Here is a 104,972-nt window from a genome sequence, read left to right on the forward strand (position 1 = left end):
CCTTCGATCTGTTCTCCGCCATGCACGGTGATCGTGTACGGCGGCAGCTCGGACGGAAGCACGGAGACGTCGAAGCTGCGATCTGCTCGGCCCGTTCCGACGGTGAGCGCTGCCGTGAGCGTGGCGGCTTGAGGTTCTCCCGTCCCTTGCGGCCATACTTTGCCTTCGTGCGATACGGCTTCCGGCCGGCTCGATTCCCAGCTTACGCTGACTTTGCCGCCCATCAGAGACGTCGGCAGAGAGACATCGCCCGTTAAAATGCTTGTCGGGAACACCAGGTACTTATCCGCCGCCAAGCGCACGATCTCTTCGTCCGTCAGCGATTCGCACATCACTTCGATCACTTCGTCGGCCGACAGGCCTGCCGCGTACACGCGGAAATCGGAGACGGAACCCGCGAAATCGTCATCCGCCGCAAACTGCGAACGCCCGATATAGTTGCGGCTATAATTGCCTTCGTCCGCGAAAGTGTCGAACCAACGGCGAAGCTGCGCGTAGTTCCCGCTCGACGTCTGGCTGATCGATCCGTCAGCTGCCGCTTCGCCGTTCACGTAGACGATCGGTCCCGCGCTGCTGAGCGTTCCGCCTTCCGTTCCGATCACGCTCATCGCTACGTGCATCCATTCCCCGCGCACGAAACCGCGCCCCGGATCGGCAACCAGATCGCCGCCCGCCGACAACGTGGCGCGCATGGCCCGGGTCAGGAACAAAGACGGCGCGCCTTCGCTTTTGCCAAAGTCGCAGATCCGTTCCCAGACGCTGGTGCCTGCATCGAACCGAACCCAAGCGGTAACCGTCACTCCTGTGTGATCGCTTACATTTTGCAGCAGATTACTCGGCAGTTCCAGGTAAGAAGAACCGCTTCGGCCTCCGCCGAACGTCGCCGCAGTTCGGCCCGCGACGTTAGAGACGACCGGAAGCGAACTGCCGGACGGTGCCGCGTTCCGTTCCCGACCCGAGTAATCCCGTCCGATGTCCGAAGCTTCGTCGAACTTGTACCATGCAATAAGTTGATCGCGAAAAGAAGTCATGGATAGTCTCCTGTCATGAATAGATTTCTGAATTAAGTTAATAAAAAAGTTAATTAATTTAATTTATTCGATTATATAGTTAATCATATCGTGTTGTACGTACATGTTCAAGCTTAAATCGTCGCAATGAAAAAGCCTTGAAAAGAGAACGTCGAGCGTCCCCGTTTGGCAAGGTTTTTTCAAAGTCTTTTCTTTTGATGTCATATTGAATCACATGAACAACAATCCTTAACGATCCGGTTATTTTGGCTCCGCCGCGAAAAATCAGCATGACAAAGGGAGAGGGTCACATCGAATGCAACCCTCTCCCGTTATAAGCAATCTTGAAAACGAACTTCTTAAACCGCCTTGAACTCCACCGCGCCCAATTGCAGACCCGGCTTCGTGAATTCGACTTCGAGCTTGTACGTGCCCAGTTCCAGCTCGATCGTCGCCAGACGCTGCTTCAGCCAGCGGCCCTGCGTACCGTTCATTTGCACGGTCGTCAGGATTTTGCCGTTCAGCAGCAGGTTGCAGGCGCTTTGCGCAAGTTCCGGCTCCGTCGACATTGCGTTGACCGCTACGCGGTAAACGCCCGGCTGCTCGACTTTGAAGTAAACCGGCGCGTCGACGGCAGGCTGAACTTCGCCTTCTCCCGACAAAGCTTGCGCGCTGTCGATCTGCGCGACGCCTTGCGGCGCGAACTTCTCGATCGACTCTTCGGCGCGTTCTCTGGAGAAGACCGGCGCGTTCATGATAAATTTGCAGATGTTTTTCGCGCTGCGTTGAAGTTCTTCGCGCGTCACCGTGCCGTTTTCCAGGGATTCGATCGTGTTATCGCCCCAGACGTTGGTTTCGGCGCCGTAGTTCATCACGACCATGTACAGATCGTTTTGCGCGCGCACCATGAAGTTGGTGTTTTTGCGATCCGCTTCGCCGCCGTTTGCCGAATCGTTCATGATCGCCCACCAGTCGGTCATGACGATGCCGTCAAAGCCCCACTCGCCGCGAAGGATCGTCGTATTAAGGTCGTAGTTCGACGCCGCCCAGTGGCCGTTGATCGGGTTGTACGAAGTCATGACCGAGTTGGCGCCGCCTTCGCGGACCGCGATCTCGAAGCCTTTCAGATAAATCTCGCGCAGGGCGCGTTCGGAGACGACCGCGTTTACTTTGGTGCGGTACTGCTCCTGATTGTTGCAGGCAAAGTGCTTCATCGTGGCGTTCGAACCGCCTGCCATGATGCCGCGGATGCAGGCTGCCGCGAATTCGCCGGAGATGATCGGATCTTCCGAGAAATACTCGAAATTGCGTCCGTTCAGCGGACTGCGGCGGATGTTCAGGCCAGGTCCGAGCAGCGTGTCCACGTTGTTGAGCACCAGCTCTTGGCCTTCCAGCACGTACAATTCTTCGATCAGCGCCGTATCCCATGTCGCCGCCAGCAGCGTGCCGATCGAGACCTGCGTCGCTTGACCGCCGCTGTCCATCCGGATGCCCGAAGGGCCGTCCGCCGTACAAGCGACCGGAATGCCGTAGCCGAGCAGCGCGTCGCTGACGCCGCCGAACGCGGATGCCGTACCCGACGTGACGAGCGGGCTGCTCATGCCTTCGCCGCGAACCAGCGTAGCCAGTTCTTCGTTGCTGAGCTGCGCCACGAAATCGTCCATCGTTGCCGTGCCGTTTTTGACGTCCTGCAGCTTGATGCCTTTGTCTCCGGCCTCGCCGAGCGATTGCGGCAAACGGTCCTGAATGCGCTGCGCCATATCGACTTTGCGGGTCGGCACGCCTTCGCTCACCAGCTCGTACGTGCCGTTCTCGTTGCGCGAACCCGGCTTGATGCGGGAGAATTCTTCCACCGGCGCCATCGCTTCTTCAAGCTGTTGCACGACGCGCAGTTCGTTCACGATATAACCGCCCGCTTCGTCGACCTGCACGGCCGCCAGCTGCTTGACGCTCGAGCCGACATGAAGCACGTACGTCCCTTCTTCCAGCACGTAAGCATGGGCATGGCCCGTTACGCCGGAATCGTCGTACGAAGCCAATTTGTCGGTCGGGAAGCTCAGTACCAGCCGTTCCGATTCGCCCGGTTTGAGCGATTTCGTTTTGCCGAACGTGACCAACTTGAATACGGGTTGTCCGAGGCGTCCTTGCGGCGCTTCGACGTACAGCTGCACGACTTCTTTGCCTTCGAACGTATCGCCGGTGTTCGTGACGGTTACGCCGATTTCGACATGCTCCGCGCCGTCTTTTTGAATCGTTTTTGCCGCTTCCGGCGCTTGGCTGAAGGTCGTGTACGACAGGCCGAAACCGAATTCGTATTGGACCTTTTCAGGACGAAACGTTTCGAAATACCGGTATCCGACATAAACGTCTTCTTCATACGTGCTTTTGAACTCGTTGCCGTAGTTGCTGGTGGATGGGTAGTCATCGATCGAATACGCGATGGTATCGGTCAGCTTACCGCTCGGGGTTACGTCGCCCGACAGTACATCCGCAATCGCGTTGCCGCCTTCCATCCCGCCGTGCCATGCGTAGATGACTGCCGCAATCGGGTGCTTGTGGGCAGAGTCTTTGACCCAGCTCATGTCTACGATGTTGGAGACGTTCAGAACCACGATCGTCTTCTCGAAATGATTCGTGACTTGAGTCAGCATGTCCAGCTCTTCCGGCGTCAGGCGGTAGCTGCCCGGCGCGTCCGCGTTATCCTGGTCTTCTCCGGCTGTGCGGCCGATGACCACGATCGCTTTGGACGACTTCGCGCGCGCGCCCGCAACCAGCTCGTCCGTCAAAGGCATTTCTTTCTGGTGCCACGGTTCCGCCGCCCAGCCGCCTCCGCCGTTGTCGAACGGATTTTCTTCGATCCATTTTGTATACACGCCGGCCAGTTCTTCGTTCACTTGAACCGACGGTTTGCTCCGCAGTCCGTCCAGTAGATTGGTTGTGTGCGAAACGTGTACGCTTCCGCCTGATCCCGTACCGCTGCGGTAATAGTTAAGCTGCACGCGTCCGAAGATCGCGACATTGTCGTTCTCCCGGATCGGCAGCGCCTCTTGTTCGTTTTGAAGCAGTACGGCGCCTTGAGCGGCTACCTTTCTGCTGAATTCCGCGAAGCCCTTCAGGGGTCCTCCGATATTTGTTTGGCTCAAAATATTCCCTCCCGAATTCTGTATATGTGGTGTTTCCGGCACGCGTATGTTTCTTTGTGTGCGTCGACCCGATTTATCATTGATCGCGCTTTCCGAAAACCATTTCGTAAAGTTCAGGAGCACACCGCGCATCTTTCTCCACTATAAAGAATTGCGGAAAAAGAAGCAAAGCTTTATCTGGAAAAAGAGGGGGACACGCATAAAAAATCGGCAGCGTAGAGCTGCCAATCGAGTGACGAATTAAAAAACTGACGGATAACGTTGTACTTAGCACATTTGTTATCCAATTCACGCTGAAAGTCTTTTATTGATTAATCGGGATTGCTTCACTCAAGTCTTTTTCCTTTGTGCCGTCATACGGAACGAGCGAGTAGTTTCCTTTGGATAAATCAACATTCATAAAACGACTATACCCTGTTCCCTCGGCAGTCCAGGCTCCTTCAATGGCTTGCACATCCTCTCCGCTGTCCGATACCAAGCGAAAACCATACATCCAAAGTTTCGAACCTTCGTCGGGTTGCAGGGTTCGATTGTAATAAACCAAAGTCGATATAGGACCGGAAACAACTTTTTCAATCACAATACGCTCACCGTTAATCAGATCAACCGTGCGATTAACTTCGATGGTCTGCGTTTGCGCCAGCAAAGCAGCACGCGAAGTCTCGACCTCGAATGTCCAGGGTTCCGACGGCACTCCAGGCATATTTTCCGGGTGCCACCATGACATCTGATTGTATTCGATTTTGAGATGCAGTTTGTCGCTATCCGGAATTTCATCGAGCGCAATATTCTGATAAGTCGTATACACGCCATTTTCCCCGTCCGATCCCGATCCGCTTCCGCCATTTCCTTGTAAATCGCTTCGTCCGTTTATCGTGATCTTTGCATTCATCCAAAGCACATTATCCTCGGCAATCTTGAGCTTACTGGAAGGTTCCAGCGTCGAAGTGATCAGCAGTCGGTCCGTATCCACGATGATCTCGTTCAGCGTCAGCCTGCCGAACTCATTTTCCGTCGTCTCCCCGACCTGCGTCTTGTAAGCGGAATAATCGACGTCTTGCCCGTAACCGGCAAACCCTTCGAGTAAATTCGCTACAAAAGGAAGCTTCGCCAGTGCCTGTTGCCCGGCAGGAAGAGTAGCTCCGATAATCAAAACCAAGGCTACGGCTGCTGCCACAATTCCTCGCATTTTCCAATTTCGAGCGCCTATTGTACCGGTTTTCGCTGAATGCCCCAACTTTTTCCCGATACGCTTCATCCATCTGCTCCGCTCGATCTCCGTCAACGGCTCTTCCTCGTATTCCGTCAAATCCAGCTTCACGTCGTTCAACTCGTCGTAAATGCTCATTCCCCGTGCACCTCTTTTCCCGCAGTCCAAAGCCGCTTCAATTTCTTGCGTCCGCGCGACAATTTGTTGTGAATCCACGATTCCCGCACGTCCATGTCTCGCGCGATCTCTTTGGCCGGGACACCTTCGATATAATAACGTTCAAACAGCTTGCGCTCGTCTTCCGGCAGCTGCGATAGTACGTCTTTCGCAGCCGAGATTGCCGTCGCATTGACCGTGTCCCTGTCGTTTATTCGTTCAACATCCAGTTCCTCGCCCGTGCGGCGCTCCCGTTCCTTGATCCAACGCCGTTGGTAGTCGATCGCCCTGTACTTTGCGACTGCCGCGATCCATTGCTTGAAGGAATTCCGCTCCAAATCAAACGATTCAATATGATTCCAGACTGCAAGCAGCACGTCGTCCAGACACTCCTCGCGATCCTGCACACTGCCGGGCAGGTGCCGATATACGACCGCTTTCAGCAGCCCGCCGTGCAGATCGATCAGCTCGCGCAGCGCCTGCTCGTCCCTTTTGCGGATACGCTGTACGATTTCCTGTTCACGCATATCACGATGTTCCTGTTCCACCCACCGGACGCCTCCTTCCCTGTGCCGATGTCGATACCGACATTGTATAGTACGAAGCGCAGACGAGGATTCTATCGTTACAGGCAAAATAAACTTCGTCGCAAAAAAACGGACACCGGTATTGAACCGATGTCCGTTCTTTTCTGTCTTTTATTGCACCTGATCCTCCAACGTCCCCGTCCATACTTCGCCGCTGTCGCTGCGCTTCGACGTATGGGACACGGTTGCCTCCTGCACGTCGCCGAAAGCCCAGTGCGTTGCCGGAATATCCGGGAACTGCTGCGTCAGTCCGTTCAGCGGTCCGCGGGTCAGCATGCGGTTGAGCATCGTGACCGCTTCGGAGCGCTTGATCAGATTGCCCGGCAGGAACTTGCCGTCCGGATAACCGTTAATCAGGCCGTCCGCATGCAGACGCTCGATCGAAGCCGCCGCCCAAGTATTCGACACGTCCGAGAAGGACGAATCGCGGGATGCGGAAGGCTGCAAGCCCAGGAACCGAACCGTGACCGCCGCCAGTTCCGCACGGCTAACCTTGCTGTCCGGACGGAATGTACCGTCTTGGAAACCGCTGAAGTAACCGTGTTTTACCGCAATGCGGATATAGTTGGCTGCCCAGTGATCGGACGGCACGTCGCGGAACGGAAGCGGATCGTCGAGATCGACGTTCTCCGTCAAACGCGCCACGATGGCCGCAAGCTCGGCGCGGGTCAGCGAACGGTCGGCTTTGAACAGACCGTCCGGATAGCCGAGAATATAACGTTGATGCTGCAAATCTTCAAATCGGTCGGACATCACTTGAATGCTGACGACAGACTGCGCTTTGGCTTCGACACTGGATTGAGCCGCAGTGCCGATAAAGCTGCCCGTTACCGGATAGCGCTTCTCGGGTCCGTTCTGAAGCGACCATTTGAGAGTCACTTTGAAGCTGCCCGATTCGCCTCCGGACAGGTTATGAATCTTCCAAGACAGATCGCGTCCCTGAAGAGTACCGCCGTCATTGTCCACGACTTCCGCACCGACGGGAAGAGTCACGCGGATGGTGCCTTCGCCGAGGAGAACGGAAGAAATGTTTTGGTAATCGACTGTCAGGGTCGTTTGCTCGTTTTCCTTGACCGGATTGCGATCCACGGTCAACTTCAATTCAAGCTTGGGCTGAGCCGTAACCGGTGCCGGCGTCGAAACGTTCGCCGGAACGGAAGCCGGAATCGGAGTCAGCTCCAGATCGTGCCGCACGATTTCCTGACCGACCGAGATCATCGGACTGGTGTACGCGAGGTAACCGTTTTTCGTCACGACCAGGTAATAATCCGTTTCGGGATAAACCATGTACGCGTAGAAGCCATTCACGTCACTCAACTGCACTGGGCTCGCATTGTCGTTCGGAGCGAAACCCGGGATCGCAGGCAGCGTAACCTTCGTGTTCGGCACAACGCTGTTAGTCCGGTTTTTCGTCGTATCCGCGTAATACAGGGTTACGGTCGCGCCTTCGATCAAAGCTTTCGTCGAAGCATCGCGAATCGTGCCGTACGGATCGACAAGCTCTTGGGAGATGTTCATCTCGCCGTTCGCCTGCACGTGCACGGTGCTTGTGCCGATCGTGATTTCTTTGCCCGGCTTAAGCTCGTACCGGATTTCCAGCGCATAGTCGCCGATTGTCAGACCCGGCGCGCTGAATACGCCTTTCGCGCCTAGCGCGAATGCTTTCGGCGCTCCGTTTTCGGTCACGTAATGACCGGAAGCGTCTTTGAGATAGACCGACGTATGCGCGACGAACGCGTTGTCGACCAGGCTCGTGCTGCCGTCGGGCTGCTTGAACAACACGACGCCCGCCGCTGTTTTTTGCGAATCGTAGACTTCGTCTTCGGTCACGCCTGCCGCGCCGACCTGTGCTTTTTGCTCGTAGGTCACGGGAGTCGGAACCCCGCCGACCACAATGTTCCGGGTAACGGTCAGCGTATATTCGCGCCCGCCCAGCGGAACCGGAACGTAATAAGCCCCGTCAGCGCCTGTCGTGATCGTCTGATCGAAATCAACGCCGGGTTCGATCACGCCGTCGCCGTCGATATCCAATGTGATGCGTACGCTCGCACCCGCTACGCGCGCATTGTTTTTGCCTTCCGTCAGCACGCCTTTGATCGCGGCCGGGAGGAACACCACGCGGATTTCTTTTTGCCTCCATAGTCCGTGCGAAGGATCGTTGACCGTGGCAATGACCGGAACGGACTGCTCCGTCAATCCGGTCATCGTGCCTGATTGATACGTCACGACCGCCTTGCCGTTTGTGTCCGTCAAGGCGCGATCGCCGTTCGGGAACGAACCGATATCGTCCGAATCGAACGCGACTTCGATGCCCGGCACCGGATTGCCGTCCGCATCCTTGAGGATGGCGGTCAGCTCCGTTTTCGAAACTCCGTCGCCGATGATCGCTTCCGGCTCGGCCGTCAGGCTCAGATCGATCTTCAGGATTTCAAAATCGTTGTCGCCCATGCGGGAAAGCGGTTCGGACGGCAACGGCGGGCTTTCGACCGCGCTCGCCGTGTAGGTGACCGTGTATTTCCCTGCACTTGTCGGGTTCGGCAGCAGGAAGGTCGATTTTTCCCACAGCTTGTAGCCTTCTTGCGCGTAGGTCGACGAATTGGCGAGCGTGAGCGTCACCGGTACGCCGTTTACGTTCGCCGTGACTTCATCCGCGAGCAGCGAGCTGACCGCGGACAGCTTCAAGGCTTGGCCGGGAATGGATTTGACGACGGAAGCGTCGCCTTGCTGCTTATCCCCTGTCCAACCGTCAAGCGTGCGGTCGATTCGGATCGTAACCGTTGCCGGCGCGCTTTCCTGACCGTCCTCGTCTGTTACCGTGTACGTAAACGTATCGGTTCCGAAGGCGAATTCGGCGTCCGGCGTATAGATCCAGACCGATCCGTTCGGATCGGAAGGATCGGCAGGAGTCAGCGCGCCTTTGGCCGGAGCATTGGTCACGCCGTATACCAACCCGCTGACCGTTTCCGGATCATTGCCGATCAGCGTAATCGGCAGCGAAAGCGTGCCTTCTTCCGCGTTCGCGCCTACCGCGTCCGCGCTCGGCATACCGTTATACGCAAGCACGGCTTGACCCGGCGTTTCGGAGTACAGTCGGCCGTCGTAAGCTTCCCACGAGAAGGATGCCGTGCCGCCGTTAGGCAGGTTGGACGAAGGCTTGAAGGTCAACGTGTCCAACAGGTTCGCGTCGATCTCGTTCGGCGCGCCGTCTGTCAAATATACCGAACCGGTAACCGTCTCATAGGAGAGCATTCCCTGTTCTTCGGAAAAGTTTGCAGGAAGCCCGATGCGGATTTTCGTCAGCGCATCGTTTTCCGCGTCTTCGTAGGCCGGTGCAAGCGCGAAGTCGCTTCGGCTGAACGTTACCTTTTGACCCGTCGCGCCCGACTTGTTGATCATGCCAGCTGTCGGAGGCGCATTGACGCGAATCGTTACTTTTGCGCCCTCCCGCGCATATTGGGCTCCGTCGTAACCGTTCCATTCGAACTCGGCCGTTCCCGTGAAGCCGGATGCCGGAACGAACTTTAGCTTCGTTAAGTTGCTTCCGGAAAGTTCGTCGCCTGCCTGTACTTCGGTTGAAGTCCCGTTGTTCTCAAGAACCAGCTTACCTGTCGATCCATCGGGAAGGCTCTGAATGCGTACTCGACTCAGCTGCTCCGAAGCAGAATCACTGTAAGCTTCTTGGAAAAGGGACTGCGGCAGCGAGACGACGTCTCCTTTGTCCGCAGCGATCGGAATAGCATCCACCTGCGGTGCCGCGTTCGCCGTCAGCGTAACCGTGCCCGGATAGACCGCGTATTCGTCGTCGTCGTAACCGTTCCAAGTAAAGCTTGCCGAACCGCTGAAGCCTTGCGCCGCAGGTACGAATGTCAGCTTCTCCAGATCGGCTGCCGGAATCTCGCTGCCTACGGTCACTTCGGTCGGCGTATCGGTTCCGTTGTTCAGCACGAGTCTGCCTTTGGCAGGATCAGGCAGCGTATCGATACGCACCTTGTTCAGGTTGGCGCCGTTGGCCGCTCCGTTGATTTTCATGTAATGACTTTTGAAATTGTCCGGATTCAACACCGTCGGATCGTACTGCGTCAACGTCTCCGAGAAGTTGGTCAGCTTCGGATCGAAGGTCGATACGGTGTAGATGTGTTGGGCTTTGCCGGGATTGGTCGTATCTCCGTCGCCCGAACCGCCTCCACGGTCTTCGAACAAGATGACGTTGACATCATACTCTTTCGATGGATCGATGCTGGTGTCGGTTAGTTGGACGTCGTCCCATGTTTGACGTTCGTTCGTCTTGGCACCGCTGAACAGCTTCTTCTTCGTATCCAGGTTCTGATCGACTTCCGTATCATTCGCCGCAGGCTTCACAACGCTGACTTCCATCGAAAAATTGCCGTTAGTGTTCGGTACGAAGCTTGTATCGACCGTGATTTCTCCTTTTTTGATCGCGATGTCGCTTTTGTCGATCGCGCCCGAGACCTTCTCGCCGCCATCGATTACCAGCTGCATCCAATCAACTTCCACGACCCAATTGGGATTGAAATTATACTTGGAATTTACGTAATCGTGGATCGATACACCGGCATAATAATCCTTATTCGACTTAATTACAGACTTATCTACTTTAAGGACAGTGGTATTCCAAGTTTCGTCGTTTCCCGATAAAGCCCCGATATAAGCACTTTGCGGAAATTCTTTTTTGTAGTTGGAAGTCGCTTTGTTCCAACCCCGATCGGTCGGCCATGAACGCCCGCGATCACCCAATTGAATAGTTGTCGGATCTGCCGAAAGATAAACCCTGTCCCATTCGCCGGTACCCGACTTCCCGTCGTATTCGTCTACATCGTAAGCTCGTACAAGCAAATAAACATTGTTTTGCGGCGCACGATCAACGTTAAGAATCTTCGTTTCGATCGGATATAAGCCGTGACCGTTGTCGATCCGACCACCCGAGTTGTAATCCAGATCCCCGTCCGCAGCCGTGTTCGCCGCGCCGCCTCCCCAGTTATCCGTATCGGTAAAATAGGTCCCTCCCGTGCCTGCAGCTACCGCGCTTGGAACGCTCTGCCAGACCGGACCGGCCGCCAGCAATATCGCCAGCAGCGCCGCTGTCGTTTTCTTGCCCAGTTTGCTTGCTTTCACTACTTCCCGTCCCCTCCATAAATGTACGCAGCCCGATTTTCGGACAGCTTGGCTATTATATAGGAACGTTCTGAACAAAATCTAAACAAAATCCGACAAAAAAAGCCGTTAGCCAGAGGCTATACGACTATTTTTGGGTTTTTGTCTAATAAGCCCAAAGACTTAAAGCTTTTATTTCTCCCGCTGCACCAAATAATCCAGCAAATGCTTCAAAAACCTCAAGCTTTCCGGCAGTGCTCGTACCGCGTCCGACGCTTCGCAATAATGGTTCCACATCTCCCGTTTGGCGCCGCCGATCCCCAGTACCGTAACGAACGTCGAGCTTCCGTTGGCCTCGTCCTGTCCCGCCGGTTTGCCGAGATTCAACGCTTCTCCTTCCGCGTCCAGCAGGTCGTCCCGAATCTGGAACGCGATCCCCGCATGGTAAGCAAACTTTTTCATCAGCTCCAGCTCGGCTTCCGGCGCGTTCGCGAGCATGGCCGGCATAATGAGACAGGCTTCGAACGCCACGCCTGTTTTATAGAAACAAATCTCGTTCAACCGCTCCAGGCTCAGCACCTGCCCGCGGGATTTAAGGTCCAGAGCCTGGCCCATACACAATTCTTCCGCTTTGCGCGCCGAGTAATGCATCAACGCCAGTACCGTCTCAGCTTTAAAACCTTGCAAAGACGACTGTTCGCGCACGCCTTGTTGGATCAGCAGCAGGCCCGACAGTTCGGCCGTCGCGCTGTCATAACGGGCATGCAGCGTTTGAAGCCCCCTCCGCGTATCCGCATTGTCCTGCGACGGCAGATCGTCGAAGATCAACGAGGCGGTATGCAGGTATTCCAGCGATGTCAGCATCGGACGCACGGCCTTTTTGTCCAAACCGTAGCCTTCTGTCGCCACAAGTCTCGCCAAGATCGGACGCAATCTTTTCCCGGAACCTGCCAAACTGTAGTTCGCAGCCTCGATCAGCGAATCTCCGACAGCCGGAACAGGCGAGTCGGTCGCGATCGGCAGCGCCTGTTCGATCTCCGCGCGAATATCGTCCAGAAACGTTCGGAAGCGTTCGCGATCTTCCCTGTCTTTTTTCATCTCGGTCAGCATTCGGTCGCGCAGCAGCTTGTCGAAAAACTCGACGTCCTCGGCTTTTTTCACCATTTGCTGAACGGTCGCGTTTAATTCCGGCATGCCCGAAGCCAGCATATCCATCAACTCTTCGTAGCGAGGAATGCCCAAGCGCTGACGCGCCCTTTTCAACCCGTTAATCGCCCGATCCAGCAGTACCTCGCGCGTGTTGGGGTCGCTGCCGTATACGTCCCGGATCAGGTACGCGATAACGGCCCAATACATCTCGAACGGGTTCGGCAAATCCGGGCGCTCGGCGCGATATTTCCAATAATACGTATACGGCGTCACCGCTCCCGCATCCAGATCGTCGAACAGATCCGCAAAGTCGTCGGCGAGCTGGTTATAGATCCCGTAGTAAAAGGTTCTCCGCTCAAAACCGCCGTCTTCGTCCGCTTGTCCGACCGAGCGGGCGATCAGGCGGGAACCGGAGGACTTGAGAATGACCGGCACGTACAACTGAGCTGCCGTATAATCGTTGGCTTCGAGCCGCTTGTTTCGATCCACGTCCTGCGACTCGAAAAAAACGTATGCCTGCTCGAAAAAGACGCTGCCGCCTCCGCCTGCCTGCCGTCCTTTGATATATTCGAACGCCTCGCCCAGCTCGCTGTGGATATAGCGGATCAGCGCGAAGTTCTCGGCATGCCCGCTCTCGAACGCGCCGCTCCATGCATCCCATTCCGGCACGGTTCCGGTCAGCAGCGCGCTTCGGATCAGATCGGAGTAACTCGCCTTCTCGTCGTCGGTCAGCAGCGTCGAATCGAGCAGGTCATCGACGAACGGGTACGTCAATCCGTACGAGTATCCGAGCCGTACCGCTTCGTCCATGCGGCGCGACCGCTCTTCTTTCGGCGTATGCTCGTCCATCTCTTCCCGCGCATGCAGCACCACGCCCGCGATGATCTTCAGCAGCTTGCGCTGGGCTTGCTCCGCGTTCATGCCTTCCGGAATGTTCTCGGACACGCGCTTCATTTTGGCAATCATCCAGATGACCGTGTCCTCAATGCTTTCCTGTTGGCCCCAGCGGTACAACCCGGCCGTGTCGAAACCGTCCGTCGGCATTCCTTCGTGCTGTTCGCCGTTCAAAAGAGAACGCTTGAGACTGCCCGCCGTTCGACGAACGCGGCTTTGCGTATCCGTATCATCCAGCGCGCGCCCCAGATCCCGCATGTACAGATAAGACACGCTGCGCTCCAGGTAGTCGTCCAGCTTGCCGGCAGCGTCCATCCATTGGATGTAACGGTCATAGTCGCGCGGCTCCGAGCCGTGCCGGCTGCCGAACAAACGCGCCGGCCACGGGCGGATATGGCTTCTTTTCCACACGCGGAAATCTTCCGTCAGCTCGGTCGCATACCTGCCGCTTCGCACGCGTTCCGTCAGCTCTTGCAAATAGTGCTCGGCGCGAAGTTCCGACCTTCGATACGCTTCGCGCGCCCGATCTTCGAGAGCCGCAGGCGGCCGTATCGATCCGGGATCTTCGATTGATGATGTCAAACTCATAGTCATTCCCCTTAGGTTTTAGTCGTGGTGCGAATCGTTAACGGGTTATACGAAGGGGAATGGGAAAGGGTTACACATGGCTATAGAGGATGGTTTCTAACTTCTTTTCAATAATAAAGGCAATACGCGGAGACATAACTCGAAAATCAGATATCTCACGAGCACGATTAGTGAGTTCTTGAACATACTCTTTAACAGATAATCCTTTGTAGTCTATAATTCTTTCAATTTTTTTTCTGAAGTTTAATCTGTTTTGGCCATGCATCAAATAAAAATAGTTTTCTTTGTGCAAATTCAAAATTAAAAATTCAATAATTCCATCTCCAGCGACACTGTGAATGATATCTTCAAAATTTTCTGCAGATACATTCAAGTGCGGATTAATATAAAAAACCTCAAAACTTCGATTTAAATCGATAAGAGAAAAGTTAAAAGAATCTCTTTTGCAAAGTTGATAAATATGTTGTTTGAAGAACCCTTCTTTTAATAGCTCCGGAGTTTCAATAAGCTCGCATAAGGTAGATATTCTCCAATCTTCTACATGATTGCTTTGTTCAAATGTATAATGTTCAACTTCTTTATAAAAATCGAAAAGATAACTACGACTTTGTAAAAAAATAAAATTGAATTTTAGCAATAACGAATACGAAATATAATTTTTTCTCAAGCAATCTTCCAAATCTTTTAAAATAATAGGTTTTAATTTCTCAATTGCAATATGATCAAAAATCCAGCGAACAAGATTCAAATCAATTTTATGCCCAATATTACTACGTTCATTTTGAATTTTTTCATGTACAAAAAGAATCGTTTTTTCATCATTTTTAATCGGTTTACTATTCATACAGCTTTGAAACATTTGGTAAAAGTAAAGAACTTCCTTCTTCCAACCCTGATGGAATTCAGTATCTAACATATGATAAAAAATCATAGATACTTTGTAGGCGTAACCTAACTTATTCATAAGGAATGTAATGTATTTTTTATTTTCTGAAGAAGGAGCTAAATCTGTCACAAACCAATACGTTTCTTCTTTCAAAAACTCGTATTCTTCATTCTCCTTATCTTCTTCGGCATTTCTTGAATAACGACCGTTGTCCCAACGCGAAAATAAAAAATCATATCTTTGAGATTCTAATTCATAAACATACGGCTGACAGGCTAGTAAAATTGAATGCCAATACTCTTTATAAGCTTTTAAAAATTCAATTTCTTGCTCGTTTAATTCTAACTTTTCAATACGACAAAGTTTCAAGAAAATTTTATAGCCCGTTGTCTTTTTCATTTGTTCATGAAGGTATTCGACTTCTTCAATACCCTTAATTTGATTTATAATTGTTAAAGGAATAATAAAATAAGTAAAATTTTTAAAAAATATGTTTCTCCTATGATCCTGATATGTTTCCATTAATTCTGTGAAATGATCTAAGTTTTTATAACTTTGCAATTGAAGCTCTAAAAGATTATCTATAATTTTGTGACTTTTGGTGTACAAACCTACTAGATCTTTAAATTCAATAGAGAATGAACATTTTTCGATTTTTTCAAAAAAAGCGCCCTCCAATCTGAGAACAAACGACGCTCTCTTTCTCATTTCATTTGCGTATCCATTATCTTCAAACCAAAGTATTTTTTTTGCTGGTTTTTTGTAAAAAATATCCGAGTCCAATATTTCTTCCATGACATGCGTCAACATTGCATGCTTTTCTTTTGCCTCTATTTTCTCTACGTCTTGAAAGAGCACTTCAACAAAATAATTTTGATCCCCAGCCTGCAGACAATCTTTAAACAATTTAATGTATTGCGCAGTCACTTGTGTTTCGATATCTTTGTACAATTTTGGTCTTTTTTCCAAAGGCATCATTAACATCATTTGCAGACCTTGAAGACCTTTTATAAATACATACACGCAAAGAGAAAAAACTATCAAAAAACTCGCTTCCCAAAAACTTTCCAGAAATTTATCCGGTAAAAAATCTAAGAACCCAAAAGAAGCAAAACTCCCCTGTAGCAAAACAAAAATCGAAACGTATCCTAACAAAAGGCTGAAAAATCCTGATTTGAAAATTTGTAAATTCAGGCTTTTTATGAACGGACCTTTAGCTATACTTCTTCCCCAGTACTGATCCTGACTATTTTGTTGAGCATAGCTAATAGTGAATTGAATAAATGCATACAGTATACCGTATAGAGTAAGCAATGCGATAACAAGAGACAGCCGATTTTCTTCTTTGCCCAATTCGATCAATGAAAATTTTTGCTGAACAGAAATTATGATCGTAATAACTCCCATAGGCAGAATGATCTTTAAAAAAAAATCAAAAATTGAAGAGTCCTTAAATTCCGATAATCCTTTTTTCATTTTAGGAGTAACAATAATGCCGATAAAAGAACAAAGAATTTTCATAACAAATGCTACGACTATAATCCAAAAGAAGACCCGAAATAATATTTTAGCATTCTCAAAAATGAGTTCTACAATAAAAAAACCCTCCACTTCAAATTTTGATTTTAAAATTAAATGTTCATACGATGGATATCAATAATGATTACGGTAACTTTTGATTCAAGTTTCAATGCTTCCTGATTAACTTTTATGTTTTATCAAATAAAAAATCCAAGATAGATTCTTGGATTTTTTCAAATATATTAAGTTCAAAAAATCAAAACTCCTCATACTCCGCCGGGTCTTGTCCCCACAACCGCCGATTATCTTTACTAAACGCCGAAATTGTCTTCATCTGCTCCGCCGTCAGCTCGAAACCGAAAATATCCAGATTCTCCTGCTGATGCTTCAACGAGCTTGCCTTCGGGATCGGAATCGAGCCCAGTTGGGTGTGCCAGCGAAGCACCACTTGGGTCGGCGTTTTGCCATACTCGTTTGCGATCGCCTTCACCGCCGCATCCTCCAGCACGCCGTCGCCTTTGCCCCGTCCGAGCGGGCTCCACGATTCGGTGACCGTTCCGTGCTTGGCATTTGCCTCGCGCTGAACCGCCTGCTCGAAATACGGATGCAGCTCCACCTGGTTGAGGCTCGGCGCGACGCCCGTTTCGCTCACGATCTTATCCAGGTGCTCCGGTAAAAAGTTGCTGACGCCGATCGAACGCACGTAGCCGCGCTTTTTCGCTTCGATCATGGCCTGCCAGGCTTCGACGTATTTGCCCTGCTTCGGGTTCGGCCAATGGATGATGTACAAATCGAAATAGTCGAGCCCTGTCCGCAGCAGCGATTCTTCGATGGTGACCAGCGCTTTGTCGTAAGCATGATGGCGCCCCGGCAGCTTCGAGCAGATCCGCAGCTGGTCGCGGGGCACGGAAGCTTCGCGCACCGCCCTGCCAACCGCACCTTCGTTTTCATAGTTAAAAGCCGAATCGATCAGCCGATAGCCCGACTCGATGCCGCTTTTGATCGACTCCGCGCCCGCAAAACCGTTCATGGAATACGTGCCGAGGCCGATCGCCGGAATCTCGAGTCCGTCATTCAATTGGATGTTCGGAATATTCGTTGTCATAGGAAAAAGCCCTCCTCTCGTATGATTCTACGATAGCATTTTCGATGAGCCGGAGCAAAATCCGCGGTTGACTTGGCAGGAAAATGGATTTACTATTGGTTCAACGAACGTTTAGTGAAATGAGGACATGTTTATGGAATCCAAACAAACCGGAAAACGCATGACCAGCCGGGACCTTCAAGCCGCTCAGCGCAAGCAGCAGATCCTTCAAGCGGCCAAACGGCTTTTTGCGGAAAAAGGGTATCACGCCGTGTCCATGCGGGAGCTGAACAAAGCAATCGGCATGGCGGACGCGTTGACGTACCACTATTTCCCCGGCGGAAAATTCGAAATTTTGACCACCGTGCTGCAAACGGCGCAGGAAGAACGGATCGGCGGCATCGTGCTTGTTTTCCGAGAGATTTTCGCGAAAACCGATCTTCCCCTGACTGATGCGCTTGCCGAACTGATTACAGGGTTGGCGCAAAAACTCACGGAAGACCAAGCTTATTTTCAAATTCTGATCCGCGAGCGCTCGCTGTTGAACGACGAACAAAAAGAAGCGCTCGACGGCCTGACCACCCTTCCGTTCGAAGCGATGTCGGGCTATCTGTCGCGGCGCGCGGAACAAGGCGAGATTCGGCACATGGATTTCTCGCTCGCTTCCTCGCAGTTTTTGGCGCATATCGTGTTCACGATCATTCAGAAGCTGCTGAGGAACGCCGAGTTGGAGCCGTCCGAAGCGATCAAGCTATCCGAGTTCTATGCGGAGCTATGGGCGAAATAAACCGACGGCAAGCAGCAAGCAAAAAGGAAAAAAGGAACAGGCACTTCGGTGCTCCTTTTTTTCGAAATTTAACTCAACGAACGTTCAGTTAATGAAATGATCCATAAGGAGGAACAATCATGCAGGAGATCATTCGCACGGAATCCCTGACCAAACGATACGGGGACTATTCAGTTTTGCAGGATATATCGCTGAATGTGTATCGGGGAGAAATTTACGGCTTTTTGGGTCTGAACGGAGCCGGAAAAACAACCACGATCCGCATGCTGCTGGGCATGATCGCGCCGACTTCCGGCGAAGCGCATATCAACGGACAACGCGTGCTCGGAGCCAAAGCTGATCTGTGGCAGCAGGTCGGGTACATGGTCGAGACGCCGTACGCGTACCCGAATTTCACGGTGCGGGAAAATCTGAGACTGATCGCCAAACTTCGCGGACTGCCGGAAAAACAATCGACCGAAGCGGTCATGGACCGATTGCAGCTTGCCCGTTACGCCGATACCAAAGCCAAAAACCTCTCGCTCGGCAACGCCCAGAAACTCGGTCTCGCCAAAGCGATGATCCATAACCCTTCCGTTCTCATTCTCGACGAACCGACCAATGCGCTGGACCCGGCAGGCATCGTGCAGATCCGGGAACTGCTGCGGCATTTGGCCAAGGAAGAAGGCGTAACCGTGTTTATTTCCAGCCATATTTTAGAGGAAATGTCCAAGCTGGCATCCCGGATCGGCATCATCCACGGCGGCACGCTGCTTGAGGAGATCAGCTCGCAGCAATTCGAACAGCTCCGGCGCAAGCGCCTGTCGGTGAAGGTTCGGGAAAAAGAAGAAATAGCAAGCGAGCTGCTGCGGCAATCCGGTTACGCAATACAACTCGCGGATGATGGTACGATCGAGATTTCGGACGAATCCGCGATCCGGCAGCCCGAACTTATAGCCAAGCTGCTGGTCGGCGCGGATCTTCCGTTGGCGGAGCTGACCGTGAACGAAGAAGGTCTGGAATCGTACTTTTTGCAGCGGGTGGGCCAATGATGTTTATTAAAAGGAGGGCTTCGCAATGAGATCGCTATGGAATGCCGTGTACGTCGAAAATCGAAAATTAAGCCGTTCGCCGGTACTGTGGGGGATGCTGGTCTTTCTGTTGTTCGTCACCGGCATCCGTTCCGGCGGGGCGGATTGGAACGAGCATTTGGGCAATATGACGTTTTTGTTCGCTTCCGTCTTCGGCCTGATGGGCTTCGGCACGATGACCGCTTGGGTGTTCGGACGGGAGTACGCGGACCGCACAGTGAAGGACCTGCTGGCGCTGCCGGTCTCCCGCACCACAATCGTAATCGCCAAAGGCTTCGTAATCATAGGTTGGTGCTTGGTCGCGACGCTTACGATCTTCGGCTTCTCGCTGCTGCTCGGCCTGCTGATCGGCGTGCCCGGCTTGTCTTGGCGCATTATCGCCGATCAGCTCGGCGGGCTGCTGCTTATTGCCGCGTTCCATCTGCTGCTTTGCTCGCCGGTCGCGCTGCTGGCCAGCATCTCGCGCGGGTACCTGGTTCCGATCGCGTACGCTTTTACCACGCTGATGGTCGCTTTGACCGCCGGACCGACCGCGCTCGGAGCCTATTTGCCTTGGTCGATCCCGGCGCTGCATCTGTCGATGAGCGATTCCTCGGCTTCGGCTTTTCCGCTCGGAACAGCCAGTTACGCGATTCTGATTCTTCTGTTCGGGATCGGGGCGCTCGGTACGATGTCTTGGTGGAAAAGGGCCGACCAGCGGTAAGCGGCGGGTCTTGCTTTGAAAGGTAGATCGACCGTAACAGTGCATAAAACGGTCGCAACAAAACGAGCCGACGGAATTTCTTCCGCGGCTCGGTTTTGTTGTTGTTTGTTTTTTTACAGAGATATGAATGCAGCATCTATTCGATCCTCTGCTGACCCGTCCTATTCTTCATCCAACGTCGGCACCGCGGTGAAAAATACGTCGTACAGATCCCAGTCGAACTGTCTCCGCACGTACGTCTCGATCTCCCGCAGCTGCTCCTCGCTCGTATATTCCAAGCAAGGTCTGCCTTCGCTCCACAGTGTGCGGCAGACGAAATTTTTCGTTACCTGCTCGATCACGACGTCCTGCGGAACGTTTTTGCGGCTTGCGCTTAAACTCATGCGAACGAACTCCTTTTTACTTCACGTCATCCAGGCAAACGGCGCCGTGCGCGCGAACCTGAATTTCCAACGACTCCGTGCCCAGCGTGCTTTGGATCAGGTCTTGATAGACTTTCACGGCATCTTGAGGCAGAATCGCCAGAATGACGCCGGCAAAGCCTCCTCCGTGAACGCGGCAAGCGCCTTTTCCGAGCTGCTTGATGTAACGTTCCGTAATCGCCAACGCGATCGCTACTTCCTGCTGACGGGTCACGGACGGGCGGTATACGTTTTGCAGCCATTTCCACGACGAATTGCCGGATTCCGTAATCAGCGGAAGGAACGCCTGAAGGTCATTGTTGCGCAGCGCTTCCAATTGGCCGTCTACCCGATCGTTTTCTTCGAAGAAATGCAGCGCGCGCAATACGGCACGGTCGCCCGCTTTTTCGCGGATTTCCGGCAGGCGGGCGTACAGTTCGTCCGGCGACGTGCCGCGGCAGTATTTCGTGCCGAGCAGCTCGGCCACGGCGAACATCTCCTCCGGCACGGCTGCGTAATCTTCCGTCAGATCCGCATGGTTGCCGCCGGTATTAACGATGACGAGCGCATATCCGTCCTGGTCGAAGCGGTACGTGACCGGCTCGATATGCGGCTCCTCCGGGTTTTCGAAGTCGATGGAAATCAGGCCGCCGTGCGCGCACGCGATCTGATCCAGCAGGCCGGATGGCTTGTTCCAGAACTTGTTTTCCGCGTATTTGCCGATCTTGCCCATCTCGACCGCGTTCAGTGTTCCTTCATTATAAAAGGTGTTGAGGATCGTGCAGATCAGCATCTCGAACGACGCCGACGAGCTGAGGCCCGACGCGCTGTAAACATTGCTGGATACGTACGCGTTGAAACCGCCGATCCGGTAGCCTTTTTCCGCAAAACCGGAAGCGATGCCGCGAATCAGGCCCGCCGTTCCGTCGTCTTCGGCGCTGATGTCCAATTGGTCGAGATTGATCGAATACTGCTTCTCGTAGCCTTCCGAGCGCAGCGTGATGACATTTTCTTCGACTTTGGCCGCGGCGGCGATGGTGTCGAGGTCGATGCTGCCGGTCAGCACTTTTCCGTGGTTATGATCCGTATGGTTGCCGCCGATCTCCGTCCGTCCCGGCGCGCTGAACAGTTTGACCTGCTCGGCTCCGTAAGTTTGCGCGTAAGCGTCCAGCACGTTTTGGTAACGCGCCGTTTGCTCGGAAAGCTGAGCTTCGCCGTACAGTAGGGTCAAAGCGGAGCGGATTTCAGGCGTTTCGAGAAAAGTTGAGTTAAATTCATTCGTCATTGCAAAATTCCTCCTGGATAAAGGGGTATGTCGAGCCTATAGAGCTACCTTATCAATATGCCACATTTTTGTATACGCATACAGGGCATAGAGTCAATATCCGGGATAGGTTTGCAAACTTTTTCGCGAAGTTGTCGATTATTTCAGCTTGGCGTTCAGCTCGTCGGCTTGTTTGCGGCTTTCGATTCGGGCGTAGACGTAAAAGCCGAGCGTATGCAGCACGAGCGACAGGATTACCATCCCCCACAGCCAAGGAAGAAGCAGATCGTACAGTTCTTTTGAAAAGAGCAGGATTCCCAGCATGGCTCCCCCGATCGACAGCAACGACGAGATCGCGATGTTCCACAGCGGTTTGAGCGTCAGATGGTTCCACAACGCGTCGTACATCACCCCGAACAGCGCGGCGCAGATGGCGGCGATGCCGACGACGTTCCAGAGGTAGCCGATCCCGACCGTTTCTCCCCGATAAAAGAACGTGAGCAGCAAAACGATCCAAAGCAGCGACATCGTGAAGACTTGGAAAAACGATTGGCGAAGTTGAACGATCATGTGAAATTCCTCCTGAATTGTTGGATGTAAAAGCGGCTGACCGTGTGGCGGGAGCCGTCGGTGAGCGATACTTCGATACGGGCATGGGCGGCGGACGAAAATGCTTGAATATGCGCGGCTCCGACGATCGTGGTGTTGTTAATTCGCAGGAAACGCGGCGGAGCAAAGTCTTCTTCGGCGGCTTTGAGGCGCTTGTTGAGCAGATAGCGTTCTCCGGTGATGAGCGTGACGCCGCACATGCGGTCTTCGGAGACGATTGCGGCGATCTGCGTCGGTGAGACTTGGACGACGCGGTCGTTAGCGGCGTTGATGAGTCCGACTTTTTCCTCCGCTTGTTGAAGGGCTTGGCGGATCGGCGTCCAGCGCGAGCGTTCTTCGGGATGGGTGACGACTTTGGCCGTGCCGGGCGCAAGCGCCTCGTCGGCTTCGAATATGAATTTCATGCCGGGGCTCCTTTCTGGTTTATGGGTTAATGGTAACGCGGACAAAGGGATAGGGGGAGGATTTTGCGGTTTGTTGCAGGAAAGGGGAAGTCTGTTGCAGGGAAGGGGAAGTCTGTTGCAGGGAAGGGGAAAATCCTATTCGTTATGAAGCATGGCGCTGCGGGGGACATTCGTTAGTTTATGCTTACGAAGTGCCTTTCTTCGAAAGGCTTCAGCTCCTGCACTGAATGTCCCCCTCCGCTATGTGCTTCGGCAAGAAGAGGATATTCCAAAGAAATTATATAAATTAAGAAAGTTCCTTTTCATGAAAGCATCATTCATAGATTAGAACAAAGGCTGGTATTCAGAAATCAGAAAGAAGGCTCGCTGCGCTGCCAAGTCATCACGTATTCAAGTTCGTCTGTCGGTTCGTCGATTTGTTCGGAGCGGATCGAGAAGCCTTGTTTCCGGTAAAAGGCTATCGCGTTTTCGTTGCGGGCGAACACGTTCAGGGTGATCACATCGCGGTTGCTTTTGGCATAGTTCAGCAGAAGTTTGCCGTAACCGCTGCCCTGTCGGGAAGGGTCGATGAATAGGGCGGCGAGGTAGTTGTCGACCATGGCGATGAAGCCGACGACGGAGTCGTTATGTACGCAGATATGAACTTCGGAAGACGGCAGGTATTGCGATTCCATGGCTTGTTTATTGGCTGTCCAGTAGGCTGATTCGATGAAGGAATGAGCCGATAGCGATGCTTCAAGCCAGAGTTGGGCCAGATGCGGGAAATGGTCGGCGGTCGCTTGTCGGATATCGGGTTGAGTTGAAAATTTAGGGTTCATAAGTCATGTCTCTCCTTAACGAGTTGGTTATGAATCAAAAAGGATAGGCATAGAAAAAGACGCCCGCAGGCGCCCTTTATCGATAATTCTGCTTAACTTCAGTTTAAACTATTTCCTTCGAAACGAGTAACCTGACTTTTAAGACTTCAAATCCTCGATCGAATTCACGTCTTCCATATAAGTCGGCACGGCCAATCCCGATTTGACGTCGACCATGTTCGCGCCGAGGTCGTCGAGCTTGGCTTTATACTTTTCCCAATAGTCTTCATGCGTGATCGGCAGCCAGGCGGCTACGATCGCGTCCACGCTGCCGTCGGCGACGCCGATCCACATCGGGCCGATCTCGACCTGCATCATGTTGGCGTTATAGCCCAGTTTTTCATTCAGTACATGAGCGACAACGTTGGTGCTGGCGATCTCGGAATCCCAGGCTACGAACGCGAGCGTGAAGTTGTCTCCCTCCACAGGCTCCAGTCCTTCGATCCATGCGTTCACTTCGGTCTCGTGACTATCCACCCATTCAGCCGCAGCCTGTTCCGGACTTTTCCCATCCTGAATCGCGATCATGACTTCGCCCATATCGTCGGCGGTCCAGTTGAAGCGGTCCAGGAACTCGTAACCCGTCGGGTGATCCGCTTCCAGCCCCAGGCGCGCGATCGTATGAATTTCTTCGGGCTCGCCGTAGGTCTTTTTCGGATCGTCCAGATATTTGAGATCGTAAGTGTTGAACATCCAGTGCGGCGTCCAAGCGGTAATGACGATCGGTTCTTCTTTTTTGTAGGCTTTGTCGAGCGCAGCGGTCATGGCGGCGGACGAACTTTCCGACAGCGTCCAGTCCGACAGCTCGTAATCTTCCATCGCTTGCGCGGTCAAACGCATCAAGCCCGCTCCCGGTTCGGTACCGGTAATCGTATAGTTCAGTCGATCTCCCGCCGTTTGGCTCTCCGCGCTCGTAGTCGGGTTCGAGGACGAACATGCGCCCAACGCTAATACGGCAGCCAGACTGCCCAGAGTCATCCATTTTTTTGTTTTGTTCATCATTTGCAATCCCCTTCGTAACAATCGTTTTTGCGCCGGCTGGTGCTTGTCGATTCCGCGGAATGTTGGACGACATTTGACGAATGATTTTCTTGCATCCATCAAGTTAACAACGGTATATAGGTTAACAAACCTTCGCGAAGATCACAAACTGACATGGAGATTTTGACCGTTTTCTGAAAACGAATGAGAAAAATGGAACTTATTTATTCTTAAATATACTCGCATATACTCTGTTTTTCACAAGAATGATTAAAAAGAGAAAAAAATCTATTTTTTTGGGTTTCATTTTAGTTTCAATATGTTTTTAGAACTGATTTTTCGAAAAAAAGTAGTTTGTTCATTGCGTGTTTCTCCTCTTTTTCTGAAAGTTTTTCATGCAAAAACCCTGATTTCTGAACAGAAACCAGGGTACGATCCCAATAAAAACAACTAACGGTCAGACGAATGTTACGCTTCAAAATACACCTTTATCCAATCTCCGCTTCAATGCTATTTGATTGGCTACCGCTTCGCTTATCCTGCATACCCACGATATCGTGTCCGGTAGGATTTTGGAAAACGCGCAAGCCGAACATAGGCGCTACGGCGAAAATATGATCAAAAATATCCGCCTGTACGGTCTCGTATACCGCCCAAGCCGTATCGCCGCTGAACGCGTAAATCTCCAGCGGAAGCCCGTTGTCTCCCGGTGCCAGCTGTCGTACCATCAGCGTCATATTCTGGTTGATCCCCGGATGATGGCGCAGGTACTGCGTGACGTACTCCCGGAAAACGCCGACGTTCGTCAGCTGCCGCCCGTTCACCGGACTCTCTCTCCGGTTGATCCCGTGCTCCCGGTTATACTCTTCGATTTCGTTCGTTCTTCTTGCCAGATAATCGGACAAATAATGGATCTTTCTGAATTCGGCGATCATGTCTTCCGTACAAAATCCGATGCTGCTCGTATCGATCTGAATGCTTCGCTTGATCCGCCTGCCGCCGGACATCTGCATGCTGCGCCAGTTGCGGAACGAATCCGAAATGAGGGCGTAACTCGGAATCATCGTGATCGTTTTGTCGAAATTCATGACTTTGACCGTGTTCAGCGTAATATCGATGACGTCGCCGTCCGCATTGTAGTTCGGCATCTCGATCCAGTCGCCTACCCGCACCATGTCGTTGGACGAGAGCTGCACGCCGGCGACCAGCCCCAAAATGGAGTCTTTGAATACCAGCATCAGCACCGCCGACAGCGCGCCGAGGCCGCTCAGAATAATCAGGGGATTCTGTCCGATCAAGCCGGCTACGCACAAGATTCCGCCGATGATGAACAGTACGATCTTCATGACCTGGATATAACCCTTGATCGGGCGGATCTTGGAGACTTCGAACGAGCGGTAGATCTCGTCGAACGCGTTAAGCAGCGCATTGACCGCCATGATTGTCACCACGATCATATAGACCGCGGCCAACCGTTCGATCAAGACCTGATACGTCGGGAACGACCAAGCGGAAAAGTAGATAATGATCGCCGGAACGAGATGCGACAGCTTGTGCAGCACGTTTTTCTCCAGCACGATCGCGCCCCACTTATGACGGTCTTTGCGAACGATTCGGGCGATCACGTTCAGCACGATTTTTTTGGTGATCAGGTTGGCAATGACGGAGACCGCGGCGATGAACAGCACCATGATGATGTTGGACAGGTAAGTAACCATCGTGTCGCTCATGCCGTAGCCTTGAAGGTGATTTCTGATAAAGTCCATGATGTCCTCCTAAAGCAATTTGCGTTAGCCTATCATTATACGGAAGAATCGGTTGGGAGGCAAAATCGCACGAAGTTTTATGGAGGATGGGAATAGAAAAAGACACCCGTGAGGGTGTCTGAGGTTGTCGAGAAAGGAGCTTCGACGCGGGAAGCGAGAAGACTGCGAGAGAAATTGCCAGCATAGGCTTCCGAAGTGCATTTCTTCGAAATGCTTCACAAGACGCTGTCTCACTTGGAAAACTGGATTGAAATTTAAGATGTAGTTTTCCAAGTTCAAAGGCGTCTTTCACTGAATTTCTCTCTCCGTCTTCTCGCTTCCAGGTACGTCGAATTTTCTCGACACGTTGAGACACCCGTGAGGGTGTCTTTTTGGCTTTAGAGAAAGGTAGTAACACCTGCTTCCGACGTGTCTTTCTTCGAAAGCCTGCCGTTTGCAGATCGGATGTTACTTGGCCCAGTATTGCTTCGCGATTTTTTGGCCTTGATCGATCTTCGCCCACTGCTCAGCCTGGCTCAGTTCGTTGCCGCCGTCGCAGGATGCGAAGCCGCATTGGTGGGACAGGAGCAGGCGGTCTTTGTCGATGATGGTGGATGCTTCGTCCAGCAAACGCAGTACGCGCTCTTCGTCGTCGAGGGTGCTCGTTTTGGAAGACAGCAGGCCGAGTACGATCTCGGTGTTTGGCTTGTCTTTGAACACTTCCAGCGCTTCCAGGGAACCTGCGCGCTCGTCGTCCCACTCCAGGAAGAAACGGTCGTATTTCAGCTGCTTCAGGAACAGGTTCGCGATCTTCACGTACGAGCCGCCGCCCATGTTGCGCGAATCGTAGTTGCCGCGGCAGTTGTGCGTCCACATTTTCAGACCCAGCTCGTGCCCGAAGTCGATCACCGTGTTGTTGATGTCGATGAACTCGGCCGCGAGCGCCTGTACCTGCTCCTGGTCGATGTTCTCGCCCGTGTATGGGGAATTCGGGTTATCGTCCGCGAACAGCTCCCATAGGCAGTCGTCGAACTGAAGAATTTCTCCGCCCGCGTCCGCGAAGTCTTGAACGAACTCTTTGTACGCTTTGACGAGTCCGGCTTTCAGCTCTTTTGCATCTTTGTAGACGGAATCCGTGCCGCCGATATTGTCCGACCACGACAGTTCGCCGAAGATGTGGGACGGGGATGGTACGCAGAGCTTGGTCTCGCGATCACCCGCGCTGTCTTTAAGCTGTTTGAACGATTTGATAAAGTGGTGGTTTTTGCCGCTCAGCTCGCCCGTGATACGCAGCCCGATGTCTTTGCGCGTCTCGTATTTGGAGCTGCCGTCCGTGTCGCGGAAGAAGTAGCCGTGATCCGCGATGTAACGGTCGATCCCGTCAAAGCCCCATACGAAGTCGAGGTGCCACATGGATTTCGAGTACTCGCCGTCGGTGATGATCGAGAGGTCGTGTTTGATTTGGTCCTGCACGACGGAGTCGATCGCATGGGCTTCGCACTGCTCGTAGCCTTCGAATTCTTGGTAGAACGGGTACTGGATATCGTCGCGGTGTTCGATTTGCGTTTTATATTTGAGAAGATCGTCCGGGCGCAGTAAGCTGCCTACGATTTGAAATTTATCGGTCATGGGGGTGTGCCTCCTTGGGTAGTTGCGTATTTGTAAGTGTATGTGATCGGATAGAATCGAAACGATTGAATGCACTTCATTGTAGCATCGTTGTGGGCGGAGGTGAGTAGACGAAGAAGGTATGGCTGGTTATAGGGGGAGGGTATAAGGCAAAAAAAGACCGTCGAACATCGAAATGCTCGCGGCCTGTTTGTCCTCGGATATATGAAAAAGCGAGGGGAACGAAATTTCAGTCAGAGGATTAAAGACTTGACCGAGCTATGCGAGATATCGCGGTAGATCGGATATTCCTCCGGCGCCTCTTTCAAACGAATTTTTGCAGACGTATTTTAGCTATTTGATTTGCGCTTTTTCGGTCACATGCCTTCCAATCTATTTCTCCAGATATTCCTCTTCAATATCCAGACTGTCGGGATGTAAGTCTAAATCTGTCGCGACATCTCGGACGGAACGATAAAATTTGTTTCGATCGATCCGACTCGTCAGTTCTGTTTCGTACTCGTCTTCATCGTACGCATATACAGCGGATACTTGAAAACTTTCTGCATTTCCGGAATTTTGGGCTCCGTCGTAGTCGGTCTGAATCACCATTCGCATAATCGCGCTCACGGCAAGAACTCCTTTCGCTGGGATCTGTATTGGGGATTTGTTTATGCGGTAGTTAGACGAGCTTGTACAGGGAATGGTTACATTAAGATTTATGAAATTTGATTGAGAGGATTTACGGTCCTTTTTCTGTTTGCATCTCTTTGGAACACGATTATTTCCAAAGACTCGGCCGCGAAGAAATCAAATACAAAAATGACCACCAATCGGTGGCCGCTTCTGATCGTACATATGGAGGCGAGGGGAGTCGAACCCCTGTCCGAAGATAACGCAATATAGGCTTCTACGGGTGTAGTCACAGTTTTGATGTCACCCGAGCGGCGCCCCGTAACCGGCTCCGCGTTGGGTCAGCCTGATTGTCTTCTTCCGTCTACCCCCAGGCGGAGACTAGACGGCGTATCCCACTGTCAACGATGGCCTGTATATGGTTCTCCGCTTTCAATATACGTTTTGACAAATTCAAAAGCATCTCTCAAGCACCTGACATCCCAATTATCACAACGATTCTTTCTATTTTCCGGATCATAATGATGATGGTGCGGTTCTGAATTCACACGATATTCTTCTGGCGTATCCGGGTCATCGTGAGGCTCATTTCCCCAAGATGTGATATGGTGCAGTTGTATACCTTGCTTGGGCACGATAATCATCCATCGGTACTCGTACTTCGAAACATATCCGTTATCATCATACTTCTCGTAAGCTCTTAATCCCGTTATTCCGTGAATAGGATGAACTTTTAGCGGAAAAATAACCAGTAGTGATTTTCGATTACGTTTATAACTTCCATAGATTGATTCTCTGTCTTTAAAGCCTGTATGGTTTTCTAAAAGAGATCCAAAATCCTCTAAAATTTCATTAAGATCTGCGGGCAGAAGAAGCGTATCGTTGTCTGTATACTTCAAATGCCTTTCTCCCCTCCCGCAATTTTAATGATCTCGTCCATTTCTTCAGTAAGGTCTTTCCAACGATATAAATCAATCGGGTCTTCTAATTCGCTTTCATGAATACCAAATGCTTCTGCATACGTTTTTTTACCGTACTTCAACTGAAATTCGGTAATCTCTTGGTTGATGTCTGCCAAACGTTCTCCAGGTGTTTGTTCCAGCATTTTTTTCTTTTGGTAATTCATTTGCATGCGGATAGAGTAAACAGGGTCCCGCATCAATTCAACGGCATGTTTTGGAATTTTATTTTGAGATCCATTATCCATGCATTCCAAACCTTGCTTGATATATTTGTTTAAAGTGACTTTGGAAATACCTAATATCGCAGACGCATCTTTGGGCTTAAGCAAATAATCCTCATGATAGATAAACTCGATGGACGTTCCACCAAGATCATAATACCAAGTTTCAAAATCGACCTTGGTTTTTCCAAAGTCCAAATCATTTGCCGGGAAATGCAGGGCAGGCAAACGTTCCAACCACTTTAAGAGATTTTTCTTATGTTTAGAAGAGAACAAATATTCATCCGTGTATTTGAATTCTTCATTACTTATTTTGATTCCAACGAGTTTATCAGAGAAAAGAGTCGATAATAAAGCGAGTATTTTAGTGAAAATATAATCCGTTTCTTTCTCAATATATAATTCGTTTTTTTGTTCAAAAGCTAATTCAATCTGATGATGCGAATACTCATATATGCCTTTGCTCATATGGATCATCTCCTTATTTTTATTGTATCGTGTATTTTCGTTTTTTCAATATCAAAAGTTAATGTTTATTGAAAAATATTAACTTAGATTATTTATTCTTGCTCTATTCCTCTTTTCTGAAACTCTTTTATACATACAGAAAAGACCGCCCTCTCAGGCGGTCTCACTGATCGTACATATGGAGGCGAGGGACGTCGAACCCCTGTCCGAAGATAAGTGACATAGCCTAGCTTCGCTAGATGTAGTCAAGGTTTTGGTGTCACCCGAGTGTCAGTATGGAGCCAGAACAGGAATAGCCCAAGCAGGCGCAAAGTCGCCACGGTAAACCAAGTGACCTTGCATAATTTCCGCTACGATCAAAGGTTCGTGTGTATTATCAATAATAATGATTTGATCCGCAAGAGTTAGAGCAGGTGTAAGGTTCCTCAAAGACTCCCCGTACCGATAACGGATATCTTCTTCAGCAATCCAATGACCGCCTTGCTCTACACGAGAAGCGACGCGATCAATATGCATTTGGACATCTTGAAGGCCAATATAGTACAGGACAACTTTGTAATTTCTCTGCTTGGCGATTTCCATATGTTTCAGAACGAATGAGCCAGACAATGTTGTTTCTACAGCGAAGTTCTCGCCATTTTTGATGAGCGCTCGAATTCTTTTCACCGCTTCTCTTCCAGCAGACAAGTCGGCACTTCGCGGATTATCCGGCTTTAGCTCTCTTGCAATCTGATCCGGATCAACCAGTTCACCGAGCCATTTTTTCATTTGCATACTGAGCGTACTTTTTCCTGCTCCATTCGTTCCGGCAAATACGGTCATAATGGGTTGAATTTCACTCATGATATTCGTATTCTTGACGTTTCCCAGTAGCATCGAATCTAATTTCAAATTGCTTACCTTCTGCATCCTCACGAATACGTTTGTTGTTCTTGATATAGTAAATAGAGGCACCTGATTCTTTAGCTTGCTTCCGTGCATATTGATTTGCCTTTTTTAAGATTTCTTGGAGCTGTTCTCGATTTTCTAACATCTTGAATCCCCCAATCTAAAATGTACTTTATTATATCATAAACGAAAAACCATCAACCGGATTGTGGTTGATGGTTTTGGGCTGTACGTATGGAGGCGAGGGGAGTCGAACCCCTGTCCGAAGATAACGCAACATAGGCTTCTACGGGTGTAGTCACAGTTTTGATGTCACCCTAGGAACTCCCCGTAACCGGATTCCCTTCGGGTCAGCCTGATTGTCTTCTTCCGTTTACCCCCAGGCGGAGACTAACCGGCGTATCCCACTATAGGTTGGGCCCTCATCCCGGCACATGGGCGATGCTGAGCGAGAGCACGATTCACAGTTTCTTAGGCTTTAAGCATTTTGGTATTCGCCTTTTTCGCTGTAACGATAATCAATTACATTTGGATCATTTTGTAACTTTTCTATATTTTCTTCTGAAATTTCGATTCCAACAGTATTCATAAATTTAGAAACATAAATAACTTGAGAAAATTCCTTAAGTCTAAGAACTTTGGTTTTGTCCTGTACTTTGAGAATAAGATTCTTCATTTGAAACCACCTCCACAAGTTGTTCGAGATTTAGCATACCTAAACCCTGCTGGTTAATAGGAGCCCCTAAATCCTCTATAGTGTTATACATGTAGTCAACAACTTTGGCACTAGAACCCACCCTTGTTGTCATGGCTCCTATAATCCCAGTTATAACAGGAGCTGCAAATGATGTCCCACTCAGTTTGCTTCCATCAATATAAGTTGTACCAGGAGCAATCAAATTAGGCTTTTGTCCACCCACTCGTCCAAAGCTTGAATAGTCAGCTACTTTTTTATCTTTATCAACTGCTCCTACAGTCACAGCATTTGAGGCAACTCCAGGGCAATAAATACTGTCTTCTTTATTATTTTCATTTCCAGCCGCTATAACTATTGTTGACCTTGTATTAATAACAATTTCATTTATGAGTTTGCATAGATCGCATTTTGTTGGATTACAACGACGCTTAAAACTAGCAGAAATATTTATTACATCTACTGCTTTATCTGCCGCCCATTCTAGTGCATTCATCAGTGCGATTTCCTCAGGTTTAGGAGAACCTATTTTGGCTGAATAAAGAGTACTTCCCTTCGCAAAATGCTTTATAATTCGCATAACATTTGCACCATGATTAATCGAATCAGTTGGATTAGTGTTAGTGTAATCGATAAATTCAGCATCGATTTCAGGAGCCCTACCCGAGTCTAATATTGCGATTCGTGAGTTCCAACCTACGTATTGTTTATTAATTAGTTTACTTTTTTTTAGAGGAGGCTCAAATGTCAGAACTGCTAAGTACTCTGCTTCTTGGTATTCTCCGGTGATTTCCTCACGGATATTTTCAATAAAATCTAACTCACTTATTTGTTGAGGAAAGTTTGTTTCTATGCCTAACAAAGGAAGGAATTTAGATTCATACAAAATCTCTCCTAAGACATTTAAATCTCTTCTTTCTTCATCGGAAAGTCTACTTGAAAGATTGACAACATATCGCATAACTTTTCCCCCAACTTCAAATAATCACTAGAAATAATTCTCACTTTATCTTTAATTACCCAAATCAATTATATCAAATCTCACTTCCCAAAAACGTTTACTTCGCGTCTTTAAAAAGGAGTGTAATTTTTTTGGCTCAAGCCAAAAAAATTACACTCCTTTTTAAAGACTTGATATTGTATATTATATATGAATAAAAGGGAGAAGTTTTTTGCTATATACGTGATTTTTTTTGGAGATAGAACTACAATTATTCTCAGATATATTAAGGTGGAGTGTGAAGAATGAAGAGAAAACAAAACTTTTTCTTAAAAGATAGTGACGAAAAAAACCAAATTTTCGATAAATTACGTGATGATTTCGGTATATGGAAAAGAAACGTGCAAGAAATGAATAAGCCGTTCTTCGCTATTCATACTGACTTCAAACAACTTTTTTTAAAAGATATTAGTGGCGGAGCATTAAAACTCTATATATATTTAGGATTTCATGCGAAATATTATACAGGAGAACTTTGGCATACAAACGAAGAAATCTCTTCTTTTTTTGAAAAAGATCAAAGAACTATTACTACTTGGTTCAAAGAACTAGAAGAAATAGGTCTGATATTTCGTGAACAAAAAGGATTTAGAATGAAAGCAAACACATTTTTGAGGCCTTACGGTTTCTCCTTCCATGAAGCCAGCTATTTTCCTGATACGAAAAATCCTCATAATCAAATCATACAACAAATTGAAACCAGTATTGCATTAAAGTTAGAACTTCAGTTTGTACTAATCGCAAACTTCTCTTTAAAGGAGTTTACAATTATTACAATTTATAAAATAGGTGAGGTTTACGAATGTTTTTACTTTTTAAACTTCTATGAATCCCATATGAAAAGTTTACGTACGTCTTTAAAAAATTTAGAAATAAAATTTGATAATATAGATATAGATAGTCCTTTATCTTCTTCTAAAAATTTGCATCAAAGCTTGTATAATACTATCCTAAAATATTTAGAAGATAGCTTTTAAAACACTTGAAGTTTACAGGGGGATTTCTCCCCCTGACTTTTCAAATAAGTAAAGTATAAATGCTCTTCTGATAAATCCCCAAAAAAGTAAATGTACTTATTTAAACTCCTGCTATACCATCCCGCACCTCTTGGTGATAGGGCTTCTCTTTTCCACTTCTACAAAAATCCAACCTCTGCTTTCAAACTCGTGACTTGCTGAATCGAAGATGATGCCGATTACCCATCAACAACCACAATCGCGTTGTACGCAATTTTTTGGTTACGATCTCTTCAATACGTTCTTTGAATGATTACTACTTATACAAATCGATTTCAAAAAGCATGCTATTATAGAACAGCAACAACGACTTTCTGGTATAGCAATTGCTGTTCACCCCACAATTCAACTGTCATATACACATGTTTTGTCTCCCGATGCACCGTAACTTCAGACACAAACTTCTTCACATACTCATTCATCAACTGCGGATTCTGCACCTCATCATCCAGAATTCCAATCATCACTCGAATATCATGCATCAGTGACTTCAATGTTTCTTCTGATAGTTCCAATTCACTATACGATTCTCTGATCTTGTCCAACTCACCTTGTTTAACAACTAGATCTCCTTTCAAATCCTCCAACATATCTACGTAGTACGCCTTTCCAACGCCGCTTTTGAGTTCTCCTTCAAGTTGAGTAATACGGCGATCCAAATAGGCGACCTCCGATTCCACGTTGTTTTTCTCAATCCAAACATGTCTGTAGGAATCGCTATGATACTTCCGAATCTCTTCTTCAAGTTGATTATCGAATGTAAGACGCAGCAGCACACTTCGCAGCTTATTCGTTACAATTTGCTCAATACGCTCTTTTCTCCAACTTACATACGGACAGAATTCTTTGCCTTTTCGCATATACCCGCCGCAAACGTAATATCTCTGTCCGCCATATTTCTTCGTTGTCGCCGTTGAATTGCCTACCATACGCGATCCGCATTTGTCACAACAAAATACGCCCCTAAGCCAAAACGGAGAACTCTTCTTTATCTGACTGTCCCGATGTATGACTCCACCACCGTTATGACGCTCTTTCGCTTTTTGCTGACAACGATTGAATAAATCTTCATTAATGATGGCTGGATGTGCATTCTCTGTAATAATCCATTCTGAACGATCTCGCCACTTATTGCCTTTCGTTTGATAATCTTGTTTATTCCATATCTTGCGGCCCAGGTATGATTCGTTATGGATCATCGCACGTACCGTTGTCGCTGACCATTTCCCTCCTTTTTGTGTAGGCACCGCCTGATCATTGAGCATGGATGCGATTTTCTTATAACCGACATTCTCATACGCATATTGATGAAACATCCAGCGGATCGTCTCGATTTCTTCACGTGGTCCCAGTACCCAAACCGCTTTCGTTTTCTGATGACCTAAAGCCATGTGTTCCGTACGATAACCATAAGGTGGCGTGCCACCGTTGTTGTACCCCTGCTTTGCATTCTGTGTCATCCCTTTCCGAACTTCGACAGCTAGGTTTGCATTAAAAAACTCCGAGATGACTTCTAACATTCCTTCCAGCAGCATGTCTTGTGGAGTTTCGGACTGCGTTTGTTCTGTGACTGAAATGACTTTGACTCCATGTTGATTGAGCAGAGCTTTGTAGATCACGTGATCGTCACGTTTACGAGAAAAGCGATCAAATTTATGCACGACAACGGCATCAAATGGACGATTCGAGCGTTTAGCCAGAGCAATCATCTTCTGAAATTCTGGGCGGTCATCTGTTTTAGCCGATCTCCCTTTTTCGATAAATTGATGCGTGATTGTCCACTCTTTCTCCAAACAATATTGTTGAATCGCTTTAACTTGTGCCGGAATAGACAGCTCTTTCTCTGCCTGGCGATCTGACGATACTCTTGCATAAATGGCTACCTTCATTGAAATCTCTCCCTATGCTTAAATTTGGGCATAAAAAAAGCAGGTACACCGTGATGGTGTACCTGCGATCAAACAAGATTATTTGGTTTTCCGCTGCTTTCTCTGCATCAATGAAGATTGTGCTGCATCCCAGAGTTGCTGATCAACGATAACAGGATGGGCATCCTCAGTTATCACCCACTCTGAAATCTCATTTCGTTTACCGTCTGCATCCTTCTTTTTATTCCATACGCGTTGTCCAAGGTAGACCGGATTCGCCAAGATCGAAAGGACTGTGGATGGCGACCAACGTTTACCGGCGATAACAGATTGTCGATTCAACTCACCAGCTATTCTTTTGCCTCCCTGCCCTTCTGCTGCCATTTGAAATATCTGACGAATCAATGCAACCTCATGCTTCGCTCCAAGCTCGTAAATGACCTTTCTGCCGATCTGAGTGTGACGATAGCCAAAGGGTACTCTGCCGCCGCAATGGAAGCCCTGAGCGGCGTTCTCACGCATCCCCTTCAATGTCTCGTGCCGCAAATTGACGTTGTAGAATTCGCTGATGACTTCGAGCATCGACTCCAATAGAAAACCATGTGGAGTGTCTGCTTCAATAGGTTCAGATGCAGATACAACGACAACGCCATGTTTTTTGAGTAAGGCTTTGTAGATTGCATGATCTGCACGACTGCGGCTGAATCGGTCGAACTTGTGGACGACAATAGCTTCAAAAGTTTTATTCGTTTTTTGTGCGATGCCAATCATTTGTTGAAAAGCAGGACGTTCATCTGTTTTTGCGGATCTGGCTTCGTCAACGTATTCTGCAACAATGTTCCATCCGCTTTTATCTGCATGGCGTTGTAACGCTTCTCGTTGTGCGGGAATTGAAAGTTCGCGTTCTGCTTGTTGTTCGGAAGATACGCGAAGATAGGTTACGACATTCATTTGTATGTTCTCCTTGTTTGATGGATTAGACACTTTCGACAACGACAAAATGATGCACGCCGTCAGCTACACTTGAATCACCTCCTTTCAAGGAAATAAAAATTAAATAATTGCAACGCAAAAAAGCCCGATCTTCAGTAGAAGATCAGACTTTTGAGGTCATCAATATTGTTTATTAAGCTATTTGATTAGTGTGTTTGTGTATTGCTTTCCTAATTGATTCAATCGCTCTGTACTTTCATTAAAAGCTTTACTTGGAATCCAGATGTAGAGTTCTTCTGAATCATGCTTTCTGATTGCTTTGTACGCTTGCGATATTGGCGTAAAAGAGGATGCAGTTTCAAGTTTTGAGACCGCTTCTTCAGGATCGACGACAAAATCCATGCCTTCTACCGTTTGCATAATAGAGGCGAGAACAACAGCAGTCTGTTCCCGTGTGTACTTTTGATTAGATCTAGTTTCGAAAATAAGTCTACGATCTCCATTCGTTGCCTTTAAATACGCAACAGTAATGAGTACATACTCATTTTCTTCACACGGATTGCCGCTATCAGTTTCATCTTCATCATCTGCTATAAAGCTATTTGTATGTTGTTCTAATTTTGAATTTCGTGATCGAATTACGATCGGCACATAGTCATCTTCATAAAAATCATCAAAGAAGATATCCATCTGTACATTGAAATCTTTGCTTATTGCACGCAACGTTTTCGAAGGAATATCCTGAGCGTTTTTCTCCAGATGCACAAAATTAGATTGAGATACGCCAATGCGGTTGGCACAACTTTGTCCGCTGTATTCTCTTCCGTATGTCTTCAGCAAGATATTGCGTATATATCTAACTCTTCCACCGATATTCAACGTACTTAACTCCGCGTAATCATTCCAAGTCAATTCGATTGCATTGTCATCATTCATTAGTTTTCTCCTTCAAGTCGTATTATTTTAATCATAACTCAATTAATTTACTTTTCAATATGTATTCAAATTTCAATAATTAGTTGTACAATAGGTTTATTATTTTGATTTTGGCCTGTAATACGTGGGACAAGTGGTCCATTAAAGGGCCTTTAAGGAAGGTGTATACACATGTTCGATACATTAGCTTTAAGGTGTTCGATTCCTGCGATAAGTAAAACCCATTTGGATACAATTGCTTGGGGACGCACTGGGACTAACATTAACCATAACAATATCGCTGATCATACCAGCACCTTTAAAACTCTTCGTCGAAAAAACAATAGCTCAGGTATTCCCTACATTCTATACTCACTCTCTGATAAAGATGCCAGCACCGCATTTATCAAAGTTGAAGTTTCTATACCTAAGTTTCTTTACAACAACAACGTAGATGAACTTAAAGATGCAGATATTGATCTTTTCTGCAAGAAGTTACGCAGATACGTAGCAAAACATTTGAACTTACCTATAAAGTCGATCCCACCAATCCAAACGTGGACAGTTTTAAAACTTCACGCTTGTAAGAATTTTGATGTCGGAGAGCATGTGCAAGAATATCTTCAGCATTATTCGAATTTAAGTCGCTCTAAATACAAAAGGCAATCCTACTACAAGAAAGGAAGCAACGCTGTAGAAACCGTTGTTTGGTCAGCTAAAACTCGTAAAGAAAAGATATATGATAAGTACAGTGAAGTAAAGCAACGCAGTAGAGATATGCATCAACTTAACACTTTGAAGAAAGCCGTTGGCATACTTAGATACGAAGTTGAGTTATCCGCCAAAGAACTTTACCGTCAGAGTAACGGTAAACGTTTAGTACGAGACCTATTAAATCCTCAGGTTGCTCATCATATTTTAAATAAAGGACTTCTCGATTTACAAAGGCAACATGTGATTCTAGCTTCAGATTCAAAGAAAATACATCAAAAAATTAGAGCCGCTGGCCTACCTAAACGACAAGAAAGCTCATTGATCGCGTTCGCATACGAATTAGAAGAATACGGTGAAGCTGAAACAAGAATGAATGAGCCCAAGAGTAGTTTCAAAAGAAAGAATGCTCTTCTAAAAAAGATACTTAAACAAAGCAAGAACGATGACAAGCCACTACCTCATTTAACTTTGGAGCATGATTCAATATTCGACTTCGATGAGCAGGAAATTTTATGGGAAGATTAATATCCAAGAAGCACGCCTATTGCTGGAGGGCTTCTTGGATAAATTCAACTTTCCCACATTGTTCTAAATCAATCCATTCTCCTTCATTGAATAAATCGAATCACCGCCGATGATAACATGATCTAACACCTCAATCGACATCAGCCGCCCGGCTTCCACAAGCAGAGCCGTTACATTCCGATCTTCCTGCGACGGAGTAGGGTCTGTACTCGGATGATTATGAACGCAAACAATCGCGGCCGCTGAACGTTGTATGGCGATTCTGAATACATCCAGTGGCTTCACGATCGCGGCGTTTAGAGAGCCTACAGAGATGGTCTGAGGCGATCCGATCATGACGTTTTTGGTATTCAGTGTCAGGATCAAAAAGTGTTCCTGCGTCAGCCACTTCATCTGAGGAATCAATAAGTCAGCTACATCTTTTGGACTGCGAATGGTGTAACGTTGTCCGTATACAGGTGCATTGATTTTTTGAGTGAGTTGAATCGTTGCCAGAATACGCTGAGCCATTGCTGGCCCAATCCCTTTGATGCGTGTAAGCTCGTGTTCGGATGTATTCATCAATTCCGTGAGCGTAGCGTAGTTTTCAAAAAGAGCGACTACAACGTCCGAGTTCTTCTGCTGACCGATAGCCTTTGCAAACAGTGGGCGGATCATCTGCATTTGTACATTCATGCTCTCTATTCTCCTTTATAATGCAAACAGGGAAGATCAGCGTGATCTCCCCTTGAATGCTTTATATGTTTGGTTTATGATGAAGCCAGCTTATTTACCTCGGTCGCCTTCGTGGGCGGCTTTTTTTTGTTGTGGCAGAATCGTATCTTGTTCATCTACAATGCAAGCTGAAGCGAAATAACAGCTCACAGCACGCCGTTCTCTTGCCGCACGACATACGTAATCAACGTCTCTACGTCCCCGTCATTCAATGCCACGATCTCATACCGGCCACCACCTTTACATACCGAATATACGAAACCCTTCCGCTCGCAATAGCCCAAATACTCCTTCTCCTCGCTTCTTCTCAAAAACTCGAACGTCATCTTCTTTTCCTCCATTTCGTAGTCTTAAAATACCGACAGTTTGCTTGCGTGCCGTTCCATTTCATGTGGAAACTCGCGGCGGAAATAGGCCACCATCCAGCGTGCAGCCGTCTCATCATTTGCTTGGTACTTCCGACGGCAATAGGCATACAACACGATGCCAGCCATGCGGATGTCTCCGTTCACCACCAATTGCCGTAGCAGTTCCTGCATGGCTATAGGCAAGTTTTCTTTCACAGCCATCTGCATTCATCTCCTTTGTGTAAGTGCAGCATCCTCTCACAGCCGCTAATAGGTTCTCTGTCACGCAACGACAAAAAGCCCACTCCATCGTCTGGAAGTAGGCACTTCATTCTTAGGTGTGACTCCTAAGCTTTCACAACACTTTCTGCATTAAGCAAAAAAGCATAAAACACAGCCTTCTTTGCTCTCATTTGCATAACAAAAAAAGGCCCGACTCCTACTGCATCATCAGTAGAAGTCGAGCCTTATAAATAGGGGTGGGGCGTGAAACGGACAGGGTACCCTTACTCTATATAAAGGGCGGTTCCTCGGGAAAATCTATGATTTTTTTGATCTATAGCGACTTCTTATCGCTCGATTCAAATGTATCTACAAACTCTTGTACAACTTTAAGCAGAAAACGAATTTCATGCAGATCGCGATCCGCTAACAACGGAACGAATTGTTCGATTAATTCTTGTTTATCTGCTTCTGCATGATCCGCATAGAGAAAAAGCTCATGTGGTCTTACCTTTAATGCTTTCATGATCTTTTCCAATGATTCCAACGAAATATTACGAATTCCTCGCTCTGTATCGGATAGATACTTTTCGCTCAAACCCGATAACTCCGAAAGTCTTTCCTGAGTAATTCCTCTTGTTTTGCGGATCAATCTAACCTTTTCGCCTACCAATCTCACAAACTCTGATTCCGACATACAATCACCTCTACCTCAAGGGTAGAAGACAGTAAGAAATAGAATAACACCATCATAGTTCATTAAAAGTAAACTTATAAGTGACCTTATGGATATCTTGTAGTAAAATATCCCTGTTGATCGTTATCTTTCAATACAAACTATTCATTTCTAGGGGGAAAGAGGATGTTTAAAAAGCTTCTCAGTATTACGGCTGTATCTGTGGTAGCTGCTACATGTATGACAACAACAACCGCATCCGCAGCACTGCCAACGTACGGTGAAGAATGGCAAGCTGCGGATACAACTCCACAAACCGTTACTTTTGCCGATCTTCCATCCACACACTGGGCCAACACCTACATTGCAGAAATGGTGAATCGTAAAGTGATCAGTGGCTATCCAGACGGAAAATTCAGACCGAACAATACGATTACACGAGCAGAATTTTCCAAGATCATGATTACAGCTTCTGGCGTTACACCGAAGAAAGTGAATTATTCCTCATTCTCTGATATCCCGGCAACCAACTGGGCTTCGCCGTTTATCGAAGCTGTGAAAGACTATATGACAGGATATCGCACCGCGGATAGTTCCTACATTTTCAACCCATCCGCACCTGCAACACGTGAAGACGTAGCTGTTGCATTGGTCAAGCTCAAAGGCTACGACATCAACCGTTTACCGGATCAAAGCACAATTAAAGCCATGTTCCGCGATTACGACGGCATATCCGAGTCTGCAAAAAACTACGTTGCCTTAGCTGTCGAAAACGGGCTCGTATCCGGATTCCAAGATGAAACTTTCCGTCCACAAGCCACGATCACGCGGGCAGAAGCAACGGTCATGCTTTGGCGTGCTTATCAATACGGGAATGACAACAAGCAGATCGGTGACGGACAAAGTACAACAACACCAACGGCTCCATCCACACCCATCTCCACCCCGTCTAATCCAGCCCTATCTACTGACTCGTCTACAACTACACCATCCGCAAAGTTCACCGTAGAAACACTCGTTGGTGGATCAGCAGCAGGAGATATGGATGGCCCTGTACGGACAGCGAAGATCAACAAGATCGACAGCATGGTTGTAGACAAGGATAACAATATCTATTTCCTCGATGCCAGAAATAAAAAGATACGTAAGTTCAATAGCTCTAACGGCACAGTTGAAACTTTTAAAACCATTGATGAAAGCTTCGATTGGGATTACAAAGATGCGGATGGAAATGCCAAACACTACGATTACTCAAGTCTTACTCCGCATAAGCTCGCTTATAATGCAGCCAGCAATAAAGTGTACCTGACCGCTACGGGGAAGGCTAACACTTCTCCAGGCATATTCGTTTACGATATAACCGGTAACGTCAGCGTAGCTGCATACGACCTCAATAGTGCCAATCCACACTACATCAACTTCGTTGCTTTCCCAACTGCGGATACTGTCTTATACGGAAGCAATGATTGGGATGAGTCCTACATGTATGAAGGAAAGCTAAACGGCTCCCAAGTGGACTTGGTTGCAAGTAGCGAAGGCAATGGAGTCATTGATATTTCAGATTCTTCGTATGGATACGCTCCTGTCGCTGCTGCCTATGCAACCGAAAACAACGTTTATGTGTTTGGCCGCAGTAAACTTTATAATCTTCAACTGTTCCCCGTCAAAGCAGAAAAAGTAATCGAATATGATCGGATGGGCTTTAGCAGCGTAGGTACTTACAACAGCAAAATGTATATGACTCAAGTAAACACCGTCTACGAAATGGGAACTGATGAGCAGATGACTACATTCGTCAAAGGTGAGGATTTGGTCTACAACGACGGTACAACGATAAAAGAAATGCAGCAACTCAGTTTTGATACAAACGGCAATATTCTTTTCTACGATCCGAATAGCTATTCCATCCGCAGAATCAATCTGTGATTTGAAATCGAACCATGCAACGAGATCGAATGATGAATGAATCCATACAAAACTCGAAGTGAGGGATACATGTTGGAAATGACAATGATCGCGTTTATATTGAAGATCGTCGGCGGAATTACTCAGCTCTTTAGCATCGTTTATATTATCGTCGCCGCTGTGAGAAGAAAAGGGAAGCATGTACTGATCGGTATCGCGTTGTTGATCATCGCAGGTACACTTCTGTTCATGTCTACAAAGATTCAGGACGACATTCTGCGATATGGTTACGACGATGGAAATGCCTATGCAGCAACGCTTCCAGCAAACAGCATGGCTAGCGGAGAATGATGTATGAGAAAAAGAAAAGCGTGGTTGAATATCGGTTTGTTGATGATTTTGAGTACAGCATTGTCGGCTTGCGGAAGTACAATTGCATCCATCATGTCTTCACCCGCTTTTTCCTCGGATGCAAACACATACGGCGGCATGTATTCGGAATTGAACATTGCTGTCAGGGAAGGCAACTTGGAAGAGGTTCAACGTTTGATAGATCAGGGAGCTTCCCCACATGAAGCCGCAGATTACGGAAGCGGAGCAGATCGTGTAGATGTAGGAAACCTGTCGCTGGCAATCAACTACAACGATGATCCTTTTCCAATGGTACAGTTGTTGCTCGAAAACGGCGTTAATCCTCAAGATGATCCAATGGCATTCAACGATGCGATCGGCACAGAAGATGTAACTCTAGTGCAACTCATGCTGGACTACGGTGCAGATGCAACAAGCGGCTTGCAGATGGCTATAGCCAAAGGCCAGATTCATATGATTCAGACGTTGATACAATACGGAGCTGATCCTAATGCTGGCGTTCACTTGGCGAAATCAATGCTGAATGAGGATGCGTTGATATTGTTGGAGGAGTATGGAGCAATCGTAGAGGATATCCCTCGTGAGCAACTATACCCAGAGGATTATGTTGAAGAGAATGGTACGCTGATTCGATTACGCTGATAGTGAAGGAAAGATTGAAAAAAAGGACAGAGGCGATGAGTACGTCGCTTCTGTCCTTTTTGCATACTTAGCTTAAAAAACTTAGGCCGAAGGCCGGATAGAGTGCTGCATGGTTACAAAATTGAGGAAATGAGAATATATAGAATGATGATCACGTAGATTTTTATCGAAGTAAATAAATATAGAAGTTTAAACATCCAGAAGTGCATGAAAATCCATTTATGATTGGGTTGCAAGAAAAAAACAATCAATATCCTCAAAACTTCACCCAATTCGCATTTATATACAAAAAAAGGTCTACGATTTAACGTAAACCTTTCCTCTTAGCTCTAGCTTTACAGCCTTTTTAGTACAAAATATTATTATTTTCCTATGTGTTTCTTAACCGCTTCATATGTCTTTTTCGCAACTTCGTAGGGGATATCATCCACTTCTACAATGTATCTTGTAACTTCTCCTGACTCAACATCTGTGTCAGAGCTAACCGATGTTAAGCCATCTTCAATTGTAACTGTATTTCCTTCTAAATCTTTAAACGTGGTTGCCATATAATACCACCTCCCTTTAGACAAACTCTATCATACATAGCGAGACATCAACAAGGGGTTTTATTTCTTATAAGACAATTAAAACCAAAAAAATCTAAATACCACTTCGTACTGATTCGTATATATTGAATCCTCCATAATCACAATCAGTGACTGTCACTGGTCACATCAACAGCCATCACTTCAATCCCTTATGTATCAAGCCTTTACAACCGCAATGTACCCCTGGATCATCCACAAAACACAGAAAAGACCACCTTCTCAGGCGGTCTCACTGATGGTACATATGGAGGCGAGGGGAGTCGAACCCCTGTCCGAAGATAACGCAGCATAGGCTTCTACGGGTGTAGTCACGGATTTAATGTCACCCTAGGAACTCCCCGTAACCGGATTCCCTTCGGGTCAGCCTGATTGTCTTCTTCCGTCTACCCCCAGGCGGAGACTAGCCGGCGTATCCCACTATAGGTTGGGCCCTCATCCCGGCACATGGGCGATGCTGAGCGAGAGCACGCATCACAGTTTCTTAGGCTGCGAAAGCGTAGTTGTTTTGTTGTTTGCCATTTAATAGGCTTTAGCGTTAGTAAAGCGGACGCGTCCCCACTACCCGCTACCCATGCCCGAACTACCCCCGTCGAATCCATAAACGCCCCCTGATGGGAAAACCGTCGCCCTCCGAAGATCGAAGCCGGCGTGCATTTTCCGTAAAAGGGAACTTCCGGATTAAAGGGACGTCGCTCAAAGAACCGCAAGGTTCGAAGCACGAGTCGCATTGTCCAAAGTTCACGCAGCCTTTCCCTCCATAAAAGAAAGGACCGCTTATGGGAGAGTGCAGCATTTCCCATAGACTTAGATTATAACATATTTCGCGCTGCAAGGATAGATTACCCGGACTCGCCTTTTGCCAAACAAGAGAGCGAGACCGAATCTATCTCTGACGCGACTTGAGCGCACGTTGGATATCCCGCTGCGCGTCGCGCTTGGCGGCCGTATCGCGTTTGTCGTGCTGCTTTTTACCTTTACCGAGACCGATCAGCAGTTTGGCGTAACCGTTGCGCACGTAGACTTTCAGGGGCACGACCGTGTAACCTTCCTGCTTGGACTGCCCGACCAGCTTGCGGATCTGCACTTTGTGCAGCAGCAGCTTGCGCGTACGCGTCGGATCGGAAGGATTGTTGATATTGCCCTGCTCGAACGGACTAATATGCATATTGTGAATAAACGCCTCACCGCCCCGGATCGTCGCGAACGCGTCCCCGATATTCGCCCGACCTTTGCGCAGCGACTTGATCTCCGTCCCTGTCAGCACTAGCCCCGCCTCGTACGTATCCTCGATGAAGTAATCGTGGGACGCCTTTTTGTTCTGAGCCAGCAGCTTGCCCTGTTCGGTATTCTTCTTCATGTTTCTCACCTCCCGCATCTTCTTCTGGATCTGAAACTACCTAAATTGTAACAAGCTCTCTTTGGAAAAGGCAAGAAAAGCAGCAGCCGGGGAGCATTAGCGAAACGTAACGGATTGAGATGACGCTTAAAGCACCATAATCGGCTCCCGCCGATTCTAACGGATCGCATATCCGTTAAAACACTCAAACCGCCGAATTCCGGCCCAAAATCGTCCGATTCTGCTGTCTAACGGATATACGATCCGTTAGGCCCTGGAACCTGCCTAAAAAAGGCCGCTAACGGACATGCAATCCGTTAGCGGGAAGTTTGCTATTTTTCGGCCGCTGATCGTATGCTCGATCCGCGGCGTCCCCGCTTCGAAGTCGAAGCGGTCAACGTACTAGTTCTTGCCTTTTTTCGGCTTACCGCCCGAGCGGCCTTTGTTCGGCCGCTCGTTACCGTTGCGCGAGAACGTCGCCGTCTCGCCGCCGTAGCCGCCCGTGCCGGAGCCGAAACTGAACCGGCCTTTGCCCGGTTCACGGCTGCTATCCGCGTCGCTGCCGCTTGAACCGCGGCCCGCGCCTTTGCCCGGCGCGCGCCCGTTGTCCGCGCCGCTTCGGCCTTCGGCACCGCCGTTCCCGCCGCCTGCGCGGCTCGAACGGCCTTTCCGACCGCCGGCAGCGCCAGGCGGCCGATTGCTCCACTCGCCAGCTTCGCTCGGCGAGCCGTTAAACGCATCTCCGCCGCTTTGCCCGGCTTCGATATGAATGCCGCCGCCTTTACGCTTGCCGCGAGGCGACTTTCCGGCTTCGCCGCCCGGCGCGACCGTGTCCGCGCCGCTTTTGCTTCCGGCTGCCGCGCTGCCGCCCGCGCCTGCACCTTGCCGTTCGGCCGCTACGCCGCCGAACGCCCAACCGCTATTCGCGCCGTTAGCGTCTCCGCCTTTGCGTCGGCGCGGAGCGCTTTGCGGCTCCGCTCCGGTCGCGGCTTCGCCGCCGCGCTTGCCTTTGCGCTTGCGGCCTGCGCTTTCGACGCCTTCGGCTTGCGGCGCCGCAGCCGCGCCGGCTTCGCCCGCGCCGCCTTTACGCTTCCGCTTGCGACCGCCGACCGGCGAACCGCTCTCTCCGCTTTGCGCTTGCGGAACGCCCGCAGCCGCGACGACGTCGCCGTTTCCGCCTTTGCGCTTGCGCTTCCGTTTGCCGGAAGTCTGCGCCGATCCCGTCTCCGAATTTCCGGCGCTTGCTCCGGCAGCAGGAGCTGCTCCCGACGCGTCATTCGGACGGAACACTTCCGGTCGCTTCTTCTTGTCCTTTTTCTTGCCCTTGCCTTTATCCTTGCCGAACTTCTCTTTGCCGGTCTTGTCGCCGCGAGGACCGCGCTTGAACGCGTCGCTGCTTCCTCCGCCGTCGCGACGGCGACCGCCGCCTCCGCGGTTGTTGCTCTTTTTCATGTCGACCAGCTCGAAATCGATCGTATGCTCTTCCATGCTCACCTTCGCCACGCGGATCTCGACCACGTCGCCGATCCGGAACGTGCGCGACGTGCGCTCGCCGATCAGGGTCAGGCGCGATTCGTCGTAGTGGTAATAGTCGTCGGTCAGATTGCTGATATGGATCAGGCCCTCGATCGTGTTTTCCAGCTCGATGAACAAACCGAAGCTGGTCACGCTGCCGATTACGCCTTCGAACACTTCCCCGACTTTGTCCATCATATACTCGGCTTTTTTCAACTGAGCCGTATCGCGTTCCGCATCGACGGCCACGCGCTCGCGAATCGACGACTGCTGCGCGTAATCCGACATGCGGGCCGCCAATTGCTCTTCGCGCTGCTGGGTCAGTTTGCCTCCGTTTTCCGCCATCTCCCCGATCACCCGGTGAATGACCAAGTCGGGATAACGACGGATCGGAGACGTAAAGTGCGTGTAATACTCGGCAGCCAGACCAAAGTGACCCAGATTCACCGAATCGTACTTCGCCTGCTTCATCGAACGGAGCAGCAATGTGCTGATCGCTTTTTGCTCGGGCGTATCTTGCACGTCGTCCAGCAGCGATTGCAGCTCTTTCGGCTGAATCGTGCCTCCGCGCGTGCCTTTGACCTGATGCCCCAGATTGGCCGCGAATGCCGCGAACAGCTCCAGCTTTTCCTGATCCGGGTCTTCGTGAATGCGGTACAGGAACGGTACTTTGGCTTTGCTGAAATGCTCGGCCACCGTCTCGTTCGCCGCCAGCATGAACTCTTCGATCAGACGCTCGGCCACTGAACGCTCGCGCGTCACGATATCGATCGCTTTGCCTTGGTCGTCGAGCAGAACTTTCGCTTCTTCGAAGTCGAAGTCCACCGCTCCGCGCTTCATGCGGCGGGCGTTCAGCTTCAGCGACAGATCGCGCATCGTGCGGAACGTGTCGACCAGATAGCCGTAACGCTCCATCAGCTCGGGATCTTCTTCCTCCAGAATGAGGCGCACGTTTTTGTACGTCATGCGTTCGACCGTCTTGATCACGCTTTTGAAAATGTCGTAACGAACCACCTTCATCGACGCGTCGAATTCCATTTCGCACGACAGCGTCAGACGGTCCACGCGCGGATTCAAGCTGCAAATGCCGTTGGACAGACGCGGCGGCAGCATCGGAATGACACGATCGACCAAATACACGCTGCTGCCCCGATTATAGGCTTCCTGGTCGAGCGCAGATCCTTCCGGCACATAATAGCCAACGTCCGCGATATGCACGCCCAGCACGTAGTTGCCGTTTTCCAGGCGTTCCACGTTGACCGCATCGTCCAAGTCTTTGGCGTCTTCGCCGTCGATCGTGACGATCTGCTTACCGCGCAGGTCGCGACGGCCTTGGCTGGTGATCTCTTCTTCCGTGATGCTTTCCGGCGCCGCTTCGGCTTCCGCGATCACTTCGTCCGGGAACGACTCCGGCAGTTGGTGCTTGCGGATGATGGAGAGAATATCGACGCCCGGATCGCTGTTGTACCCGAGCACCTCGATCACTTCGCCTTGCGCAGCCGCCCGGCCGTCCGGATACGAAATGATGTGCACGACGACTTTTTGCCCGTTGATCGCCCCGCCTGCGCGTCCGGCCGGGATAAAGATGTCGCGCGTGATCCGTTTGTCGTCCGGTAGTACGAAACCGAACGATTCCTCGTCCTGATACGTGCCGACGATCTGCGTAACCGCCCGTTTCAAGATCCGCACGACTTCGCCTTCCATCCGTCCGTTGGAGGAGCGGCGGGACGCGATGCGAATCAGCACCGTATCGCCGTTCATCGCGCTCAACATATCGTTCGCGTTGATATAGACGTCGGCATGATTGCGATCCTCGGGGATGAGGAATCCGAATCCTTTCGCATGCGTTTGCAGTCTTCCGCGCAGCAGGTCCATCCGTTCGGGTACGCCATAGCGCTGGGTACGCGTCAGCACAACCTCGCCCGCTTCTTCAAGCGCGTTCAACATATTCATAAATTCCCGGAAAACTTCCGCATCCTCGATGCCGAAATGTTGTTCCAGCTCCTGATACGTCATTGGCTTGTAGGCGTCTTCGCGCATAAAGCCCAGCAGCATCTCTTGCGTTATCATGATTATCACCTCAAAATGGCTCCGGCTGCCGGCAGACCGCTTGGATCGGCTTGCAGATCGCGAATGCTCGATTTTTTGCTTCTTCTACAACTCCATTATACGTTAAAAGTACCCGTGTCGGAGCCTGCTTAATCCGATGCCTTGCTTCCTGTCTTGATCACATCCGCAGATACGCAAAAAAGCCTCCGTATCCCTTGAGTCCAAGGATCAACGAAGGCTTCCCCGAGCAGAAAAGCTGCCCGCAACGCGCATTTAGTTGGTCAGAGCCGTAGTCAGAAGCGCCATAACGACGAATCCTGTACCCAATACGATCGTAATGCGCTCAAGCACCAAGTCCATACCGCGAGCTTTGGTTTTGCCGAACAAATGCTCCGCACCGCCGGAGATGGCGCCTGCCAAGCCTGCGCTTTTCCCTTTTTGCAACAGCACGACCGTGATCACACCGACGGAAAAGATCAAAAGAAGTACCTTCAGAAAGATTTCCATTGTAATTCCACCTCCTAAGCGTAAACCGCATATCCTGTATAATAAGTGGGTTACCCCTGTTGCTGCACTCTCAATGTCATTTAAACAAAACACCACTCTTATCCTATCACAAACGCCGTTATTTGACAATCTGCTGCCTTATCGGATTTAAATCGACGGATAGCGTTCGAGACAAGACTCGCATTCGAATCAAACTGACCGTTCACAGCGCTAATTCGTAAATCGAATAAGTCAACAAACGAGTAAAAAGACGCTTTCAACTTTCCGCCCTTATTAAAATTAAAAAGCCGCACTGCGGTTAATTCTTCCGCAACACGGCTTGGGTCAATAACGATAGGGAAATTATACCTTCAGCCAACCTTGTCGAATCCGAATCAAAGTAACCTTGCTTTAACTTTGACAAGATCTACACTACCGCTTAACGGCGTTGTTCTTTGGCTTGAACGGTACGGTCGGTCCACAAAATGTATCCGGCGGATACGGCTGTAAGGACCAGAATGACCATGATAACCATGGCATCCGACATGCTCTCTTCCTCCTCTGCTGGCGTGAATCTGGATGATGTGCGAAAGTTGCCTTTTTTCGAAATGAAAGTAGAACGGAAAGGTCACCTCTCCTGTTTCTGCTTACGAGGTTAGCTGACGGATTGGGACGCAAGAGTCGCCCCGCCTGCCGCAAAACCGTGATCGGCTGCGCGAAAGGCTTCACCCCATGAGAGCCGCGTGCGGACTCCCGATCGGTTCCCCCGTTTCCGAGTACAAATTCAGCAGTTGTAACTTCATGTGCGTGATCCACTGGACCGATTAAGTGACGAATCCCATCATCCTTTCCGAAAATATAGGCGGCATGCCGGAACCTTCGATTTCCGTCCGGAAATCCGGTGCCGTCGGAGGTCGGTCTACCCATTGGATAAACCGGAAGAGCCAGCGCGCTTGACAACGAGTATCCGTTGCGCGTTGCTTTTATGAACCGTATCTTAACTCCTGCTGACACTTTGTGTAAAGGATGAACTTTACCTGTTTTTGGGGGTTTGAGCGTTAATACGTGAAATGCGAATCTTCCATGAAGTTCAATCTTTGATTATCGCTAAAAATCTCCCGTTACCTTCGTTTATCTTCAAAATCGCAGCAAAGAAACTACGAATTTTGGATTTGTCGAACCTGCATAGAGCCGCATTTTCCAAAAAAAATTTTGTTAACGCTTTCAATATATCTTAAATGCTTTTCTTATTATCTTGGTCAAGCTGCTGGATGGGTCAGCCGCATCTCCGTATTCTTGTTCCCCGATCCGGCACGAATACGCCCGAAAGAACCCTTTCCGATGCGCAAAGGGTCCTATCCGAGCGGATATGCAGATTCATTTTCGAACGTTGACCCGCTTGTGCGCCTGGGCTGTTCTTAGTTCTTAGGGGGATGCAAAACAGCCCATGCACGCTTCAGCTTCTCGTTATACGCAGCGTCGTCCGCCGAGTTCATGAATCGGACTTTTCCGCTTCCTCCGCCCGGGATGCCTCGTTCGTTCAGCACCGCATTGAGCCTGCGCACCGTGCCCGCGCTTCCGTCGATCACGCGGATATGCGACGGCAGCATCGATTCCAGCAGCGGCGCGTAGTACGGATAATGCGTGCAGCCGAGCACGATCGTCCCGTACGCGTTCAGATCAAAAGGCTCGAACTTGCGCCGAAAGTATTCGCCCAGCTCGACCGGATCGAAATTCAAACGCTCGCAGTATTCCACCAATTCCGGCATCGGCAGCGAATCCACGATGCCGTGGTCATCCACGCGCGATACCAACTCCATATATTTGGCCTGGCTGAGCGTCAATTCGGTAGCCAGCACCAGTACGCGCCGTCCGCCCGCCCCGTTCATCTCGACAGCGGGCTTCACGGCCGGTTCCATGCCGATCACCGGCACTTCGTAGACGCGCCGAAGCTCGGTCGCCGCTACGCTGGTGGCCGTATTGCAGGCAATGACGAGCGCTTTGACCTTTTCGCCCAAAATTCGCTCCGCCGCCTCGCATACGTATTCGGTAACCTGCTGCTTGGTTTTCGGCCCGTAAGGCACATGCAGCGTATCCGCGAAAAAGATAAAATCTTCATCCGGGAGCATGCGGGCCGCTTCGCGCAGCACGGTCAGTCCCCCGATTCCCGAGTCAAAAAAAGCGATGCTCATGCTGTTCCCCTGCCGTTTCGTTGATTTATTCTGCTTATACCTTTAGAGCTGACAAGGTACTCGATCTTTTACCGATTATAGACCTCTCGCCGACAAAACGCCAAGAATCGCTCTCTATGCTTAAAAAGTGTCCGTTACCGCCTGTTCGTCCGATACGCTCTTATTTCGGCTCTGTTTCGATCAGGCTCGCCGCTGCGTCGATACGACTTTGCATCTCTTTCGCGAAAGCGGTCAGCTTGGCTGCCGGAATCTCGATGTCGCCCCGCGAAGTTTCTTTATAAACGGCAAGAAGCGGATCGATAACCTCTTTCCATTCCGGCAACGCCTTCGTTCCCCACTCGCCGCCTTCTTTTTTCGATGCGATATATCCTTCCTGCAAAAACATCAGTACGCGGCAGAGATTAAGCGTGAGATAGACCGGATTTTCCGAAATTTCGCTCTCTGCGTTCGATACGTCATTCCGGATAGAGCGCACATAAGCTTCACGCGGGACGGGAGGATACAGTTCGCGCAGCGGCAGGCCATGGAGCGGGATTCCGCGTTCGTAGGCGACGGCGACCTGCGCGGCCAAGTCCGGATCTTCCCAACCTCCGCACACATACTCCGGATCGGTTGCGTATCGTTCCCGGTGAGCGGCCGAGTAGTGATAGATAAACGGCGCCGGATGCACAAACGGACGGAGCGCCGATGCTTCAATAACGGTAAACTCGATATGGCGGCCTTCCGGCAGCTGCCGATGCAGATCGCGGACCGCGAGTGTCAGCTTCTGCAATTGAGTTCGTTCCGGCTGACCCTCTGTGACGACGAGCAGATCGATATCGCTCGTTGCGCGATTGAAGCCTCCTATCGCCAGCGAGCCGTGCAGATAGACGCCGACAACGCATTCGCCGAGGATCTGCCTGCATCGCGAAGACAACTCTTCCGCCGAAGCAAAAGCTTCGCGCGTTCGGGGCGAGCTGCGCAGATCGGCTGCAAGAGCTTCAGGTTTGCGGTGTTTAACGGACGGTTCGTGCATGAGTATCGACCTCCTTAGTGATAAAAGCCAGCATGCCTAGGGCGTGTCTTCAAACCTCGACGGAAGCAGATTTTGCCGAATATTCGTGCTAAACAAGAAACTTTTCCGCAGTCGTGCCGCGGCACGTCAAGGGAAAGTGACGCTGCGTTGCCGGAATCGTACACGCTTTAGGTACGAATTCGGGGCAGGGCGAAAAGGCGGTAAAAGATGCACGTTGGCAGGTTTGAAGACACGCTCTAGCGTTTAGCCAAATGAAGTGCCCCGATCGCCCCGCTATACGGTCCCTGCTTCGGGATCTTCGCCGTTGCCCCCAACATCTCCGTAAAACGCAGCGTAAGCTCTTGCAGCAAAGCGTTGTCTTCATACGAAGAACCGATATATACGACTTGGTTTGTTTGTTGCAGCCCCGCCGCCTGAACGCCGACGGTCACGACGATCTCCGCGACCATGCCGATCACGGCTGCCGCATAATCCTGCGGCTTGACGCCGGTCGCGGGCGGAACCGGCCGCGCAAAATTTGCGGCTGTCAGGTCACCGGCTATCGGCGGCACCGCCGGGGCATAAATCTGCCCCACCGTCAGATCCACCGCCTCCCGGTTCCCAAGCGGGGCCAGCCGCGCGATTTCGCCGTAATCGCGCACCCCGCACAGCAACCCGGTCAGACCGACGATCGTGCCTCCGCCCAGACCGATTCCGCCGAGCCTCAGCCGCTCGCCCTCTTCAATCGCGTGCAGCGACGTCCCCGTCCCGACGTTCACCAGCATAAAGCGTCCCAACGCCGCATTCGCATTCTCCGCCTCCGCTTCGGCCTTTAAGATCCGCACGGCCCCTTCCGCCGTCGCCTCGAATTCCGGTACGTCGACCGCGGAAGCCGCATATTCCGGCAGCAGACCGCGAAGCCGCTCCGCCTGTCCGCCGGTAAAGCCGATACGAGTCTTCATCGGAAGATGCTCCCGCACCCAAGCTACGGCTTCTTTCATTCGATCCGTCGGGAATTTAACAAAGAACGGAACTTGGATCGGAGCCTGCACAGACGAATCTCCGCTGCTTAAACCTTGTTCTTCTGCCGAAGATTCGCCTTCCGTATATGCAAGATCGACGTCTTCCATATCGCTTATATAAGCAATTTTGATCAACGTTCCTCCCGCATCAATCCCTGCATATCCCGTCATCTTCTTTTCCTCCTATTGCCTGAAAGCTTACGGTTCACTCACTATTGTTATTGCTGCGTTCGGATCGTTTGGCCGATTATTGCGTTTCTTCTATAATAAGCGCCAAGTTGACAGAGACCAAATTTTTCGATTCTCCTCATTTCCCTCTTGATCTTTTGCCTTCATTCATTTAAAATAGGCCAAGTTGACATTGTATACCTCAATAAGACGGTTTGAGGGTATCTACCGGGGACCATACCTCCCGACTACAAAGTCGCGCCGAAGGCGCCTTTGCAGTCGGGATTTTTGCGTCCAACGCAACCTTTCGACTCCTAGCGCGCACTATGAGTACCTTGACCAAGGTACCACTTCCGTGAAAAGGAGCCCTGCCGCACCATGAATATCAAAGTTCTTGTTCTGACGATCGCCGCCTTTACCGTCGGTCTCGTCGAACTCATTATCGGCGGCGTACTGCCGCAAATCGCCGCAGATCTGGGCGTATCCGTCAGTACGGCTGGCCAACTGATTACCGCCTACGCGCTCGTGTATGCCGTATCCGGCCCGACGCTGCTCGCGCTGACCGCCAAAATCGAACGCCGCAAGCTCTACCTGCTATCGCTCGTCGTCTTTATTCTCGGTGCTCTGCTCGCGTTCTGGAGCCCGAACTTCGGCGTGCTGCTGATTTCCCGCTTCGTGACGGCAGCCAGCGGATCGCTGATCACGACCTTATCGCTCACGATCGCCGTTAAAGTCGTGCCGGAAAACTACCGCGCGCGCGTCATCGGGATCGTCTCGATGGGCATCAGTTCCGCAATCGTGCTCGGCGTACCGCTGGGTGTCCTTGCTGCCGACAAGCTCGGCTGGCGTATTCTGTTCTTGTTCATCGCGATATTCGCAGTACTGGCCATGTTCGTGATCTACAAGCTGATGGAGCCGATTCAACCGCAGCAGGTGATGCCTTTGCGTCAGCAGCTCGCTTCATTGAAGAATACCAAAGTCGCAGGCGCGCACTTGGTGACGCTGCTGCTGCTTGCAGGCCACTATACGCTGTACGCATACTTCACGCCTTTCCTGGAAAACATCATGCACTTGAGCGCTTCCTGGATCAGCATCGTGTACTTCTTCTTCGGTCTTGCGGCCGTTGCAGGCGGCATGATCGGCGGCGTCATGTCGGACAGTCTAGGCGCGAAAAAGAGCATTCTGATCGTCGTCGGCGTGTTCGCCCTATCACTGTTCATTCTGCCGTTCACGGCGTCTATGATTCCGCTGTTCGCGATTCTCGTCTTCGTGTGGGGCGCTCTGAGCTGGGCCTTGTCCCCGGCGCAGCAAAGCTACCTGATCGAAGCCGCACCGGAAACGTCTGAGATTCAACAAAGCTTCAACTTCTCCGCCCTGCAAGTCGGCATTGCGGCCGGATCGGCCATCGGCGGCGTTGTCATCAGCCGTGCGCCTTCCGTAACGTATAACGCTTGGGTCGGCGGTATTATCGTCGTGATCGCCTTCGGCGTGGCGCTGTACACGTTCTCCCGCAAGACCTCAACTCGCCGCTCGGGCGAGCAAGGCCAAAAGAACGGTTCGAAGCTGGAGCCGAACTTCGGCGGAGATTGATCCGAAGCTTGGATATGAAACCAATAGAAATAACTTAAAAAGCTCGATAGACAGCAGAACTGTCTATCGAGCTTTTTAGCATATACGAAAATCATTCGCTCTGATTGAACGCAAAAAAGAGACGCCGCGTCCGGCGTCTCTTTTCTTGTGCCTGCTGCTTTTGTCCAAGCGTCCTTGGGCAAAAGCTTCCGGCTATCTTATCGGATCGAAAATCCTATTGGAAATCTTATTGGAATTTCTTTTGATCCAGGTTGTAGAACGATTTCAGGCCGTTGTATTGAGCCAGTTCGCCCAGTTGGTCTTCGATGCGAAGCAGTTGGTTGTATTTCGCAACGCGGTCTGTACGGGAAGGAGCACCCGTTTTGATTTGACCCGCGTTAGTCGCAACCGCGATGTCAGCGATCGTGCTGTCTTCGGATTCGCCCGAACGGTGGGAGATAACTGCTGTGTAACCCGCGCGTTTAGCCATTTCGATCGCGTCGAAAGTCTCAGTGAGCGTACCGATTTGGTTAACTTTGATCAGGATCGAGTTACCGATGCCTTCTTCGATGCCGCGGCCCAGACGCTCAGTGTTCGTTACGAACAGGTCGTCGCCAACCAGTTGGACTTTGTCGCCCAGTTTTTCAGTGAGCAGTTTCCAACCTTCCCAATCGTCTTCTGCGCAAGCGTCTTCGATTGTGATGATTGGGTACTTTTCAACCCAAGAAGCCATCAGGTCAACAAACTCTGCGGAAGTGTAAGATTTGCCTTCGCCCGCGAGTACGTATTTTCCGTCTTTGTAGAACTCGGTCGAAGCTACGTCCATACCCAGGAAGATATCTTTACCTGGCGTGTAGCCCGCTTTTTCGATCGCTTCGATGATTGTAGTCAGAGCTTCTTCGTTCGACGTGAAGTTCGGAGCGAAGCCGCCTTCGTCGCCTACTGCTGTAGCCAGACCTTTGCTGCTCAATACGGCTTTCAGGTTGTGGAAGATTTCCGCACCCATGCGCAGAGCTTCTTTGAAAGTAGGTGCGCCTACTGGCAGAACCATGAACTCTTGTACGTCAACGTTGTTGTCGGCATGCTCGCCGCCGTTAACGATGTTCATCATAGGAACCGGCAGTTGTTTCGCGTTGAATCCGCCCAGGTATACGTACAGCGGCAGGTCAAGAGCGTCAGCTGCAGCGCGAGCTACTGCCATCGATACAGCCAGGATTGCGTTAGCGCCCAGCTTGCCTTTGTTAGCCGTTCCGTCCAAAGCGATCATCGCTTTGTCGATGCCCAGCTGGTCAAGAGCGTCCATGCCGATCACTTCCGGAGCGATTGTTTCGTTTACGTTTTTAACTGCGTTTTCTACGCCTTTGCCTAGGTAACGGCCTTTGTCGCCGTCGCGAAGCTCAACCGCTTCGTGAACGCCTGTGGAAGCGCCGGAAGGAACGATAGCACGGCCGATCGCGCCGGATTCCAGGTATACTTCAACTTCAACTGTAGGGTTACCGCGGGAGTCAAGGACTTCGCGTGCGTAAACGTCAGAAATAATCGTCATTTTAAGTAATCTCCTTTGAGTTCGTTTTATTCAGGGAGCGGCGTCCGTTTGCCGAACGCCGACTCTCCATATTAACACTTCTAAATGAATCTCCACCGTTAACTATGCCACATTTGCGGCTTAATTAGAAGTTTTGCGTCCCGAAATGACCGAAGTGCCTGTCATTTCAGCAGGTTGCGGAACTTGCATGAGGTCGAGGATCGTCGGCGCGATGTCGGCCAGAATGCCGCCTTCACGCAGAGTCACGTCTTCGCTCGTTACGATGAACGGAACCGGGTTCGTGGTGTGCGCCGTTTGCGGGCGTCCAAACTCGTCGATTTCCGTCTCTGCATTACCGTGGTCAGCTGTGATGATTACCACGCCACCCTTAGCCAGAACCGCGTCTACGACGCGGCCCACGCACTCGTCCGTTGTTTCAACGGCTTTGATCGTAGGTTCCATCATGCCGGAGTGTCCGACCATGTCCGGATTCGCAAAGTTCAAGATGATGCAGTCTTGTCTTTCCGCTTCGATCTCGGCTACGCAAGCGTCAGCCACTTCGTAAGCGCTCATCTCCGGCTGCAAGTCGTAAGTTGCGACTTTTGGCGAGTTGATGAGGATGCGCGTTTCGCCTTCCAGCTCCACGTCGCGTCCGCCGCTGAAGAAGAACGTCACGTGCGGGTACTTTTCCGTTTCGGCAATCCGCAGCTGCGACTTGTTGTTTTGCACGAGCACTTCGCCCAGTGTATTTGTCAGGTTTTTCGGCGCGTACGCCACCAGACCGCGAACATTAGCACTGTAAGTCGTGAACGATACGAAACTCAAGCTTTCCGGCTGTCCGGCTCCGCGGTCGAAACCGGCGAATCCCGGGTTAGTCAGTGCTTCGGAGATCTGGATCGCACGGTCAGGACGGAAGTTGATGAAGATGAGGGAATCGCCCGACTCGATCTTGGCCGTTGGTTGTCCGTCCTTCGTCACGACAGTCGGCAGGACGAATTCGTCCATGACTTCCTTCGCGTACGAAGCTTCCACAGCTTCAGTTGCGCTCGCTGCAAATTCTCCTTCGCCGTAAACCATCGCGCGATAAGCCAATTCAACGCGTTCCCAACGCTTGTCGCGGTCCATCGCGTAGTAACGACCTTGTACGGTCGCAATTTGACCCACGCCGATTTCAGCGATTTTATCAACCAGCTGCTGCATGTATTTCTTGCCGCTGTCCGGTGCTACGTCGCGGCCGTCCATGAAAGCATGGATGTACACGTCGTTGAAGTTTTCTTTTTTAGCCAGTTCCAGTACAGCGAAAAGGTGATCGATGTGACTGTGCACGCCGCCGTCGGACAGCAGACCCAGGACATGAAGCTTTTTGCCGTTTTCTTTGGCCGAGTTGATCGCGGACAGCAATTTTTCATTTTCGAAAAAGTCGCCTTCGCGGATCGACTTGGTGATTTTGGTCAGATCCTGGTATACGATGCGGCCTGCACCGATATTCAGGTGGCCCACTTCCGAGTTACCCATTTGACCTTCCGGCAGACCTACGGCTTCGCCGCATGCCGTCAGTGTGGTGTGGGGATATTTAGCCATGAACCGCTCATAGTTCGGCTTCTTCGCTTGAGCAACCGCGTTGCCTTCCGAGCCTTCGCGCAGACCGAAGCCGTCCATGATGATCAGTGCTACCGGTTTTGGAGCTGTCATTACTTCGCCCCCTCAACCAGGGCAACGAAGGAATCAGGCTGAAGGCTTGCGCCGCCGACGAGTGCGCCGTCGATATCGCTTTGGCCCAGGTATTCCGTTACGTTCTCAGGCTTCACGCTGCCGCCGTATTGAATACGGATCACGTCAGCTGTCGCTTGATCGTACAGGTCTGCCAGCACAGTGCGGATGTAAGCCGTAACTTCATTCGCGTCTGCGGAAGTCGACGATTTGCCGGTTCCGATTGCCCAGATTGGCTCATAGGCAACGACAACTTTAGCCGCGTCTTCTTTGGACAGGCCTTGGAACGCGCCTTCGGTTTGTACTTTGCAGACTTCTTTCGTTTGGTCGGCTTCGCGCTCTTCGAGCTTTTCGCCTACGCATACGATTGGAGTCAGGTCGTTGCGGAAAGCCGCTACGACTTTTTTGTTGACGATCTCGTCCGTTTCGCCGAAGTATTGACGGCGTTCCGAGTGACCGATGATGACGTAGTCCACGCCGAGTTCTTTCAGCATAACGCCGCTGATTTCGCCCGTGAATGCGCCGTTGTCTTCGAAGTGAAGGTTTTGTGCGCCGACTTTGATGCCTGTGCCTTTAACCGCTTCGGTCAGGGCAGGAAGATTGGTGAACGGTGCACAGATGACCGTTTCCACGCCTTCTACGACTGCGCTGCCTTTTACGGCTTCCGCAAAGGCCAGCGTTTCGGATACGGTTTTGAACATTTTCCAGTTACCAGCGATGATTGGCGTTCTCACGAAATAATCCACTCCTTTTAATGACTTGTCTTGGAAAACGGATCGCGTCAGCGGTGGGTATGTGCTTGGGCGACGCTGCGAGTTGCAGAGGCCTGCGATCGCGTGTTGAAATTCGATTCCTTTGATTGAAGCATAACAGAGGGGGGAATCGAATTTCAAAGGCGAGCACTTCGTTTCTCCGGCTCTCTGCAACTCTCCGCTGCTTTAGCACGTACGCCTACGCCGACTTCAGACCGTTTTTCAGAACCGTTTTAAAACTCGCTACGCAGGGAAAGGCGGCGGGGTCGGTTGAAGCGGCCCCGCTGGCGTTTCCGGTTGGAAGCTATCGATTGGAGATATAGATGGCTGGAAGGTCATGCTATTAAAGGCATGGCGTCAGGCATTCTATAATCAATCGAAATTTATGGGTCGGCTTGTTTCCGGGCCGTTTGGGGCGGGCGGAAAAGAAGCTTTTTTACTTGTCGTTCAGGGCTACGACGCCTGGGAGGGCTTTGCCTTCCATGAACTCCAGGGAAGCGCCGCCGCCTGTGGAGATATGGTTCATCTTCTCAGCCAGGCCGAATTTTTCTGTTGCTGCCGCGGAGTCGCCGCCGCCGATGATGGTGTAACCTTCGGTTGCTGCGCAAGCTTCGCCTACAGCACGCGTGCCGTGGGAGAAAGGCTCGATTTCGAATACGCCCATAGGTCCGTTCCAAACAACCAGTTTGGATTTCGCGATGATATCGGCATAGATTTCACGCGTTTTCGGACCGATGTCGATGCCTTCCCAGTCAGCCGGAATGCCGTCTTCGACGTTGATGATCTTCGTGTTCGCCGAAGCGCTGAAGTCGTCGGAGATTACGATATCGACCGGCAGGTGGAAGTTCTTGCCGAGCTTTTTCGCTTTTTCGATGAAACCGAGAGCCACGTCGAACTTGCTGTCGTCGAGCAGGGACTGTCCGATTTCATAGCCTTGAGCCTTGAAGAAGGTGTAAGCCAGACCGCCGCCGATCAGAACGTTGTCCGCGATGTTCAGCAGGTTGTCGATCACGTCGATCTTGTCTTTTACTTTCGAACCGCCGACGATTGCCGTGAACGGGCGCTCCGGGTTCGAAATCGCTTTGCCCAGTACGTCAAGTTCTTTTTCCATCAGCAGGCCGGATACGGCCGGCAGATGGTGCGCGATGCCTTCAGTCGAAGCATGGGCACGGTGAGCGGCGCCGAATGCGTCGTTTACGAACAGATCGGCGAGCGAAGCGAATTCTTTTGCAAGTTCCGAATCGTTCTTCTCTTCGCCTTTGTGGAAACGTACGTTTTCAAGCACCAGCACGTCTCCGTCTTTGAGCTCGGCGATTTTAGCCTTGACCGCGTCTCCGATCGACTCATCCGTTTTAGCAACCGGTTTGCCCAGCAGTTCGGACAGGCGTTCTGCCGCTGGAGTCAGGCGCATCGAATCAACGACTTCGCCTTTCGGACGTCCAAGGTGGCTCGCCAGCAGTACTTTTGCGCCTCTTTCGGTCAGGTATTCGATCGTCGGAATTGTTGCACGGATACGAGTGTCATCCGTAATTTTTCCATCTTCGAGCGGAACGTTAAAATCGACGCGCACAAACACAACTTTGCCGCTTACTTCTACGTCACGTACACTTTTCTTATTCATAAATTAATCCCCCATGCCCTCAAATTTAGAATTCAGGATTCCAAGGAATGCGCATCGCCCGTTTCGGCAACTTAGAAAAAGCGGAAACAAAGAACCTCTGTTTCCGCTTTGTCTGCGTGAAGTCCGTCGACCGAACCGAAATCGGCCGGTCGACGCAGCTTCATGATGCTATAAGTTTGCCGTTCTTCGTGCGAAAGTCTCCGGAATTACTGAGCTTTTTTCGCGAAGAATTCAAGCGTACGAACGAGTTGAGCCGTGTAAGACATTTCGTTGTCGTACCAAGCTACTGTTTTAACCAGCTGCTTGTCGCCGACTGTCATTACGCGAGTTTGCGTAGCGTCGAACAGGGAACCGAAAGTCATGCCCTTGATGTCGGACGATACGATTTCGTCTTCTGTGTAACCGTAAGTTTCTGGGTCGGCAGCAGCTTTCATAGCCGCGTTGACTTCATCAACTGTTACGTTTTTCTCCAGAACCGTTACCAGCTCAGTCAGGGAACCTGTAGCAACCGGTACGCGTTGCGCTGCGCCGTCAAGTTTGCCTTGCAGCTCAGGGATAACCAGACCGATTGCTTTAGCAGCGCCAGTCGTGTTAGGAATGATGTTTTCTGCTGCTGCGCGTGCACGACGAAAGTCGCCTTTAGGGTGCGGAGCATCCAGAGTGTTTTGGTCGCCGGTGTAAGCGTGGATCGTAGTCATGAGACCTTGAACGACGCCGAACTGATCTTGCAGTGTTTTTGCCATAGGAGCCAGGCAGTTTGTTGTGCAAGATGCGCCGGAGATAACCGTTTCCGAACCGTCGAGGATCTCGTGGTTAACGTTGTAAACGATTGTTTTCATGTCACCCGTAGCCGGTGCGGAGATTACAACTTTTTTAGCGCCAGCCGTGATGTGCTTCTCAGCGCCTTCTTTAGTTGTGAAGAAACCTGTGCACTCCAGAACGATGTCAACGCCGAGCTCTCCCCAAGGAAGTTCTTCAGGGTTACGGTTAGCCAGAACTTTTACGTCCTTGCCGTTTACTTTGAAGAAACCGTCGTGTACTTCAACGTCGCCGTTGAATTTACCTTGAGTTGTATCATATTTCAACAGGTGAGCGAGCATTTTCGCATCGGTCAAGTCGTTGATTGCGACAACCTCGATACCTTGCACGTCTTGAATGCGGCGGAAAGCCAAACGTCCGATACGACCAAATCCGTTAATACCTACTTTTACAGTCATTGAACAGTTCCTCCTAAATAGATGGTTTTTGAAGAAATGTTTCATTTATTCAAGGCGCATACTTCTTCATATCGATGAAAAAGCCGCACCATGAGTAACAAATTCGTCAGGCGCTCTCCAGCTCCCGGACAATTTCGAGCGCAGCCGCTTCGTCGATCACCAGAATGTCTTCCTGACCGAATCGCAGCACCGCGTGAATCGCCTTTGCCTTTGATTTGCCTCCCGCGATCCCAAGCACGACGTCCGCCGCCTTGATATCGTCAAGTCTGAGTCCGAGAGTCAGCATATTATGCACGAAACTGCCGCTCTCGTCGAAGTAATAACCGAAAGATTCGGCTACCGCTCCTTTTTCCTTAAGGCCGCTTGTCGTCTCTTCATCCAGTTTGCGTCGACGCGCCATATCCACCGCATTGCCGATCCCGTGCACAATGACGCGGGCGGTGCGGATCTCGCGGACGATTTCCTGAATGTTAGGGTCGTGCACAAGCGATTCGTACGCTTCCCGGCTCAACAGATCGGGTACGTGCAGCAAGCGATAATCGGCGCCTACCCGCTTGGCCATGTTGGAAGCGATGGTGTTCGCCTGAATTTCCAGGCTTTCGCCCAGTCCTCCGCGTGCGGGAACGAACCAACTGCCTTTAAGGGGACCGTTTACCGGATAAGTCAACTGCTCGGCCATCTCGGCCAGGGTCGTGCCGCCCGTTACGGCTACCACATCCCCGCCTTGCATCACGCCCAGCAGCGCTTTGGCTCCGGCTTTGCCGAGCTCGCGCTTGGATAGAGGCGATTCGTCGCAGTTGCCCGGAACCACCACAACTTTCCGCAGTCCGTAAAACTTGCGAATCTTCTCTTCCAGGTTGGACAATCCCACTAATTCCTTCAATACTGGTTCCAGACGCTCAAGAAGGAGTTGTCCAGCATCACTGATCCGCATGCCCGCCGTGTCCGTCTCTATCAAGCCTTGTGCTTTCAGCAGATCGGTCTCGGCTCTCAGCACCCGTTCGGTCATTTGCAAGGAATTCGCCAGCGTGCGGCGCCCCGTCGTGCCCGTCAGCATGATCTGATGAAGGATGGTGTACCTTTTCTTGAGAGTTTCCATGAGATCGGGAAGCAGCTGCTGCTGGATTTCGAGAATGTTCTGCATGCGTTCCACCTCTGCAAACTTCGTCTGCCCGTATAATTTAAATCAGTGGACATTTATTGTCCCGGGAACACTTTTTTTGTCCCACACCTAGTTTAACCAATTTGACGCCGCTATGCAAGCTTTGGCAAGCGGATATTTTATTCACAATCAATTGTGATTCACCCCTACTATATATAGGTAAAATAAAGCTAGCGGGCTCATGATATGGGGGTCTTTTCGTACCCTTTTTCACAGCTCGAATAGGGCTTGCAATTCGCATTGCCGCCTAGTATAATAATGATTGCTGCTGTTTGCTTGCAATCTATGCGCCCGTGGTCCAATGGATATGACGTAGGCCTCCGAAGCCTGAGATCCAAGTTCGATTCTTGGCGGGCGCGCCATTATTATTTAACTGTATTTTTTGTTCATGACGCCGATATCGGCTATTTTTTTTGCAGAAAGTTTGACTTTCTTTGACTTTATGTTTGGAATTGTTTATCATATGGGTAATACCAGCTAGACGTTTACCGGACTCCTCTACGCATAGGGTTCGGCGGGCCCATCCAGCCTGGCATCCATTCCAATTCTAAGGACGGAATAGATCCGTTCACAAGGAGGTTTTTCACTGTGGGTTACATTCCTATGGTCGTTGAACAAAGCAATCGCGGCGAGAGAGCGTATGACATTTACTCCCGCCTGCTGAAAGACCGCATTATTTTCCTCGGCACCGAAGTCAATGACGTCGTAGCCAACGCAATCATTGCACAACTCCTGTTCCTCGAAGCGGAAGATCCGGAGAAGGACATTTACCTTTATATCAATAGCCCGGGCGGTTCGATCACGGCCGGCATGGCGATTTTCGATACGATGCAGTTCATCAAGGCGGACGTCTCCACAATCTGCGTCGGCATGGCTGCGTCGATGGGCGCATTCTTGCTGAATGCAGGCGCCAAAGGCAAACGTTTTGCCCTGCCGAACAGCGAAATCATGATTCACCAACCTCTGGGCGGCGCTCAAGGTCAGGCTTCGGACATCGAAATCCGTGCCCGCCGCATCATCGCGCTCCGCGAGAAGCTGAACCGCATCATGTCCGAGCGTACCGGTCAACCGATCGAACGCATCGACAAAGATACGGATCGCGACTACTTCATGGATGCCGCGGCTGCTGCCGAATACGGCATTATCGATAAAGTCATCGAGAAGCCGGTTGCCGAAGTCGGCGTGAAGTAAAACAAAATCGTATATCGGGAAAAATCGCAAACACACCGTGTCCGACTTTTCCCGAATCCGGCCAAGCCTATCGTTATTCGCCTTCGCGGCGTCTGACGATAGGCTTTTTTGTATCCGTACATCGTAGCTTGCTCGGCTCGGCTCGGCTCGGCTCGGCTCGGCTCGGCTCGGCTCGGCTCGGCTCGGCTCGGCTCGGCTAACGGATCGTATGTCCTTTAAAGCCGCAAATCAACCTCCTCCGAGACTTTAACGGATCGTATTACCGTTAGACGCTGATTTGCCTACTTTTCCCGCCCAAATCAAGCCCTTTTCTACTCTAAGCGTCACCTCGATCCGTTAAAAATTCAATCCTGCTGCAAAACCCTCCTAAGCGCCGCCTCGATCCGTTAAAATGTCCAGTCTGCTCCAAATGCCGATCCCGCCGCGAACTTGCCGGCCTTCTCGCGAGTTTTTCGCGGCGCTCCCACAGCTTTCGCACAGCTCAACCACGACTTTTTCGCAACCTTCTCGCTGCCGTTCCGCATCTTTTTATAGCTCTCCTACGGCTTTTTTGCAGCCTTTTCGCAACCGTTTATCGGCGACGCGCGTAATAGGTGCAGATAAACCCTGATTCCATGTACATACACCGAGGAGGAAAATATCCATGCAATTTCGTCATAACGATTTTCGCGTGTTCAGCTCGTTGAAAAGAGACAATCTGGTCATTGAAGTTATTCAGGCAGGCGGGTTGCCGGAGAATTATAACGAAGAGCTGGCCAAATCGATCAATCATCACGATCACGAACGCTTTAGCTGGCAGCAGGTGCGCATTTTGCTTCAGGATACGTCGGTTGTGCTGGAAGCGGGTGCCCTGCAATATATGATGGGCAACATCGAGATGGAAAACAAATCGGGCGGCGTGGGCGGTTTTGCGAAGAAATTCGTGGGCAGCGCGGTCACGGGCGAAACGGCGAGCAAACCGATCTACCGCGGTACGGGCGAAATGTACTTGGAGCCTAAACGCAAAGACTTCACGTTGATCGAATTGTCTCCCGGCGAAGAGATCATCGTCGACGACGGACTCTTTTTCTGCGCGGAAAACACGGTCAAAGTCGGCGTCGCCAAGCAAAGCAACGTCTCGTCGGCGCTGTTCGGCGGCGAAGGACTGTTCCAGACCAAGATTACGGCGTCGGATAACGGCTATGTCGTTCTCGAACTGCCGGTGCCGGAATACGAGCTGGTTCGTTACGAACTGGACGGCACCGAAACGTTGAAGGTAGACGGAAGCTTTGCGGTTCTGCGCAGCAGCACGATCGAGTTCTCGGTTGAAAAGTCGACGAAATCGCTGCTCGGCTCGGCATCTTCCGGCGAAGGCATGCTTCAGACGTTCCGCGGACGCGGCGAAGTCTGGCTCGCGCCGACGCTTCCGTTCCGTACCCGCCCGTTTTGATCGCACACGGCTACCACCTGTCGTAAAAGAGAGTTGTTTATACCGAAAACCCAGCCTGGGATAGTTGGATGAACGGCTAGGCTCGTCAGCTTCACCTTGCAAATCTTGACCAGAACCAGAAAAAGGCTGCCCCGAATCCGGATTACGGATTAAGGGACAGCCTTTTTTTCGTTCATATGCGCACGGCAACGATTACTGTGCGGGATTATCGATTTTGTCCCGGTTAACGATTCGTCGGAGCAAAGTAGTCCGGCAGCACAATGCCTTCCAGCTGCGAAATATCCCCGGCAACATCGGCGACCGTCGTCTGCTCCAAAATCTGCTCCATCGCGCGCTGCGCGCTGATGAAGATCGGATTCATCGCGGCCTGGATATTCCGGCCGACTTCGCAGTTCGGATTCGGACTCTCATGCACCGCAAACAACCCGCCTTCGCCGACGGCATTCACAGCCTTGTAGACTTCAAGCAATGTGATGTCGGCCAACGGCTTTTTCAGTCGCGCACCCGCAATGCCGGCTCTGGCCTCGACAAGACCCGCACGGCCCAGCATGCCCGTAATGCGCCGAATCACGACCGGATTGGTATTCACGCTCGACGCGATCATGTCCGAAGTCGCTGTGCCGGGCTGCGAAATACTCAGCAGAATCAAGATGTGCACGGCAACGGGAAATCTCGTACTGATATTCATTTCGCATTCCTCCCTTCCAGCGATCGAACTCGCGTATTGCGCCTATAACGAACTTCAGGCGCACATTCGGATTTGTGTTCCGAACGCGCACCTTTCATTCCGTTATTACGTGAAACCATTGTAGTTACATTAGATCCTAATGTCAACCCTGCGTGGTCTCTGCGCTGCATACCGTTTGCGTCCAACCGAAACGGTCTTCAGACTCGCCGCGTTGCAGCGAAGTCAGTTCGTCATACAGACGATGCGTCCATTCGCCGGTTTCCCCGCCGCCGGTTTGGACCGTTTTGCCGTTCCAGCCGATCTCGCCGATCGGCGAAACGACTGCGGCTGTTCCCGTGCCAAAAGCCTCGAGCAGCGAACCGTCTTCGGCTGCCGCGAACAGCTCGTCGATCGTGATCGGACGCTCTTCGACTTCGAATCCGAAATCGCGCAGCATATGGATCGCCGAATCGCGCGTGATGCCGTTCAAGATGCTGCCGCTGAGCGCAGGAGTCACAATTTTATCTCCGAGGCGGAAGAATACGTTCATGCTGCCGACTTCTTCGACGTATTTGCGGTGAACGCCGTCCAGCCACAGCACTTGCGAATAACCGGCTCCGTACGCATTTTCCTGAGCCTGCATGCTTGCCGCGTAGTTACCCGCGGTCTTGGCTTCACCGACGCCGCCGGCCACTGCGCGAACATCGCGAGTCTCGACGTGAATGCGTACCGGATTCAGACCTTCCGCATAATAAGCGCCGACCGGCGACAGGATAATCATCATCTTGTAGCTCAGCGAAGGGTTCGCGCCCAGGTGGTTCTCCGTCGCGATCGCGAACGGACGGATATACAGCGACGTACCCGGTTCGGACGGCACCCAGCTGCGATCGACTTTGATCAGTTCTTTGAGCGCGTTCAGCACGAAAGCTTCATCGATCTCCGGAATGCTCATCCGACGACACGAACGGTTGAAGCGCTCGAAGTTTTTCTCCGGACGGAACAATCGAATATCGCCGTCCGGACCGACATAAGCTTTCATGCCTTCGAAGATCGTTTGTCCGTAATGGAACACCTTCGCGGCCGGGTCCATCGGAATCGGTCCGTAAGGAACGATCTTGGCGTCATGCCAACCTTTTCCTTTTTCGTAGTCCATCGTAAACATATGGTCCGTCATATAAACGCCGAACGAAAGGTTGGCGGTATCCGGTTTCGTTTTGAGCTGCGTTGTCTTTTCGATCTTGAGTTCACCCTGCATGATGCACGCTCCTCTTTTTATATTGAATCATATCAGCCTCTTACCTATATTAATAATATCCTTTTCGTCGGTTCTGCATACCCCAAAAGTATGAAAGGAGAAGAAAAAATATGGATTTGCGTCAATTGCGCTATTTTTCCGCTGTCGTCAAGGAAGGTCAAATCACTTCCGCGGCCAAAAAGCTTAATATGGAGCAGCCTCCGCTCAGCCGCCAAATGAAGCTGCTGGAGGAAGAACTGGGCACGCCGCTATTCGATCGCACCGGACGCAAGCTTGTGCCTACCGAAGCCGGATGGCGATTGTACGAACGCGCAGAAGAATTGTTATTTCGCTTGGAGGAAACGCTGTTGGAGATTCGCGAGCTTGGCGAAGGCGTCGGCGGCACATTGTCGATCGGGTCCGTCGTCTCCTGCGTCTCGCTGCTCCCGAGCGCGATCGAACGCTTCGGACGACAACATCCTGCTGTTGCTTTTAAAATCCAGGAGGGCGATCATTATCAACTTGCAGAGCTGTTGCGCAAGCGTCAGATCGAGCTGATCGTGGCCCGTTTGCCGTTTGAAGCTCCCTCGGGCACCGACGATTACGGCATCGCTTCTTTACCGGACGATCCGCTCGCCGCCGCCGTGCCGACCGCCTGGAGCGAATACGCCGGACGCGAGACCATTCGGCTCGACGAGCTGTCGGAGCGGCCATTTCTCACGCTTAAGACGGATCGCACGACCGGGATGCACGAACGAATCATGCAGGAGTTCGCCGCGCGCGGTCAAGCTCCCCGCATCTTCTGCGAATGCTCCAGCGTCGCCGTTATTCTCGGCCTGGTCGCCCAAGGGCTTGGCGCTTCGCTGCTTCCTCGTTCGGTGCTCTCTTCTTTTCGCTCGGAAGACTTTCAGATCTTGGAGCTGAAGGATGCGGTTCTGCAAGCCGAAGTCGGCCTGGTGTGGCTGCAAGATCGCTATCTGTCGAGAAGCGCCGAGCGCTTTATCGAAGAATTGGTCAGCCAGCGCGAACTCTAAGCAAAGCGCATCGGCCAGAAGCAAGACCGCCCTTTATAGTTTACCCGAAAATCCTTCTGAAATCGAAAAGCCCGGAACCAAACCGCGCGGGATCACTTCGCGCCGGTTCGATTCTGGGCTTTCATCGTTTATTTCCTATTATAATTGTTCGTTGTCACTTACAGGCCTGCGAAAGGATTGGTTCCTTTCGGCAGCAAGGATGCGAAGGTGAAGTCAAAGGAAGGAATACCTGCCGCGTAAGGCGTGTATTCGTACTGCTGGAAGAAGATCGTAAATCCGCCGTTCGTGACATAGAAGCCTGGCGCGTTGCCGATTGTTTTAAAGCTGCCTTCTTCAAGCAAAGAGCCTTGTTTTTTGAACTCCGCCGCAATCTTTTTGTCGATCGCGCTGCGGTGGTTCGGGTTGGCTTTCAGCAGTTGGTCCAGCGTCACTTCTTTGCCTGTTTTCACGTCGAAGTTGTAGCCGCTCTGAATCGTACCGCCGTGCGCGCCGCCGTAAAAGCCGTAATCTTGAGTCACTACGCTGAGCAAGCCGTCTTTGTTGTAGGCGATCATGTAGTTGCCGTCCGCTTCGTAATGCATGTTCCGGCTATCCAGCGGACCGAATTCTTCGACTTGTTTTTCGAAATCGGACAGGAACGTCTCGGCATGCTTCTTCAGCGTGGCGTTGATTTTCGCGATGCCTGCGGCGCTGCCGGACAATTCCGGATACCGGATATCGATCACCGCGCCGTCTTCCGTTTTCTTGAGCGTCTTTTCGGTGATCGTGATGCCCGTGGATGCCGCCGTCTTCAACGCAACCGTCTTGGTCGAAGCGTTCCACACCCCGTCAATACCCGCATAATCGCGCAGTACGGACAACGGCACATACATCGTTCCGCCGCTTACGCGCCCTTGTTGGGATTGAAGCCCGACGCCGCCCGCGCCGATCCATACCTCGCCTTCATACGGAGACAGCGTTAGCGCATTAGGCGAAGTTCCCAGCATGTAAAGCCCCGTTGTTTTATCGTAAGTCAGCGACAGGCCAGCGGCCTTTGCCAACGCTTTGATCGGTACATAAGTGTTGCCAGCCGCTTGGAAAGCGTTCGCTCCCACGGCTTTTCCGTTCCAGGTTACTTTCACGTTCTTTGTCGCTTGCGCGCTTGCAGTCACTGTAGCGGCATTTGCATCAGTCGTGCCGAGAAGCGCCGTGGTCGGAAGCAGCAATCCTGCTGTAAGCACAGCGGCTGTCACCAGTTTGGTTGTCTTTTTCAAAGTCGGGGTTACGCGTTTCATATCCGTTCAGCTCCTTCGCATCTTGGCGATCTCTTTGTTTGTCTATCCCTTTGTGATTATAAAGAGAGCCGACCAAGAATGGGTGACAACGAGCGTTACAGTATTGCAATACCCGGGCAGGCTTTTTTACAAAATTGTCAGAGTCCTTGTTACTATTTCCGACTCGTGAGTCAGGCGTCGACGCCTGTGTCCCATTTATTCGGCATGCTCATGATATTGGATAAACGCCCTCCCGGCGGTGCCGGACTTACCGGGAAATCCAACTCCAGAATCAGCATCGGCAACTTGTTGTGGTCCAGATTGCGGTCGGCAAAGTACCCGTAAAACGAATACAAATACCCGCATGGATAGTTATCGGAATCCGACTCCTCGTAAGGTCTCAGGATCGCCGTATCGTCAAGGTCGCTGAAATCCGGTTGCTGCTTCAACTCGTCCGCATAGTTTGATCGGGCTTCGAATCGCTGTCCGACTTCCACCCTGTCCGTAAACCATTCGATCATTTTGGCCAATACGCGTGCCGGACGATGGGGCGAAGCAATCAGAATTTCGGGATGTCCGAAGCTGTATTCCAATCCGATCGTGAACGCGTAATTCATTCCTTCGTCCGACAGGACGATAGGTACCCAGCCTTTATGCATCAGCTCCGGAATATAAGATAATCTTTTCCGGGTAAAATCCGTATACTCCTCGCAAAACAGAGAGTAGCGTTCGATCAGATTACGGCCGGGATTCTCGTGCAGAAGTCTTCGATAGTATTGTTTTCGGCTTTCGGGAATGTTCAATGTCTCGATCAATGGAATCACCTCTCTTTTCGGCTCCGAAGGGTTTGGTTCTGCGTACGTTTCTTACTCCTTTTATAAACCTCACATTCAATTCAAAACAGCCGAACGTCCTTTTTGCGTAAAATATTCATGCTTTGCACAGGCAGATGCGGCATCAAAAAAAGCCCTGCCCATAAGCTTTTAAGCAAGAAAGCCACCTTCGCAAAAATGCGAAAGCGGCTCTCCTGAATGTTGTTTTCGTTTCCGAAAATCAGACCTTATTTCATTTCGTATTGAACGGTGACAAAAGTGTTGATGGTGATTTGCCCAGGGTTGATGGACGTAGCGGGAGCCGAAGCACTGCTATCCGCCATTTCCGCTCTTGCATATTCCGCGTACAGAATCGGCGCATCGGCGTTTTCCAGGCTGATCGACGTTGCCGCGCCCAATGTGCGACCTGCCGCTTTCGCGATCGCCGCTGCCTTTTTGTTGGCGCTGGTGATCGCTTTCGCAATCGCTTCTTCTTCATATTGATCCGGGTTCTCGGACGCGAAGCTGATGTTTTGAATACGGTTCGCTCCCGCTTCGGAAGCGGCATCCAGCAGTTGGCCGATCTTGTCGAGGTCGCGGTACGTCACTTTCAGCACGTGAGTGGAGCCGTAGTCCTTGACGGTCTGACCGTTATTCTCGCTGTACGTGTAATTCGGCGATACGTAGAACTGCTCCGTCTCGATATCTTTCGCCGCGATCTTCCAGTCCGTTTTGAGCAAGGTGTTCAGCTTGCTCATCACGGCAGCCGTTTTCTTTTGCGCGGCCGCGGCCGTCGTTGCGTTCGATTCCACGCCGATGTACAGATACGCGACGTCCGGCGTAACTTTAACCTCGCCTTTGCCTGTTACGTTAATGACGTTCATCGGTACAACCTCCGCTGCTTGTGCCTGACCGATTCCGAACGATGCGGGAAGTGCCGCGCCTCCTACCAGCAAAGATCCCGCGATCAATACGCTGCCTAACGGTTTCATCCACATTTTCATGTTTAACCCCTCCTGTTATGGTTGATTACCCTCTAAACGCCAACGATTCGAAAAAGGTTGCAGCTGCATGGATATACGTCGATTTTTTTTAAAAACCTTTGCGCAAACTGCTTTTTGAGTCGATAAAAAAGCCTTTCCAACCACTCTTATACAAAGAATAGTCGAAAAGGCTTTGGTGAACTTAAACATTCCATTTTTTAAAAATTAAGCAGCAGGCTCTTCTTCCGGCTCTGCCGCCGCATCTTCAAGCTGCATCGCTCCCGTGATCGTGCTGGTCAGCAGCATATCGTTGATCGCCGCGTTTTCGGCACGGGTCAACGCCTTTTTCGATTGGAAGTTGGCGGCTCCCGCATCGGTAAACGTCACTTCCGGGCCGTGATAGCCCAGCATGATCGCCAATTTCACGGCCGGTTCCGCCCACTTGTCGGTATTGCCGGTCAATTCGACGACTTCCAACAACTCCGGCGGATACAAGCCTGCTGTCGAGTTATAGATAATTACGGCTGCTTCTTGGCGCGTGATCGGACGATCCGGCTGGAACAACCCTTTTTCGTTACCCGAGACAAGACCGTATTCATAGGCAGTCTGAATGGCCGCCGCATACGGATGTCCCTGAATATCGGCGAATTCCGGCGCATTTTCGGAGAACGGAATCGCGGAAGTGCGCATGAGCATATCGATATACTCGCCGCGAGTCACAGCCTGATCCGGGCCGAAAGCTTGGTTCGGGTCGTTCGGGTAGTAGCCCAGCGATTGGAGATCGAGAATGTATTTCGAGTACGGATGCGTCGACGGGATATCGTTGAATCCGGCCGGCTTCACGCCTTTTTGCTCATAACCCATCGGATTTAGGTACGGCTCTTTCAGGTACGAAACGTTGCCGGCTTCATCCGTTTTGAATGCAACGAGCATCTTGTTCGCATCGATAAACAGTCCCGGCGCGACCTGCTGCAAAGCACGTTCGCCCGTCAAAGGGTCGGAGATGACCATGCGTCCGCGCGAACCCGGACCTACTTTGGACACGATGCTTTCAACGCGAAGGTCTTTGTACAGACCCGCATAGCGGGCCAGTTGCTCCGGCGACTCTTCGGTAAAGGCCGGGAACTTCGCTTCGACCGCATACTGCGGGAAGAATTCGGAGATGAAAGCGGCATAAAGCTGTTCGCGCAGTCCGCCGTTTTGGTTATAGACGACAAATACGCCCGTATCTTGCTCGGGAATCAGGAACATCAACGAACTGGCTCCCGGAATGTCGCCCGCTTTCGTGATGACCTTGCTGCTGCTCCCCGCGCCGGGAAGCTGCGATGCCGCTTCGAAGCCGTACGTGGCATCAGGCAGCAGCGGATGAATGGCCGAGCGGTATTCCGTCATCGAAGCTACGGTATCGGCTTTGAGCAGTTGCGCGCCGGATGCCGTCTTGCCGTCGTTCAAGAACGCGATCATGAACTTGGAGATGTCTTCTGCAGTAGAGAGCATGCCTCCCGAAGGCATCACGGTCGGTCGAACGGTATACGGATCAACCGGTTCGCCCGCCGCATAACCGGTCGCCGCGTTTTCCATCAACTCGTCCGTCATCAGAAAATCCGTGCTGTCCATGCCGAGCGGCGCGAAGACGTTTTTCTCCATATAGTCTTCATACGGCGTTCCGCTGGCTTGCTGTACGATATAACCGAGCAGCAGGAACGCGAAGTTGTCGTACATGTAAGCGGTACCCGGTTCGCGCACGACGTCCGGCATGTATTTGGCGATATAATCTTTCAAGTCCACGTATTCGTCCAGATCCGGATTCAGGTCGTCCTGGGTCGGGTCCTGGATCTTAAAGCCGCTTCGGTGAGTCAACAGATCGGCGACGGTAACCGGTTCGCTGAACGGGTTATTAAACGCAATGTCGCCCAAGTATGTACGAATATCGGTGTCCAATCCCACTTTTCCTTGCTCGACAAGCTGCATGATCGCGGCTGCCGTGAAGGTCTTCGAGACGGATGCCATGCGGAACACGTCATTTTTCGGATCAACGGTGCGCTTGCTGTCGACATCGGCGTAACCGTAGCCTTTTTCCGCAAGCACTTGGCCGTTTTTGACCACCACGACCGCGGCTCCCGGAGCCATCTCTTGAATCGCTTCCTCCGCGAAAAAAGCGTCCAGGAAAGCCGTGACCGACGATGCAGTCAGTGCGGTATTCTGGGCGGAAGCGGATGTTGTTGCCGACGGCGTCGTGTCAGCAGCCGCCGAAGTCAGTGACGGAGGCAGCAGCGTAAGCGCGAGCGCAGCAGCCATTGCGGCTTTGGTCCACCTGACCGATGCCGCTTTCCAAACGTTATGTGTTTTCAATCTGTTGATCTCCCTTCTCTCTATCCATTGGGGTTGTTCCGATGCTTTCAGACGTACGTAGCAAGCGTATCGGTACTTTGTTTTTACCCTTGCCGCCTTGCCTCCCAAACATGCCCGAAGCGCTCTATATAGCGGAAACGCGATTATTTTTTCTTTGCATTGGTAATATTTGTTTTTAATGTGAAAACATCAAGCAGCTAAGGCCGGCAATTGTAAAAATACGTAAAAACCCTCTGAAGAAATCAGAGGGTTTCGCGTATGAAGTAAATATGGACGTATATGGAAAATTTATTGATTTTCCAGTTCTTCCTTGCTAACAAGGCTGATTAAAGCGTTTACAGCCTGTTCGGCGTCCGCGCCTTCCGCACTGATGTGAATTTCGGTACCGGAACTAATGGCCAGGCTCATGATCCCCATGATACTTTTGGCGTTTACTTTTTTATCTTCCTTTTCTACGAAGATCTCGGAAGAATATTTATTAGCTTCCTGAACGAACAAAGCTGCAGGTCTGGCGTGCAGCCCCGTCTTCAGTCGAACGACTACCGGGTGCTTGGTCATGAGCAATCTTACCCCCTATGCAAAATGAAGTTCCTGTCGAAACGCATTATTATATTTAGTATAACATAACTTCGGTTGCTCACACTAGTCTAAAACCGCTGTGCTTGAAAAGCGGGGGCGCTGCGGGAGGAATCTTTAGCTTATGCTTTCGATGTGCCTTTCTCCGAAAGGCTTTAGGTCGCGTGTTGCATTTGGGAAGCTGGATTGAATTTTCTAAAGGAAGCTTCCCAAATGCAAAGGCGATCGCTAACGCTCCTACACTGAATTCCTCCCTCCGCTTGGGCTTTTTAGGCAGAGTTTTTCTTTCCTTTTTTTAAAAATAAAATTCGTGAAGGCTGAATCTGCCTGAACGCTGTCGAGAAAGTCCAACGTAGCTGGAAGCGAGAAGACGGAGAGAGAAATTCAGTGAAAAACGCCTTTGAACTCGGAAAATTCCTTATAAAATTCCAATCGATCTTTCCGAGTGAGACAGCGTTTTGAACGAATTTCTCTCGCAGTCTTCTCGCTTCCCCCGCCGAAGTAACTTTCCCGACAGTCTTTAGGCAGCAATATTCAGCTGCCCCGAATTTTCTCCGCCATGATGTCGAGTTTGCGCAGGCGGTGATTCACGCCGGATTTGCTGACGGTGCCTTTGAGCAGTTCGCCGACTTCCTTCAGGTTGATTTCGGGATGCGCCAGGCGAACTTCGGCGACTTCGCGCAGTTTTTCCGGCAGGCTTTCCAATCCGACTTCTCTTTGCAGGAAACGGATATTGTCGATCTGACGCACGGCGGCGCCGATCGTTTTGTTGAGGTTGGCCGTCTCGCAGTTGACGATCCGGTTGACCGAATTGCGCATATCGCGCATGATGCGGACATCCTCGAATTTGAACAGAGACTGGTGGGCTCCGATAATATTCAGAAGTTCAATGATTTTCTCGCCTTCTTTGAGGTAGAAAATGAAACCTTTCTTCCGTTCGATGCAGCGAGCGTTCAAGTTGAATTCGTTGGCGAGATCGACGAGCGCCTGGCAGTGCTCTTCGTACATGGAGGCGATCTCCAGGTGATACGACGAGCCTTCCGGGTTGTTGACCGAGCCGCCCGCCATGAAGGCGCCGCGCAAGTAGGCGCGTTTGCAGCAGGTCTTTTTCACGATCTCGGGGCTGATGCCGGGCAGGAATTGGAATCCTTCCGACGTGATTTTAAGCGATCCGAGCAGTTCTTGCACGCCGGCAGGAATCCGCACGATATAGACGTTATTTTTTTTCAGGCGCATTTTTTTGCGTACAAGCAGTTCGGTATGCACGCTAAAATGCTTTTTGATCAACGAATAGATCCGGCGAGCAATCGCCGCGTTTTCGGTCGAAATATCGAGACTGACTTTCTTGTTGGAGAGCTGGACCGAGCCGTTCATTCGAATCAATGCGGATAACTCCGCTCTTTCGCAGCAGGCGTCCGCCTCCACCATGGTCAGTTCTTTCTTGGTTTGAGCCGCGAACGACATGGATTATTCACCCCTTTCTCATCATCCAGTCTTCCACAAGCCGGTTAATATGCCGGCTTAGTTGCTCTGCGTCGTGACGCAGATATGTGCCGTACTTAACGAACGTATCGGCAATGACGGTGCAGTTGGTCGCCGCCATCTCCTCCAGATCCAATCGGACCGGAGTCGCTCCTTCTTCCGCGTAACGGAGCTGCACGGCTTCGGGAATAAGCCCGCTGTTCACCAGCACGTAATCGAACAGATGACTGCCGACATGATCGTGTACCGCCTGAAGATGATCCGCCACGCTGAACCCGTCGGTCTCGCCCGGTTGGGTCATGACGTTGCAGATGAACATCTTGACGGCGCTCGACGCGACGAATGCTTCGGACAGCTGCGGCACCATCAGATTCGGAAGCAGGCTGGTATACAGACTTCCCGGACCGAGCAAAATGGCGTCCGCGCGCTGAATGGCCAGTACCGCCTCCGGCAGCGCTTCGACTTCCGCGGGCTCAAGGAAAATGCGCTTGATTTTGCCCCCGTATTCCGGAATATTCGATTCGCCGGTCACGATCGTGCCGTCTTCCATCTCCGCGTGCAAAATGACGCCTTCTTTAGCTGCCGGATACACGCGTCCGCGTACGGCGAATACCCGCCCGAGCTCGCGCACGGCGGTGACAAAGTCTCCGGAAATATCCGTCATGGCAGCCAGGATCAGATTGCCGAGACTATGTCCCGCCAAGCCGGTTCCCGTTTTAAAACGATAACTTAACATATCCGACAACAACGGCTCTACATCGGCTAGCGATGTAAGCACGTTGCGAATATCGCCCGGAGGCGGCATCTGCATCTCGCTGCGCAGAATGCCGGAACTGCCGCCGTCATCGGCCACCGTAACGATGGCCGTAATATCGAGCGGCTGTTCCTTCAATCCCCGCAGCATCACAGACAGTCCCGTGCCGCCGCCCATCACGACAATGCGCGGGCGACGAACGGGGCGCTGCGGCTGTTGCTTCGTATTCATGAATGTTCACTCCTCAGTACATTGGACCCCTCGAATGTTCGGTTGCAGTCAGTGGCGGTCCCGATCGGCGTCCCGGTGATTAACTCGCACTCTTTCCGTCTCGCTCGCTCCCAGCATGCGGCCCAAATATTCGGAAATGGCGACCGAGCGATGCTTGCCTCCGGTACAGCCGATGCCGATAATCACCTGGCTCTTGCCTTCTTTTCGGTACTGCGGAATGAGAAAATGCAGCATATCCAGTAGTTTGGTCAAAAAGGTCTGCGTCTCCGGCCATTTCATCACGTAATCATAGACGTCGCTATTCTGTCCCGTAAGCGGGCGCAGATTGTCGATATAATGCGGATTAGGCAGAAAACGCACGTCGAAGATCAGATCCGCGTCGATCGGCACGCCGTACTTGAAGCCGAACGACGTGACATTGACGGATAGCTGGTTGGTCTCCATATGCGCGAAGCGCGAAATGATCTTTTCTTTTAACACGGCCGGCTTCATATTGGTCGTATCGATAATTTGCGTAGCCGAGTTTTTCAGCTCCTCCAGCATCTTGCGCTCCAGGCGAATGCCGTCGAGCGGCATACCGTCCGGCGCAAGCGGATGCCGACGGCGCGTCTCTTTGTAACGTTGCACCAGAACCCCGTCATTCGCGTCGAAAAATAGAATTTCGCTGTGAATGGTGAAGTGGTCCTTGATGTACGCAAGCGATTCGGACAACGCTGCGAAGAACTCGCGGCCGCGCAGGTCGATAACCAGCGCAACCTTGGCGATCTTGCCATTCGACTGTTCGATCAGCTCGGCAAATTTCGGAATCAGAACCGGCGGCAGATTGTCTACGCAGAAAAAGCCCAAATCTTCCAGGCTCTGCACGGCAATCGTTTTGCCGGCACCCGACATTCCCGTGATAATCATCAGCGTGGCGGTCGAAGCCGCCGCGTTCTCGTTTGGAATTTCGCTCATGCGACTTCCCCTCCCTGATTTACGGTGTTTACAAGTCCTAGCGAATCAACAGCCCGGCAGCGCCGATCATGCCGGCATTGTTGCCCAGCGTCGCCGGTACGATTTGCACGCCTTGTTGCAGCGGTTCCGGCGTCAGTTGAGCAAAAGTCTCGCGAATCGGCTCAAACAGGATGTCTCCCGCTTTCGATACGCCGCCGCCGATGATGAAGCTTTGCGGGTTCAGCACCGCCGCGACAGCCGCCATCGACTTGCCCAGATAAAATGCCGCACGTTTCACGATGCGCAGCGCCACTTCGTCGCCCGCTTTGGCGGCGTCGAAGACGGTCTTGGCCGTAATCTCGCTTGCATCGGCGATGAACGTGCGCTCCCCGCGTTCCACCGCTTCTTTGGCCATGCGAATAATGCCCGTCGCGGAAGATACCGTCTCCAGGCAGCCTACTTTGCCGCAGCCGCACTGAATGGCTTCCAGATCGGGTACAACATCGATATGACCGATTTCTCCGGCCATGCCCGAGAAGCCTTGGTAAATACGGCCGTTGATGATAATACCGCCGCCCACGCCTGTTCCCAGCGTGTAGCAGACACAGTTTTCGATCCCGGCTCCCGCACCGCTCCAGGCTTCGCCGAGCGCGGCTACGTTGGCATCGTTATCAATCTTAACAGGCTTGCCGAGCCGCTCTTCGAGAATGGCGCGGATCGGAACGTCCTTGAAGCCTATGTTCGGCGCCATGACGATGATGCCGTCACGGACATTCGTGAATCCGGCGACTCCGGCTCCGACCCCGGCCAGTTGTTCCCAGGAATAAGGCGATTCTTCAACGACTCGACGAACGTAATTCGCCATGTTGGAAATTACGGTCTCCGGTCCTTCCGCCACTCCCGTGGGCCCTTCGTACGTATGCAGCAGAACGCCGCTCTCGCTGCACAGACCGACTTTGATCGTGGTGCCGCCCAGATCCATACCGACGTAGACATTTTCAGACATGATACAAGCCACCTTTTTTCTTCTGATATTATAGAAAATCGAAAATGATGAATCCGTTTGCTTAAGTCCACCTTCGTATCCCACTATAAGCGAACGCCCCCCTTCGGTCAAGCGAGACACCACGCCGCAAAGCCTTGCCCCGCAAGGGTCGAAAGCCTTTTTTGTAACGCGGCACGCCCGGGGGCGTTGAAACCCTTATGGGGCGCGGGTTTGCGTCGCGGAATGAGTTTTAGCGGCTTGCTGGTTGCGTTTTGAGAAATCGTGATGAATTTATGCAGAATCGAAAAAACCTTGTCTGCATTGTGCAGGCAAGGTGAGGTTTTGCTCGAAAGTTAGGTTGGCGGGGGGAAGCGAGAAGACTGCGAGAGAAATTGCCAGCATACGCTTCCGAAGTGCATTTCTTCGAAATGCTTCACAATTCGCTGTTTCACTTGGAAAAGTCGATTGAAATTTTTAGTTGAAGTTTTCCAAGTTCAAAGGCGTCTTTCACTGAATTTCTCTCTCCGTCTTCTCGCTTCCAGCTACGTTGGGCTTTCTAAAACTTTATTTGATCTTATCTTCAAGATGCAGACAAGACACAAACTTATCATTTTCTTTATAACAGTATTGCTCTAATACATGAATCTACATACAGGTCGCCAAGCATCCGTTCTCGCCATCTGCCCATACGCTCCTCTTTTACACTTAAACTCACGCTTCCGACAATATCCGCTTCTGCCCTTCCAGTTCCCGAATCGGCGCCACGTTTTGGGTAAACTCCAGCGTTCCCAGGTACGTGCCTTGCTCGTCGCGAATCGCAAAGTAGCGGATATAAACGAATTTATCTTTGAACGGAATCCAGAAGTCTTCGTGATCTTTGCGGCCCGATCTGAAGTCCCGCAGCAGGTCTTCGACGACGTGCACGCTTTGCGGCGGGTGGCAATTTTGTACCGAACGGCCGATGACCGCTTTCGTACGGGCGAAGATGCGTTCTTTGCCGTGCGAGAAATACCGGACGATATCGTTCTCGTCGATGTACGTCAGGTCAACCGGGAGGTGGTTCATGATAAGCTCCAACTGCTGCACAGACAGAATTCCCGTATTGAACCGGACGTAACCGTCGGAGATCGGCGCTGCGGAGGCAGCAGCTTCCGGCGAAGCGGATGCTGTTCCAACGCCGACCGGACGCTGCGGCTGCGCTTGTTGAACGGTCTTCATGCTTCCGCTAACCGATGCCGCCATCTCTGCCGCTTGCCGTGCCATCTCCGCGGCCTGAGCCGCCATTTTCGCCGCTTGTTCCGCAATGCTGACCGCCTGATCCTGCGCTGGCGGTGCTGTAGGCGCAGGCGTCGATGCTGCTTGTTCCTCCTGCTGCTGTTGCCGCAGCATATCCGCTACCCACTGCGGCATGCCTTCCGGCTTCTCTCCCCCTGCCAAAAACGACGGCATAGCTGCTGCATCTTCACCGTGGGCATGGCTAGCTTCCAAATGACCCTCGAGTCCGCGAGATATCGGTGCAGGTTGTTCGGCTTCCAACATAGCTCCAGGCTCCGCTGCCCGCGTCGGAACCCAACGAGCCGTGCCGGGAATGAGGCAGTAGCCGATCTCTTCCGTCTCTTCCGCGATTTTTACCCATTCGTCTTCCGTCAGCTTTTTGAGCGCCATCGGCAGCAGGATATTTTCTTCTTTGAAAATCATCTCTTCGACTTCGCGCACAGACGCTTCGATCCTCGTCTTCACCGCTTCGCGATCGCCGTTATAGTCTGCCAGCAAGGCTTTTGCCGCTTTGATCTCCGCGCGAATGCCGTCATCCACGCCCCACATTACCTGCGTCGGACCGTAGATCCCGTAGCGCTCCAGATACGGGAACAGCAGATTTTCTTTTCTCGAATAATGCTTGTCCACGTCCAACAGCAAGTTGAGGTCTTCCAACAGCTTATAGCGGTTCGCATCCGAATCATCCTTCATGAACTTGTCCAGATGCAGCGAGATCGAGAAACCCGTCAGACGCTCCAGTTCCCGGTTTTCCAATTTGAACGTATGCACCGGGTGTCCGGGCTGCGACTCGGGCGCCGAAGAAGAGGAACCGTGAATATCCGAGATTGCCCCGTCGAAGATCGAAGCATGGACCGAGCACAATCGCTGCACTTCGGATACGGGAATGCCTTCCTCTCGCATCAACGATTCTTCAAGCAGCGAAATCTCCTCGACTTCCACGCTGCCTACCGCCGCACGGAAACGTTCTTTGACCTGCGCCGGATCGACTCCCTCGTGCAGCTGCTTGATAATGGCTTTCAGTTCTTCTCTCCGACGCAGCTGCTGCTCATCCATATGCCCTGCCGCGTGCTCTCGATTATTAATCAGTTCGCTCATCTTCGGTTCCTCCTTATTGTCATTCAATGCTGAACGCCCACCCTATATGTCCTAACCTTCAACCTCGTAGCCATGCGCTTCAAAAGCCTGCCGCATCTGTTCCGGGTCGATCCGCTTCATTTTCGCACCCTTCAGGGGCGTCATGAACTTGCCCATCGTCTCCAACATGGCCGGTTCGACGATCTTTTTAAAACCAAGCGCAAACATAATCGTCGCAACCTCCGGCTCCTCGTTCACCAGCTCATGCACGCTCCGGTTCAAATCGATCTTTTTGCCCATTCATGATCCGCCCCTTTCCGACTGCTTTAAATTTTTCTGAAAACAATTCTCAATCAAAATGTAGCATGCCGTTATCTACCGACTTGTGATTCTACGCACAATCTTTTTATCCATGCAAAAAAGAGCCTTGAAGATGTCTTCGGCGGCTCTTTTCGTTCCGTATTTACGATGACGATACGCTTGCCTTCACTCTTCTTCGTCACTCAGCAAACGTTCCAGCATCTGCTCCCGATTGTTCAAAAATTCCCGGGTCACGATATAATGCTCCGTTTCTTCAAGCCCGCATTCCCGAATCCCCCCTGCCGTCAGGTTGTACAGCCGACAATGCGGATACGCCATCAACAGCGGGGAATGCGTCGAGATAATGAATTGCCCGCCGCTGCGCGCCAGTTCATGAATGCGCGTCAACATCGCCAACTGCCGAACGGGAGACAAAGCCGCTTCCGGCTCGTCGAGAATGAACAGTCCGTTAGATCCGAACCGATGCATGAACGTCGCGAAAAAAGCTTCTCCGTGCGACTGCTCGTGCAGCGAACGCCCGCCGTAGCTGTCGATGATTTTGCCGCCGCGCCCCGGTTCCTTATCCAGCTCGTCGATCGTCGTCGCCACGTTGTAATAACTCTCCGCCCGGAAAAAGAACCCGTCCTGCGGACGCGCCGTGCCCCGAATCAGCCGCAGATGCCGATGCAGCGGGGAATGGGTTTCCGCCGTTGCGAAGTTGAAGTTCAGCGTCCCGCCTTCCGGGTTGAAGCCCCAGGCTGCCGCAATCGCTTCGAGGAGCGTGGATTTGCCGACTCCGTTTTCACCGATGATATATGTCACCCGATCATGAAAATCAATACTCTCCAGTTCTTTTACCGCAGGCAGGTTGAACGGATACATCTCGGGTTGTTCAATCTTTTCTCGCAGCAGCTCCGCCCGGCGCAGATACCGACGGTCCGCTCCACCCGGACTTCTTCCGATTTTGCTCATGAACATCCTCCGATCTTTTTCCTGGGCCAAGATGCTTCTATAAAAAGAACGCGCAGGCGAAAGATTCCGTTGGCGGATTCTTGTCTGCGCGTTCTTGGATTTAGATTGAGGTTTCTTTTAAAAATTAACGATCGAGCGTCTCGCTCCAGTCGTGCACGATGCTGCCTTCAAGATACTTCTCGCAGTCCATCGCCGCTTGGCAGCCGCTGCCCGCAGCCGTGATCGCTTGACGGTATTTCGTGTCCTGCACGTCGCCGCACGCGAAAATGCCCGGAATATTGGTTTCCGTCGTACCCGGATTCACCACGACATAGCCGTGACCGTCCAGATCGACCTGGCCTTGCAGGAACGTCGTGTTCGGCGTATGGCCGATTGCCACGAATACGCCGTCCGCTTCCAGCAGTTCTTCCTGACCCGTCTCGTTGTTGAACACTTTCAGTCCTTGGAGACCACTATCGCCCGCAACCACTTCCAGCGGCTTACGGTTGAGCGCCCAGGAGACTTTCTCGTTCTCTCGCGCGCGATCCTGCATGATCTTCGATGCGCGCAGCTCGTCACGGCGGTTAACGACCGTAACTTCCGTCGCAAAGCGCGTCAAGAAGCTGGCTTCTTCCATTGCCGAGTCCCCGCCGCCGACCACGATGAGCTTTTTGCCGCGGAAAAAGAACCCGTCGCAAGTCGCGCATGTGCTGACGCCGCGTCCGATATTATCCTGCTCTCCCGGAATGCCGAGGTAACGGGCGGATGCTCCTGTCGAGATGATGACCGAGTCCGCTTCGATCGTTCCCGTGCCTTCAACGGTAATTTTGAACGGACGCTGCGAGAAATCGACGGCATCTACCCAACCGTTCATGAACTCGGCACCGAAACGCTCGGCCTGCTTGCGCATATTGTCCATCAGTTCCGGTCCCATAATTCCGTCAGGGAAGCCCGGGAAGTTCTCGATTTCGGTCGTTGTCGTCAATTGTCCGCCCGGTTGAAGACCTTCGATCACGAGCGGGTTCAGGTTGGCACGAGCCAAATAAATAGCCGAAGTCAGGCCCGACGGACCTGTTCCGATTACTACAGTCTTGTATTTCTGCATCTAGGCATCCTCCTCAGGACAAGTTTGAGTGTTATGAAATCATGACGGAGTCCAATCATTGCCGGACGGTTACAGTCCTTTGCGATGATCTCTTCCGTGCATGGTCATACGTTCCTTGATATTGCATACTTGATCGATTCGTTTGACATAGCGGCCGACCGTCGAAGCAGACACGCCGTAGCGCCGTCCCGTTTCTTCATAGGTCGACTCTCCGCGGCGCAGCTTGTCCGTCAAATAATCAAGGGCCGCGGCCCAACCTTCGGCGTACGACAGCACCGGCACGTCCGGATACAGTCTACGCAAAAAATCGGTCCATAAGGCTTCCAGATCACGGCGAAGGCCAAAGTCGCCCGGTGCGCACGAAGCGCGAAGCGCCGTATCCAAGACGTCCTGCCAACGCTTTTCCCAGACGGGCAGTTCAGCCGGCTCCCTGGAGAACTTGAGTTCCGGCCGTTCATCTTCTTCAGTCGGATCATGGGCGATCTCGCCCAATGCAACGCGAGCGAGTTCGCGCAATTCTGCGGCTTCGGCTTCATTTTCAGCCAACCCGCGCAATACTTTCGTCATCTCGTCATCCGCCAAGGGACGGCAAGCTTGGAGCGCATGGCGTTTTTCCTCTTCGGTGCCGGAGTGCAAGGTGTGAAGCAACGCTTCACGAATAGCAGGCGAGTCCTCGGGCAGACGTTCTTCCCAACGACGCCAAAGCTCGGAGCGCTTAACGGCCTCCAATCGGTAATGGTAGCTCACCGTTTCGGCAATGCCGTTTTTTCTCCATTCCGGCAAACGCGTCAAATAATATTCGGCTGCTTCGGCATCCGGATCAAGCTTTAGCGTCTGCTTCCACAACTTTTCCGCCGTATCGATCCGTCCGCTCAACAATGCCGCTACGGCACAATAATGGTGGATGGACGGATCAGCCGACGACTCGTCGCCTGCCAACAACCTGCGAAAATGCTGATACGCCGCTTCATGCTCGCCCAAAATGCCCAGCGTAGTCGCCAGTTTGAAGGCATGCTCGCGATGGAAAGGCACAATCGCAGCCAAACGCCGGCCGAGTCGTACCGCTTCCTCCGCTCCGTCCGGGCCGGAATGACGACGGAAGATCGCCAAGTTGCACAAACCGTGCAAATTTCCCGGTTCGCTCCGAAGCACCTCTTCCACCGTCGCAAGCGCCCGATCCGTCATGCCCATGTAATAGTAGGCCAAGGCCAGATTGTTGGATGCGGCAGCAAAGCCCGGGTAGTCCTCCAGCAGTTCCTCCAACAAATCCGCCGCCTCGGAAAACATGCCTTCTTCCAGCATCGTCCGCGCGCGCTCATGACGATCCGATCCCCGGCGCGCCAGCACGCTATGATCTCGAACATTCCGCTTCAGCTCTACCTGGAGCAGCTCGATCATCTCTTCCGCCTCGTGCAGGAACTGTCCCGAAGCATCCGCCTCCAGATAGGCAAGCAGTGCTTCTTCGGCCTCTTCGAATCGTTCCATGTTGGCAAAATTATTCGCCATATAGAATCGGCACTCCGTCATGGACGGGTCAACCTGTTCGAGCACATGCAGCAGCACCTCGTTCGAAGCTTCATAATCGCCCATCTCGGATAAGATACCCGCCATGTTGCAGTGATTGACCGGATTGCCCGGCTTCAATTCTACGGCTTTGCGAAAATATTTTAACGCCTTGTCATATTGGTAGCGATCCAGCGCCCGGACGGCTCTTTCGAAGAAAAAGCTTTCGTCCATGGTCAAAGAAACCACATGACTTTGCGGCTTCTCTTCACGCCGATAATTCCCGTTCACCTGAGCAAGGCCCCCTTTGTTAACTGCTTAAAATCGAATATCCAGATCAGTATAACACACTTGCATGGGCCCCCCAAGAGCAAGGCCGACCCTGCCGATCCCTCGCTGCGCGAAGGTTCCGCGGCAGGAAATCGAAGCCGGGGAGGCAAAGCTTAAAATGGAAATTTCCCGATTGCAACCGGCCTCTGATCGAAACGGGGCCTTCCGCGCAGAAATCCGACATACCGAACTTCTGCCGCAGACGGCCTCGGTGCTTCGTGCATGAGCTAGGGCGTGTACGCAAACTCAACGCCGTGCATCTTGACCTGCCTTTTCGTCCTCTGCATTGTCATTTTCCCTTGACGTACCCCGGCACGCCTTCAGAAAAATTCCTTGCCGAGAACGAAAATTCAGCTCAATCTGCTCCCGACGGAGTTTGCGTACACGCCCTGACTATTAAATACCCGAATCGCTGAACAATGTCGCAAGCGATCCGCCTTCCAAAATGATATGGATCGCCCGAGCCAGCATAGGCGCGACCGGCAATACGGTAAATCGTTCCGAGTGATCCTCCGGCAGCGCGATCGAATCCGTGATGACCACTTCCGAGATGCTTGGATGATCCAGGCGCTGAAGGGCCCCGTCAGAGAATACCCCGTGCGTGGCACATACAATCGGGTCTTTCGCATTTCGTTCTTTCAGACCTTCGACGACTTTGAGAATGGTCGATCCGGTATCGATCAAGTCTTCCATGATGATCGGCGTACGTCCTTCGACTTCGCCGATCACATGCGTGATCATCGCCTCGTTATGAGACGGACGTTTTTTGAGCATGATCGCGACTGGCGAGTCGAGTCGATTCGCCAGCTTTTCGGCCAACTTTGCACGACCCGCGTCCGGAGACACGACAACCGGGTCTTTAATGTTTTTGCTGCGCAAGTAATCGGCGATCAAGTCCAGCGTCGTCAGATGATCGACCGGAATATTGAAGAATCCTTGGATTGCGGCAGCGTGAAGTTCGATCGTGACGACGCGGCTGGCCCCGGCCGTCGTCAACACATCCGCTACCATCTTGGCCGAGATTGGCTCGCGCGGAGCGGCTTTGCGTTCCTGACGGGCATAACCGTAATACGGGATTACCACGTTGACCGTACGCGCCGAAGCACGCTTGGCCGCGTCGATCATCACGAGCAGCTCGACAAAATGCTCATTGATCGGGTGAGAAAGCGATTGAACGATAAAGACGTCCAGGTTGCGAATACTCTCTTCGTAATGTACATAACTCTCGCCGCTCTTAAATTTGGTCAGTTTCACTCTACCGGGCGTAACACCCAGATCACCGCAGATCCGGTCCACTAGGCCCGGATTGGACGACCCCGAAAATATACGCATCCTGTGCTGCATGGCACCCTCCCGCATGTTCTTTTTCTTGACTTTGTATGGATCTTTCATTGATCTTTCTTGGTCTGCTTTTGATTATACCCCAATCGCGGGGAGCGCAAAAGCAAAGAGACGCCGATCATGGCGTCCCGAAATTCTCTGGAAAGTTTTCTATGTTGGGGAAGCTAGGCGCTGCGGGGAAATTCGTTTCGGTCGCGTGTTGAAATCGAGAAAATAGATTGAAACTGTTTATATGTTTTTTCTCGATTTCAAAGGCGAACACTTCGTTCCTACACTGAATTCCCCCTCCGCTATTGCTTCCTACAATAGAATAAACTTGCTCGATAATATCGGCTTTTGTTAGAAAGCCTTAAATTACGCTAAATCGCTCCGATGTTTATACGCTTTACTTTTTTCGAAAAACTCTCGACCGCCTTTAGCTTTCTTCGAAAGCTTCAATGGGTCGAGAAAGCCCAACGTAACTGGAAGCGAGAAGACGGAGAGAAAAATTCAGTGAAATACAGGATTTCGAAGAAAACCTGCGGTAACATTCAGTTCTATGTTGACGCCTTTGAACTCGGAAAACTCCTTATTCAAATCCAATCCATTTTCCGAGTGAGACAGCGTCTTGAACGAAATTTTCTCGCAGTCTTCTCGCTTCCCATGCACACGTAACTTTCGAGGACAGCCTTTAGCTTTCTTCGAAAGCTTCCCTATAAAACCAACGGGATCATGATTCTTTTACGGCGATCAAAAGTCGCAACCTGCTGCACGCCCAGATCACGAAGCTCGAAGCGGGCTTTGTCGAGGTTTTCGGACAGTTTGGCGGGATCGTGGGAATCAGAACCCAAGGTCAAAGGGATGCCCTTTTCCAAAGCGCGACGCAGGATCAATTCGGAAGGGAACATTTCGGCGCAAGGCTTGGTCAGGCCGGAAGCGTTCAGTTCCATGGCGATGCCGCTGGTGGCGATATGCTGGAGAGCGATTTCTTCGAAAGCTTCTTTTTCCGCGGATTGCTCGGGCTTGGGCGCATAACCGAAACGCTTGATCACATCGAAATGGCCGACGATATCGTAAAACCCCGTTTGGGCGGCTTTGCCGAGCGCGTCGTAATACGTTCGGTAGACTTCAAGGGGGTCGCGGCCTTCCCATCCTGCGGTTTGGCGGAAGTCGGTAATGTCCCATTCGCCGAGGAAATGGACCGAGCCGATGACGTAATCCCAAGGGTAAGCTTCGACGATCTTTTGAATTTCCGTTTCGTAGCCTTCGATATAATCGCCTTCGAGACCGAGTTTGATATCGATGCGATCGCGGTATTTCTCCTTGAGCGTCAGCACTTCTTCCACGTAGCGCGGCAGTTCGTCCATCGGCATCGCCATTTCGGGATAATATTGCGCGGGGTCGACGTGGATCAGCGGCATATGGTCGGACAGACCGAGTTGGCCGAGGCCCAGCTCAATGCCGCGTTGCACATACTCTTCCAGCTTTCCGACCGCATGGCCGCAGCGTTCGTGGTGCGTATGGTAATCGATCAACATGCAGATTCTCTCCTCTCGTGTAAAAAGCAAAACGGCGAACCATCCGGGGATATCATTCTCCCCGCGTCCGCCGTTCATCTTTCAGGCCGCTCAACGCAACCTTTTCACGCGAAATATTCCGGCGCACGATCCGAAACGGATAGCAAACGTTACGCGTGACCTAACCTCTAATCGCGGCGCGGACGCTCGTGGCGGCGAGCCAGCTCGTCCATGATCTCGTCCAGCGGAAGCTTGCGTTCTTGCAGCAGCACCAGCAGGTGATAGATCAGATCGCTCACTTCGAGGCGCAGCTCGGCGTTATCGCCGTTTTTGGCCGCGATGATCGACTCCGCCGTTTCTTCGCCGACTTTTTTCAGGATCTTGTCGATGCCTTTTTCGAACAGGTAGGTGGTATATGCGCCTTCCGGACGTTCGCGGTCGCGCTCTGCGATGATGCCTTCCAGCTCGCCCAAGACGTCAAAGCGTCCTGCCGCGTTTTCCGGTTCTTGGCCCAGCACCCGCTCGCTTTCCGCACCCGCGCCGACGGATCCGTTCTGAGCCGCCGAACCTTTTTCCAGCGCCGCCTTGTTGAAGAAGCAGCTTACGCGTCCCGTGTGGCAGGCCGGACCCGCCGGCTCCACGCCGACCAGCAGCGCGTCCCCGTCGCAATCGTAGCTGAGCGACACGATCCGCTGCACGTTGCCGGACGTCGCGCCTTTATGCCAGAACTCCTGCCGCGAACGGCTCCAGAACCAGGTCTCGCCCGATTCGATCGAACGGCGCAGCGATTCTTCGTTCATGTAGGCGAGCGTCAATACTTCCTTCGTGTTGTTGTCCTGAACGATCGCCGGAGCCAGTCCCTGCGCGTCCCATTTGACGTTGGCCGCGAATTGTTCCGGCGCAACGATTACATCGCTTTCTCTGCTCATCTGATTTCGACTCCTTTTTGCTTCAATTGATTCTTGAGGTCCGGAATCGCGATCTCTTTATAGTGGAAAATGGTCGCCGCCAAGCCTGCATCCGCCGTGCCTTCCGTGAACACGTCGTAGAAATGTTCGCTTGTGCCCGCACCGCCCGAAGCGATGACCGGGATCGACACTTCGCGGCACACCGCTCGCGTCAGTTTCAGGTCAAAGCCGTCTTTCGTGCCGTCGGCGTCCATGCTTGTCAGCAGGATTTCGCCCGCTCCCAGCGATTCCGCGCGTTTGACCCATTCCAGCGCGCGAATGCCTGTCGATTTGCGGCCGCCGTGCGTATACACTTCCCACTCCTGCCATTCCGGGTTGTACTTGGCGTCCACCGCCAGCACGATACATTGCGAGCCAAAGCGGCGCGCGCCTTCGGCGATCAGCTCAGGGCGCAAAACCGCCGCCGTGTTGACCGCCGTTTTGTCCGCGCCCGCGCGCAAAATCCGTTTCATGTCGTCCACCTGCGAAATGCCGCCGCCGACCGTGAACGGAATCGTGATTTCTCCCGCCGTCTGGCGCACGACCTCGACCATCGTCGCCCGGCCTTCGACCGAAGCGGAGATATCGAGAAAGACCAGCTCGTCCGCGCCTTCGCGGTCGTATACCGATGCCAACTCTACCGGATCGCCGGCATCGCGCAGATTGACGAAGTTGACTCCTTTAACCACGCGTCCGTCTTTGACGTCCAGACACGGAATAATTCGTTTTGCGAGCATGCCGTTCCTCCTTTTACTGCTTAACCGCAGCCAATGCCGATGCCAGATCAATATTGCCCGTGTACAACGCTTTGCCGACGATTGCTCCGCCGATGCCGTCGTTCACATGTGCCGCCAGACGCTCCAGATCGCCTTGTACCGTCACTCCGCCCGAAGCGATGACCGTTTTTCCGGATGCTTTTGCCAGGCTCAGAATCGCTTCCACGTTCGGTCCCTGCATCATGCCGTCGCGCGAGATGTCGGTGAAAATGAACGTTTCCGCTCCTTTTGCAGCCAATTCCTTCGCCAGGTCTTCCGCGCGGACTTCCGACGTTTCCAGCCAGCCGCGAGTCGCCACGAATCCATTGCGGGCATCGATGCCAATCGCCGCTTTATCTCCGTATTCAGCCAGTACCTTTTCCGTAAAAGCCTTATCTTCGATCGCCGCAGTCCCCAGAATAACCCGGCTCACCCCGAGCGACAGCAGCAGCTTCACGTCTTCGAATGTCCGCAGTCCGCCGCCGATTTGCACCGGCACGTTCAGCGCGGACGCGATCTGGCCGATCAGCTCATGATTGACCGGACGACCTTCCTTCGCTCCATCCAAGTCGACCAAATGCACGAACTGTCCGCCGAGATTCTCCCACTGCTTGGCCGCGTTCAGCGGGCTTTCGTTGAATACCGTTTCTTGCGCATAATCGCCTTGAAGCAATCTCACGCACTTGCCTCCGCGGATATCGATTGCCGGATAGATCGTAAATGCCGTCATATACCATTCTCCTTTTTCGCCGTATCCCAATGGGTTATATTCGTGAAGTTTCCTGCTAGCTTGACCAAGTTAAATGTAAAGTTACGCCCACCTGAGATTTCGTGCCTAAACCGTGCGCGAAGTCTCCGACGGAAACGCACCTAAAGCGTGTACGTTTCAGGCGAACGTAAACCTCTGATTCAGTTTGGTCAAACTACTACGCCTGTCCTTCCGACAGCTTCAGGAAATTGCGCAACAGGCTCATGCCCAACTCGCCGCTTTTTTCCGGGTGGAACTGCATGCCGTAGACGTTATCCCGTCCGACGATCGCCGTCACCGGAAGCCCGTAGTCGGCCGACGCGATCAGATCGCTTGGTTCGCTCAGCTCCACATGGTACGAGTGCACGAAGTAAACATGTCCTTCCGGAAGGCCGTCCAGCAGCGGTTCGTTCGGACGGGTGAAATCAAGGCGGTTCCAGCCCATATGCGGAACCTTCAGCTCTCCCGCTTCAAAACGCACGGCACGCCCCGGCAGCAATCCCAGTCCTTCATGGTCGCCGTGCTCCGCGCTTCCGTCGAACAGCAGCTGCATGCCCAGACAGATGCCGAGCAGCGGTTTGCCTTCGGCCGCGACGCGGCGAGCGACCAAGTCCAGTCCCGTGTCCCGCAAATGGCTCATCGCATCGCCGAACGCGCCGACGCCGGGCAGCAGGACGCCGGACGCCTGCATGATCTCGCGCTCGTCGCCGGTAATGAGGTACTCGTAACCGAGCCGCTCGACCGCTTTGCTGACGCTGTGCAGATTGCCCATTCCGTAGTCGACGATCGCGATCGTCATGCTACAGCACTCCCTTCGTGGAAGGAATGCCGGTTACGCGCGGATCGATCGACGTCGCTTCGTCAAGGGCGCGTCCCAGCGCTTTGAAGATCGCTTCGATCATATGGTGCGTGTTGCGGCCGTAATGCACGATGACGTGCAGCGTGATCCGCGATTCCAGCGCGAATTTCCACAGGAACTCGTGTACCATCTCCGTTGAAAACGTACCGACCAGATTCGACGGGTATTCCGCGCGATATTCGAAATGCGGGCGTCCGCTTACGTCGATCACGACTTGCGCCAGCGCTTCGTCCATCGGAATGAATACGTTGGCGTAGCGCTTGATGCCGCGTTTGTCGCCCAGCGATTCCAGCAGCGCGTTGCCCAGACAGATGCCGATGTCTTCCACCGTGTGGTGATCGTCGATGTCGATATCGCCGTCGGCGTCGACTTTCAGATCGAATTGCCCGTGCTTGGCGAACAGATCCAGCATGTGGTTGAGAAAAGGAACCCCTGTCGAGATTTCCGAGATGCCTGTACCGTCGATGCCGTAGGAGAGCTTGATGTCCGTTTCGTTCGTTTTGCGAGCGATGCTTGCGCTGCGCGTGTTTGCTTGATTGGCTTCCGTCATGATATTGCCCCCGTTCGTTTAGTCGTTCTTTCTTGTTTTGCATTAGGGCGTGTCTTCAAACCCGCCAACGTGCATCTTTTACCGCCTTTTCGCGCTGCCTTGCGTCACTTTCCCTTGACGTGCCCCGGCACGCCTTCAGAAAAGTTCCTTATTCAGCACGAAAATTCGGCAAAATCTGCTTCCGTCGAGGTTTGAAGACACGCCCTAGGGCGTATACGCAAACTCAGCGCTCTCGCCTGAATCAGCCTATTTGCCGCCTTCTTTGTTCACACGGACCTCGATCGCGCGCGCATGCCCTTCCAGGCCTTCGCGGCGCGCCAGCTCCATGATCGTCGAAGCATTTTGCAGCAGTGCTTTTTTGCTGTATTGGATCAAGCTTGATTTTTTGATAAAGTCGTCGACGTCGACAGGCGATGCAAAACGCGCCGTGCCGTTCGTCGGAATGATATGGTTCGGCCCGGCGAAATAATCGCCGACCGGCTCCGAGCTGTAAGGGCCGAGGAAGATCGCTCCGGCGTTCTCGATCAGGCCGAGATAATCGGTCGGATTCTGCACCATGACTTCCAAGTGCTCCGGCGCCAGCCGGTTCACGACTTCGATGCCTTCCTCGATGCTGCCCGTTACGATGATCGCTCCGTAATTCTCGATCGAAGCCCGCGCAATCGTTTCGCGCGGCAGTTCCGACAGTTGGCGCTCGACTTCGGCTGCTACATACTCGGCCAGACGTTCCGACGTCGAGACGAGAATCGCCGATGCCAGCTCGTCGTGCTCCGCCTGCGACAACAGATCGGCTGCTACATACTCCGGATCGGCCGTCTCGTCCGCCAACACCACGATCTCGCTCGGTCCCGCCAGACTGTCGATATCGACCAGGCCGTACACCTCGCGCTTGGCCAGCGCGACATAAATGTTGCCGGGCCCGCAGATCTTGTCGACCCGAGTAATGCTTTCCGTGCCGTAAGCCAGCGCCGCGATCGCCTGCGCGCCGCCGACCCGATAAATCTCGGTCACGCCCGCTTCTGCGGCAGCGACCAGAATATAAGGGTCGATGCCTTCCGTCCCCCCCGTTGCCGGAGGAGTCACCATCACGATCTCCGGCACGCCCGCTACCTGAGCGGGAATCACGTTCATGAGCACGGAAGACGGATAAGCCGCTTTGCCGCCCGGCACATAGACGCCGACACGGCGCAGCGGACGGATAATCTGTCCCAGTAATCCTCCGTCCGGCTGAAGCTCCATCCAGGAATTGCGCTTTTGCCGTTCGTGAAAAGCTCGAATGTTAACAGCAGCCGCCCGGATCGCGGTTACAAAAGATTCTTCCACGCGTCCGTACGCGTCTTGCAGTTCCTGAGCGGTCACTCGAAGCTGCGAAGCTTCCAGCTTCGTACGATCCAGGCTCTCCGTGTAACGAAGCAATGCCGAGTCGCCTTCAGCCTTAATATCGCCGACGATCCGCTTGACCGTCGCCACCTGTTCTTCCGAGCCGTACTCCACGTCCCGACGCAGATCGAACTGCGCCGCCGGTACAATCTTCATAGTCGTTCCTCCGCATGCTGGACGGCTTTCGGACGCCGTCCGATTTTCGTATCTATTTTACAAAAGACGACGATATCGCAACAATCGCCGCCGCTTGCCGCTCTTTCTATGCAAGCAAAATCGATCAAGACTTCACCGCGCCGGGCATGACTTTCTCCAGCTTATCGCACAATTGTTGAATCGCGTCGTTTTTCATCCGATAGCTGACCCGGTTGGCGATCAGGCGGCTCGTAATCCCGAAAATGCTCTCCAACTCGACCAACCCGTTGTCTTTGAGCGTCTGGCCTGTTTCCACCATATCCACGATCCGATCCGCCAGTCCGATCAACGGAGCCAACTCGATCGAGCCGTTCAGCTTGATCACTTCGACCTGCTCGCCTTGTTCTCGGAAATAACGCGTCGCCACGTTCGGATATTTGGTCGCCACCCGCAGATGAATCCCCGGCTGGCGATCCGGCAGCGCGATGACCGACATCCGGCAGCGCGCGATACCCAGATCCAGCAGCTCGTACACATCGCGATTTTCTTCGAGCAGCACGTCTTTGCCGACGATACCGATGTCCGCTACGCCATACTCGACGTACGTCGGCACATCGACCGGCTTCGCCATAATGAATTCCATGTTCGCTTCCGGAATCGGAATAACCAGTCGTCGCGAATCGTCGACGTCGTCCGGAATCACGATGCCGGCGGCACGGAACAGTTCCGCCGCTTTTTTATAAATCCTGCCTTTCGGCATAGCCACTTTCAGCACTTCTCCCATGCGTCTCTCCTCCTCTTGCTATCAAGTTATATGATTGCCGGTTCGTTAGCGCCCGGATATCCTGTTTCTTTATTTTGCCGAAGCATTTTCTCCGATGAAGCTGACTACCTGGCTGTAACGGCTGTTTCCCGCGATGTCTGCCTTGCTGCCGCTCTCGGCCAGCCGCGTTACCGCCGCTCCGCCCTCTTCGCGAACGCGTGCCGCTTCAGCCAGTGCTTCGGCGCGTCGATTCGGCTCATAGACGATCAGCACCGGACGCTCTTCCTCGCCTTCCGGATCATCTACGCCATCCAGAATGCGCGTCGTCTTCAAAGCAAAGCCCGTGGAAGGCACATCGCGCCCAAACTGCTTCAGCAGATTATCGTAGCGACCGCCGCTGCATACCGGGAAACCCAATTCCGCGGCATAACCTTCGAATACCATGCCTGTATAGTAGGAGAAATCCCCGATCATCGTCAGATCGATCAGCACGTGCTGAGAGACGCCGTAATCGTTCAATGCTTCCCAGACCTTGCGCAGATGATCCAGCGACTCCAGCGCGAGCTCATGACTGCTAAGCCCGGCGGCCTGGCTGCAAATTTCGACGCCGCCGCGCAGCCGCAGCAGTCCTTCAAGCTCCTGCTGCTGCTTCGATCCAAGACCGAGCGATTCGGCTTCTTCGCGGAAGCCTACATAATCTCTGCGCAACAGGCGTTCTTTCAGCACCTGCTGATCCTCCGCGCGGTTTGGCAACGCTTCGTCGAACAGTCCGTTCAAGAAGCCAACATGTCCCATCGCGAACTTGAATGTTTTCACGCCTGCCGCTTGCAGTGAAGCAATCGCCAGCGCAATCACTTCCGCATCTGCTTCCGGGGAACGGTCACCGACCAGCTCGACGCCCGTTTGGAAAAACTCCGCTTCCCGTCCCGCTTCTTCTTCGATCGCGCGGAACACATTCGCGTGATACGACAGTCGCAGCGGCAGCGACTCTTCGCGCAGCAGCGATGACGCCACGCGCGCAATCGGCGCCGTCATCTCCGAACGCAGCACCAGCGTCTGCCCACGGTTGTTGAGCAGCTTGTACAGCTTGCGGTCCGGCGTCGAGCTTGCGATGCCGACCGTATCGTAATATTCCATCGTCGGCGTCTTGATCGGATCATAGCCCCAGCGTGCCATGCAATCGAGTACGCTGCGTTCGATGCGGCGCAATCTTCGCGTTGCGCGCGGCAGATAATCGCGCACGCCGACCGGTTTTTCAAAACCTTGCGGTTTGGACATATTGTTCACCCCTGTAAGTTTGTCTATGGATTCTCTCCAGCTTCGTTCTTCATTTATATTGTATTCACCATATCGGAAAGCCTGACCCGCGGCAACCGCGATTTATTTCGTTCAGGCGCGATATCGGCAATCTTTCAAATCGGAAAGTTTAGATTTTCAAAGCAAGCCGTTCAAATAATTTTAATTGCTTTAGTGAGTCACAGTGATAACATGGTAGTAAAATAAAGCGTACGACTATATTAGCATTTTGCTTATGCTGTCGTCAATGTGAAGGTTTTGGAACGAGGCAGCAAGATCAGGGTGGCATTATTGCTGATGAGCAACAATTTTTAACGATCGGGACGCTTTTTCAGTATTTTGAAGTTAATCGTTGCTTACATGAACGAATGGGCTTTATTTGCGTACTCGCGGACTTGAATTTCTGCTTATACGCAACAATGAGAGAGCGGATTCGCAGAATCGGCGCAGCAATCGGATTTTCACGACCCCAAATCACGATACAAAAAAACTACCCCAAGCCATAATCATGACTTTGGAGTAGTTTTTTTGACGTTTCGGAACATTTCGATCCGCGTTCCTTGATAAACTTTCGCATCGCGGTCTGCCGATCGCGAGCTGCTTAAGACAGTTTCCGCCCATCGCCTGCTCCTTGCACGTCCCGCTGCAAGCGGGCAGCGCGTACGGTTACACGCTGCGATCGGTCGATGCGGCAGGTGCGGGCGGAGCTTTTTTCTTTTTGCGCAGAGAACCGGGGACATTGCCCAGAAGCACCCAAGCGCCCGGAATCCAGCGGAGAATGGCTTGCGTCACGATCCAGGATGCGATGAGCGCGGAGAGAAGCCCCCCGTATACCCAGGCAAAATACGTTACCGAGCCCATTTGGAAATGGCTGAAGAACCAATCTTCGGTATCCCGGTAATAACCGAGAACCAGCGGGTGGACCAGATACACGGCAAAGGACAACTCGCCGAGACGGGTCAGCATTTTGATTAACCATTTCGGCCCCTTGCGGTACAACAGGAATGAAGCCCTCATCAGAACCAGCGCTGTCAGCATCGTATGCACGTTCCATAGAAGTTCGTACCACAGCGAGTTGGCCGTAAAGTGCTTGAGGCGAATCTCTTGATAAAACCACACATGCACGACGACGACGGCCGCCCAGGAGATCCACAGCATCCCGTTCCAAAACCAGACTTTGGTCGGCAGTTTTTTGGAATCGTTCATCAGCCAGCCGCGGATCTTGTCAAAATGAATCGCCAGGAACGCGCCGATCATGTAATAGGACAAGTATGTAATCGCAAGGCTTCCTTTTGTCGCGTAATGAAGATCGTATTTATTCCAGAATACGAAGGCCCATTGCAAAACCAAACCGATCGGAATCGCCCAACGGGCTACCCATTTGGAGGACTTGAGCAGAAGAAGCATCAGCGGGAACAAAATGTAAAACTGAACGCTGATGTACACGAAATACAGATGCGTATACCCGGTGCCTTCCTTCAGGTTTTTCCAATACCGGGCCAGCATTTCTCCGTAAGTCTCCGCGCCCGTGCCTAGCGTACCCGCCACATGCATCTTATAGATGAAATAAATGGCGGAGAACAACACGTACGGCAGCAGGATGTACAGCATGCGCTTCTTATAGAAGCCTCCGACCAACTTGGCGTCTACCGGACGGTTGTAATAATTGTAGAACAGCACGAAGCTGCTCAGCATGATAAACGAAGGCGTACCGTATCGGAAGAACACGTTGATGAAATTAATGAGGTAAAAAGCTTTCAAGTGTACCGATTCGATCGTCGCAAACGATGTGGAATGCACATGCAGCACGCCCAGGATCGCTAACGCGCGAAAGGTATCCAACTGCGGCAGTCTTTCTTTCTTGATTGAAACAGAACTCAATTTTATTGCTCCCTTCCCAGTCCGCTCGGCTTAAGCGATCCGGTTACTCTTCAAGCTACTTGCAGGCCTTCTGCCACGAAGCGAAAAACGGGATAGCATCGCTGCCTCCCGCCGTGCGCTTCCTTTTGCATTATACCCGACTAAAGCCTTACAAAGGCCATTTTCCCGGAACTTTCAGAAAATGTTAAGCATTTGAGCCTTGTTTTGTGAAGAACTTGTCAAAATCAGAGCGGATTCTGGCGTGTCTTAAGGACTTTTCCGCTCAATGACTCGCAGCGGGTTCCCGCCGACAAAGGCGCCCGGCTCCACATCCCGATGCACCACCGATCCGGCCGCCACGACGGCTCCGTCGCCGATGGTGACGCCCGGCAGGATCGTGGTGTTCGCGCCGATCATGACCTCGTCCCCGATGACAACTTCGCCGAGACGATACTCGCGAATCAGATACTCATGCGCCAGAATGGTCGTATTGTAGCCAATCACGGTGTTGCGTCCGATCGTAATCTTTTCCGGAAAAAACACATCCACCATGACCATAAGCCCGAAAGCCGTATCCCGGCCCACTTTCATGTGGAGGATACGGCGATAAATCCAGTTTTTCATTTCCAGAATCGGGCAGTAACGCGCAATCTGAATAAAGACGAAGTTTTTGACGCCTTTCCACGGACTGACGGTCTTGTAGATCTGACGCAGGGAGTTCGGGCCGTCCTCAACGAAGTGGCGCTCCGTTTTTCTCATGCTTCCCGACGCTCCGTTCCGGTCAGTTCATACAAGTCGCGCATGTCATGCAGCATATAATCCGGACCGTAACCTGACAATGCAGCTTCGCCTTTGAGCGACCAGGCAACAGCAGCGGCGCGAACGCCCGCATGTTGCGCGGATTGAATATCGGCCGGACTGTCGCCCACCATCAGCGCCGAAGCCGGGTCTGCGCCCATTTTTTCCAATGCCATCAGTACCGGTTCCGCATGCGGCTTCGGATTGTTTACGTCGGTTACCGTTACGATCGCCTCCATATAGCGCGACAGGTCGAACATCTCCAGAACCTTCATCGTGGTCGGACGAATCTTGGTCGTAACGATGCCGAGACGAATGCCGGACGCATGAAGAGCTTTGACAACCTCCTGCACATGCGGAAAAGGCTTGACCATGGAATCATGATGAGCCAGATTGTACTTGCGATACGCTTGCTCCAGTTCACGCACGTCCTCCAGCCCCGAGAACACGCGGAGCTGGTTTTGCAGAGTCGTACCCATATGCGGAATGATCGTTTCCCGCGTCAGCGGAATATCCGTCATCGCGTTCATGAAGGAGTCGATGATGAGTTGGTTCGTATCGATGATGGTACCGTCCAGATCGAACAGCACCGTCCGGATTGCCGGATTTGGTTTCATAATAAGATCACTCCTTGCGCAAAGGGTCGTCGTTCGAAGGCTTCTTATCGGTTCCGGCCGAAGGGGCTGCACCTTCCACGCGATGCTTTTCGTCTACTGCCGGCAAAGCCGTCGATAGCTTCGAAGAAACAATCGGATCGGAATAGCGGATATTGGCTTGGCCGTTTTTACGACGAATGATAATCAACGCGATCGCAATCACGAAGAACAAGATCGCAACCAATTGCGAAATACGCACGTTGCCGTAAGCCGCATCCAGATACCCTTCTTCAAATCCAAACCAAGTCATCGGTGTCCACATGCCATGGATCAGCGAAGCCAACCAATTTGGTCCTTGGAATGCCAGACTGTCGGTACGCAGTGCTTCGATAAAAAAGCGACCGATCGCGTACCAGATAAAGTAACCAATAAAGATTTCGCCCGCACGCACGAAGTTCCGGCGGCGAATCACGAAAATCAACAGGATACCGACCAGATTCCATAGCGATTCATACAAGAACGTCGGATGATGGAATACACCTTCGATGTTCATTTGATTTACAATAAAGTTTGGCAAATGTAGCGTGTCACGCAGGAAGGTTTCGCTGACTTCGCCACCATATGCTTCTTGATTGACGAAGTTGCCCCAACGCCCGATCAGCTGTCCGGCAAACAAGCCCGGCGCGCATAGATCGGCAATTCGCCAGAAGCTATAGCCTTTGATTCGCGTGTAGATGACGGCACAGATTACCGCACCGATCAACGCGCCGTAAATAGCGATGCCGCCTTCCCAAATTGCAAATACCTTGAGCGGGTTATCCTTATACTGGTCCCATTGGAATGCCACATAGTAAATCCGCGCGCAAATGATAGCTGATGGCACGCCGAACAGCAGAATGTCCATGAACAACTCCTGCGGCAGGCCGAATCTTTTGCCTTCGCGCATCGCGATCAGCATGCCGACTACGGCACCGAGTCCGAGAATCAGTCCGTACCAGTGCACCGCCAGCGGACCGATACTGAACGCGATCGGATTGATCGCCAGTAATGCCCCCATTCGTTAACCCTCCCACTTCAACAATTAATCTAAATCATCCATATCATCCGCGATTGTTGCCGTCAGTTTATGCGTAAACTGCTGCGCCGCGTTATAACCCATACGTTTCAAACGGAAGTTCATCGCAGCCACTTCGATAATAACAGCCAGGTTTCGGCCCGGACGAACCGGAATGGTCACCAGCGGAATGTCGGTATCGATGATGCGCGTGGTCTCTTCGTCGAGCCCCAAACGATCGTATTGCTTATCTGGCTGCCAGTTTTCCAAACGAACGACCAAGGTGATCCGTTTGTGATTGCGAATCGCTCCGGCGCCGAACAACGTCATGACGTTGATGATGCCTACACCGCGAATCTCAAGCAGATGACGAATCAGTTCAGGTGCCGTACCGTCAAGCTGATTATCCGCGCTTTGACGGATTTCGACAGCATCATCGGCGATCAGACGGTGTCCGCGCTTAACAAGTTCCAGTGCCGTTTCGCTTTTGCCGATACCGCTACTGCCCGTAATGATGATACCTACGCCGTAGATATCCACGAGTACGCCGTGAATCGTCGTCGTCGGCGCAAGCTTGCGCTCCAAGAAACCGGTTACCCGGCTAGCCAGGCTCGTCGTGGACATGCCGCTACGGATAATCGGAATCTCGCGCTCGTTGCCGAGTTCAATCAGTTCTTCCGGCACTTCAAAAGACCGAGTCACAATAATACACGGCGTCTCTTCGTTACAGAGTCGGCTCATCCGGTCCCGCTTGTCTTCCTTCGAGAGCATATGATAAAAAGTCAGCTCAGTCTTGCCCAGTAGTTGAACCCGCTCCGGCGAATGATATTCGAAATATCCGGCCATCTCCAGCCCCGGCCGATTCAAATCGTCAACCGTAATCGGACGGCGTAACCCCTGTTCGCCCGCTACGACTTCAAATTGAAACTGCTGGACCAGCTCGGCTACTTTTACCTTTTTAGCCATTCTGTATTCTTCCCTTCTTCTGTCTCTTGGTCGTTCCATCTTATTCATCGTAAAGGAAATACCCGTTGAAAGCAATGCTCGTTCCCTTCGGATAAGCGCGAAAAAGCCGCCCCGAAGGACGGCCCGTTATTTTCGTTTGGACAGCAAACGGAATTATTTCACGTCGTAGAAGACGTTAACTTCCGATTCTCTCTCGAAAATGTGTGCTTTGTTCATGTCGATCGCCAACTGTACTTGCGAACCTTCGCGTACGCTCGAACGACCGTCTACGCGGGCAATCGTCGTGTCGCCGCCCAGGCCTGTCAGGTACAGCAGCATTTCGTGACCGAGGTTCTCGGTAACTTCAACACTGGCCGTGAAGACCGTTTTCGGCGAAGCTTCCAGGAATACCGGCTCTTCGTGCACGTCTTCCGGACGCAGACCCAAGATCACTTCTTTGCCGACCATCGACTTTTCGCGCAGGATTTGAGCTTTGCCGCGCGGAATTTCGACGTGAAGGTTTTGAGCTTGGAAGTACAGACCGTCAGCTTCATCGATCAGCGTGCCGTTGATGAAGTTCATCGTCGGGGAACCGATAAATCCGGCAACGAAGATGTTCGTCGGGTTGTTGTACAGATCTTCCGGCGGAGCCGCCTGTTGGATGATGCCGTCTTTCATAACGACGATGCGATCGCCCATTGTCATGGCTTCGATCTGGTCGTGCGTTACGTAGATGCAAGTCGTTTCGAGGCGCTTAACCAGCTTCGTGATTTCCGCACGCATCTGACCGCGCAGTTTCGCGTCCAAGTTGGAAAGAGGTTCGTCCATCAGGAAGACTTGCGGATCACGGACAATCGCGCGGCCCAAGGCTACCCGTTGACGTTGACCACCGGAAAGTGCTTTTGGTTTACGCTCAAGCAAATGTTCGATATCGAGGATTTTCGCAGCTTCGCGAACGCGTCTCTCGATTTCGTCTTTCTTTACCTTGCGCAGTTTCAGACCGAACGCCATGTTCGAGTATACGTCCATATGCGGGTACAGGGCGTAAGATTGGAATACCATCGCGATATCGCGGTCTTTTGGAGCTACGTCGTTTACGACGCGGTCGCCGATGTACAGTTTGCCTTCGGAGATTTCTTCCAGGCCTGCGATCATGCGCAGTGTTGTCGATTTACCGCAGCCGGAAGGACCGACCAGCACGAGGAACTCTTTATCTTTAATATCGAGGTTAACGTCGATTACCGTTGCTTTGTCGGAACCTGCATATTTCTTGTAGATATGTTCTAAGCGTACACCAGCCATTGAATGTTGCCTCCCTGTATTGAGGATATGTGTATGGAGCTGAACTGCTTTCTTTTACCTGCTCTCATATTACCCTGAATACGCTTTCCTGGCTATTCGCAAACTGCACAAAAATCCGCCTAGTCTTTTGTGACTTTATCTAATAGTAATGCAAGCTTCATCAAAACGGCGTCTCCAAAATTGCGGACATCGAGTCCCGTCTCCTGCTTAATCTTGTCCAATCGGTAGATCAACGTGTTCCGATGGATATACAACCGCTTAGCCGTCTCGCTGACATTGCAGTTCATCAAGAAAAAGGTTTCCAAAGTCGTCAAGACCTCTCCATCTTCCAACACAACGTCCAATCCTTCAACTTCTTCAATAAACCGTTCGCGCTGCGCTGCCGGGATACTGTACACCAATCGCTCCAGTCCCAGCTCCCACGGAAGATGGACATTGCGAGTCACATGGAACGTCTTCCCGAGAAATACGCTCTCTCGAAGCAACCGCACCGCCCTCACCAGGCCATGTGCAGGCTGCAACGGATCAGTGACGGACAGATTAAAAATTCCCGTCCATTCGCTCGCAATCAGTTCATACAGGCCCAATCCGAAAGCTTCTATTAATTCACGGTCCGATTCCTCTTCCTCGCCGCGCTCCTCCGAGACCTCCAGTACATCCAGACGATCCACGAACAATAGCCATTCCCTTCCGTGCAGGGGAACAACCAGAACGTCCCTTTCCAGGAACGTGGATAATAACTGATGCAGCTCCTCATATCCCCCAAGCGTATTCTGAGCCCCTTCACAGATCAAAAGAAACGGGATCATCTCGGTAAAAAGACGGCTTTTCAGCAATAAAGCGTCCGGCAGTTCTTGGGGAGATTCATCATGCTCCAGCTTCTCCGCCAACCATCGGCCAAGCTGTTGTACTTCGCTCTCCTCCTGGGGTCGGGTCACGACTTCCGAGGTTACCGTTTGAACGAGCAAAGCAATCAATTCTCGCATTGCAGGTAACAAGTTAGTGTCAAAAATGCGGAAAGCCCACTGTTCTTCGTCATCGGCAAGTTCCGGATTCGCTGTAAAAAACCAAGTCGAGTCTATATCTGTCCAGCCTGTCGACAAAAGAGTATTTGTTTTTACAGCATTTTGATATTCGACAGACTTCGATCGCTGCTGCCCTTGCCATTCTCCGATCTCGATCAGCTCAACCGGTCGGTTAACAACACTCTCCAACCGGCTCCGGATATCTTGCACATTCATAGCGAGCCCTCCAACACCGTTTTCTTTTATCTTAACATAATCTTGAATATGCAAAAAAGCCGCATCCCGCTTACACGGAATACGACTTTTTGATGAGCCATGAAGGACTCGAACCTTCGACACCCTGATTAAAAGTCAGGTGCTCTACCAACTGAGCTAATGGCTCGTAAAACTGGTGGAGGCTGATGGATTCGAACCACCGAACTCGGAGAGAACAGATTTACAGTCTGCTGCGTTTGGCCACTTCGCTAAGCCTCCACAATATAAAGATGGCTCGGGACGGAATCGAACCGCCGACACAAGGATTTTCAGTCCTTTGCTCTACCAACTGAGCTACCGAGCCATACTCCATAAAACCAGTTATTTAATTAAAATGGCGGAACCGACGGGATTTGAACCCGCGATCTCCTGCGTGACAGGCAGGCATGTTAACCCCTACACCACGGTTCCAGGCCATTAAAAATGGTGCCGGCGAGAGGACTTGAACCCCCAACCTACTGATTACAAGTCAGTTGCTCTACCAATTGAGCTACACCGGCGTATGATATGGTGGAGGCTGAGGGGATCGAACCCCCGACCCTCTGCTTGTAAGGCAGATGCTCTCCCAGCTGAGCTAAGCCTCCATGGGAAGTGAATCTAAAAGTAGCGGCGGAGGGGATCGAACCCCCGACCTTACGGGTATGAACCGTACGCTCTAGCCAGCTGAGCTACACCGCCATATTCATTTGCCATCTTCCTTCTATTAGAAGGGAATGGCGGAGAGAGAGGGATTCGAACCCTCGCACCGCTAACGCAGTCTAACCCCTTAGCAGAGGGTCCCCTTATAGCCACTTGGGTATCTCTCCAAACAGTTCTTGCGTAGCAAACGCGAGTGTTTGCCACTCTCGGACTTACAATGTAAGTCACAATCAGGATTTGCGCCCTGAAAACCGGATCCGAAACGATCTCTTCGCGTCTGTTCGAAGTTGTTTTCTTACGAAAACGTTAGGATAAGCCCTCGACCGATTAGTACTGGTCAGCTCCACACATTGCTGCGCGTCCACCTCCAGCCTATCAA

85 protein-coding genes, 9 tRNA genes, 3 other RNA genes, 1 pseudogene and 2 riboswitches (1 of these 100 running past the window's edge) are annotated in these 104,972 nt (G+C 51.6%); of the genes and pseudogenes, 13 read left to right on the forward strand and 85 right to left on the reverse strand.

What is annotated here, in order from left to right:
- The 8 genes from SACSAC_RS09665 to SACSAC_RS09700 all read right to left on the reverse strand — a co-directional run.
- Positions 1-1,031, reverse strand: partial view of an alpha-L-arabinofuranosidase C-terminal domain-containing protein gene (locus tag SACSAC_RS09665; RefSeq protein WP_037285671.1) — the beginning only. It extends 2,818 nt beyond the left edge of the window; only the first 1,031 of its 3,849 coding nucleotides appear in the window; it begins with the start codon at positions 1,029-1,031; its stop codon lies beyond the left edge, outside the window.
- A gap of 338 nt (positions 1,032-1,369) precedes the next feature.
- On the reverse strand, positions 1,370-4,153 hold the full coding sequence (locus SACSAC_RS09670) for a glycoside hydrolase family 3 protein (RefSeq protein ID WP_037292563.1): 2,784 nt from the start codon (positions 4,151-4,153) through the stop codon (positions 1,370-1,372).
- Between the two features lie 304 nt (positions 4,154-4,457).
- A complete protein-coding gene (locus tag SACSAC_RS09675; RefSeq protein WP_037285674.1) occupies positions 4,458-5,501 on the reverse strand; it encodes a DUF4179 domain-containing protein in 1,044 nt (347 codons plus the stop codon).
- Complete coding sequence (locus tag SACSAC_RS09680; protein WP_245608615.1) at positions 5,498-6,067, reverse strand: sigma-70 family RNA polymerase sigma factor; 570 nt, start codon at positions 6,065-6,067, stop codon at positions 5,498-5,500. Before SACSAC_RS09680 ends, SACSAC_RS09675 begins: the two co-directional genes overlap by 4 nt.
- A gap of 150 nt (positions 6,068-6,217) precedes the next feature.
- On the reverse strand, positions 6,218-11,239 hold the full coding sequence (locus SACSAC_RS09685) for an S-layer homology domain-containing protein (RefSeq protein WP_037285677.1): 5,022 nt from the start codon (positions 11,237-11,239) through the stop codon (positions 6,218-6,220).
- Positions 11,240-11,410: 171 nt separating this feature from the next.
- On the reverse strand, positions 11,411-13,849 hold the full coding sequence (locus SACSAC_RS09690) for a polyprenyl synthetase family protein (RefSeq protein WP_051507020.1): 2,439 nt from the start codon (positions 13,847-13,849) through the stop codon (positions 11,411-11,413).
- 70 nt (positions 13,850-13,919) lie between these two features.
- Positions 13,920-16,346 carry a hypothetical protein gene (locus SACSAC_RS09695; protein ID WP_037285680.1) on the reverse strand — a complete coding sequence of 809 codons (2,427 nt, stop codon included), beginning with the start codon at positions 16,344-16,346 and terminating at the stop codon, positions 13,920-13,922.
- A 166-nt stretch (positions 16,347-16,512) separates the two neighbouring features.
- Positions 16,513-17,361: an aldo/keto reductase gene (locus tag SACSAC_RS09700; protein WP_037285682.1), complete on the reverse strand. Its 849-nt coding sequence runs from the start codon at positions 17,359-17,361 to the stop codon at positions 16,513-16,515.
- A gap of 133 nt (positions 17,362-17,494) precedes the next feature.
- Between SACSAC_RS09700 and SACSAC_RS09705 the strand changes: the two genes are divergently transcribed.
- The 3 genes from SACSAC_RS09705 to SACSAC_RS09715 all read left to right on the forward strand — a co-directional run bounded on the left by SACSAC_RS09705 (position 17,495) and on the right by SACSAC_RS09715 (position 19,900).
- A complete protein-coding gene (locus SACSAC_RS09705) occupies positions 17,495-18,127 on the forward strand; it encodes a TetR/AcrR family transcriptional regulator (RefSeq protein WP_037285684.1) in 633 nt (210 codons plus the stop codon).
- 119 nt (positions 18,128-18,246) lie between these two features.
- Entirely contained in the window at positions 18,247-19,158 is a 912-nt protein-coding gene (locus SACSAC_RS09710; protein ID WP_037285687.1) for an ABC transporter ATP-binding protein, read from the forward strand.
- A gap of 25 nt (positions 19,159-19,183) precedes the next feature.
- Positions 19,184-19,900 (forward strand): ABC transporter permease, encoded by a 717-nt coding sequence (locus SACSAC_RS09715; protein ID WP_037285690.1) that lies wholly within the window; start codon positions 19,184-19,186, stop codon positions 19,898-19,900.
- A gap of 161 nt (positions 19,901-20,061) precedes the next feature.
- Here the strand turns inward: SACSAC_RS09715 and SACSAC_RS09720 are convergent, their stop codons facing one another.
- From SACSAC_RS09720 to SACSAC_RS09780, 15 genes are all read right to left on the reverse strand, one after another.
- Complete coding sequence (locus SACSAC_RS09720) at positions 20,062-20,283, reverse strand: hypothetical protein (RefSeq protein ID WP_037285693.1); 222 nt, start codon at positions 20,281-20,283, stop codon at positions 20,062-20,064.
- Positions 20,284-20,299: 16 nt separating this feature from the next.
- Positions 20,300-21,586 (reverse strand): galactokinase, encoded by a 1,287-nt coding sequence (locus SACSAC_RS09725; RefSeq protein ID WP_037285695.1) that lies wholly within the window; start codon positions 21,584-21,586, stop codon positions 20,300-20,302.
- A 138-nt stretch (positions 21,587-21,724) separates the two neighbouring features.
- Complete coding sequence (locus tag SACSAC_RS09730; protein ID WP_037285698.1) at positions 21,725-22,135, reverse strand: hypothetical protein; 411 nt, start codon at positions 22,133-22,135, stop codon at positions 21,725-21,727.
- Positions 22,132-22,578 (reverse strand): LytTR family DNA-binding domain-containing protein, encoded by a 447-nt coding sequence (locus SACSAC_RS09735; protein ID WP_037285699.1) that lies wholly within the window; start codon positions 22,576-22,578, stop codon positions 22,132-22,134. The genes SACSAC_RS09730 and SACSAC_RS09735 overlap by 4 nt, the downstream gene beginning before the upstream one ends.
- Positions 22,579-22,928: 350 nt before the next feature.
- A complete protein-coding gene (locus SACSAC_RS09740; protein WP_037285701.1) occupies positions 22,929-23,396 on the reverse strand; it encodes a GNAT family N-acetyltransferase in 468 nt (155 codons plus the stop codon).
- Between the two features lie 138 nt (positions 23,397-23,534).
- A complete protein-coding gene (locus SACSAC_RS09745) occupies positions 23,535-24,434 on the reverse strand; it encodes a glycine betaine ABC transporter substrate-binding protein (RefSeq protein WP_037292568.1) in 900 nt (299 codons plus the stop codon).
- A gap of 470 nt (positions 24,435-24,904) precedes the next feature.
- Positions 24,905-26,182, reverse strand: a complete 1,278-nt coding sequence (locus SACSAC_RS09750; protein ID WP_037285703.1) for a mechanosensitive ion channel family protein — start codon at positions 26,180-26,182, stop codon at positions 24,905-24,907.
- Positions 26,183-26,629: 447 nt separating this feature from the next.
- Entirely contained in the window at positions 26,630-27,790 is a 1,161-nt protein-coding gene (locus SACSAC_RS09755; protein WP_037285705.1) for a cobalamin-independent methionine synthase II family protein, read from the reverse strand.
- 372 nt (positions 27,791-28,162) lie between these two features.
- Positions 28,163-28,399: a hypothetical protein gene (locus SACSAC_RS09760; RefSeq protein WP_037285708.1), complete on the reverse strand. Its 237-nt coding sequence runs from the start codon at positions 28,397-28,399 to the stop codon at positions 28,163-28,165.
- A 226-nt stretch (positions 28,400-28,625) separates the two neighbouring features.
- Positions 28,626-28,981, reverse strand: a transfer-messenger RNA (tmRNA) gene (gene ssrA / locus SACSAC_RS28775).
- 316 nt (positions 28,982-29,297) lie between these two features.
- Positions 29,298-30,053 carry a helix-turn-helix domain-containing protein gene (locus tag SACSAC_RS09770; RefSeq protein WP_037285712.1) on the reverse strand — a complete coding sequence of 252 codons (756 nt, stop codon included), beginning with the start codon at positions 30,051-30,053 and terminating at the stop codon, positions 29,298-29,300.
- A 270-nt stretch (positions 30,054-30,323) separates the two neighbouring features.
- Positions 30,324-30,896 (reverse strand): ATPase, encoded by a 573-nt coding sequence (locus SACSAC_RS09775; RefSeq protein WP_037292570.1) that lies wholly within the window; start codon positions 30,894-30,896, stop codon positions 30,324-30,326.
- Positions 30,889-31,086, reverse strand: a complete 198-nt coding sequence (locus SACSAC_RS27630) for a hypothetical protein (RefSeq protein WP_084777997.1) — start codon at positions 31,084-31,086, stop codon at positions 30,889-30,891. The genes SACSAC_RS09775 and SACSAC_RS27630 overlap by 8 nt, the downstream gene beginning before the upstream one ends.
- A gap of 97 nt (positions 31,087-31,183) precedes the next feature.
- Positions 31,184-31,503, reverse strand: a transfer-messenger RNA (tmRNA) gene (gene ssrA, locus SACSAC_RS27635).
- A gap of 67 nt (positions 31,504-31,570) precedes the next feature.
- Positions 31,571-32,596 (reverse strand): S8 family peptidase, encoded by a 1,026-nt coding sequence (locus SACSAC_RS09780; RefSeq protein WP_084777998.1) that lies wholly within the window; start codon positions 32,594-32,596, stop codon positions 31,571-31,573.
- Between the two features lie 284 nt (positions 32,597-32,880).
- On the opposite strand from SACSAC_RS09780, the gene SACSAC_RS09785 reads away from it, so the two are divergent.
- Complete coding sequence (locus tag SACSAC_RS09785) at positions 32,881-33,612, forward strand: helix-turn-helix domain-containing protein (RefSeq protein ID WP_037285719.1); 732 nt, start codon at positions 32,881-32,883, stop codon at positions 33,610-33,612.
- A 329-nt stretch (positions 33,613-33,941) separates the two neighbouring features.
- Here the strand turns inward: SACSAC_RS09785 and SACSAC_RS09790 are convergent, their stop codons facing one another.
- From SACSAC_RS09790 to SACSAC_RS09800, 3 genes are all read right to left on the reverse strand, one after another.
- Positions 33,942-35,540, reverse strand: a complete 1,599-nt coding sequence (locus SACSAC_RS09790) for a recombinase family protein (RefSeq protein WP_037285722.1) — start codon at positions 35,538-35,540, stop codon at positions 33,942-33,944.
- Between the two features lie 78 nt (positions 35,541-35,618).
- Positions 35,619-36,470, reverse strand: a complete 852-nt coding sequence (locus tag SACSAC_RS09795; protein WP_037285725.1) for a recombinase family protein — start codon at positions 36,468-36,470, stop codon at positions 35,619-35,621.
- Between the two features lie 180 nt (positions 36,471-36,650).
- Positions 36,651-37,388: a helix-turn-helix domain-containing protein gene (locus SACSAC_RS09800; RefSeq protein WP_037285727.1), complete on the reverse strand. Its 738-nt coding sequence runs from the start codon at positions 37,386-37,388 to the stop codon at positions 36,651-36,653.
- Between the two features lie 171 nt (positions 37,389-37,559).
- On the opposite strand from SACSAC_RS09800, the gene SACSAC_RS09805 reads away from it, so the two are divergent.
- The gene (locus SACSAC_RS09805; RefSeq protein ID WP_037285730.1) at positions 37,560-38,606 is read left to right on the forward strand and encodes a phage/plasmid replication domain-containing protein; all 1,047 of its coding nucleotides are present in this window, start codon (positions 37,560-37,562) and stop codon (positions 38,604-38,606) included.
- A 63-nt stretch (positions 38,607-38,669) separates the two neighbouring features.
- Here SACSAC_RS09805 and radC read toward each other — a convergent pair whose 3' ends face one another.
- From radC to SACSAC_RS09825, 4 genes are all read right to left on the reverse strand, one after another.
- Positions 38,670-39,281 carry a RadC family protein gene (gene radC, locus SACSAC_RS09810; RefSeq protein WP_037285733.1) on the reverse strand — a complete coding sequence of 204 codons (612 nt, stop codon included), beginning with the start codon at positions 39,279-39,281 and terminating at the stop codon, positions 38,670-38,672.
- Between the two features lie 185 nt (positions 39,282-39,466).
- The gene (locus SACSAC_RS09815) at positions 39,467-39,646 is read right to left on the reverse strand and encodes a hypothetical protein (protein ID WP_037285737.1); all 180 of its coding nucleotides are present in this window, start codon (positions 39,644-39,646) and stop codon (positions 39,467-39,469) included.
- Positions 39,647-39,670: 24 nt separating this feature from the next.
- Complete coding sequence (locus tag SACSAC_RS09820; RefSeq protein WP_037285740.1) at positions 39,671-39,889, reverse strand: hypothetical protein; 219 nt, start codon at positions 39,887-39,889, stop codon at positions 39,671-39,673.
- Positions 39,890-40,223: 334 nt separating this feature from the next.
- Positions 40,224-40,586: a helix-turn-helix domain-containing protein gene (locus tag SACSAC_RS09825; RefSeq protein WP_037285742.1), complete on the reverse strand. Its 363-nt coding sequence runs from the start codon at positions 40,584-40,586 to the stop codon at positions 40,224-40,226.
- A gap of 165 nt (positions 40,587-40,751) precedes the next feature.
- Here SACSAC_RS09825 and SACSAC_RS27015 point away from each other — a divergent pair, with 165 nt between their 5' ends.
- The 3 genes from SACSAC_RS27015 to SACSAC_RS09840 all read left to right on the forward strand — a co-directional run bounded on the left by SACSAC_RS27015 (position 40,752) and on the right by SACSAC_RS09840 (position 43,484).
- Positions 40,752-42,491 carry an S-layer homology domain-containing protein gene (locus tag SACSAC_RS27015; protein WP_051507021.1) on the forward strand — a complete coding sequence of 580 codons (1,740 nt, stop codon included), beginning with the start codon at positions 40,752-40,754 and terminating at the stop codon, positions 42,489-42,491.
- Between the two features lie 69 nt (positions 42,492-42,560).
- On the forward strand, positions 42,561-42,821 hold the full coding sequence (locus SACSAC_RS09835) for a hypothetical protein (RefSeq protein ID WP_156950986.1): 261 nt from the start codon (positions 42,561-42,563) through the stop codon (positions 42,819-42,821).
- 3 nt (positions 42,822-42,824) lie between these two features.
- Positions 42,825-43,484 carry an ankyrin repeat domain-containing protein gene (locus SACSAC_RS09840; protein ID WP_037285751.1) on the forward strand — a complete coding sequence of 220 codons (660 nt, stop codon included), beginning with the start codon at positions 42,825-42,827 and terminating at the stop codon, positions 43,482-43,484.
- 362 nt (positions 43,485-43,846) lie between these two features.
- Here SACSAC_RS09840 and SACSAC_RS09845 read toward each other — a convergent pair whose 3' ends face one another.
- The 8 genes and pseudogenes from SACSAC_RS09845 to SACSAC_RS09875 all read right to left on the reverse strand — a co-directional run bounded on the left by SACSAC_RS09845 (position 43,847) and on the right by SACSAC_RS09875 (position 53,839).
- A complete protein-coding gene (locus SACSAC_RS09845) occupies positions 43,847-44,032 on the reverse strand; it encodes a hypothetical protein (RefSeq protein WP_037285752.1) in 186 nt (61 codons plus the stop codon).
- Between the two features lie 284 nt (positions 44,033-44,316).
- Positions 44,317-44,683: a transfer-messenger RNA gene (gene ssrA, locus SACSAC_RS27640) on the reverse strand.
- A 274-nt stretch (positions 44,684-44,957) separates the two neighbouring features.
- Positions 44,958-45,431: an SsrA-binding protein SmpB gene (gene smpB, locus SACSAC_RS09850; RefSeq protein WP_037285755.1), complete on the reverse strand. Its 474-nt coding sequence runs from the start codon at positions 45,429-45,431 to the stop codon at positions 44,958-44,960.
- Between the two features lie 957 nt (positions 45,432-46,388).
- Positions 46,389-48,995, reverse strand: a pseudogene (gene rnr, locus SACSAC_RS09855) (ribonuclease R); the annotation flags it as partial.
- A 252-nt stretch (positions 48,996-49,247) separates the two neighbouring features.
- Positions 49,248-49,481 (reverse strand): preprotein translocase subunit SecG, encoded by a 234-nt coding sequence (secG, locus tag SACSAC_RS09860; protein ID WP_037285757.1) that lies wholly within the window; start codon positions 49,479-49,481, stop codon positions 49,248-49,250.
- Positions 49,482-50,089: 608 nt separating this feature from the next.
- A riboswitch (cyclic di-AMP (ydaO/yuaA leader) is annotated at positions 50,090-50,260 on the reverse strand.
- A 618-nt stretch (positions 50,261-50,878) separates the two neighbouring features.
- A complete protein-coding gene (gene murI / locus SACSAC_RS09865; protein ID WP_037285759.1) occupies positions 50,879-51,652 on the reverse strand; it encodes a glutamate racemase in 774 nt (257 codons plus the stop codon).
- Positions 51,653-51,812: 160 nt separating this feature from the next.
- Positions 51,813-52,667: an aminoglycoside adenylyltransferase domain-containing protein gene (locus SACSAC_RS09870; protein WP_051507022.1), complete on the reverse strand. Its 855-nt coding sequence runs from the start codon at positions 52,665-52,667 to the stop codon at positions 51,813-51,815.
- Positions 52,668-52,903: 236 nt separating this feature from the next.
- Positions 52,904-53,839 carry an acetate and sugar kinases/Hsc70/actin family protein gene (locus SACSAC_RS09875; protein WP_051507023.1) on the reverse strand — a complete coding sequence of 312 codons (936 nt, stop codon included), beginning with the start codon at positions 53,837-53,839 and terminating at the stop codon, positions 52,904-52,906.
- A gap of 170 nt (positions 53,840-54,009) precedes the next feature.
- Positions 54,010-54,107: riboswitch (purine riboswitch) on the forward strand.
- 107 nt (positions 54,108-54,214) lie between these two features.
- Here SACSAC_RS09875 and SACSAC_RS09880 point away from each other — a divergent pair.
- Positions 54,215-55,426, forward strand: coding sequence for an MFS transporter (locus SACSAC_RS09880; RefSeq protein WP_037285760.1), 1,212 nt, complete (start codon positions 54,215-54,217; stop codon positions 55,424-55,426).
- Positions 55,427-55,652: 226 nt separating this feature from the next.
- On the opposite strand, the gene eno is transcribed toward SACSAC_RS09880, so the two are convergent.
- The 6 genes from eno to SACSAC_RS09910 form a co-directional block, all read right to left on the reverse strand.
- Positions 55,653-56,951: a phosphopyruvate hydratase gene (gene eno, locus SACSAC_RS09885; protein ID WP_037285763.1), complete on the reverse strand. Its 1,299-nt coding sequence runs from the start codon at positions 56,949-56,951 to the stop codon at positions 55,653-55,655.
- Positions 56,952-57,071: 120 nt separating this feature from the next.
- Positions 57,072-58,622 carry a 2,3-bisphosphoglycerate-independent phosphoglycerate mutase gene (gene gpmI / locus SACSAC_RS09890; protein WP_037285765.1) on the reverse strand — a complete coding sequence of 517 codons (1,551 nt, stop codon included), beginning with the start codon at positions 58,620-58,622 and terminating at the stop codon, positions 57,072-57,074.
- Positions 58,622-59,374 carry a triose-phosphate isomerase gene (tpiA, locus tag SACSAC_RS09895; RefSeq protein WP_037285768.1) on the reverse strand — a complete coding sequence of 251 codons (753 nt, stop codon included), beginning with the start codon at positions 59,372-59,374 and terminating at the stop codon, positions 58,622-58,624. The genes gpmI and tpiA overlap by 1 nt, the downstream gene beginning before the upstream one ends.
- Positions 59,375-59,828: 454 nt before the next feature.
- Complete coding sequence (locus tag SACSAC_RS09900) at positions 59,829-61,013, reverse strand: phosphoglycerate kinase (RefSeq protein ID WP_037285771.1); 1,185 nt, start codon at positions 61,011-61,013, stop codon at positions 59,829-59,831.
- A 206-nt stretch (positions 61,014-61,219) separates the two neighbouring features.
- Positions 61,220-62,230, reverse strand: a complete 1,011-nt coding sequence (gap, locus tag SACSAC_RS09905; RefSeq protein ID WP_037285774.1) for a type I glyceraldehyde-3-phosphate dehydrogenase — start codon at positions 62,228-62,230, stop codon at positions 61,220-61,222.
- A gap of 106 nt (positions 62,231-62,336) precedes the next feature.
- Entirely contained in the window at positions 62,337-63,374 is a 1,038-nt protein-coding gene (locus tag SACSAC_RS09910; protein WP_037285777.1) for a sugar-binding transcriptional regulator, read from the reverse strand.
- 305 nt (positions 63,375-63,679) lie between these two features.
- On the opposite strand from SACSAC_RS09910, the gene SACSAC_RS09915 reads away from it, so the two are divergent.
- From SACSAC_RS09915 to SACSAC_RS09925, 3 genes are all read left to right on the forward strand, one after another.
- Positions 63,680-63,754: transfer RNA gene (locus SACSAC_RS09915), tRNA-Arg, on the forward strand.
- A 226-nt stretch (positions 63,755-63,980) separates the two neighbouring features.
- Positions 63,981-64,583: an ATP-dependent Clp endopeptidase proteolytic subunit ClpP gene (gene clpP, locus SACSAC_RS09920; RefSeq protein WP_037285780.1), complete on the forward strand. Its 603-nt coding sequence runs from the start codon at positions 63,981-63,983 to the stop codon at positions 64,581-64,583.
- Positions 64,584-65,226: 643 nt separating this feature from the next.
- The gene (locus tag SACSAC_RS09925; RefSeq protein WP_051507024.1) at positions 65,227-66,012 is read left to right on the forward strand and encodes an AIM24 family protein; all 786 of its coding nucleotides are present in this window, start codon (positions 65,227-65,229) and stop codon (positions 66,010-66,012) included.
- Between the two features lie 223 nt (positions 66,013-66,235).
- Here SACSAC_RS09925 and SACSAC_RS09930 read toward each other — a convergent pair whose 3' ends face one another.
- Together SACSAC_RS09930 and SACSAC_RS09935 are read right to left on the reverse strand one after the other, a co-directional pair.
- Complete coding sequence (locus tag SACSAC_RS09930; RefSeq protein WP_037285783.1) at positions 66,236-66,700, reverse strand: Rrf2 family transcriptional regulator; 465 nt, start codon at positions 66,698-66,700, stop codon at positions 66,236-66,238.
- 142 nt (positions 66,701-66,842) lie between these two features.
- Positions 66,843-67,934, reverse strand: coding sequence for a branched-chain amino acid aminotransferase (locus SACSAC_RS09935; RefSeq protein ID WP_037285785.1), 1,092 nt, complete (start codon positions 67,932-67,934; stop codon positions 66,843-66,845).
- 110 nt (positions 67,935-68,044) lie between these two features.
- Here SACSAC_RS09935 and SACSAC_RS09940 point away from each other — a divergent pair, with 110 nt between their 5' ends.
- On the forward strand, positions 68,045-68,947 hold the full coding sequence (locus SACSAC_RS09940) for a LysR family transcriptional regulator (protein WP_037285788.1): 903 nt from the start codon (positions 68,045-68,047) through the stop codon (positions 68,945-68,947).
- Positions 68,948-69,105: 158 nt separating this feature from the next.
- Here the strand turns inward: SACSAC_RS09940 and SACSAC_RS27020 are convergent, their stop codons facing one another.
- The 39 genes from SACSAC_RS27020 to SACSAC_RS10145 form a co-directional block, all read right to left on the reverse strand.
- On the reverse strand, positions 69,106-70,221 hold the full coding sequence (locus SACSAC_RS27020; protein ID WP_051507025.1) for a PdaC/SigV domain-containing protein: 1,116 nt from the start codon (positions 70,219-70,221) through the stop codon (positions 69,106-69,108).
- Positions 70,222-70,391: 170 nt separating this feature from the next.
- Positions 70,392-71,024: a DUF4262 domain-containing protein gene (locus SACSAC_RS09950; RefSeq protein WP_156950987.1), complete on the reverse strand. Its 633-nt coding sequence runs from the start codon at positions 71,022-71,024 to the stop codon at positions 70,392-70,394.
- A 236-nt stretch (positions 71,025-71,260) separates the two neighbouring features.
- Positions 71,261-72,016, reverse strand: coding sequence for an SIMPL domain-containing protein (locus tag SACSAC_RS09955; protein WP_037285794.1), 756 nt, complete (start codon positions 72,014-72,016; stop codon positions 71,261-71,263).
- 204 nt (positions 72,017-72,220) lie between these two features.
- Positions 72,221-74,347, reverse strand: a complete 2,127-nt coding sequence (locus tag SACSAC_RS09960; protein WP_245608616.1) for a serine hydrolase domain-containing protein — start codon at positions 74,345-74,347, stop codon at positions 72,221-72,223.
- A 288-nt stretch (positions 74,348-74,635) separates the two neighbouring features.
- Positions 74,636-74,905 carry an HPr family phosphocarrier protein gene (locus tag SACSAC_RS09965; RefSeq protein ID WP_018978064.1) on the reverse strand — a complete coding sequence of 90 codons (270 nt, stop codon included), beginning with the start codon at positions 74,903-74,905 and terminating at the stop codon, positions 74,636-74,638.
- A 552-nt stretch (positions 74,906-75,457) separates the two neighbouring features.
- Entirely contained in the window at positions 75,458-76,387 is a 930-nt protein-coding gene (gene whiA, locus SACSAC_RS09970) for a DNA-binding protein WhiA (RefSeq protein WP_037285801.1), read from the reverse strand.
- A 7-nt stretch (positions 76,388-76,394) separates the two neighbouring features.
- Entirely contained in the window at positions 76,395-77,390 is a 996-nt protein-coding gene (locus tag SACSAC_RS09975) for a gluconeogenesis factor YvcK family protein (protein ID WP_037285804.1), read from the reverse strand.
- A gap of 48 nt (positions 77,391-77,438) precedes the next feature.
- Positions 77,439-78,344 carry an RNase adapter RapZ gene (rapZ, locus tag SACSAC_RS09980; protein WP_037285813.1) on the reverse strand — a complete coding sequence of 302 codons (906 nt, stop codon included), beginning with the start codon at positions 78,342-78,344 and terminating at the stop codon, positions 77,439-77,441.
- 37 nt (positions 78,345-78,381) lie between these two features.
- Entirely contained in the window at positions 78,382-79,329 is a 948-nt protein-coding gene (locus SACSAC_RS09985; protein WP_037285816.1) for an ROK family glucokinase, read from the reverse strand.
- Between the two features lie 690 nt (positions 79,330-80,019).
- Positions 80,020-81,681, reverse strand: coding sequence for a DUF438 domain-containing protein (locus SACSAC_RS28405; RefSeq protein WP_245608617.1), 1,662 nt, complete (start codon positions 81,679-81,681; stop codon positions 80,020-80,022).
- A gap of 51 nt (positions 81,682-81,732) precedes the next feature.
- Complete coding sequence (locus SACSAC_RS10000; protein WP_037285818.1) at positions 81,733-81,960, reverse strand: DUF1858 domain-containing protein; 228 nt, start codon at positions 81,958-81,960, stop codon at positions 81,733-81,735.
- Between the two features lie 186 nt (positions 81,961-82,146).
- Positions 82,147-82,932 carry an AAA family ATPase gene (locus SACSAC_RS10005; RefSeq protein ID WP_037292596.1) on the reverse strand — a complete coding sequence of 262 codons (786 nt, stop codon included), beginning with the start codon at positions 82,930-82,932 and terminating at the stop codon, positions 82,147-82,149.
- A gap of 124 nt (positions 82,933-83,056) precedes the next feature.
- Positions 83,057-84,016, reverse strand: a complete 960-nt coding sequence (gene trxB / locus SACSAC_RS10010; protein WP_037285821.1) for a thioredoxin-disulfide reductase — start codon at positions 84,014-84,016, stop codon at positions 83,057-83,059.
- A gap of 69 nt (positions 84,017-84,085) precedes the next feature.
- Positions 84,086-85,810: a tetratricopeptide repeat protein gene (locus SACSAC_RS10015; RefSeq protein ID WP_037285823.1), complete on the reverse strand. Its 1,725-nt coding sequence runs from the start codon at positions 85,808-85,810 to the stop codon at positions 84,086-84,088.
- A gap of 435 nt (positions 85,811-86,245) precedes the next feature.
- The gene (locus SACSAC_RS10020) at positions 86,246-87,193 is read right to left on the reverse strand and encodes a ribose-phosphate diphosphokinase (RefSeq protein WP_037292599.1); all 948 of its coding nucleotides are present in this window, start codon (positions 87,191-87,193) and stop codon (positions 86,246-86,248) included.
- A 689-nt stretch (positions 87,194-87,882) separates the two neighbouring features.
- A complete protein-coding gene (gene hisJ, locus SACSAC_RS10030) occupies positions 87,883-88,707 on the reverse strand; it encodes a histidinol-phosphatase HisJ (RefSeq protein WP_037285829.1) in 825 nt (274 codons plus the stop codon).
- A 167-nt stretch (positions 88,708-88,874) separates the two neighbouring features.
- The gene (gene hisIE / locus SACSAC_RS10035) at positions 88,875-89,615 is read right to left on the reverse strand and encodes a bifunctional phosphoribosyl-AMP cyclohydrolase/phosphoribosyl-ATP diphosphatase HisIE (protein WP_037285831.1); all 741 of its coding nucleotides are present in this window, start codon (positions 89,613-89,615) and stop codon (positions 88,875-88,877) included.
- Positions 89,612-90,370 carry an imidazole glycerol phosphate synthase subunit HisF gene (hisF, locus tag SACSAC_RS10040; protein ID WP_037285833.1) on the reverse strand — a complete coding sequence of 253 codons (759 nt, stop codon included), beginning with the start codon at positions 90,368-90,370 and terminating at the stop codon, positions 89,612-89,614. Before hisF ends, hisIE begins: the two co-directional genes overlap by 4 nt.
- A 13-nt stretch (positions 90,371-90,383) precedes the next feature.
- A complete protein-coding gene (hisA, locus tag SACSAC_RS10045; RefSeq protein WP_037285835.1) occupies positions 90,384-91,118 on the reverse strand; it encodes a 1-(5-phosphoribosyl)-5-[(5-phosphoribosylamino)methylideneamino]imidazole-4-carboxamide isomerase in 735 nt (244 codons plus the stop codon).
- A 196-nt stretch (positions 91,119-91,314) separates the two neighbouring features.
- A complete protein-coding gene (gene hisH, locus SACSAC_RS10050) occupies positions 91,315-91,935 on the reverse strand; it encodes an imidazole glycerol phosphate synthase subunit HisH (protein WP_037285837.1) in 621 nt (206 codons plus the stop codon).
- A gap of 1 nt (position 91,936) precedes the next feature.
- Positions 91,937-92,545, reverse strand: coding sequence for an imidazoleglycerol-phosphate dehydratase HisB (gene hisB / locus SACSAC_RS10055; protein ID WP_037285839.1), 609 nt, complete (start codon positions 92,543-92,545; stop codon positions 91,937-91,939).
- 246 nt (positions 92,546-92,791) lie between these two features.
- On the reverse strand, positions 92,792-94,081 hold the full coding sequence (hisD, locus tag SACSAC_RS10060; protein ID WP_037285840.1) for a histidinol dehydrogenase: 1,290 nt from the start codon (positions 94,079-94,081) through the stop codon (positions 92,792-92,794).
- A 124-nt stretch (positions 94,082-94,205) separates the two neighbouring features.
- Positions 94,206-94,844 carry an ATP phosphoribosyltransferase gene (gene hisG, locus SACSAC_RS10065; RefSeq protein WP_037285842.1) on the reverse strand — a complete coding sequence of 213 codons (639 nt, stop codon included), beginning with the start codon at positions 94,842-94,844 and terminating at the stop codon, positions 94,206-94,208.
- Between the two features lie 69 nt (positions 94,845-94,913).
- Positions 94,914-96,101 (reverse strand): ATP phosphoribosyltransferase regulatory subunit, encoded by a 1,188-nt coding sequence (locus SACSAC_RS10070; RefSeq protein ID WP_037285844.1) that lies wholly within the window; start codon positions 96,099-96,101, stop codon positions 94,914-94,916.
- Positions 96,102-96,785: 684 nt separating this feature from the next.
- Positions 96,786-98,000, reverse strand: coding sequence for an acyltransferase (locus SACSAC_RS10075; RefSeq protein ID WP_037285845.1), 1,215 nt, complete (start codon positions 97,998-98,000; stop codon positions 96,786-96,788).
- 246 nt (positions 98,001-98,246) lie between these two features.
- On the reverse strand, positions 98,247-98,738 hold the full coding sequence (locus SACSAC_RS10080; RefSeq protein ID WP_037285846.1) for an acyltransferase: 492 nt from the start codon (positions 98,736-98,738) through the stop codon (positions 98,247-98,249).
- Positions 98,735-99,394: a pyrophosphatase PpaX gene (gene ppaX, locus SACSAC_RS10085; RefSeq protein WP_037285847.1), complete on the reverse strand. Its 660-nt coding sequence runs from the start codon at positions 99,392-99,394 to the stop codon at positions 98,735-98,737. Before ppaX ends, SACSAC_RS10080 begins: the two co-directional genes overlap by 4 nt.
- A gap of 7 nt (positions 99,395-99,401) precedes the next feature.
- Positions 99,402-100,430 carry a prolipoprotein diacylglyceryl transferase gene (lgt, locus tag SACSAC_RS10090; protein ID WP_037285858.1) on the reverse strand — a complete coding sequence of 343 codons (1,029 nt, stop codon included), beginning with the start codon at positions 100,428-100,430 and terminating at the stop codon, positions 99,402-99,404.
- A 24-nt stretch (positions 100,431-100,454) separates the two neighbouring features.
- Positions 100,455-101,393 carry an HPr(Ser) kinase/phosphatase gene (gene hprK, locus SACSAC_RS10095; RefSeq protein ID WP_037285859.1) on the reverse strand — a complete coding sequence of 313 codons (939 nt, stop codon included), beginning with the start codon at positions 101,391-101,393 and terminating at the stop codon, positions 100,455-100,457.
- Positions 101,394-101,546: 153 nt separating this feature from the next.
- Positions 101,547-102,674, reverse strand: coding sequence for an ABC transporter ATP-binding protein (locus tag SACSAC_RS10100; RefSeq protein WP_037285862.1), 1,128 nt, complete (start codon positions 102,672-102,674; stop codon positions 101,547-101,549).
- 119 nt (positions 102,675-102,793) lie between these two features.
- Complete coding sequence (locus SACSAC_RS10105; RefSeq protein WP_037292600.1) at positions 102,794-103,915, reverse strand: PucR family transcriptional regulator; 1,122 nt, start codon at positions 103,913-103,915, stop codon at positions 102,794-102,796.
- 93 nt (positions 103,916-104,008) lie between these two features.
- Positions 104,009-104,081: transfer RNA gene (locus tag SACSAC_RS10110), tRNA-Lys, on the reverse strand.
- Positions 104,082-104,088: 7 nt separating this feature from the next.
- Positions 104,089-104,173, reverse strand: a tRNA-Tyr gene (locus SACSAC_RS10115).
- Between the two features lie 12 nt (positions 104,174-104,185).
- A tRNA-Phe gene (locus tag SACSAC_RS10120) sits at positions 104,186-104,258 on the reverse strand.
- A gap of 31 nt (positions 104,259-104,289) precedes the next feature.
- Positions 104,290-104,365: transfer RNA gene (locus SACSAC_RS10125), tRNA-Asp, on the reverse strand.
- A gap of 13 nt (positions 104,366-104,378) precedes the next feature.
- Positions 104,379-104,454, reverse strand: a tRNA-Thr gene (locus tag SACSAC_RS10130).
- Between the two features lie 8 nt (positions 104,455-104,462).
- Positions 104,463-104,538: transfer RNA gene (locus SACSAC_RS10135), tRNA-Val, on the reverse strand.
- A gap of 20 nt (positions 104,539-104,558) precedes the next feature.
- A tRNA-Met gene (locus SACSAC_RS10140) sits at positions 104,559-104,632 on the reverse strand.
- Positions 104,633-104,668: 36 nt separating this feature from the next.
- Positions 104,669-104,760, reverse strand: a tRNA-Ser gene (locus SACSAC_RS10145).
- Between the last annotated feature and the right edge of the window lie 212 nt (positions 104,761-104,972).

Origin of the sequence: Saccharibacillus sacchari DSM 19268 (assembly GCF_000585395.1) — a bacterium.
GTDB classification, from domain to species: Bacteria; Bacillota; Bacilli; order Paenibacillales; family Paenibacillaceae; genus Saccharibacillus; species Saccharibacillus sacchari.

Bases quoted from the DNA above. Each gene is read 5' to 3' on its own strand.
- SACSAC_RS09675 (WP_037285674.1), bottom strand. From the start codon at position 5,501: ATGAGCATTTACGACGAGTTGAACGACGTGAAGCTGGATTTGACGGAA.
- SACSAC_RS09690 (WP_051507020.1), bottom strand. From the start codon at position 13,849: ATGAGTTTGACATCATCAATCGAAGATCCCGGATCGATACGGCCGCCT.
- SACSAC_RS09700 (WP_037285682.1), bottom strand. From the start codon at position 17,361: ATGACAACGAATATTCCGAACATCCAATTGAATGACGGACTCGAGATT.
- SACSAC_RS09705 (WP_037285684.1), top strand. From the start codon at position 17,495: ATGGAATCCAAACAAACCGGAAAACGCATGACCAGCCGGGACCTTCAA.
- SACSAC_RS09710 (WP_037285687.1), top strand. From the start codon at position 18,247: ATGCAGGAGATCATTCGCACGGAATCCCTGACCAAACGATACGGGGAC.
- SACSAC_RS09715 (WP_037285690.1), top strand. From the start codon at position 19,184: ATGAGATCGCTATGGAATGCCGTGTACGTCGAAAATCGAAAATTAAGC.
- SACSAC_RS09720 (WP_037285693.1), bottom strand. From the start codon at position 20,283: ATGAGTTTAAGCGCAAGCCGCAAAAACGTTCCGCAGGACGTCGTGATC.
- SACSAC_RS09725 (WP_037285695.1), bottom strand. From the start codon at position 21,586: ATGACGAATGAATTTAACTCAACTTTTCTCGAAACGCCTGAAATCCGC.
- SACSAC_RS09730 (WP_037285698.1), bottom strand. From the start codon at position 22,135: ATGATCGTTCAACTTCGCCAATCGTTTTTCCAAGTCTTCACGATGTCG.
- SACSAC_RS09735 (WP_037285699.1), bottom strand. From the start codon at position 22,578: ATGAAATTCATATTCGAAGCCGACGAGGCGCTTGCGCCCGGCACGGCC.
- SACSAC_RS09740 (WP_037285701.1), bottom strand. From the start codon at position 23,396: ATGAACCCTAAATTTTCAACTCAACCCGATATCCGACAAGCGACCGCC.
- SACSAC_RS09745 (WP_037292568.1), bottom strand. From the start codon at position 24,434: ATGAACAAAACAAAAAAATGGATGACTCTGGGCAGTCTGGCTGCCGTA.
- SACSAC_RS09750 (WP_037285703.1), bottom strand. From the start codon at position 26,182: ATGGACTTTATCAGAAATCACCTTCAAGGCTACGGCATGAGCGACACG.
- SACSAC_RS09755 (WP_037285705.1), bottom strand. From the start codon at position 27,790: ATGACCGATAAATTTCAAATCGTAGGCAGCTTACTGCGCCCGGACGAT.
- SACSAC_RS09770 (WP_037285712.1), bottom strand. From the start codon at position 30,053: ATGAGCAAAGGCATATATGAGTATTCGCATCATCAGATTGAATTAGCT.
- SACSAC_RS09775 (WP_037292570.1), bottom strand. From the start codon at position 30,896: ATGAGTGAAATTCAACCCATTATGACCGTATTTGCCGGAACGAATGGA.
- SACSAC_RS27630 (WP_084777997.1), bottom strand. From the start codon at position 31,086: ATGTTAGAAAATCGAGAACAGCTCCAAGAAATCTTAAAAAAGGCAAAT.
- SACSAC_RS09780 (WP_084777998.1), bottom strand. From the start codon at position 32,596: ATGCGATATGTTGTCAATCTTTCAAGTAGACTTTCCGATGAAGAAAGA.
- SACSAC_RS09785 (WP_037285719.1), top strand. From the start codon at position 32,881: ATGAAGAGAAAACAAAACTTTTTCTTAAAAGATAGTGACGAAAAAAAC.
- SACSAC_RS09790 (WP_037285722.1), bottom strand. From the start codon at position 35,540: ATGAAGGTAGCCATTTATGCAAGAGTATCGTCAGATCGCCAGGCAGAG.
- SACSAC_RS09795 (WP_037285725.1), bottom strand. From the start codon at position 36,470: ATGAATGTCGTAACCTATCTTCGCGTATCTTCCGAACAACAAGCAGAA.
- SACSAC_RS09800 (WP_037285727.1), bottom strand. From the start codon at position 37,388: ATGAATGATGACAATGCAATCGAATTGACTTGGAATGATTACGCGGAG.
- SACSAC_RS09805 (WP_037285730.1), top strand. From the start codon at position 37,560: ATGTTCGATACATTAGCTTTAAGGTGTTCGATTCCTGCGATAAGTAAA.
- radC (WP_037285733.1), bottom strand. From the start codon at position 39,281: ATGAATGTACAAATGCAGATGATCCGCCCACTGTTTGCAAAGGCTATC.
- SACSAC_RS09815 (WP_037285737.1), bottom strand. From the start codon at position 39,646: ATGACGTTCGAGTTTTTGAGAAGAAGCGAGGAGAAGGAGTATTTGGGC.
- SACSAC_RS09820 (WP_037285740.1), bottom strand. From the start codon at position 39,889: ATGGCTGTGAAAGAAAACTTGCCTATAGCCATGCAGGAACTGCTACGG.
- SACSAC_RS09825 (WP_037285742.1), bottom strand. From the start codon at position 40,586: ATGTCGGAATCAGAGTTTGTGAGATTGGTAGGCGAAAAGGTTAGATTG.
- SACSAC_RS27015 (WP_051507021.1), top strand. From the start codon at position 40,752: ATGTTTAAAAAGCTTCTCAGTATTACGGCTGTATCTGTGGTAGCTGCT.
- SACSAC_RS09835 (WP_156950986.1), top strand. From the start codon at position 42,561: ATGTTGGAAATGACAATGATCGCGTTTATATTGAAGATCGTCGGCGGA.
- SACSAC_RS09840 (WP_037285751.1), top strand. From the start codon at position 42,825: ATGAGAAAAAGAAAAGCGTGGTTGAATATCGGTTTGTTGATGATTTTG.
- SACSAC_RS09845 (WP_037285752.1), bottom strand. From the start codon at position 44,032: ATGGCAACCACGTTTAAAGATTTAGAAGGAAATACAGTTACAATTGAA.
- smpB (WP_037285755.1), bottom strand. From the start codon at position 45,431: ATGAAGAAGAATACCGAACAGGGCAAGCTGCTGGCTCAGAACAAAAAG.
- secG (WP_037285757.1), bottom strand. From the start codon at position 49,481: ATGGAAATCTTTCTGAAGGTACTTCTTTTGATCTTTTCCGTCGGTGTG.
- murI (WP_037285759.1), bottom strand. From the start codon at position 51,652: ATGAGCATCGCTTTTTTTGACTCGGGAATCGGGGGACTGACCGTGCTG.
- SACSAC_RS09870 (WP_051507022.1), bottom strand. From the start codon at position 52,667: ATGCACGAACCGTCCGTTAAACACCGCAAACCTGAAGCTCTTGCAGCC.
- SACSAC_RS09875 (WP_051507023.1), bottom strand. From the start codon at position 53,839: ATGACGGGATATGCAGGGATTGATGCGGGAGGAACGTTGATCAAAATT.
- SACSAC_RS09880 (WP_037285760.1), top strand. From the start codon at position 54,215: ATGAATATCAAAGTTCTTGTTCTGACGATCGCCGCCTTTACCGTCGGT.
- eno (WP_037285763.1), bottom strand. From the start codon at position 56,951: ATGACGATTATTTCTGACGTTTACGCACGCGAAGTCCTTGACTCCCGC.
- gpmI (WP_037285765.1), bottom strand. From the start codon at position 58,622: ATGACAGCTCCAAAACCGGTAGCACTGATCATCATGGACGGCTTCGGT.
- SACSAC_RS09900 (WP_037285771.1), bottom strand. From the start codon at position 61,013: ATGAATAAGAAAAGTGTACGTGACGTAGAAGTAAGCGGCAAAGTTGTG.
- gap (WP_037285774.1), bottom strand. From the start codon at position 62,230: ATGACTGTAAAAGTAGGTATTAACGGATTTGGTCGTATCGGACGTTTG.
- SACSAC_RS09910 (WP_037285777.1), bottom strand. From the start codon at position 63,374: ATGCAGAACATTCTCGAAATCCAGCAGCAGCTGCTTCCCGATCTCATG.
- SACSAC_RS09925 (WP_051507024.1), top strand. From the start codon at position 65,227: ATGCAATTTCGTCATAACGATTTTCGCGTGTTCAGCTCGTTGAAAAGA.
- SACSAC_RS09930 (WP_037285783.1), bottom strand. From the start codon at position 66,700: ATGAATATCAGTACGAGATTTCCCGTTGCCGTGCACATCTTGATTCTG.
- SACSAC_RS09935 (WP_037285785.1), bottom strand. From the start codon at position 67,934: ATGCAGGGTGAACTCAAGATCGAAAAGACAACGCAGCTCAAAACGAAA.
- SACSAC_RS09940 (WP_037285788.1), top strand. From the start codon at position 68,045: ATGGATTTGCGTCAATTGCGCTATTTTTCCGCTGTCGTCAAGGAAGGT.
- SACSAC_RS27020 (WP_051507025.1), bottom strand. From the start codon at position 70,221: ATGAAACGCGTAACCCCGACTTTGAAAAAGACAACCAAACTGGTGACA.
- SACSAC_RS09955 (WP_037285794.1), bottom strand. From the start codon at position 72,016: ATGAAAATGTGGATGAAACCGTTAGGCAGCGTATTGATCGCGGGATCT.
- SACSAC_RS09965 (WP_018978064.1), bottom strand. From the start codon at position 74,905: ATGACCAAGCACCCGGTAGTCGTTCGACTGAAGACGGGGCTGCACGCC.
- whiA (WP_037285801.1), bottom strand. From the start codon at position 76,387: ATGTCGTTCGCGGCTCAAACCAAGAAAGAACTGACCATGGTGGAGGCG.
- SACSAC_RS09975 (WP_037285804.1), bottom strand. From the start codon at position 77,390: ATGAATACGAAGCAACAGCCGCAGCGCCCCGTTCGTCGCCCGCGCATT.
- rapZ (WP_037285813.1), bottom strand. From the start codon at position 78,344: ATGAGCGAAATTCCAAACGAGAACGCGGCGGCTTCGACCGCCACGCTG.
- SACSAC_RS09985 (WP_037285816.1), bottom strand. From the start codon at position 79,329: ATGTCTGAAAATGTCTACGTCGGTATGGATCTGGGCGGCACCACGATC.
- SACSAC_RS28405 (WP_245608617.1), bottom strand. From the start codon at position 81,681: ATGAGCGAACTGATTAATAATCGAGAGCACGCGGCAGGGCATATGGAT.
- SACSAC_RS10000 (WP_037285818.1), bottom strand. From the start codon at position 81,960: ATGGGCAAAAAGATCGATTTGAACCGGAGCGTGCATGAGCTGGTGAAC.
- SACSAC_RS10005 (WP_037292596.1), bottom strand. From the start codon at position 82,932: ATGAGCAAAATCGGAAGAAGTCCGGGTGGAGCGGACCGTCGGTATCTG.
- trxB (WP_037285821.1), bottom strand. From the start codon at position 84,016: ATGCAGAAATACAAGACTGTAGTAATCGGAACAGGTCCGTCGGGCCTG.
- SACSAC_RS10020 (WP_037292599.1), bottom strand. From the start codon at position 87,193: ATGCAGCACAGGATGCGTATATTTTCGGGGTCGTCCAATCCGGGCCTA.
- hisJ (WP_037285829.1), bottom strand. From the start codon at position 88,707: ATGTTGATCGATTACCATACGCACCACGAACGCTGCGGCCATGCGGTC.
- hisIE (WP_037285831.1), bottom strand. From the start codon at position 89,615: ATGAGCAGAGAAAGCGATGTAATCGTTGCGCCGGAACAATTCGCGGCC.
- hisF (WP_037285833.1), bottom strand. From the start codon at position 90,370: ATGCTCGCAAAACGAATTATTCCGTGTCTGGACGTCAAAGACGGACGC.
- hisA (WP_037285835.1), bottom strand. From the start codon at position 91,118: ATGACGGCATTTACGATCTATCCGGCAATCGATATCCGCGGAGGCAAG.
- hisH (WP_037285837.1), bottom strand. From the start codon at position 91,935: ATGACGATCGCGATCGTCGACTACGGAATGGGCAATCTGCACAGCGTC.
- hisB (WP_037285839.1), bottom strand. From the start codon at position 92,545: ATGACGGAAGCCAATCAAGCAAACACGCGCAGCGCAAGCATCGCTCGC.
- hisD (WP_037285840.1), bottom strand. From the start codon at position 94,081: ATGAAGATTGTACCGGCGGCGCAGTTCGATCTGCGTCGGGACGTGGAG.
- hisG (WP_037285842.1), bottom strand. From the start codon at position 94,844: ATGGGAGAAGTGCTGAAAGTGGCTATGCCGAAAGGCAGGATTTATAAA.
- SACSAC_RS10070 (WP_037285844.1), bottom strand. From the start codon at position 96,101: ATGTCCAAACCGCAAGGTTTTGAAAAACCGGTCGGCGTGCGCGATTAT.
- SACSAC_RS10080 (WP_037285846.1), bottom strand. From the start codon at position 98,738: ATGAGAAAAACGGAGCGCCACTTCGTTGAGGACGGCCCGAACTCCCTG.
- ppaX (WP_037285847.1), bottom strand. From the start codon at position 99,394: ATGAAACCAAATCCGGCAATCCGGACGGTGCTGTTCGATCTGGACGGT.
- lgt (WP_037285858.1), bottom strand. From the start codon at position 100,430: ATGGGGGCATTACTGGCGATCAATCCGATCGCGTTCAGTATCGGTCCG.
- hprK (WP_037285859.1), bottom strand. From the start codon at position 101,393: ATGGCTAAAAAGGTAAAAGTAGCCGAGCTGGTCCAGCAGTTTCAATTT.
- SACSAC_RS10100 (WP_037285862.1), bottom strand. From the start codon at position 102,674: ATGGCTGGTGTACGCTTAGAACATATCTACAAGAAATATGCAGGTTCC.
- SACSAC_RS10105 (WP_037292600.1), bottom strand. From the start codon at position 103,915: ATGAATGTGCAAGATATCCGGAGCCGGTTGGAGAGTGTTGTTAACCGA.